A 115,343-nucleotide genomic window follows, 5' to 3' on the forward strand; every position below is an offset into this window, starting at 1 on the left:
GAACTCGGGCGGGAAAGCTTTCGGCACGAAGACATCCTTCCAGGAGGACCAAGATCCTCACAGATCAAGGAGTCAACCAAACCGGGTGCAGTCCCCTTCCGCTTCTGACCGCCAGCACCGAACGGCTGCGGACCACGGGTAGGTCCGGCCTGTTTACTGCAGCGCGGCCGATGCTCGCAAAGTTGGTTCAGGCCGCCAACGCGCGAGAGATAGATCAAAGGTCTTTCAATGCCTGAGGACTCGACCTAGGCTTGATCGTCGGCTCTCGATCTACTCGAGCTCGGCTGATCTCATCTACCGGAGGAGAACATCTTGGCGGCCGGCAGGGTGAAGCGCTCGGCAGGTAAGAGCATTGTCACCAAGATCGCCATTACCTGCGCTACGGGAGGCACTGCCTACGTCTTGACCAACCTCCTCAAACCGAAAGACGTGTGGGTCCTGGTGCTGGCCGTCTTCATCGGGGGTGCGGCACTTGTCGTCCAGTTCCTCGTCGAGTTCGCGGGCAAGATGGAACATGTCGAGCAGAAGCTGTCCGCTGTCGAACTGGCGGAGTCACAGCGATACACCACAACACACGCCATGCTGAGAGCAGAGCTCGCGACCCACAGCGAGGCCACGGTGCTACTCGGAAGGCTTGCTACCTCCGGGGTTCTCCATCAGGACGTACTTCATCTCGCCCAACACGCAGCAAATGTCGAACCGACTCAGCCTGACCTCGTGAAAAGGTTCATGTGCACGGAGATCGCCAAGACGGCTGCACTGCTACGTGACCTCACGGCCTCGGAGGAGGCGGTGTACGACGGCGACGACTGGCAGTGGAGCCTCACCCTCGTGGAGACCATCGCGTCCTCACTCGACGCCACCACCTACGTTTCCGCAAATGGGCCCAACGGTGAGCTAGCCGGCGACGATCTTTGGGGTAGCGAACTCGCACAGCGCTATTTGCGCATGCAGGCTGGCGCGGTCCAGCGTGGCGCCAAGGTAAGACGGTTGTTCCTTCTCGACAGCCTCAAGCTTGCGAAAGGCACAGCGCTGAGGCGTGAACTCCGCCAGCAACGCGCGGCTGGCGTGAGCGTTCGACTGATCGATCTTCCGTCTCTTGCTCGCATCGGGGCGCCGTTCACCCCCATGGTCATTTTCGACCGGTCGCTTGTCGTCGAGTTCACTCCCGCACGCGTACCCGGAGCCGGCCTCGGGTTCGTCAAGTCAAGCCTGATCACCCGGGTGCCACACGTGAGGATGCGTTCGACCCAGTTCGAAGAGGTGTGGGCAGCGGGGCTTCCGGACTCAGAACCCAAAACCTAGTCAACGGCCCTCAGGATGGCGGCGGCCGTACAAACTGCGTGACACCGATGACAATTCGACAAATCGACCGCCGGGTGTCCCGACGGGATCGAGGACAGAGGACACGTGCACAACCGCGCCTAGACATCTGTTGGGCGCCTCAGCGCGGACGATCTTCACCACTGGTCCCATTGCGGCGAGTGTCGCTCGCGTGGGCTGAGCTGCGAGGTGAGTTTTGTTTGGTGCGTAGCTGATCGGGAGCCATCAATCCGAATGTCTCCGTCTGGGATTTGCCCCAGGCTGCGGTTACGGCCTTGTGGGTCTCGACGTAATCAGTCTGCGCGGCGGCGAGTTGAGACTGCAGGTCCCGGATACGGGACTGGGTCCTGGTCGCAGCTTCCACCAGCGCCACGTTGGCCGCTGTCGCAGCCTTGGCGGCCTTCACCGGATCCGAGTCATCTGTACCGGCCATCTCAGTTTCCCTTCTCGCGAGTTTCACAGCGGACCAGGTCAAGCCGCCGGGTGGCGCTTAGACGGTCACGGCGAGGAGCGCCCCGGCCACCAGAAACGGGCCGAAAGGCAGCTCCGAACCCCGGTCGCGGTCTCTGACAAACAGTGCCAGTGCCGCAGGCAACGCCAGGACGAACGGTGCAAGCGCTCCGAGGATCACGGGTCCCGGGCCGGCGGTGCCGAGCCCCAGCCCAAGGACCGCTGCCAGGCGCACGTCTCCCAGCCCTATCCGTGCCCGGCTGGCCACGGCGATGGTCAGGTACAGGCCGCCGCACATCAGGGCTCCGAGGAGGGCCGCGAGCGCGAGCTTGGCGCTGTTTTGTGTCCATGCCGCCGCCAGGACCAGTACCGACACGACCGCGCTGGTGGCGGCGATGATGGGGGTTGGTAGGCGGTGGGTGGCGATGTCCACCGCTGACAGGCACAGCCCGGCACACGCCAGGGTCAGCCACGCGGCCAGCACGAAGGCCTGCGCCGCGGTCTGCGCCGGTAACCGGACCGCGAGTATTCCGCAGCCTGCGGACCCGATGGTCGGATACAGCCACAGCCACCCTGGCAGTTCCACATTCGCGCCCTGTTGGGGTCGCAGTTCAGCCGGCGGGGCCTCGTCGGGCCTGCGGTTGGCGAGACGGGCCGCCAACGCTCCGGATGCCCCGCCCATCACGAGGGCGACGGGCAGGATGCCGTTCACAGTTTGCCTGACCTGGTGTGGCGGCGGCCTCGGGGCATCATGCCGCCAGGAACCCGTCGTCACGGAGGTTGCGCCACTGGCGAAGGTGTAGCAGGAAGTCGTGCAGGACGGTCATGAACGCCGAGCCGACCTCGGTCAGCGTGTAGTAGCTGCCGCACTCATCGACCCGGTGGCGAATGTACCCGTCGGTGATCAGCACTCTGAGTGCATCACCGAAGGTCCGGCCGTGCGGGTAAGGAGCGATGCCGTTCAGCAGGTCGGTGTAGCGGGCGTCGCCGCCCTCCAGGGCGGTGAGGATCTCCAGGGTGCAGCGGCGCCCGCACAGGGCGAACACGTCATCGAAGTCACGAAACTCAGCCATCTGGGCCTCCCCGCTGGGTTGGAAAGAAGACCAGCACAGCACACCGAAACAGGGGCGTCTAGAAAGTCAGAGTGTTGAAACTCCGAGTATTCAAACCCCGGGTATACACAGTCAGACTTGCTGGTCAGAGGCTGTTTCGGCGCGCACCATGAATCGATGAACGCCCCCCTCAAGCAGTTCCCGGTCCCCTCGCCGCAGCCGGTCATCATCACCTCCCGGCACAAGGCGCCCCTCGAGGCGAACCTCGGCCAGCGGGCCAGAACTGCGATCGCGCCCGGCCCCGACGAGGCCCTCCGTGTGCCCCGACACTGGGGCCCCGTGTGGGCTGCGCGGCGCGGGTGGCGTTCACGGTGGCCGGCGGGTCTACGCGGTCCCGCCGGCCACCGCCCCGTCACCGCCATACGCCACCGTCGCCGTCACCTCGGCCGCAGCCGGTAGACGGCGAACGGCACCCCACGCTCTGGAAGGACCGCGAAAATGAGCAGCATCCCCGCACTGCAGGTGTCCGCCCGCACCGCCCGCCTCCTCGACGGCACCCCGGGCAACCGTGACCAGCGGCGGCCACCCCGGCCGTTGACGTTCGTCGACCCGGAGATCACCGATCTGGACTACACCCGCGACCACATCGAACGCGGCATGGAAACCCACCTGGGGTTCCCGTGTGCGACGGACATCGACTTCTCGCCGTTGACGCCCCTGTTCCTGGTCGCGTTGAACAACCTCGGGGACCCGGCCGCGGATCCGGTGTGGCCGGCCCACACGATGCGGTGGGAACGCGAGGTCGTCAACTGGATGGCCACCCTGTTCCGGGCTGACCCGGTCGACCAGTGGGGGTACGTCACCACCGGCGGCACCGAAGGCACCATGCAGGCCCTGCGCATGGCCCGCGAGCTCTACCCCGACGGGGTGCTGTACTACTCGACCGCCGCGCACTACTCGGTTCCGAAGATCGCGCACGCGCTGCGCATCCCCTCGGTCGTGGTCGAGGCCGATCCCACGGGGCAGATTCACTACGGGCGGCTGCGTGCCCTGGCCCGCCGCAACGCCAACGCACCGGCCATCGTGCTGGCCACCTGCGGCACCACCATGACCGAAGCCGTCGACGACATCGAGCGCGTCCACGCCGCGCTCACAGCGGCCGGCATCACCAGTCGCTACGTCCACGTCGACGCCGCCCTGTCCGGGGTACCGATGGCCTTGCTCTGTGAGGACAATCGGCCCGCATGCCTGGACATGTCCCTCGGCCTGACCGACTCGATCTCGATCAGCGGGCACAAGTTCCTCGGCCTGCCCATGCCCTGCGGAGTCCTCATCGCCCGCCGCAGCCTGGCGGAACCCCTCGTACGTCCCGTGGCTTACACCCAGACCACCGACACGACCCTGCTCGGACCCCGCTCCGGGCACACCGCGATGGCCCTGTGGTGGGTCACCCGCCGCTACGGACGCGACGGACTACACCGCCGCGCCGAGAACGCCCGCGCGAACGCGACGTACCTGCTCGAACAGCTCGTCGCCCACGGGCACACCGCCTGGCGCAACCCGCACTCCATGACCGTCGTGCTGCGCCGCCCGCCCCAGCCTGTGGTCCGCAAGCGGGCACTCGCGGTGCACGGCGACTGGAGCCACGCCATCACCATGCCCGGCGTCACTCGCGACATGATCGACAACTTCGTTCACGACCTCACCATTGCCACCCGGACCAGCGCGTACCTCCAGGCGGTCGCGCCCGCTGCGTGACCGGTCCGAGCTCCGCCAACCTGCAGCCCCCGCCGGGAGGCACCGTGCACTCCAGGATCATCTCTGCCGCAGTCACAGCCCTGCTCGCCGGACTCGCATTCGTCCCCGCTGGCTGTCGCACCCAGGACAACAGCGCACCCACGTGGCAGGACAACGCCGTCGCCGAGTTGCACCGCCTGCGTCTGCCAGCCAAGTGGGGGCCACCCCGCACCCGGACCATGCAGGAGGGCCCGGGCCGGCAGCAGGCGGTCGAGCAGTACTACCCGCGTCACACCGACCAGGCCGCACGCGCGCTCGTCCACGCCAAGCTCCTGGAGCACGGATGGAGGATCCGGGACTGCCCAGCGGACAGTTGCTACACCAAGAACCCGTACACCCTGATCGTGGAAATCGGCGCCTGCCCAACAGCCGACTCCACTTGCGGAATGTGGATCACCGTCACCTGGGCAGGAGACCGAAGCCGTCCCGGCGGATCGGAAGGATAGAGGTATGGCCCGAGGAATTCTGAATCCCCTGCATCTGCGACAACGTGCGGTAGACCTGTACAGGAAGATCCGAATGGACTACCGCTCCGACACGGCCGCGCACACCGCCGTAGCTCAACAGCTCGGGATCAAGCATCGAGAATCCGTTCGCGAGTGGGTACGCATGGCCGAACTCAACGGCGGCGTCCTCGTGCCGAACACGAACACCGACCGGATCTATCGCCTGTTGAGAGAAAACCTCGAACTACGCCGCGCGAACGAGACACTCAAAATGGTCATCGCCGAATTCTCGGCAGACTTCAAAAAAGCAGCGCACGCCACGACCACACCCGGCACAACCGAGGAGCCACCACGGCCCCATGAAGAAGATGCCTTCCTCTCCGACCTCACGGAGAACGAGGACAACGAGGCGCGCGAGAAATCCGTCGAGGGACTCGATGCCACCGCCCGTCAGGGCGCCCAGCGCGGCAGGACCCCCGTCGTCACCGACGCCATGCTCCACACCCTGCTCAGCCGCCGCGCCGCAGGCGAAACCATCGAAGCCATCCAACCCGACCTGATCATCCTCACAGGCAAACGCCGCGGTCAAACCCCCAGCCTCACCAGCATCTTCCGCGCCCTGGCAGCACACGCCAAGACCCAATCCGACTCCGACCCCGCCGTCCAAGGCCCCTACGAATCCACCGCAATGTCCGCCGATGGCTAGTTGCCCCAGTGGAAGCTCGGATGTTAACAACACCTCGGTTGCCGCCGCAGTGTTTCCTGCAGTGAGGACCTGCGATGGCTGGATTGCCAGCCGGGCCCACCCCCCAGTTGAGCGCCTTGTCGGCGGGCACGCCGTTGAGTTCGGCGGTGGCGGCCGGCACGTCGCCGGTGCCGTCAGGACGCGGTTGTCGTTGCCGGAAGAGCGACGGTGTCGGTGGATTCTCCGCCCTTCGCGACTGCCTTGCTGAAAATGGTGAGGTGGTGTCCGTCCATGCATCGCCAGCGCGCCTCGGGATCTTGACCGGTGCCGACGGCGGCCTCGAGCTCGGGCCGGTTGGTGAGAGTCATGTGCGAGCCGTACAGGCGGAACGGGCCAATGTCGATGATTTGGTCTCCCCAAGTGAACTGCATGCGCTCGGACTCAAGGATGAGGGCACCTTGGTTACCGATGCGCTCGTCGTCGAGGAATTCCTGAAGTCGGTGGGCCCAGATACCTGTATTGATGCCCCGGTACGGCCATCGAGCTTCTCCGGCGTTCGCCAATTCGGCGACCATCTCGATTTCGCGCAGGTCTTTGCCTGTGAGTCCGTCAGGGATGACGAGTTGACGGCCGAACTTTCGTTGCACCTCGTGCAACGCGACCACCAGTCGAGCGGATTGGGCCATGTCTTGAGGTAGGGAGTCCGTCACTTCTCCTGGGCCGAAGGAGGCTTCGCCGATACGCAGGAGGACGTTGGTTCCCGGAGTCATTGCGAGAAGGAAGTCAGCGGCAGGTCTGCACGCGTAAGGATATCGGTCGACGACGCCGTGGACGGTGAAGTTCATTCCCCCGACGAGTTCTTTATCTCCACTGGGGTGCTCGAGCGTGTTGCGAAACGTCAACATCCCGGACGGATCCGATCCGGTCAACATGGTTCCTCGGCGTCCGCCCGTCCGTTCGGTCAGGCTGGCATCGAGGCGGGCGAGGATCACACCTTGAGCGTCCGCCGCTTCCAGTACACAGGGCAGTGGGAGCCCTTCGTTGTTCGGGATCGCTTTGAACTGAATCTGGGCTGGCTTGGTTGGATTGTCGGCCCCCAGGAGCCGCAGCGTTTGCTCGGAGGCTTGGAACTCGAACCGGTCAATGAAGCGTCCGTCAATGGTGGCGTCGCTGCCGAAGTCCATTGCTCGCAAAAGCTCCCGCTGTGCGTCTTGCCCATCCGGATCGTCCGGCGGGAAGCTGAAGACGGGAGTGATGGTTACAGGATCCAAGACGGCCGCGCCGGCGAAACGTTCACGAATAGTGAACTGCGTTGGCCCGTCCTGTGTAGCGTAATCGATTCTCCAGAACGGGGAGAGCTTCCGGGTTGCGGTGCGCAGCCGTGTCAGCTCGCGCTCGATGTCGTTGATGGTCGTCACGGGCGCCAGCAGGTCGCTGAGCGACCGGCTCTGTGGGGCGGCGTGTCGGCGGGGCCCCGTGCCTAGGAAGTAGTCGCACAGGTCTTGCTGATCGGCGAGGTGGTCATCAAGCCACACGGTGCCGAGCCATTCAATGGCCTCGCCCTCATTCTGAGGCGCTGCCGATTCGAGCCAGCTTCGCTCGACAGGTGAGGGTTCATGCGGTGTGACTACGACGTGGCGGGCAGCCCCCACAGCCGCAGGGTCGGATAGGGATCGACGGATCTTGCGCTTCTGGGCACTGGTCACCGACTCCACGTACGGGAAGATGTGGTATGCCACTCGGGCGTCCGGCAGACCGCACGTCACGATGACGCTTTCGTCGTCAGCTGGCTGCGTGACCTGGGAGCCGGCGTTTAGCGTCGCGATCAATGTCGCCATGAAGTTGCGTCGCGTCGTTAGCGAAAGCTGCGCCCAGTCTACGCCGTCGTACTTCGCGGGCTGCGCAAATCGGTTGCGGGCAAGGGCTATGGAACGGCCGCCGTTGCTCAGCATCTGCTGAGGCTTAGGAAGTCCTTTAGCCGCTAGCTTCTTGTGGACGTGGAAGTAGATCTCCTCCATGTACAGCACGTCGGCATCGATGGGAAGTCCGTCGGTGAGTACGGCGATGACCTCACCTGTGAACGCGGTGTACATGGCTCCGAGGGGTGCGCTGCTGGTCCTGGTGGCGGCCGATGCAGTCATCAGGTACGCGCCGTCGATGCCCACCTCCATGCCGGTTTCCGCGGTGCCCATCCCCGCTGCCATAGCCCGGCCGCTGTAACAGCAGTCAAGAAGAACCACCTTGTTGGCCGAACGTGAGTCAAGGACCGCTCGCCGCACATCCCCATAGCTGACCGCTCGGAAAAGCCTGTCAGGGGTCGTGGTCGGCAGCGCCAGATGAAGCTCCTGGCTTCGGCTGTCCGGGATGCCGTGACCGGCGAAGTAGATCACCAGCGTGTCCGTGGCGCTGTCGGCCGCCGATACGATCGCCTCCAGCACGCCGTCTCGGGACGGATCCAAGAGAACGACACAGTGTTCGGAGTTCAGCCCCCACACCTCAGGATCGGTGAACAACTCCTTGAGGCGGGCCAGGTTGTTGGCCACCGCAGGAAGATCCTGGAGGTGGTCGTATGAGGCCGTGCCGACCAGCACCGCCCTCGATTTGGAAGGATCAGCGAGCGTCATCACGTCGATCAAGCGCGGCGCAAACCGCCCTGATCTCCTCTTCGCTGCCGTTGTTGATCGTCACCGGTACGCCGTTGTAGGTGAACGTAACCGAGGTCGACGTTGACCGTGGTCGCAGCCAGGCGGCGACCGCGATCACGATTGAGGTCAGCCACTCGGCGTGCTGCAGCACGGCAGAGATCACCTCGCCGGTCCCCATGTCTTCCGACGCGCGGTCGGGAGGGTCGAGGCTCAGCTCCGCCGCTGCCCGGAGTTCCGAGTCGTCCCGTAGCCACGAGTACAACGACAGCGAGTCCTGTTGAGAGTCGCCGTTGACCGAAATCGCGAGTTTCATCTAACTCCCAGATCGAGGTGCATCCTCCTGGTTATACACCTCCGTCCTCGACCTCAGGAGGAAGCCCGTCGCACACCCCACCCCGACGGCAAGGTCCGCTGCGGGCCGCCCGCGTGCGGGCTGTGTCGGCCCTGCGGCAGAAGAGCCATCGGAGCGGCAGCCGCCACGGCCGCGGTGCGGTGGCGGCGCCTCGCGTCCGGTCCGGCGGTCAGGTGAACTCTGCGGAACACCTTCGGTAGCTGCGATGTTCCTCCAATTCGCCTCGCCTGTACCGGTCACCGGCCAACATAGGCCGACGCAGCCGGTCTCAGGACGGAGCGCTGGACTCACGAAAATCCGTTGGCCTTACCCGAGGCCGCTGACCAGGCGTTTCTCAAAGACCATCAGTAGTCTTCAACCGTCACAGACGGGCTGACCTGCTGAAACGTGGCTACGAAAGTTAAAAGTCCGTTGCTCTGCCATTGAGCTAGCGGCCCCTCACATGCTCTGACCTGCGGTTATGCGGTCAAGCTTGGTGACTCTATACCACAATGGATGACTGTGGCACCTCCGAATCACCTCGCCTGTCCAGGTCCGGGTTGTCACTCCGAACCTCGCGGGTCAGCGTTCACGCCATCAGATCATAGCCCGTAGCCGCGCAACCGCCGGCGAAGGCCGTCGCTGGCACTGCGGCACGAACTGCACACCCAGGCCCCCCTTCAATTGCACCTGGGGCGACAGGCGCCGTTCAAGATCAAATTACCTTCTCGCCGGATCGGATAGAGGATCGCGCGGACGAATGGCCCTCGACCACCTCGCGGCTGTGACCGGAGCCATATCTGTCGAACCTCGCGGCGCCGGAGCGACGGGGGGCGGATGGCGGCGCCACCCGGGTAGCGAGGTCCGCGCGTTCGTGAGCAGCCCCTCATCCCCAGGTGATGATCATGCACGGCCACCCTGCCGCAGGATCCGGACCGGCAGCAACTGACGGTCCGGATCCGCTGGATGTCCGACAAAGCCTTACCAAGCCAACGAACGCATCACTTCAGAAGAACCACCTAGCTGCGGGTCCAGCGCTGGCTAGTCTGGCCGTTGCAGGTCGCGAGGACGACCTTCGTGTTGTTGCCGGTGGCCGCTCCGGATGGCATGAGGCACAGCCCGGACTGGACGCCGCGCACGCTGCCGTCGGTGTTGAGCGTCCACTGCTGGTTGCCGCCACCGTGGCAGTCCCACAGGATGGCCTTCGTTCCCGCCGTCGTGCCGCCCGCCTCGGCGTCGAGGCACTTGCCGTTGACCATGAGGGCCTTGGTGGACGTGGAGGTCCAGCGCTGGTTGTCGCCGCCGTTGCAGTCCCAGATGATGATCTGGGTTCCGTTGGCGGTGTTGCTGCCCGGGTCGTCGAGGCACCGGCCGGAGCCGGCGTTCTTCAACGGCTTGGCCGTGGTCGAGCCGGCGATCCAGCCCCGGGTCACGTGTAGCCCGTTGCCTTGGGCGACGGCCTGGTAGTTGGCTTGGCCGCGGCAGTCGTCGGATTCGCCCTCGGCGTGGACGGTGCCGACCACGCCGGGCAGATCGGTCGAGGTGGGGCCGCCGTAGTACACGTCGGTTCTCGGCAGGGTCGAGCAGGTCGGGAACCCGAGGTAGTACTCGAGGAAGCCACCCTCGGAGCCGGTGATCTTGCCGTTGTTCGACGGCAGTGTCCAGGAGCCGATGTGGGTGGTCACGCCGGTCACGGTGTCCTTGGCGGTTCCGACCCATGTGTCGGCTCCGGACTTGGCCGCCGTGAGGTGGTACAGGTGGCCGTACACGCCGTCGAAGTCGGCGGCGCAGCTGACTCCGGGACCGCCGTCCGCGCCAGTGTGGCAGAGCGGGTCGTTGGTGCTGGCGCCGGCCTGGAATGTGGAGAACGCAGTGTGCAGCCGCTCGCGGCCGTTGACGTTCGGCCTGGGCTGGAGTCCGACGTAGGCGACGTCGCTGGCGTTGGTGAACGCGAACTGCTGGGCGAAGTAGGTGCCGTGGTCGTGCACCGTGTCCGGGTTGACCGTCATCGGGAAGGTGATGTTCGACAGCCCGCCGGAGGGGACGTTGGGGATCGACCAGTTCAGGTAGGCGTTTCCGCCGGCCGCCAGTGCCGGCTGGGCGCCCAGGAGGGAGGAGAGTCCGGCCGTCAGCGCTGCCAGTGCCAGCACGGATCCGTTGGCGACGGTGCGCCGCCAGCGTCGGGAGTTGGACATGGTTTTCTCGTTTCCTTGGAAGGTGGATCTGCGTGTTGAGGGCGTGCGGAGACCACCCTGGACCGCCGAGTCGTGCAGGGGTGCGGCGTGCCGGGGCTGGTGGAGTGCTGGAGGCTGGGCACTGCCCTGATCGTGCGTCGCCGGCCACACCTTTAGGAGTGGGATCCGACCGGTGACGGGCGGCGGAAGGTGCCAGGGCGTCGTCGCGGGAGCGCGCCATCGCAGGGGGCGCTCCGGCGGTGTCCAGCCGGTGAGAGAGCTACTGCCTTGTGGCGTCTTGTACCGCGACGTCGACGGCTACGGGCAGAACTGGACAGCGGGCGTGTCGTGGTTCCCGTCGGGGCGGGCATCGCCAGCTGCCGAGTGCGGCCAGGTGGTGTGAAGGCGCTTAACAGGTTGTGCGGACGGTGGTGCTCTGTGGAGCGGGGGGCCGCGCGAGGTCTGGGGCATGGTTCTGATTTACCTGCGTCACGGAAACGATGTCAATAGATGTTTGAAAATGCGCAGATACGAGCAGTCACGCGCACGTCTGGTGCGTACCGAAGGCACTTCGAGCACTCTTTGCGTGCAGTCGCGGAAGCACCATCGGAACGGTAAACAGCCCTTTCTGTTGCTGGCGCGTCACTGTCGGATGTGGATCGGATCCCCGTCGGGGCGACCCCACCCAATGTGGGGCCGCGAAGCCCAGCATGTGACCAAAGTGTGAGAAAAGCACCATCTCGCTGGCAGATGTCGAGGGTGTGAGCGCGAGGCGCCTCGCATCGCGTGCCATTGTGTTCGACGATGTTGACTCAAGCGTTGCGTTATGTTGATATCCTCGGCGTCGGGGTGGTGGTGCATCGACAACGGCGCATCACCCCGGGGCTAGGGCTGATCGGCTGGCACCTGACAGGTCCGGCTCCGCATCTCCGCTGATCGCACAGCGGAGATGCGCAGTTCTGCTCGGCCGTCCAGGCGTCGTGGCCGGACGTGTTGGAGCGGAAGACCCCGTGGGTTCAGCGTGGCGTTCGCGCGACGGTGAGACCCACCGTAGCTGAGATGCTCACGCCGGCCCGCTCGCGTGCCGGGACGCGAAACGGCCAGTAGGCCGCCGCAGTCACGCGATATCGCCGTACGGCGACCGGGGAACCTGTCGGTGGAACGCGCCTGGCGGAGCGTTCCACCGGCGGGGCCAACCGATAGGTCTACTGCTCTCCATCTGAGCGAAATTCCGCACGGCCCCTCGGGCACCCCCTCAACTTCGCCCCGTCCACGCGGACGGCCCCTCCGAGAGGAACCACCCATGTCACATCCTCGAAAGACGCTCGCGGCGGCAGGTGCCGCAGTGGCGTTGACCCTGGCCGGCGCCCTGGCGTCGGCGCCCCCCGCGTCGGCGCTCCCGCCCGGCGCTACCTACACGATCTCCGTCGGGTCGACCGGCTCGTACGCGTACCCGACCGACACACCGGCGAGTACCTACATCGACAAGGACGGCACGTTCTACTTCCAGCAAGCCAACGCGGCCTACGACGCCTCGGACCCCCGGTACTGGGACTTCTACACCGGGACCAACTTGGAGACCGCGTCGAGGTCGTCCACGATCAGCAACTACGTGAACCCGGCCAACTCCAGCGACCGCAACAACGACACGACGTGGCGGTGCAACAACAGCCCCACCGGCGTGGAGTCCACCTACGCACCCTCGGGGTCCTCATACTCGCAGCGCAACTTCTGCGACCTGTCCGGGGTATGGGTCGACCCGGACACCGGAAACTGGCACGGCCTGGTGCACAACGAGTTCACCCCGCAGCCGTTCGATGACGGCCTGCACTACGACGCCATCGACCACGCCGTCTCCACCAACCAGGGCCGCACCTGGACGATCGACAGCCATGCGATCACCTCCCCATACAGCACGAAGCGCAACGACACGACGGCGTTCCCGAACCAGACCTACGACTACGGCGACGGCGACCAGCGGCTGTTCGTCGACACCGCCTCGGGCTACTTCTACGCCTTCTACGGCTCACGGATCGTCGACAAGGGCGGCAGCTGGAAAGCGTTCTACTCCCACGTAGCGCGGGCGCCCATGTCCGGCAAGATGACGACCGGCACGTGGCAGAAGTGGTACAACGGCGCATGGACGCAGCCCGGCGTCGGCGGCAAGGAAAGCAACATGGTGCCCGTCAACGCCTCCAACAGCACCGGATACACCCCGACGGGCTCCGAGTACAACCCGATGAACACCGGCACGGCCAGCCAGCAGATCGCCAACGGCAAGATGCCCGCCACCTCGCCGCTGTTCGTCATGAACATCACCTACAACGCCTACCTTGGCATCTACCTCGGTACCCCGCAGGCCGTGGACCAGTCCGGCAACGCGCCGCAGGAGTACTACGCCACCGACGACCTGACCACCCAGAAGTGGACCCGGATCGGCGACTCCGGCTCGTACAAGACCGCCTCCTGGTACCGCTGGTTCCTCGACGGCGCCAACAAGACCAGCTCGGGCCAGAACCAGAAGTGGGTGTTCACCCAGCAGTCCGACGGCTCCTACCGCATCGCCAACGCCGAATCCGGCCTGTGTGTCGACGTCAGCGGAGCATCAGGCTCAGCCGGCGCGCAGATCATCCAGTGGACCTGCAGCACGGACAGCAACCAGCGGTGGATCGCCACCGCCGTGTCGGGCGGCTACACCCTCACCTCACAGAGCAGCGGCCTTCTTCTCACCACCGCCTCCACCACAGACGGGGCATTGATCACCCAGCAGGCCAACACTGGCTCGGCGCTGCAACGCTGGACGATCAGCTAGCCGCACCATCGGGCCGGCCCACCTGACCAGGGCCGGCCCACCACCTGGTGGTCGACGACAGCGGTGAGCGTCGCTGACCACGAGCGGGTGACGCGGCACGTTGGTGGGAGGACTCGCCGACGTGCCGCGTCACAGCTCGCCCCCCGGCCCAGGGGCTCACCCTCCGGACGTCCACCCGCCCCCTCGACAGCTCCGCTAGGAGTCTCCGATGCCCCTTCCCTTCTTCCGCAGATCCCTCGCGGCCGTCTGCGCCGCGTTCCTCCTCACCACCGCAGCAGTGGTGGCCGGCCCGTCCCCGGTTGCCGCCTCGGACAACGGCCTGGCACTCACCCCGCAGATGGGCTGGAACAGCTGGAACGCGTTCCACTGCTCCATCGACCAGGCCAAGATCCGGGGCGCGGCCGACGCGCTGGTCTCCACCGGACTGGCTGCCGCCGGCTACAAGTACGTCAACGTTGACGACTGTTGGCAGGCGTCCACCCGCGACGCGAACGGCCGACTCCGGGGGGACCCGACCCGGTTCCCCGACGGCATGAAGGCGCTCGCGGACTACGTACACGCCAAGGGTCTGAAGTTCGGGATCTACGCCACGCCCGGCTCCCGGACCTGCGCCAACATCTGGGACAACTATCCGGGAGCGCTCGGCAGCAAGGGGCACGAGGCGCTCGACGCTCAGACGTTCGCGGACTGGGGCGTGGACTACCTCAAGTACGACTGGTGCCGCGCCGACGAGGACGGCGTCGACGCGCAGGCCGGGTTCACCCTGATGCGCGACTCCCTCGCCGACACCGGCCGGCCCGTCCTGTTCAGCATCCACCGCGAACCCCAGCTGCCCATGGAGTCCTGGCGGGTGGACGTCGCGAACTCCTGGCGCACCACGTCGGACATCCGCGACAACTGGTCCAGCATGATCGGCATCGCCCACGCCAACCAACCCCTCGCAGGCTACGCGCGCCCCGGGGCCTGGAACGACCCCGACATGCTGGAGGTCGGCAACGGCGGGATGACGGCCACCGAGTACCGCACGCACATGAGCCTGTGGGCCGAGATGGCCGCACCGCTGCTCGTCGGTACCAATCTGATCGAGGCCAGCACCACGACCATCGGCATCCTCACCAACCCCGACGTCCTCGCCGTCAGCCAAGACCCCCTCGGCCGGCAGGGCACCGTCGTGTCCAGCTCCGGCGGCCTGGTCGTCATGTCCCGGGTCCTCGCCGACGGCGCGCGGGCCGTCACCCTCACCAACGAGACCGGCTCCACGGTCACGATCTCCACGACAGCCTCGGCCCTGGGTATCGGTGGTTCCTCGTCCTACACGCTCAAGGACCTGTGGTCCAAGGCGACGACCACCACGACGGGTACGGTCAGCGCCTCCGTCCCCTCGCACGCCACGGTCATGTACAAGGTCACCCCCAGCGCTCCCACCGGGACCGTGTACCTCAGCGACTTGTCCTGGACCTCCGCCACCAACGGCTGGGGCCCGGTCGAGAAGGACCGCAGCGTCGGCGAGGCCGCCGCCGGGGACGGGCGCACCCTGACCGTCAACGGGACCACCTACGCCAAGGGGCTGGGCGCGCACGCCGCCTCCGACATCCGGTACCCCCTGGGCGCCGGCTGCACGACAGTCACCGCCGACGTCGGGGTCGACGACGAGAAGACCACCGCCGGGTCGGTGGTGTTCCAGATCTGGCGGGACGGCACGAAGGTCGCCGACAGCGGAGTCAAGACGTACACCCAGGCGGCGACCCGGCTCACCGCCGACGTCACCGGTGGGAGCGTGCTGCGGCTTGTGGTCACCGACGCCGGGGACGGCATCGGCTCCGACCACGCCGATTGGGGCGACGCGCGGCTCACGTGCGGTAGCTCGTCGGGACCGGTCACGATCGAAGCCGAGAAGGGTACCCGCAGCGGAGCGGCGGTCGTGACCACCTGCCCCGCGTGCTCCGGCGGCGCGAAGGTCGGCTACCTCGGCAACGGCGGCGACGTGACCCTTACGGTGAACGCGACGACCGCAGGCACCCGCCAGCTCACCGTCACCCACCTGACCGACGGCACGCGGACATTCATGGTCAGCGTCAACGGCGCAGCCGCGATCCAGCTCAGCCTCAACGGGACAAGCTGGGACACACCCGCCGACGCCGCGCCGATCAGCATCACGCTCAACGCCGGGGGAAACAGCATCCGGTTCTACAACACCTCAGCCCCGGCCCCGGATCTGGACAAGATCACGGTTACCTGAGTCCCCGGCCGCCCCCGAGCCAGCCAACAACAGCGCAATCGGTGCTGTACCCACGGAGGTGGATTTTCCGATCACTCCCCGAGCGGCCCGGCCCTCCTTGTTGGCCGGTGTGCTGGTGTCCGCACCGGTCGTTGCGGCCACAGCCACGGGTCCAGGCACGTGTGTCCTGGACCCGTGGCGGAGATTCCGCCGACGGCGTGGGTTCGGGCGCCTCGACCGAGGGCAAGTTCTGGCCGAAGACAAAGTCCAACGGGCTCTCGTCCACGGCGTCGGTGGTGCTGTGGTCTCTGGCTGAACTCAAGGCGATGCGACTACCCTGCGTCACCATCTGGAGTGTCGTGGTGGTCGCGAGTTCTCATCTCGATTCATGCACCCGACGTATCCGTTCGCGCACTAGCAATCAATTGCGCACACCGTGCTTGATAATTGTCCCGTTTGAGAATCTGACCCTCGGGGATATGCGCGGAATTGTTCAGAGGGGCTCGCGGCGACCCAACTTCCGTCGGCCATGCGCAGAGTACCCGGGGTGTTCATCTCGACGTCAGAAGTCAGTGCGCCGCACTGGGTCGGGCAGTCGGTCACCCCATCCGCGTCACCTCGATGATTGTGCCCGCCGGCAACAAATGTTGGCGCAACGCTTGATTGATCCTGCTTGATGGACCTACTCTGACTGCATCAGTGAGCACCGAGAGGGGGAACTATCCTATATGCACAGTACGGTCGCCTGCGCGGCGTGCCGGTGACAAAATTGCCTCCGTCCTGCATGGCGGGTGCAATGCCGCAGAAAGGCGGGCCGTGTCCTTCTCGTCAAAGGCGAGGCCCAATTAGCAGTAAACAATATTAATGAAAATGTGTTCTGCGTGTTCGGTGTTGCTAAGTCTGAACACCGAGGTGGCGGGGGCCTGCGAATAGTGGCACTCCAGGCATCTGCCGCGACGCACCACTCTGGTGAGTGGTGACCTGTTCTCTACCCACGTCCGCATTCCTCCCATGGGCTGACTCTCGCAGTGCCGCTACGCACTGTGCGGACTTCGGCTCGGTCTTGGCCGGAGTGGATCGGGGCGTGGTGTGAAGTCCCACCCGTTCGCCCACCCCTCACACCAGTCGGCGGCTCTCGGGCGCCGGCTGGCGCCACTACCCGGCAACGTTGCCAGACAGTGGCTCGGGCGATCGATTCCCGTGGAAAGGAAACCCGTGAAATCCTCGGTGTTGGCACGAACATCCCTCGCGACCGCCCTCACGGTCATCGCCGTACTCCTGGCAACTCCTCCCCAGCTGGCCACCGCCGCGCCCGGCGACGTTGTCGACGGCAAAGCCCGCTTCCAGGTCCTTAGCCCGACCCTGATCCGGATGGAGTATGCCGGAGACACCTCCTTCGAGAACCGCCCCACCTTCAACGCCGCCAACCGGGCCATGCCCGCACCCGCGTTCACCACCGCGGTGGAGGGCGGCTACCGGATTATTCGCACCGGCAAGCTGACCATGCGCTACCTGCAGAACTCCGGCCCCTTCACCGCCGCGAACGTGGCGGTCGACCTCACGGTCGGCACTCAGCCCGTGACCGCCCGACCGTACGCTCAGGGTGCCGGAGCATGTGCCCACGCGGCAGGGTGTGAGGCTGAGAAGCTCACGCTCACCGGCGGGGCCTCCGTCGCCAGTGACCACTCCGGCTCGACCGGGGGCGCGTTCGTCGCCGGGCTGACCGGCACCGGGGCTACGATCGGCTGGTCCGCCTCACCGCCGGCCGCCGGTAGCTACGCCGTGCAGTTTCGCTACGCCAACTCCACCGGCGGCGACGGCCAGAACACGACCCGGACGATGACCCTGAACGCCGGCGGCACCACACGTCAGGTGAGCCTGCCGGTCACCGCGAACTGGGACACCTGGGCGGTCTCGTCCACCACCGTCACTCTGCCCGCCGGTTCGAGCGCCGTGTCGCTGGCCTGCGGGACCGCCGACAGCTGCAACGTCAACATCGACTCCGTAGCTGTCACCCCCGTCGGAGCCACCTACCCGAGTCCCACGCAGGGTCCGGCGTCGGCCAACCTCGGCGGCTGGCGGCGTGGACTGGACGGACAGAACGGCCCGGTCCCGATGGCCGACGGCCTGCTGTCACGCGACGGCTCCTACCTGCTCGACGACACGACGACGGCGATCATCAACACCGACGGCACCGAAACCGCCCGCCCGGGACACAGCGGGCAGCCCTACCAGGACGGCTACTTCTTCGGGTACGGCCACGACTACCGCCAGGGCCTCAAGGACCTGCGCGACCTCACCGGCCCAGCCGTCCTGCTACCCCGCTCGGCGTTCGGGAACTGGTACTCGCGCTACCAGGCGTACAAGGACAGCGACTACCGCGACACCCTCATCCCGGGCTTCCGCAACCACCAGGTTCCCCTCGACACACTCGTCGTGGACACCGACTGGAAGTCGCCCAACGCCTGGAACGGCTGGGAATGGAACCAGAACCTGTTCCCCGACCCCAAGGGCTTCATGACCTGGGCCGCGGGACAGGGACTGAAGGTGTCGCTCAACGTGCACCCCAGCATCGCCACCGGCGACCCGAAATACTCCGCCACCTCGCAGACCGCCGGAGGAACGCTCGTCAACGCCGACTGCTACGGCATCGGCGCCTGCAAGGTGTTCGACTTCCGCAACCCGGCACACCTGCGCGCCTACTTCGACCTGCACACCGCCATCGAACAACAGCAGGGCCAGCCGATCTGGTGGCTCGACCAGAGCCTCGGCGAGGCGGCGCCCACCCGGGCGGGCATGACGGCGGACAGTTGGATCAACGCCCGGTACGCCGCACGCGAAGACGCCGCCGGCCGCCGTGGGTTCGTCCTGGCCCGCATCGGCGGCAACGGCTCGGACTACAGCACGTTCACCCCGCCGCCCACCGGTGCGTGGGGCGAGCACCGCTCTGCCATCCACTTCACCGGAGACACCTCGCCCAGCTGGTCGATGCTGTCCTACGAGGCGTACTTCACCACCCGGGAGGGCAGCGGCATCGGCATGCCCTACGTCTCCCACGACATCACCGGGTTCAACGGCGCCCCCGCCGCGGACCTCTACGCCCGGTGGATCCAGTTCGGCGCGTTCCAGCCCATCCTGCGCATCCACTCCTCCGACACCTCCGCCAGCCGGCTGCCCTGGGACGTGGGCGGCGCGGGAGGGGCGTCGGCGGAGAAGTTCCTGCGACTGCGCGAAGCCCTGATCCCCTACACCTACACCCTCGCCCGCCAGGCCACCGACACCGGACTGCCCATCGTCCGCGGCCTCTACCTCAACTACCCCGAACACAACGAGGCATACGCCTACGACCGCCAGTACCTCTACGGTGACGACGTCCTCGTCGCCCCGGTCACCACAGCCGGCACCGGAACCGTCAACACCACCGTGTGGTTCCCGCCCGGCACCTGGACGGACTACTTCACCGGCCGCACCTACACCGGCCCGTCCACCGCACAGGTCGCCACCACCCTGGACACCATGCCGGTGTTCCTACGGTCCGGCGGCATCATGCCCACCCGCACCGACTACGTCGACCACGCCAACCAGAAACCCCTCAACCAGGTCACCCTCGACGTCGCCGCCGGAGGCAACGGCACCTTCGGGCTCTACGAGGACGCCGGAGAAGGCAACGCCTACCGCAGCGGCGAGTCCGCCAACACCCCCATCGCCTACACCGACAGCTCACACCAACTCACCATCAGTCCCCGCCAGGGAACGTTCCCCGGAGCCGTGGCCAACCGCGCCTGGACGGCGAAGTTCCGCAACGTCCCCAGCGCACCCTCGCAGGTCACCGTCAACGGCGCCGCCGTCACCGGACACACCTACAACGCCACCACCCGGACTCTGACCGTCACCACGAACAGCCAACCGGCCACGGCCACCACCACCATCGCCTACACCCCCGGCATGGGCACCAGCACCGGTCCTGTCATCGGCGTGGGCAGCAACCGGTGCGTCGACATCCCCAACGCCAACCCCGCCGACGGAAGCCCGCTACAGCTGTACGACAGTAACGGCAGTACCGCCCAAACCTGGTCCCTCAACTCCGACGGCACACTGCGCGCGCTGGGCAAGTGCGCAGACGTCGCCGGCGGCGCCGGCACCGACGGCGCGGTCGTGCAGCTCTACACCTGCAGCGGCACCCCCGCGCAGAAGTGGAACTACAACGCCACGACGAAAACCCTTACAAGCATGGGCAAGTGCCTCGACGCCAACGGCGGCGCCACCACCAACGGCACCAAACTCATCATCTGGACCTGCCACGGCGGACCCAACCAACAATGGAACCCACCCGCCTAAACCCTGAAAGCCAGGCAACGCCCCAATAGCCCTGACCAGACGACCAACACAGAACCGTCAGTCGTGCGGCACAGTTCGCCAGAGTTGGGAAGGGCACGGAACCCACCAGCCCTTCCCATCTCGGTCGCGCAGAGAAGGCCGATTGACTGCTGCACCTGCCCCGATGGGAGCACCCCTGCACGGTGGCGGTGTCGATCGATCAGCTGGACCGGCACGCTATTGGCGTACCGAAACCGGAAACCGCCTGCTGAACTTCGTCGGCAGCCATTCAGATCGTTGCACCCCGCCCCTCCCACAGGTCCAACACCGAAGGTCAGAGCCTATTTCACACGTCATCCCTCGCATGCCCAATGTGCCCGGACTAGCTACTCCTGGCGGCCACCCCAACGCGATCCAACGCCCTGACCTGGGCTTTTACTACCAGCTGGACGTGACGCCTCGACTCTCGAGACAGTCATGGCCGCGATCTGGGTACCCCGCCCGATCGGACGACCACGGGTCCGGCCCGACCGTCGTCATGGCCGACAGATGCCTACTCGCCTCGGGCGATCCGCCACCACCTACGACGCCGAGGTATCCGGGCGGTCATCCCGCAGCAGTCCGACCAGGTCGCCCACCGCAAACGCCGCGGCCGGTCCGGCGGCCGACCGCTGGACTTCGACCGCGACGCCTACCAGCACCGCAACACCGTCGAACGCTGCATCAACGCCTCAAACAATGGCGCGGCCTCGCCACCCGCTCCGATAAGACCGCCACCATCCACCGAGCCGGACTTCTCATCGCCGACATCTCCTTCTGGTCAGCATGATCCAGAAGAAACGCCCTAGCTGGGGGTAACGGACCCGAGCGGCGGGTCCTCGGCGGCGTCGCGTGGACGGGTGCCGGGCCGACAGCGCCGGAAGTCGCGACCCGGCGGTTCGACAGCGGGTCGCAACTTTCGGCTCTCCCCCGGGCCGGACGGTGTCGGTAGAGTGATCCGGGTGGATCCCCGCCGCTGGTCGCCGGCGACCCGGTCGTTCGTGTTCGATTCCGCGCTCGGTGTGTTCGCGGCGCTGGTCGCGGTGTACGAGCCCGTGTGCGACACCGCCAGGGGTCTGGTGCCGTGGCAGCCATGGGGCCAGCTGCTCGGCTGCGTCGCCGGGCTAGCGCTGATCCCGCGCCGCCGGTCCCCGGCCTGCTCGGCGGCGGTGGTCTTCGCGCTGTCGGTGGGCTTCCCGTCCGTCGCGGTGTACTTCGCCGGCTACGCGGTCGCCGCCCACGTCACCGACCGGCGGCTGGCCTGGCCGCTGCTGGCCGCGCTGGCCCTGACCATCTCCAGCCCGTGGAACGGCCCCGGTCCGCTGGACGTGCTCGGCGGGGCGCTGTTCGTGTTGTTCTGGGGGGCGATCGGCCAGTACCAGCGCTCCCGGCGCGGCCTGATCCGGACGCACGCCGAACGGGCCGAGCGCGCCGAACGTGAGCAGCACCTGCACGCCGAGCGGGCCCGGCTGCTGGAACGGGCCCGGCTGGCCGGAGAGATGCACGACATGATCACCCACCGGGTGAGCCTGATGGTGCTCCAGGCCGGCTCGCTGCGGACCCGGGCCCCCGACGAGGAGGTCCGGGCTGCCGCCGAGGAGCTGCGCCGGGTCGGCTGCACCGCGCTGGCCGAGCTGCGAGACCTGGTCGAGGTACTGCGGTCGGAGCCCGGTGCCGAGCCGGCGATCAGCACCCGGCCGGTGGTCCTGGACCTGTCCGGGCTGGTCGCCGAATCCCGGGCCGCCGGGGTCGCCGTCGAGCTGACAGTCGAGGGGCTGCCCGCGCCGACCGTGCCGGCGGTGGACCGCACCGGGTGCCGGGTCGTCCAGGAGGCCCTGACCAACGTGCACAAACACGCACCCGGGGCGCGGGTCGACATCCGGGTGCACTACGGCGCCGGGCAGGTCCGGCTCGTCGTGGCCAACACGGCGGACCCGGACGGTTCCGGGATCGCGCTCGGCCCCGGGGGCAGCGGCCTGCTCGGGCTGCGGCAGCGGGTGCAGTTGGTGCAGGGGACGTTCGACGCCGGTCCGACCGCAGAGGGTGGCTTCCGGGTCGAGGCCTTTCTGCCCACCGTGGAGGACGGCGGTCACGCCGACGGAGCCGGGGGCGTGCACCGGGCCGAGGTGGCCCCGTCCAACCCGGAGGTGGCGGCATGATCCGGGTCCTGGTGGTCGACGACGAGCGGCTGGTCTGCGCCCACCTGCGCCGGATCCTGGAGGCCGCCGAGGACATGACCGTGGTCGGCGAGGCGTACGACGGCGCGGAGGCCGCCGAGGCGATCATCCGGCACCGGCCCGACGTCGTGCTGCTCGACCTGCGGATGCCCACCGTGGACGGCCTGGCCACCGTCGAGTGGACCCGCAAGCTGCGCGACCCGCCGAGAGTCGTCGCGCTGACCACGTTCGGGCTGGACGAGTACGTGCTGCGGGTGCTGCGGGCCGGGGCGGCCGGATTCCTGCTCAAGGACACCCCGCCTGAGGACCTGATCAGCCTGGTCCGGGTCGCCGCCGACGGGCACGTGGTGCTCTCCCCCGCCGTGACTCGGGCCCTGGTCAGCGGCCAGGCGGACCGGCAGTCGGCCCGGACCCGGGCGCTGGCCCTGGTCGCCGAGCTGACCGGGCGGGAGGTCGAGGTGCTGACCTGCGTCGGTGAGGGGTTGTCCAACGAGCAGATCGCCGGCAGGTTGTACCTGAGCAAGGCGACGGTCAAGAGCTACGTGTCCCGGATCCTGACCCGACTCGGCTGCGCCAACCGGACCCAGGCGGGCCTGCTCGCCTACGACGCGGACCTGGTGCGCCGGTAGGTCCCGGCCGGACCGAGAGCCGGGACGGTCAGCCACCCGGCTGGCAGCCGCTGGACGGTGTGGCAGGCCGTCCGGGGCGGGTCGGTCCCACCGCCCCGGACGGCCGCGCTTCACGTCAGGCAGATCTGCCGGGTGTAGTCGGCCACCCCGGTGTCCCAGGAGGCATCCAGGCCGCCCTCCTTCACCCACACCGTCTGGTTGGTGCGCAGCACCCCGACCCGGGTACCGGTCAGGGCCAGCTCGGACACGTCGGTGGCGATCCCGTAGTTCCACAGCGCGCTGACGGAGCCCTCCTTGACCCACACCCTCCCATCGGTGCGCACCACGCCGATCCGGTACCCGGACATCGCGAGCTGCCGCACCCCGGTCGCGACCCCGTAGTCCCACGACGCGCCGACGGAACCCTCCTTAACCCACACCCTCCCGTCAGTGCGCACCACGCCGATCCGGTAGCCCGACAGCACGACCTGAGCGACCTGGTCAGCCACCCCGGTGTCCCAGGACGCGTCCAGGCCGCCCTGCTTGACCCAGACGGTGCGGTCACGGCGGAGCACCGCGATCCGGTCCCCGGACAGGACCAGGTCGCTGACGTAGTCGGCCACGACGACCCAGGACGCGCCCAGACCGCCCTCCTTCACCAGGGCCAGGCCGTCGGACGTGACGACCCCGATCCGGCCACGACCGGCATCGAGGCGCAGCTTCACCGCTCCCCGGTACTCCTCGACCCAGGACGCGTCCGGCTGGCCCTCCTTGACGAGCGCCCGACCGTCGGTCAGGAGTACCCCGATCCGGTTTCCGGCGAGGCTCAGCGCCGACACCGCGTCGTGCTGGATCCCACCCCACGGCGCGCTCACCGCGCCCTCCTTGACGATCGCGGTGCCGTCGAGGCGCAGGGCGCCGATCCGGGGGCCGGCGTACAGGCCCAGCTCACGGGTCACGGTCAGGGTCGGCGCGACCGGGCGGTCGGAGCTCGGCGGGGAGGCCGCCGCGGGGCCAATGGCGACAGCCGCGGGAGACAGGAGCGCCGCGATCAGCACGGCACCCAGGGATGTTGCTCTCCGTCGCATAGGTGATCTCCTCACACATGGGGTGCCGCACTGCGCTGGCGGTACCCGGAAGGTTCGATGTGATGGGAGTATCTCCATGCCGCGACGGCGCCAACAATCCTCAAAGGACAGTAGCGCTGACATGGATCGCGATGCTAAGGCACCGGCTGGCGGGCCTCGCCGCCGAGCACGCGGTCCACCCTCGGCCAGGATCCGATTTCCGTGTTGATCTCCGATGGGGATGGGCGATGTGCGGAACGTGTCTATCCGAGAGACGCGCGGTGGGCCGGCGCTGGCCCCGTTCGCGCGTGGCCACCGACCGAGTGTCTTGATCGTGAAGTCGGCCGTACAGCCCCGCGTGCCGGGCGACCCGTTGGACATCCGCACCGGGACGACAGCGACCGCCCTCCGGTTCCCCATCGGCGGGTCAGCCGCAGCGTGCATTGCCGGCAAGCCCGACGATCGGGGGCGTCAGGAGCCACCGCTGCCTGAAGTCGCGTCACCAGAGCCCGTCCGCCGTGGTTGCGATGGCGACGGGACTACTCGGTGTATGAGGTCGAGGCTTTCGCGTCCTCGATCTGACAGGTGCCGCGCGCGGCAGGGTTTCTTCATTCGCAGTTCCCGGGGTGGTGACGGATGGCGGTTGAATGAATGCCCTCGGAATTCACTTTCGTTCACGGAAGCGCAAGTGCGCATGTCAGAACCGAGGTGAATTGATCTCCGATTAGTACCCACGGGTCACGCATTGTCACATTCACTGGTGCAGCCAGCAGCGCATTTTCTACGTGACCCGTGCTGCGGCGATGATCGCCTCGTGATTCGTTAGCGCCTACCGGACAGTTCTATTGCTTAATATTGATCGCCGGACGTCAATTGACGCGAGGGGCCTTCGACCCTCGGAATTACAGGAGGAGTGAAGGTGAATCGAATTCGAAGTTTGTTGGTCGGGTTCGGCGTCGTGTTGGCCGTCGTGGTGATGGCACCGCAGGCCGCGCTGGCACGGAACCAGCCACCAGCCACCTAGCTCAGCGTCGGGTCGGGCAGTGGACCTGGCCCGTCTGACCTGGGCGGGCATCGCCGTGGCGTCAAGCGCGGGCCCTCGTGTCCGGCCGCAGCCGCGCCGCTGCCGCAGACGGCCGATCGGGGACGCCCTTCGTCGGCGGCACCGCGGGGCCTGCCGCGGACGGGTTTGTGCTCACTCATGTGGACGTCCGGATCGATCGAACACGCAAACCACAGGAATCGATACCCTTGACCGCGTTGGGGCGAAGCGGTTCAGGAAGGTCCGCAGACTTCCATTCTCCTTTCACGCCGATCTGGTCATGCATGCCGCCATTGACCGGTACCGAAAAGCTGATCGACGACTATTGCATTGTGCTGCCCCGACGGGGATCCAAGGTCATTCCCATTCACGTCACGACGTACAGAGGAGAAGCTCAATGCGCAGACCACTGACTCGGTGGAGAAGCACGATCTTCGCGACGATGCTGACAGCGACGCTGTCCGCGCTGGTGCTGGCCCTGCCCGGCACCGCGCAGGCCGCCCCCCACGCCGGCCGGCTCGACAGCTCGCTGACGGCGACGTTGCCGTCGGACGCCGCCAGCTCCACCGGCACGCTGCGGTTCACCATCCCGGCGGGCGTGGTCTCCCACACCTCCACGACCCAGGGCGCCAGCACGACGGTCACCAAACTGCCGCACCAGGCGGGCTTGGTCGTCAACTGCACGCTCACCCCTGGCTCGCCGTTCCGCTACTACGGCGGGCCCGGCGGCGGAGGAGTCCAGGGCATCGCCAACGTCAACTGCGACGGAGTCGTAGCGCAGATCACCACCGAGGCCGCCCTGTTCCGCTACTCGACCCAGATCAGCTACAGCACCCGCACCGTCTACAACACCACAGTGGGGAACGCGTTGACGTCGGTCTCCCCGTTCCAGGCCGCCCAGTACAAGCTGGGCTCCATCGCGACGATCACCTGGACCGCAGGCGGCTCCAGCAGCAGCACCCCGCTCATCTACGGTCCGACCGTGACGCTCTGACGATCGCTCCGTCGTCGCACCGGCTCCATCGAGCCGTGGCACCCCCCGGCCCGGCCGCCTCGTCTCACGGGGCGCCGCCGCCGGGGGGTGCCCCGCTAGACGACCGGCCCACCGTTGACATCGAAGAGCCCGAGTGCACCAGGTCGTGGCGCACTCCCGCTGCGGGCCCCGTCGGCTGAGAAACAAGGCCGCGAGTGAAGGCGCAGCCGTGATCCGGGCGCCCCATACGTCGGGTGTCCCAGGGTCAGCGCCAGAACCACTTCTGGTTGTCCTGCCCATTGCACGGCCACAGCTTGACCGGACTGCCCGGGGCAGTGGCCCGGTTGTAGACGTCCGCGCACTTGTCGGCCTGGACGTTGACGAGGTCGTTGGCCGGGTTCAGTCGAAACTGTTGCGCCCGGTTTCCGGTGCAGTTGGCGACCTGCACAGTCGTCAGGTCGGCGGTGGAACCCCAGGCCGCGTCCATGCACAGCCCGACGGAACGGATCGTGCCGTCGGCGACGGCCTCCCAGTGTTGGGCCGGGGAGTTGTCACAGGTGGCGAGCACGAGGGCCGTGCCGTCGGAGCCGACGGTCGCACTCAGGCACAGCCGGGACTGCACGCCGACGATCGCCCGGCCGGGCACCGCCGGGGCCGGCGCCGGAGGTTGTGGCTGCGGCTGCGGCCGGGCACTCGGCCGAGGAGCCCCGGGCGCGTCGGGCTGCTGTCCACCCTGAGCCGGGGCGGCGGGCGGTGCGGTCGTCGTGGCCGGGGAGGCCGCCGCCGGGCCGCTGGGCGACGGGGAGACCTTCACGGGGGTACTCGATGAGCTGGTCAACGGCACCGGCAACGCCGCCGCCCGGGGTTGGGCGGCGGTATCCACACCGAGCGGCAGGGGTGGCGCGAGGGACACGACAGCGGCCAGCCCGGCCGCCGCAGCCAGGGTCACCCACACCCTCGTACCGGGCAGCAATCCCCGGCGGGGCGCGGCCGGCCGCCGGGCGAAGACCGATGCGAAGGTGGGCCGGTTCGGGATCGCGGGCATGGTCACTCCACTCTCAACGGGGCGGGTGCGGCCGACGGCGGCAGGTCTCCGACTTCCAACAGGACGAGCTCGGCAGGGCTGGCCTCGGCCATTTCGGCGACCCGCTGCGCCTGGCGTTCCGTCATCTCCTGGAACACCTGACGGGCGAGCCGACCGTTGCCGAAGCCCTCGGCGCGCGGCAGGGTGTCGAAGTACGCGCCGAGGCCGGAGCGGGCCGCGGCGGTCAGTTCGTAGCGGTGGGTGTCCGCCCGGTGCTCGACGATCGACAGCAGTTGCTCGGAGTCGTAGTCGACGAAGTGCAGGGTTCGACTGAACCGCGAAGCCAGTCCGGGGTTGGCGGCCACGAACCGGCCCATCTCGTCCGGGTAGCCGGCCGCGATCACCACCACGTCGTCCCGGTGGTCCTCCATCAGCTTGACCAGGGTGGCGATCGCCTCCTGACCGAAGTCGTTGCCCCCGCCGACCGGCACGAGGGAGTACGCCTCGTCGATGAACAGCACTCCGCCGAGCGCGCTGGTCACGGCGGCCGTCGTCTTCGGGCCGGTGTGGCCCACGTACTCGCCCACCAGCGCGCTGCGGTCCACCTCGACCAGGTGGCCCCGGCGGAGCAGGCCCAGGGCGCGCAGCAGCCGACCGTAGAGCCGGGCGACCGTGGTCTTGCCCGTGCCCGGGTTGCCGGCGAACACCAGGTGCCGGCTCAGTGGCGGCGCGGGCAGGCCGGCCTCCTCGCGGCGGCGGACCGTCTGCATCAGCTTCACGAGCGCGCCGACGTCGCGCTTGACCCGGTCCAAGCCGACCAGGCCGGCGAGTTCGCCGAGCAGGTCGTCGAGCGACTCGTCGGGCTCGGGGTGGACGTCGGGGGCCGGCGGTACGGGCGTACCCGACGGGGCGGAGGTGAGGGCCAATGGCGCGGGCACGAGCTCTCCCGCGTTGAGGAAGGTGGGTGTCGCTCCCTCGTCGGCGCTCAGCTCCTGCGGGGAGTCCAGTACTCGGCAGTCGTCGAAGACCGGGTTCGCGCCCTTGCCGACGTGCAGCGCCGGGTAGCCCGCGGCGCGGACCGTACACCGGGTGAACAGGCCGGAGGCGCCCTCTGCGACGAACACCCCGTTCTTCGTGGTGTCCGCGATCGTCAGGTCGCTGACCTGGGGCCGCGAACCGGTCCAGGCGACCAGCCCCGAGCCGCCGCTGCCGTGGATCGCACCGCCGGCGATCCGGACCTCCTCCGCCGTGTCGACCACGACGCCGGCGGCCCCGGCGGCGACGACGCGGGTGTCGGTCATCGTCAGGCCGCCACCGGTGGTGACGTCCACGCCGACCCTGGTGGGGCGGTCAACGACGCAGCCGGCGACCTCGGTGACCGCCGTCGAACCCGCCCGGATCCCGGTGTCGGCGGACGTGATCCGACAGTCGCGGACCTCGACGGCGGCCCGCTCGGCCGCGTGCACGCCGGACATGGCCAGGTCCAGCAGGTCGCAGCCGGCGAGGCTGACCTGTGCGTCACCGACGGCGTGCACACCGTGCTCGGCACTGTCGCGGACCTGGCAGCGTGCGAGGAGCACCCGCGCGTCGCCGGCCGCGTGCACGGCGCTGAACCGGGCTGTGACCAGCCGGCAGTCCGTCAGCTCCGCCGTGGACGCGCCGCCGGCGAGGAGGAGGTTCGCGCCCGCGCCCCGGACCAGGCAGCCGTCGGCGGTCAGCACCGCGTCGTCGCGGACGACGAGCCCGCTGGCGGCCGGTGCCTCGAGCCGGCAGTCCGTCAGCCGCACCCGGGCCCGGCCGGTGGCCTGGACCCCTGCGGCCCCGGCCAGGGCGAGCAGGGTGTCGGTGGCTGCCAGCTCGGCGGAGTCCTCCAGCAGCAGGCCGCTGCGCCCGGTGGCCTCGATCCGGCAGTCGGCGAGCACGGCCCGCGCCGAGCCCCGGGCCCGCAGCCCCGAGCCGCCGGTGCCGTGCACCCACAGCCGGCGCGCCGCCAGTACGGCCGTCCCGGACAGCAGCACGGCGGTGCCGTCCACGGCCGTGATCCGGACGTCGTTGAGTTCGGCGCGGACCCGGCCCGACAGGTGCAGGGCCACCTGGCCGGCGCCCTCGATCCGGACGTTGTCGAGGACCAGTGCCGTCGCCGGGGCGTGGGTGCCCTCCTCCGGCTCGGGGTCCGGATCCGCCGACCCGTCGCGCGCCTCGATCCGGCCGCCGCGCAGCACCGTGTCGCGCAGTACGAGGCCGCCGCCGTCGAGGAGTTCGACCGTCGGGGTGGAGTCGTCCCCGCCGTACACGAGCAGGTCGCGGACCTCGCAGTGCGCGGCGCCGACGGTCAGCGCCGGGCCGCCGGCCGCCGGGCGCAGTTCGACGGTGCCCGGGCCGGCCGCCGCGCACAGGGTCAGCGGGTGGTCGAGGCGGACGCTCTCCCGGTACGTGCCCGGTGCGACGAGGATCGTGTCGCCGGGCGTGGCGGCGCGCACCGCGTCTCCGATCGAGCGGTGCGCGCCCCGGCCCTTGGCCGCCACGAGGAGTGCCGGGCGGTTCATCGGGCGTAGTACCAGGGGTTGTCGTGCATGCGGTACTCCTTGAGGAGGGTGGCGGTGAAGGTCTTCTCCAAGATCCGCCAGGGCAGTTGCAGGGCGAACTCGGCGACGCCCTGCCGGTGGAAGAGCCGGCCTCCGCCACCGGCGAACAGGGCGGTCTTGAGGATCGAGCTGGACGCGGCGGCCGTGACGCCCGCCGCCATGCTCAGCAGTCCGTCGTAGACGGCGGCCCCGCCGGTCAGGAGCACCGTGTTGCCGTTCTTGTCCGTGATGCCGAACACGGCCGCGTTCATGCTGCCGTTGACGAAGCTGGTCAGGCCCGCGACCGGCACGTTGAACGCGAAGTCGTAGGTGCCGCCGCGCCACCGGGTGGCCGTCTCGTTGCCGGCCCATTCGTTGCTGTAGTGCTTGTCGTGGTTGAGCGGCTTGCGGAACCACGGCTTGCCGCTGTCGAGGTTGGCCAGGCCGTTCTTCCAGTCGGCGGAACGTTGCATCCGGCCGAACCGGTTGTCGTGGACGAGCGCGCCGACCCCGGTCTTCAGGGACGCGCCGACCGCGGCGTTCGCGAAGGCCTTCAGCACGTCCTTGCCGTTGAACTGGGTGCCGGCGATGGCGTCCACGATGGCGTTGACCCCGAGGTTGGCCGCGAACTCCAGGAGGAACTCCTGGGTGAACTCCAGCGCGATCTTCTCCATCGCGAGCTTGACGTAGGGCTGGTAGAGGGCCTCGGTCGCGTGGGTGGCCGGGTGGCGCAGCTCGCCGCCCCACTGCATCCGGTTGGCCTCGCGGACCCGGCGGTTCCAGCCCCGGACCTCGGTGACCGCGCCCCGGTAGTCCAGTTCGCGGCCGATGGGTCCGTGCTGGCCGCCGAGCACGTCGAACACGTAGCCGCTGTCGGAGCGCTGGGCGACGACGTTGCCGTGGGCGTCGTAGCGGTTCCACTGACCGCGCCACGCGTCGCGTTCGAGGAAGCCGCCCGTGGTCAGCGCGGAGCGTTCCCGCACCACGGTGCCGAAGTCGAACTCGCGCCACACGTGCGGCGAGGGCACGTGCAGGGGCCCGCCCGGGTGGTACTCCCGGACCCGGTGCACGAGCGCGCCGGCCGGGATCTCCCGGACCAGGGTCGCCGGGCCGGCCGGCGGCACCACCGAGTCCCGGAACCGCACCGCCCCGTCGTGCCAGCCTGCGACCCAGGCGTTGGCGTCGGCACGCCACCAGGTGCGTTCCAACAGGCCGGCCGGGTAGTCGCGGACGTTGCCGAACTTGTCGGCCTTGTGCCACTCCCAGCGGAACCCTCCGGCCGCACCCGCGTCGGGCACCCGCCAGCTGTCCACGTGCCCGCCGCCGTCGAGCATCCGCCGGTCCCGCACGAGGCTGCGCACCCCGGCGGCGTCGACCGTGAAGTCCCGGAACGAGTCGTCGAACGCGGTGTCGGAGCCGTTGAAGCCCCGGTCGAACTCGCGGATCCCCGTTCGGGGCGCGCCGGCCGGAGCGTCGAGGTCCGTCCAGGTCCAGGTGCGCGAGTCGGTACGGGCGTTGTAGCCGGACCAGTGCCACCGGCCGGGGTTCACCGGCGCGTGCGCCTCGATCCGGTGCCCCTGCCCGCCGCCCGGCACCGGCCAGCGGTCCTGGCGGCCCAGCACCGTGCCGTGCGGGTCGCGCAGCACCCAGTGGTCGGTGCCCTCGTGCGCGCCGAGCCGACCGGCTATCGAACCGTCGGCCGCGCCCGGGGTCATCGGGAGGCGGAACTCCTTGACCGTGCCGTCGGCGTACCCGGCCCGGGCGACCCGCCAGCCGCCGCCTCCCGGGGTGTACCAGTCCCCGCCCTGCCGCTGCGGGTGGTACACGTCCTCCCAGATCCGGCCGTCCGCGTTTCCGCCGGGCGCGACGTCCCTGCGGTGCCCGGACAGTTTCCCCGCACCTTCCGACCAGGGTGTCGCCCCGGGGGCCCGGGGCGTCTGGGCGGGCAGGTCGACCCGCCCGTGGCCGACGTTGAGGGTGTTGCCGTGGTCGAGCTTTCCGGTGAACCGGACCAGGCGGCCGTTGGCGGCGAAGTCGTAGACGTTGTCGCCCATGCCGACGAACCGGAAGCCGGTGCTGCTGTTCGGTCCGACGGTATGCGTCCAGGTGAACAGTTGGAAGTTCGTGTCGGACCGCAGGAACCGGTTGGCCCCGAACACCTGGCCGTCGACCCCGGCCAGTGCTCGGCGCACCCAGTGCGGAGGGCGCTGCTCCGACCAGCGGTGCGTCTCCAGGGTCGAGCCGTCCGGGAGGCGTTCGCGGCGGCCGGCGTCCTTGCCGTGCGGGGAGTGCTGCTGCCAGGTGTCGAGGCGGTTGCCGCCTGCCAGGTCGTGCTGGCGGTACATGCCGGCGTTGGTCGGGGTGTGCGCGGGGCCCCACTGGCGTTGGACGTACTCGCCCGGGTTGCCGTGCGCCACGCGGTCCGTCCAACCCCCGTCGGCGTCGCGGACCCGGGGGCCGTGGGCGAGTCGCTCGCCGGCGGCGTCGTACCGGTGCCAGGTCCAGTGCCCGAGCGGGGTGCGCAGGCCCACCACGTCGCCGCCGCCGAGCGCCTGGCGGAGTTCGTGCCGGTCGCCGCCGGTGTGGCTGACGTCGCGCCAGGCCACGGCGGAGTTGTCGGCGTGGCGGAGCCCGTGGTCGACGACCCGACCGTCGGCGCCGAATTCCGTCCAGTGCGGCCGTTGCGAGCCCCTGCCGAAGGAGTCGTCGAACCGGCGGACCACGTCGAGGGTCGTACCGCCCGCGAGGGGTCGGCTGTCGAAGACCTCCCCGCCGGTGTCTGTGACCAGGCGCAACCGGCCGCCCCCCGCCCCGGACGCGTCGACGGTGCCGCGCTGGAACGGCCCCGGGTTGGCGACCGGCCCGGCGGCGTCGTGCAGCAGCCAGGTGCGCGGTGTGCCGTCCTGCGGCAGGGTGAGCACGAACTGCCGGCCGGTCGGCGCGCCGTCCCGGACGATGTTGATGCCCTGCCGGGTCATCGCCCCGTCGGCCGCGAAGGTGCGGAACTCGCCGAGCTTCCCGACGGACTGGTCGGTGACCTGGAAGCCGGCGCCGTGCGGCTGGACGGCCAGGTGCGGGACCGTCTGCCCGGTGCGCACCTCGACCCGGCCGGCGCCGCCCGCCGCGGGGGTGACGCCCAGGTGCCCGGTGGCCCGGCCGTCGATGGTGCGCAGCGGCACCCCGGTCTCCGCGAGGCCCCCGGCGTTGTCGAACCGGTGGAACGCCCCGGCCCCTTGCAGGTCCGTGAACTGGAACCCGGTGCCGTGCGGCGTCAGGGTGTACCGGACGCCCGTCACCTCCCCGTGCACCGCCCCGCCGCCGACCGGCGTCACCACGAACCGGTCCGGCAAGGCGGCCCCGCCGACGGCCCGCGCCGGCGCGCCGGTCTCGGTGAGCACGCCGTGCCCGTCGAACCGGGCGAAGGCGTGTTCGGCGTTCTGGTCGGCGATCCGGAAACCGGTGGCCTCGACCGTGACCTGGTAGTGCCCGGCGGTGGTCTCGATCGTGTTCGGGCCGTGCGGGGGCGTGAGCAGGAAACGGTCGGGCAGGGCGGCCCCGCCGGCGTCGCGGAGCGGGGTGCCGGTGCCGGTCAGGACACCGTTGCGGTCGAAGCGGTGGAAGGCGTGCTCGGCGGCCGGGTCCGCGATCCGGAAACCATGGGCGTCGGCCAACACTTGGAACCGGCCGACCGTGGTCTCCACCGACGTCGCACCGCCTCCGGCCGGGCGCAGCAGGAACCGGTCCGGCAGGGCCACCCCGCCCGCGTCCCGCAACGGGGTTCCGGTCGCCACCAGGTTGCCCTGGTGGTCGAAGCGGTGGAAGGCGTGATCCGCGCCGGGGTCGGCGATCCGGAAACCGTTGGCCTCGGCCGTGACGCGCAGGTGCGCGGCGGCCTCCACGGTGGCCTGGCCGCCGCCGGCCGGGGTGACCAGGAAGGTACCCGGCACCGGCGTGCCCGGCGCGGTGAACAGCGGCGTGCCGGCGGCGGTCGGGTTGCCCTCGGCGTCGAACCGGTGGAACGTCCCGTGCGCCGCCGGGTCCGTGACCTGGAACCCGGTGCCGTGCGCCGTGACAGGGTGCAGGGCCCCGTCGGTCTCGATCCGGGTCGGCCCGGTGGTGGGCGTGACCGCGAACCGGCCCGGTAGCGGTCGGCCGTCCACGCCGTGCAGCACCCGGCCGGACTCGGCGACGACGCCGTCCGGCTGGAATCGGTGGAACCCGTCCCCCAGGTCGATCTGGAAACCGCCCTGGTGCGGGCGGACCGGCACGGTCAGGGGGGCGCCGGTCTCGTCGAGCAGCCTCGGCGCGCCGCCGGTGGTGTCGACCCGCAGGCCGATCGGCTGGCCGACGTCGTCGCGCAAGGTGACCAGGCCCTGGACCGGGACGTCCGAGTCGCCGACGGGCCTGGAGAACACCGGGCCGGCGCCGACGAGGCGGGGCCGTTCGCGCACGGAGTCGCGGAGCAGCTCGCCGAGCTTGCGGTCCATGGCACCCGGGTGCACGCCGAGCCGGCCGAGGTCCCCTTCGAGGCGGTCGACGCGGGCCACGGCGGCCGTGTAGCTGCGCTCGGCCGCGAGCTCGAAGGCTCCGGGGCCGCGCGAGGACTCCCCCTGCCGGTGGGCGAGGTCCGTCCAGGTCTGTTCGGCGCGGGCCAGGTCGTTGCGGGCCCGGGTGTAGGCGGCCCAGGTCTCGATCCGTTGGGCCCGGGCCGGGTCGTCCAGGGCGCCGAACGCGCCGCCCAGGCGTTCGCTGTCGTAGTGCCAGGCGCGGTCGAGTTCGGCTGCCGTGAGCCTGCCCCGATTGCCCGCCGGTGCGGGTATGTGGCCTCCGGAGTGCGCGGGACCGCTCCGGGCCGGGCGTCCGTCGAGGACGGTGTGTCCGGGGCCGCCCTGCCCGCCGAGGTGCACCGTGCCCGGCGGGAACGAGAGATCCTTTTCGGGTACGCCCGGCACGCGGCCGTCCGGGGTGGTCGGATGCCCCACGGGCCCGGGGCCCGCTCCGTGTTCCACCGGCCCGGGTCCCGAAGGCAGGTCCCCCCTACCCGGTCCGGAGGACGGTTCCGCCCGCCCGGGTCCGGATGGCGGATCGACCCGCCCGGGACCCGAGGGGAGCTCCACCCGTCCGGGGCCCGAGGCCGGATCGACCCGGCCGGGACCGGTGGGCGGATCGACCCGGCCGGAGCCTGGCGGCAGGTCGGTGCCCCGGGTGGGGGCCGGCGGGGTGTGCGTCGTGCCGTTGGCGGGGAGCGGGTCGACGGCACGGTCGCCGGTGCGCAGCGGGGCCGGCCCGTGCAGCAGGTCCAGTGCGGAGTCGACCGTGGACGCCGGCACGTGCGGGGCCCCGGGCGGCGGGCCGGACGCGACCTGGGCCGGGTGCGGCGGTGGCACGGTCGGCGTCGCCCGGACCAGGGCGTGCGCGTCGGGACCGCTGGACCGGCCGGCCGTGACCGGGGAGCCTGGCCCGTCGAGCACCCGGGCGGGTTCGCGTACCGGGGGCGGGCCGCTGAGGGCGTCGGTCCGGGGCGGGGACGCCAGCGGCGTACCCGGAAGATCCGCTCTGCCGCCCGACAGCCCGGCGGTCGGCGGCGGTCCGGCGGCGTCGATCCGGCCGCCCGAGCCCGCCAGGCCGCGCACCTCGACCGTGGCCGGGGTGCCGAACGCGTGCGCCGGATCCAGGCCGGGCCGCACGGCTGCCGGGGTCGGCTCGACGAGCCGGTGGACGTCCAGCTCCCCCGGCCGCACGTGCACGGGCTCGCGGCTGACGACCGGCGGCAGGTCGAGGGACACGTGCCGGGCCCCGACCGCCTGCCCGGTGTGGTCGCCGATCCGCCCGCCCGCCCCGTGCAGCCCGCCGGGGGCCCCGGTCAGGGTGTGCGTGGCCGTGTTGCCGCCGGCCAGCAGGTCGAACGAGGCCAGCACGGTCGGACTGTGCCCGGCACCGCTGAGGCCTGGCGCGTTGGACAGCGGAGCGTGCGTCACGGCCACCGACGTCGGCGCGGAGTCGACCAGGGAGTGCACTGGGGTACTGGTACGGCCCGCGCCGAACCCGGCCGCGATGTCCGCCCCCGGCAGGGTGCGCACCCCGGCCGCGCCGCCGAGGTCGCCGAGCACGGCACTGGCCGGCACGTGCAGCCCGGACGGGGTGCTCAGCAGCGTCGACGGGCTGATCGGGGTGTGCGGGGTCAGCCCGGACAGGGACACGCCGGGCGAGGACGCCAGGTGCGCGGCCGGCGACTCCCCCGGCCGGACGTGCAGCGCCGAACTGATCCCGGCCGCGTGGTCGGTGTTCACCAGGGTGTGGCCGGCCCCGATCTCCCCCATGCTCCCGATCCGGGCCCGCGACAGGGTGTCGACCGGCGACATCAGGACCGTGTCGAGGGTGCGCACCGCGTCCCCGCCGAGCCTGATCGTGTCCCCGAACGACGTCCCCAGGTGCAGGTTCTGCAGCGTGGGCAGGGTCAGGTGCCCGCCGCCGATCGCCCCGAGGTGCGGGGTCTGCACGGCCGGCGGCACGGACAGCTCCCCCGACCGGAGGGTGGACAGCTCGAAGTGCCCGGCGTCGACGTGCTGCTCGGGCATCGGCACGTGCGGGCGGGGCAGGCCGAACAGGCTGCGGCCGAACACCCCCCGGTCGACGACGGCCAGCCGGGTGGCCTTCCACACCCCCAGGTGCAGTTCGTCGGCCTCGGCGGGCAGGAACAGCCGCAGCCACCGGTTGCCGCCGAACTCCCGGTTGAGGAACGTCAACGTGCTCGACCCGAACCGCGACAGCGCGCCGGGCACGGCCGCCACCACCCCCGGGATCGCCCGGACCCCGCTGACGACGACCAGGCCGCCCCGGGTCAGGGTGGTCAGCGCGAACTTCGGCAGCGCGGTCAACCCGCCCCGCAGCCACAGCGCCCCGCCCTTGAGCCAGCTGCCGCTGACCTTCACCAGGTCGTGCAGGCCCGGGAACAGCAGGAACGGGTGGCTGACCAGGTTGCGGAACCCGTTGCCCACGAACCGGAACAGCGTGATCGCGCCGGCCTTGAGCCCGTTCCAGACGAACTTGGACCCGGAGGCGATCAGTTGGAAGATAGGCACCGCGCGGGTGGTGGGGGCGATGATGCCCAGCGCGGACAGGAAGAACTCCAGGGCACTGGCCTTGCCGTGCGCGAAGTCCACGGCGGTCTTGATGAACAGGGCCAGGTTGACCCCGATCGCGACCAGGGCGATCGGGCCGCCGAAGACCAGGGCCGGCAGGATCAGCGCGATGGCGATCCACTTGAAGATCTCCCAGAACTCCTCGCACCCGCTCACCGGCGACTTGATGTTGCGGTACGCCTCGACGATCTTGGTCCGGGCGGTGCGGGCGGCGGCGTCCTGGCTGGTCCCGGCCGTGCGGGCCGTAGTGGCCAGGGAGGTGAGCTGCGGGTCGTCCTTCGGCAGCCCCCGGCCCTGGCTGAGCGCGTTGTCGGCCCGCCACTGCTCGTCGCGCAACGCGGCCACATACGTGGTCAGCGCACCCGAGGTCCACTCGAACGCCTCGGCGATGCTCACCACGAACCCGCGCAGCCGGCCGCTGATCTTGTCGCGGAGCGCGTCGGCGGTCTTGCCCGCGAACGCCTCCGGCCCGGTCTTGTCCAACACCGCCGCCAGCCCGGTGTCCACCTCGCGGGCCGCCCTGCCCAGCTCCCGGACCGAGGCGATCACCTCGTCGAGCCGGGCCGGGTCGCCGGGGGTCGGATCGGCGTGCAGGCCGAGCACGGTCCAGTCGGTGGGCCTCGGTGCCATCGTGGACCCCCTCTCCGCGCCGACGGGTCCACTGTGACCACGTACGGGAACCGGGATCTGTTCACGGTTCGGGAAGGAATTTCGCGGGGGCGGTGAACAATCCGGCCCCGTCGCACGTGGTCGGGGTAAGGGCCACGCGGCACCACCACCGGACGGAGGCGTCAGATGCCGGACTTCGCCATCGACTACAGCGTGCTGCACGCCGCGCGCAAGGACCTGCACGACCTGGCCGACCGAATCGGCCCCCACCTCAAGGACAGCGCGTTCGCGCAGGTCGGCGGCGACTACGGCTCCGACACGGTCTTCGGGGACTCCGGGCTGGCCACGGCGTTCCGGGCCCTGTACCGCACGGCCCGGCACCCCATGGACAAGGCCGACGAGGACCTGCGCCAGCTCGGCGACATCTTCGGCTCGGTGGCCGACGGGTACTTCGACGTGGACGCCCAGATCGCCAACGGGATGGGCATGATGGGCGCCAGCCTGGGCCTGGACGAGTGGAAGGACAAGAAGGCCGCCTGGGACTACCTCCAAGCGCACCGCTCGGAGTGCATCGCCGGCCCGGACGGGTCGATGCCCGAGTTCTGCTCGGCCACCGACCCGGGCCGGCCGCCCACGGACTTCACCGTGAACACGGCCAGCGGCTCGGTGACCACGCACCTGACCCTCGACGAGCACAACAACGTGGTCAAGGAGGAGACGACGGTCGTCGCCGGCGACCAGCGGTACACGTCCACGACGACGTACACGCCGGACGGCAAGTCGCAGACCACCGACACCACGTTCGCCGACGGCAGCACCACGCACTCGGTGACCACGAACGGCGAGCACGGTTCCTCCGTGACGGACACGACCGACAACTCCGGCGCGCACACCCACACCGAGATCACGTTGTCGGAGAACGGCGGCGGCTCCATGGTCACCACCGGGAACGACGGCACGAAGACCGAGTACACCCGGCCCGACCGGTACGCGCCCTGGACGAAGGTCGAGCCCCCGCCCGAGTCCTCGTCCTACGACTACATCGCGTCCTGAACCACCCCACCCGAAGGAGCGTCATGCCCAACATCTCCCTGGACTACGAGAAGATCGACGCCACGTCCGGCCGGCTCGACGCCGCCGTGCGCGACATCCTGCCGATGCTGGAGACGTTGCGCACCGACGTGTCCGACCTGCTGGAGGACGGCCTGGTGTTCCAGCAGTCCAGCCCGGCGATGAAGGAGTCCTACGACAAGTTCAACACCAGCCTGCTGGGCGCGATCAAGGGCATCAACGACTTCGCCAAGCAGTTCCGCGACATCCGCACCTCGATGGAGGAGATGGACGGGGACATGGCCGGCAAGATCCGCTCGGCCTGACGGCGCACCGGCCGGGACCCGCCGTGGTCCCGGCCACCTCCCGGGCCTCGCTCCGGTCCCGGCCGGTTCCCCGGTGCCGCCCCCGGCCGGGGCTACTTCTCTGGCGCGGCCCCGGCCTTGGCCCATCAGCTCCGCAGCGTCGTCCGCGGGATCTGCACCGCCATCGCCGCCCCGCCCGCCCCGCCGGTGTAGCCGCGCCCGGCCGGCATCGTCGCCCGCACCTGGCTGGCGGACAGCCGCGCCCCGATCACGTCGCCCTCCGTCGTGGCCCTCGGGTTGAGCAGCACCCCGCGCCGGACCCGGCGGGCGGCGCTCACCCAGCTGCCCAGCGCGATCGACAGGGCGTCCAACGGACCGGCGTAGACCAGGGCCTCACCGTTGTCGCGGCCCGCCGCCACCACGTCCCGCAGCACCTTGTCGGCGGCCGGCTGACCCAGCAGGTCCGCGTCGTCGATCAGCACCACCCGGGGCCCGGGCAGCGCGTCGAGCGCGGCCCGCACCGCGTCGGCGGACGGGTCGGGGTCGGCGAGCAGGCGAACCCGTTCGTGCTGGCCCAGTCCGCGCAGCGGGGAGTCGCGCGGGGTCAGCACCACCAGTCCGGTACCACCGGCGAGCAGCGACACCGCCAGGCAGGCCAGGGTGTTGCTCCGCCCGGTGCCCGACGCGCCGCCGACGAAGAACGCCGAGGTGGTGGCGAGGTCCACGCCCAGCGGGGCCCCGTCGTCATCGCCGACACCCAGCAGTCCCCACAGGGGGCGGCGGAGTTCGGCGGGTACCCGCTCGTACACGTCGGTGAACTCGACCAGGTTGGGCAGGCCCGCGACCGGGAACGGCCGCCGCCGGCCCGGGGTGGCCCGGTTGCCGATCCGGCGCAGCGCCTCGGCCTGCGCGCGGCCGCTGTCGTCGGCGTCGAGGAGCGCCACCTGGGTCTCGGTCCGCGACAGCACGTGCCAGCCGCGCCCGTTGGCGATGTTCGCCGGCACCTTGCTCGGCATCAGCCCGACGAGCTGGTAGTCGTTGCGGTCGGTCTGGCGCAACAGCAGCTTGTGGTCGTTGTGCGCCGACAGCCGCCCGCCGAGCAATGCCCGTTCCGAGGTGGCGATCAGGTGCAGGCCCATGGCCGCGCCCTCCCGGGCGAGCCGGGTCACGTCGGTGAGCAGCCGGCCGTGGTCGTACTCGTCGAGGACGGGGGCCAGGGCGTCCCAGCCGTCCACGAACAGCAGCAGGTGCGGGGGACGCTCGGCAGGCGGGAGGAGTTGGCGGAGCTCGACCAGGTCGGCGCAGTGCGCGACCGTGCACGCCTCCTGCCGGCGGGTGAGTTCGAGACTGAGCCGTCGCAGCAGCCGGTCCATGCGTTCCATGTCGTGCCGGGACACCACGGCCCCGCAGTGCGGCAGACTCTCCAGGGCGGCCAGGCCCCCGCCGGCCGCGTCGATGGCGTACATGTGCACGTCGTCGGCCTTCGCGCGGGCCGCCGCCGAGCCGGCGATGGTCCGCAGCACCTGGGTACGCCCGGACCGGGGCGCGCCGATGACGTACAGGTGCCCGAAGGTCGCCAGGTCCACGGTGGCGACCCGGCGCTGCTGGAGCTCGGGCACGTCCTCCAGCGCGTACGGGATCAGCGCCGGCAGGCTGGGGTGCGCGTCCCCGGGTCGGGCGACGTCGGGCAGCTCGGCGAGCAGCACCCGGTCGTCCAGGGCCGGCAGCCACGGGCTGGGCTGGGGCGCGAGGTCGTCGAGCCGGCCGGCGGCCTCCCCGATCGCGGCGACCAGGGCCTGCAGATCGGTGGGCACGACCGGGCCCGCGGGGCCCGGCTCGGCCTCGGCGGCGGGCAGGTCCACGGGCCGGCCCAGCCGGTTCCAGGACAGTTCCACGGACCGGGCGGCCAACCGGCGGACCGGCGCGTCCCCGTCCGCGACGGGCCGCTCGGCGCCGACCCAGGCGGACTGGAACGGCACGGCGTTGCGGTGCCCGTACCGGACGAACGCCCGCCCCGGGGTGCCGGGCGAGATGTGCACCGCCTCGGCCGTGTCGATGATGTCCTGGCTCTCCACCGCGTCGGTGACCCGCAGCGCGATCCGCAGGTTGGTGTTGGCCTTGATGTCGGGGGTGACGGAGCCGGCCGGCCGCTGGGTGGCCAGGACCAGGTGCAGGCCGAGGGACCGGCCGCGCTGGGCGATGCTGATCAGGCCGGGCACGAAGTCGGGCACCTCGCGGACCAGGGTGGCGAACTCGTCGATGACGAGCAGCAGCCGGGGCAGGCGGGGCAGGTCCGGTTCGGCGCCGCGCCGGGCCCGGTAGGCGGCGAGATCCTTCACCTCGGCGTCAGCGAGGATGCGTTCGCGGCGGCGCAGTTCCGCGCCGAGGGAGTCCATGGCCCGGCCCACGAGGTGCGCGTCGAGGTCGGTGACCATGCCCAGGGTGTGCGGGAGCGCCTCGCACTCCCGGAAGGCGCTGCCGCCCTTGTAGTCGACGAGCACGAACGTCAGCTCGTCGGGCCGGTTGGTGGCCGCGAGGGAGGCGATGAACGCCTGGAGCAGTTCCGACTTGCCCGAACCGGTGGTGCCGGCGACCAGGCCGTGCGGGCCGTCGCGGACCAGGTCCAGGGCGAGGGGCCCGTCGTAGCCGGTGCCGAGCAGGAACGTGGTGGACGCCGGTTGCCTCCGCCACCGGGCCAGCAGCCGGTCGGCGTCGGGCGGTTCCTGGTCGAGCAGGTCGAGGAGCCGCACCTCCCCCGGCAGGCCCACCTCGTGTTCCGGGCTGACGTCGCGCAACGGGGCCAGGGCGCGGGCGACCTCCTCGCACCAGCCGGCACCGACGAGGTCGGCGCGGATGTCGGGGAGTTCCGGGGTACCGCCCCGGCGCAGGGTCAGGGTGCTCTCGCCGACGGCGACGACGGCGGCACACTCCTCGGGCAGGAGCCGTTCCTGCTGGTCGAGGCACACGCTGAAGATCCGCACCCGGGGCCCGTCGGCGAACACCTGCACCATGCCGGGCACGTCGCGCAGGTGCCGGGCCCCGTCGGCGATGACGAGGATGTCGGGGTCGGTGAACATGGCCCGGCCCATGGAGGAGCCCAGCACCCGGTCGCGGGCCTGGAGCTGGGCGACCAGCTCGTTGACCCGTTGGGCGACGGTCTCCGGGTCGTTGCCGACGCTGACCACCGGGCCGGTGGACCCTGCGGCGCGCAGGTGGGGCAGCCAGCGGGCCCAGTCCCACTCGGCGGCCCGGGACGGATCGGTGAGCAGCACCACGCGCAGGTCGCGGGGGCTGTGCAGCACCGCCGCCTGGGCGAGCAGCCAGCGGGCCAGGGCCAGCACCGCCTCGTCGGGGCCGGCGAGCCCGATCACGCCGTACTCCGGCAGTTCCAGGCCGACCGGCACGTCCGGGACCGTCCAGCGCACGGTGCGGTGGTTGTCGTCGCGGGCCGGGTCGTCGACCTCGGTCACGGACGGCAGGTCCACGGTGCCCAACCGGAGCAGCAGGTGGTCGGCGTCCCGGCGGCGGCGCTGCCAGAGCTTGCCGCCGGGGCCGGTGGCGATCAGGCCGACGGTCGCCGGATCGGGGCCGGTGAGGGAGCGGACCTCGCGCTCGTGCTCGACGTCCCCACGGATCTGCCGGTGCAGGGTCTCCAGCTTCTCCTGGTAGCGCCGGGCCGCCTCCTCGTGCTGGCGCCGGTTGGTGCGCCGGCCGACCACCCAGTTGCTCACCGCCATGACCGGGGTGAACAGGATGAACACGAGGTAGAAGTAGGACCGGAACACCCCGACCATGACCAGGCCGAGGATGACCGGGGCGAACAGCATCAGCAGCGGGAACGGCGCCCGCGAGCTGCGGGTCGGCGGGGTGGGCAGCCGGATGCGCTCGGCCTCCAGGTGCGGGGCGATCCGGGGTGGCCGGTTGTAGTCCCGGCTGAGCCCGTCGGCGGACTCGGTCACGGCCGCGTCGGCCTCCACGGGCGCGACGACCCGCAGCAGCCCGGCCCCGACGGCGACGTCCGTGCCCTCGGGCCAGGCGGTGCCCTGCCCGTCCGCGCTGCTTTCACGGGTACCGTCGGGCGGGGTCACGACGGCCGCCCGCACGAGACCCTCCGCGCCCGGGTCCCGGCGCCACGACACCGCGCCCGACGCGGCCACGGTCACCCACAGGCCGCGCGCCGGCGTGTCCTCCCCCTCCAGCCGGATCGCGCACCCCGGCCCGGCGCCGACCTCGTGGCTGCCGGCGGTCAGCTGCCAGGTGCGCCCGGCGTCGGGCCCGGACACGAGGTGCAGCTCGACGAGGACGGGCGCGGGCACCGGCGGTCCGGAGCGCGCCGGGGCGGCGGCAGGACCGGCCGGGCCGCCGAGGCCCAGGACGCTGCCGGCCCGGATCCCGCTGCCGGCCACCGGCCGTTCCGGTGCCAGGGCCGTACCGCCGAGGTAGAGGGGCCTGGCCTGGCCCGGGCCGAGGTAGGCCCGCAGTTGGCTGTCCGGCTCCCGTTCCCGGCCGAGCGCGGCGCTGAGTTCGGCGACGGTGCATCCGAGGGGCACCTCGACGAGGTGGTCGCGGCGCGAGCCGTCGGCGTGGTCCACGGAGGTGACGGTCAGGTTCATGGGGCTCCGGCCTCCGCCGCGTCGCTGCGCGGCGCCGGTTCGCGCGCCGCCGAGACCCCGGTGTCCCCGCCGCCGGGCTCTGCGTCGCCGCCGGTGTCGGGACGGGGCAGGGGTTGGAAGCCGCCGCGCCCGACGGGGCGGGGTGCGGCGATGGCACCGGCCGTGTCGCCGCCGGGCTCGGGCAGTTGGGTGGCGCCCCGGGTGGGCGGCCCCCCGGACCCGGGTGCCGGAAACGGCTTCCGCTCCGTCCTGGGGCGGGCGGGGGTCGTCTCCTCCGGCGGTTCGAGTGCGGACACCGCCAGCGCGCTGTCCGGCTCGTCGAGGATCACCCGGGGCGGCGTGGCGGACACCGGGCCGCCGGGTGGGACGGCCGGGGGCAGCGTGCCGACAAGTCCGGCGACCACGCGCGGCAACGCCGACAGATCGGCGGTGAGGTTCGTGCCCGCCACCCGGACCCGCCCGATCCGGTCGGTGTCCAGGATCCGGGCATAGCCGCGTGGCTCCCCCAGCACGAGCAGCAGCGCGCGGCCGGGCCAAGCGGGCGGCGAGGTCTCCAGCGCCCCGGGCAGTCCCGCGCAGACCGCGACGGCCGGCTCGCCGGTCGCGGCCCTGGCCCGGGCACCGCGCCAGGTGACGTCGACGGTCTCGCCGGGAAAGGACCGGTGCACCCCGTCGGAGACGAGCACCGAGCCCTCGGGAAGCCGTCCGTCGAGCTGGGCGGCCACGGCCTGCACGAGAGCACGGGCGGTGCGGCGGTCGCCGACGGCCGCCGTGACCGGGGGCCCGTCGACGAGGTCCAGCAGGACGAGCAACCCCTCCCGGTAGCGGTCGTCGAGTCCGACGACCACGAGGAGGGCCGTGCCGTCGCCGTCGGGCTCGGCGGCCAGGTCCGGCCGGTCGGCCCACCACAGCCGGGGGTCGTCCTCGTCGGCGGTCCACGGGCCGTCCGGCTCGGGCGGGGTGCGGCCGGCGAAGGCGACGCCGACGGTACCGGAGCCGAGCAGGACCGCGTACGGACGGCAGTCGGCGCCCGCCGTGCGCGTCGCGACGGACAGCAGAGCCCGCTCGGCGTCCGGCCAGGCCGTGCCGTCGGCGAGGAGCCGGCCGAGTTGCCGCCACCGGCGCAGATACTGGACCTGCCGGGTGACCGGCGTGGCGAAGGCGCGCAGCGTGGCCCGGGTCTCGTGCCGCGCGCGGCGGCGCACGACCGGCCAGCCTCCGGCCCGGCGCGCCAACCGGTGGGCGAGGACCGCGACGAGCACGAGGAGCCCGGCCAGGCCGAGGAGGGTGCTGATGAGTTGCCGGTGGGCGGCCAGTACCCCCATCACCGCTGGCCGCACCCTGGACGTGGCCGGCAGGGGTTCCGCTCTGTGGGCCGGTGAATCCGGTAGCCGGTGTCGCCGAGGTCGATGGCGCGACGCAGCGCGGCGAGCGCGTGGTGCGTCCGGGACCGGACCGTGCCCCGGGGGATGCCGAGGGCGGTGGCCACGTCGTCGCCGGCCCGGTCGAGCAGGTGCACGTGCGCGAGGATCTCGCGGTGCGCCGGCCCGATCCGGCGCAGGCCGCCAACGAGCAGGTGCCGGTCCGCCACCGCCTCGGCCGGGTCGCCGCTACCCGCCCGGAACGCGTCAGAGGCGATCCCGACCGGCACGGACCGGTCGCGTCGGCGCAGGTCGACGACGAGGTTGCGGGCGACGCGGAACAGCCACTGCCGGATCGGTCGGACCTGCCAGTCGAGCTCGTCGGCGTGCACCCATGCCCGCAGCAGAGCCTCCTGGACGATGTCCTCGGCGAGGTGACTGTCGGCGGCCAACAGCGAGGTGACATAGCGCAGGAGCGGGCCCCGGGCGGCCACGAGGTCGCCGGTGAGGTTCGCCGGGGTGCCACCGGGCACGTCTTCCCCCTCTACGTCCAGAGGAGGTCGCCACTACGGTGCCCGCCGTCCTCCTTCGAAGCTCCGCGTACTGCGCGCGGTCGCCGAGAACGTTACCGGCGGATGACGGAAGCTCCGGGTGGCGAGAGATGAACACGGAATGTCCACTAGGTATCCACTATCGACCACATAGGAGATCAACACCACCATTCGGAGTGAAAACCCTCCGGTGGCGGCTACGCCATCGAGAACGGCACCTCCGACGTCACCGCCCTCGTCTCGGCCGTCGTGGCTCTGATCTGGTCGAAGTGCCCGAACCTCGACGCCAACAACATGATCACAGGGGCACTGCTGGTGATCGGGGACTCGCCGTCACGCTCATGGCCGTCCGGCACCGACATCGCAGCTCCACCAACCGAAACAGGGCGACCCCGGCCGGCACACATGCCTTCGCCCCCAGGGCCTGGTCAGACCCAGCGCCGGATCTGGAAGTACAGGTTGAGGGGCGTCTGCTCCAGCGGCACCGTGTGGACCTGTCCCGCGGCGTCCTGGTAGGTGACCTGCTGCTTCAACACCTCGTTCGCGGCCTGGTTGTGCGACCGCTCCAGAGGCCACAGGTTCGGGTACGCGTCCGAACCCGCCCACTGGAGGTCCCGCACGTGGTCGGCCTCGTGCGTGCCCCAGTCATAGCCGTACGCGCGCAGGAGTGCCCGGAACTGGTCCTGGACGACTCCACCGCGGACCGCCCCGACCCGGACCCGGGGCCAGACGCTGTTGATGCTCGGGAAGAACTTGCTGCCGGTGCTCACGCCGATCCTGATCACGTACTCGCCGGTGTCGCGTCGCGTCGCGTTCCTGCGGACATCGGACAGCCCCGGGGTGTTGGGCACGACCAGCCAGTCGGGCTCGGTGAGGAAGTAGCGGTTCTCGCCGAGCGTGATCGACATCGGGTACAGGCCCGGCGGCTTGTGCCAGTCCATCGGGATCGGATCGTTCTTCGTCCGGCCGGTGGGTGCCTGGTTGGCGGTCCCCCCGGGGCCGCCCGCGCCGCCCGGGGCGCCCGGACCGCCTGCGCCGCCTCCGCCGGGTAGCAGGTTGAGTTGGTCCTCCGGGCTGGTCGCGGCGCTGAACAGCTTGCCGAGCAGGTCCTGGAGCGTCGCCAGGCCCTGGGTGATGTTGATCGTGGTGGCGGCCGGGCCGTCGCCGGCCCCGGCGCTGTTGTAGCCCACGTCGACCGTGGCGCTCAGCGGGATCTTGTAGTCGAGGTTCTTGCGGACCAGTTCCCAGTCGCGGCGCCACTTGTAGCCGAGCAGCGTGGCCTCCAGGAAGGCTCTGAGGTCGAAGAACAGGTTGAAGTTCAGGCTCCGGTCCGCGTGACTGCGCAGGTGCAACCGGCCACCGTGGTAGTACATCCCCACCCTGTCGTTGACCCGCAGTTCGGTCGACGCCCCGGTCGAGGCCGTCAGACCGGCACCGATGGCCGCGATCTCCAGGCCGGCCGCCTTCGCGGCCGCCTTCAACGAGCCTTCCAACTGGAACACGAGGGCCAGGCTGCCGGACAGGTCGAGATTGCCGATCATGCGGAACTCGTTGTCGGTGGCGAACATCTGCGGCACGGCCAGGATGGCGGCCACGCCCTCGGCCGCCTTGCTCCGCACGCGGTTGGCGGCGGCGGCCGGACCGAGGAGCCAGTCGAACACGCCGGCGGCCTCGGCCACCTTCTTCGATCGCATGCCCAACTGGATGTTGCGGATGCCCGCCCGGTAGGCCCCGGTGACCCCCGCCTTCGCGGTGGCCTTGCCGTCCAGCCCGACCCGCACCCCGAGTTGGGGTATGCCCAGGGTGGCGAGCGGGATATCGCCGGAACTGAGCTCCCAGAGCTTGCTCGCGGCCCCCGCCGGCACGAGGTTCCAGTCGGGCACGTCGAGGACGACCTCACCGATCGGCCCCTCGCTGATCGTGGCCTGTGGGGTGTCCGGGACGCCCATCGTCGGACCGGTGTTGCGGGGCGCGGGGGCCGGTGTGGGGGCGGGTGCGGCGGGGGCACCGGCGGGAGCGCCGGCGTCGAGGGGCTCACGCTGGGCCACGTAGGCGGCCACGGCGGCGTTGCCGGCCGAACGTTGCAGGGCCACCAGTCCTGCCGCGCTCCCGGCCGTCCGGGGGCGGGCGGCGACAGCGCCCACCGGGGTACCCCGGTGGGCGCTGTCCGCTTCCGCTCTGGTGTGCGGCACCTGACCTCCCGAGGAGAAGACCCGCCTGTGGCCATGATGCGCCGCGCGCCGTCCCGGGGCCTAGGTCCATTCGGGCAGGGCTGAACTGCCCTCTTCCCGGCAGTTGCGGGGACAACCGGCCGGCTGCGCGGCACCAGCGTCAGTGCCCTCGATGACGCCGCGTTGCTCTACGCACCGGCCGCGCCCGGCGCAGACCTCATGTGGACCAGCAGGGCCCGGGTAACCCACGCCAACCGCACGGCGAGGTGCTGCCCGGGGCTACGTGGACTGGCGCCGGAGCAGATAGCCGCCGGCGAGGCCGCCGAACAGGCCGCACAGTGCCATCAGCGATCCTCGGGCGTCCGACACGAGGACATAGGCCGCTCCGAGGGTTTCGAGGCTGCCCTTCGCGCCCCGGGATCTGCTCAGGCTGTCGCTGACGAAGCCCTCGGTGTCCATGTCCCGGCATTGCCGTTCGTACACCGCCCCGTCGCTGCTGATGCTCGCATAGCAGTACAGGTCACCCAGCTGGGTGGGTGCTTTGACCGACTGCAACGCCAGGACGCTGACGAACGCTATCAGGGCGAGAAGGGAGAGGAGTCCCATCGGATGCATCCGACCGCCGAAGAACATGCCCGCGACCGCGGCCGCCGCCACCGGCAGGGTGATCAGCAACAACCAACCCCAGGACCGGATGATCTGGGTACTGAGCGTCGGGTTCGTCAAGCCCTTGAGCAGAGAGAACACTCCGGTGCCGACCGGCCCGACGAGGGCCGCGCCCACCAGGACCCGATATGCCGTCCGCTGCTCCGAGTCGGCCCCGGCCCACCAGCCGCGGAAACCGGACTGGAGGAGCTTGTCCGCACGGGCGGTCGCGGCCTTCTCCAGTGGATCGGGGGCGGGCTGCGGGTGGGGTTCCGCGCCGGAATCGGCGTTGCCGAGCAACGGATTGCGATCGGGTCCGCCGAGTGGTCCCACCTCGCCAGGATCGGGGGCCATGACCACCACCACCTTGAAGACTCTCGCCTCGAAAATACCACAATTTGGGGTACGGGGAGCCGCCGACGGTCGCCACCGCGCGGCACTCCGAAACGCCGGCTACCTGTACCGCTGCCTCAGCCACGGGGTGCTCTACGACCCGACGGGGCGTTTGACTCCGAGGTCGTCGAGGAGCCAGCTGGAGCCCGTCGCCGTGCGGGGTGCGTGGGGCGGCCGGGCACCGTTCCCCCGTCAGAACTCTCGGGCTCGGGACCAAGAGACGTGTTCACCGCCGCCGCCGCGCAGGCCTACCAGCTAGGGATCCCGCTTCGGGAAGGCGAGGGCCTCACCGCTCGAACCGGACGCACAGGGGTGAGCGCGCGGCCGCGCACGCGGGTAACCTGTGCGGCTGTGTCTGATGAAGCGTTGATCTCCAGCCTGACCGTCGCCGTGGCCGCGAGCCCCACCGACGTGCCGCTCCGGGTGCACCTGGCCGGGCTGCTGCTGACCGCCGGACGGTCGGCCGAGGCGATCGGCCACGCCGCGGTGGCTCTGCAGCACGATCCGACTCATCCGGAGGCCCAGCTGCTGATGCGGCGGGCCATCGCGCCGCCGGCCGTGCCCGCCGAGGCCGACGCTCCGCCGGCCGGGATCGAGGACCGGTTCGACGGCCTGGCGGCCGAGCTGGCCGACGTGTTCCCGCCCCGGTTCGCCGCCGAGCCGGCCGCCGGGCCCGTCGGTCACGTCCAGCCGGTGGCCGGGGACGCCGACCGGATGTTCGACGTCGAGCGGGTCGCGCTCAGCCTCGCCGACGTCGGCGGCATGGTCGAGGTCAAGCAGCGGCTGGAGCTGGCCTTCCTCGCGCCGATGCGCAACCCGCAGCTCCGCGCGATGTACGGCAAGAGCCTGCGCGGCGGCCTGCTGATGTACGGCCCGCCCGGCTGCGGCAAGACCCACCTCGCCCGGGCGGTCGCCGGCGAGCTGGGCGCCGGGTTCATCTCCCTGACCATCGTGGATGTGCTCGACATGTGGATCGGCAGCTCGGAGAAGAGCCTGCACGAGGTGTTCCAGCAGGCCCGGCGGAACGCGCCCTGCGTGCTGTTCCTCGACGAGATCGACGCACTGGGCGGCAAGCGCAGCAAGATCAACTCGCACGGCATGCGGACCGTGGTCAACCAGCTCCTCGCCGAACTCGACGGTGCCGACTCCGACAACGACGGCGTGTTCGTCCTCGCCGCGACCAACGCGCCGTGGGACGTCGACGCCGCCCTGCGCCGCCCCGGCCGCCTGGACCGGACGCTGCTCGTCCTCCCGCCGGACGGACCGGCCCGGTCGGCGATCCTCGAGTACCACCTGCGGGGCCGGCCGATCGCCAACATCGACCTCGCCCGGCTCGTCGCCGCCACCGAGCACTTCTCCGGCGCGGACCTGGCGCACGTCTGCGACACCGCCGCCGAGTACGCGATGCACGACTCGATCACCAGCGGCGAGGTCCGCATGATCGAACAGCGCGACTTCGAACGGGCGCTCGGCGAGGTCCGGTCCTCGATCACGCCGTGGCTGGACACCGCGCGCAACGTGGCGCTGTTCGCCAACCCGGACGGGGCGTACGACGAACTCGCGAAGTACCTGAAGTCCCGGAAGATGTTGTGACCGACCTGGAACGGGCCCGCGAGCTGTGGAAACTCGACCGGGAAGCCGACGCGCTGCCACTGGTGGTCCGGCACCTGGCCGCCGAGCCTGAGAGCGCCGCGGGCTGGCGGCTGCTGGCCAACTGCCAGTCGGTTCTGGGCGGCAGGGACGAGGCACTGGCCGCCGCCCGCCGCGGGTTCCACCTCGACCCGGAGGAACCCTGGTCACACTGGACCCTCTCCGACGTCGAAGCCCTGCACGGCCGGACGGCCGAGGCGGTCGACCTGTCCCGCAGCGGTCTCCGGCTCTGGCCGCAGTTCTGGTACGGCCACACCCATCTCGCCCGGCGACTGCTCCTGGCCGACCAGGCCACCGAGGCCCGTCGGCACATCGCGCGGGCCCTCGAACTGGAGCCGGAGATGGTCTGGAGCCACACCGTGCTCGCCGAGATCGAGGAGTACGACGGCGACGCGGCCTCGGCGATCGCCCAGTGGCGCCAGGTACTGGCCCTCGAACCGGACAACGCCGACGCCATGCAACGACTCAGCTCCCTGCAGCTGAGGACGGGACGGGTCGGTACGGCGCTGTCCGGCTTCACCACCGCCGCCGGGCTCGAGCCGGAGGACCCGCTGCACGCCCTGCACGTCAGCTGGGGCCTGAGACTGCTGCTCAACCGGCTGTACTACGTCACGACCGCCCTCGCCGGGGTGCTCGGCACGCTCTGGCTGTTCAGCGAGGTCGATCAGCCCGCGCGGCTCCTGGTCGGAGGGCTGGGGCTGGCCGGGGTGGCGACAGCGGCCCACCGGACGCACCGTGGGCTGCCCCGGGGCGCGAAGGCCCAGCTCGCGATGTTCGTCCGGCGGGGCCAAAGTCTCTTCCGGACCTGGGTGGCCACGCGGGGCATGGCCGTCGTGGTCGTGGCGCTCGCCGTGCTGCCGCGCCTCCCACCGATCTGGGAGTGGCACTGACCGCTCCCCCCGTCACAGTGGGCGAGCCGGAGCCTGGTCTATGGCCCGCGCTCCGATCGACCCGACGCCACGGACATGGGCACGGGAGTGGTCGTGCGCGGGTCCGGAGTTTCCGCGCCGGCCGGCATCACACGTGCCGACCTGTGGGTCGTGCGGTTCGGCGGCGTGCGCCGCCCCCGCAGATCTGCCAGGGGCGGCGCACAGTGCCCGGTGCGGCCACGTGTCGCGTTCGCGGTCAGAATCCGGTGATCTGCCAGGTGAAGGTGGTCGTGCCGGTGACGCCGCCGCTGGTGCTGGCGGTGACCTTCACCGGGTACGAGCCAACCGTGGTCGGGGTGCCGGTGACCGTGCCGGTGGAGCTGATCGACAGCCCGGCGGGCAGGCCCGTGGCCGTGTAGGTCAGGGCCGCGCCGGTGCTGGAGGTGGCCCGCACGGTCAGCGGCCACACGGAGAAGCCCCGCCAACTGCTCTGCGCGCCGGGGTTGGTGACGGTGACGGTGCCGCCGGGCTGAACGGTCGGGGTCTGCGACGGCCGCACGGTCGGACTGGTCGACGGGCTCGGCGGGGTGCTGGCGGACGGGGACGCCGTCGGGCCGGTGCCACGGACGGCCTGGTCCCACAACGTGTAGGCGATCCCGTCGGCGCTGTGGTTGAGCGCCGTGTCGTTGATGTTCGCCGTGGTGTCGCACGACTGGTGGTAGCAGGGGTCGTAGGGCTGGTTGGCGGTGCCGCCCCACTTGGTGGCCTCCGCCGTGGACTTGCGGGCGCTGGCCCCGGTGGCGTACCCGCTGGTGGGGATGTTCGCGTTCTTGAACGAGTAGTCGTCGGAGCGGCCCTGGCCCTCGACGTTCTCCTGGGGCGCGAGGTTCAGCGAGGTCCAGTACGCCTTCATCGGCGCGGACGTCGCGCTGTTGAGGTTGTTGATGAAGTATCCGCCGTTGGTGGACGCGATCATGTCGAAGTTGTAGTAGCCCCGGATCGCGGTCCTCTGGGGGGCGATCAGGGAGTTGACGTAGAACTTGGAGCCGTTGAGGCCCTGTTCCTCGTCCGTCCACCAGCCGAACCGGACGTGGCGTGCCATGGTCGGGTTCTTCGCGGCCAGGACCAGCGCGGCCTCCAGGATCGCCGCCGAACCGGAGCCGTTGTCGTTGATGCCGGGGCCGGCGGACACGCTGTCGAGGTGCGCGCCGAACATGACCGTCTGGTCGGCGTCGCCGCCGGGCCAGTCCGCGATCAGGTTGTCCGAGGCGTAGGTACAGCCGCTCGTGCACCGCTGTCGGGTGACGGTGTACCCGGCGGCCTTGAGTTTCTGTTCCACGTAGGCCACGGAGGCGGTGTGCCCGGCGGACCCGGCGCGGCGGTTGCCGCCGTTGTCGCGGGCGAGGGTGCCGAACTGGGCCAGGTGCGCCTTGACGTTGTCCACGCTGATGTCGGGTGCGACATCGGCGACGGCGCTGCTCGGGGCCGGGGCGGCGGCGGCGAGTCCGACGGCGGCGGCCATCGAACCGGCGAGCGCGACGGCGGCGGTGCCGAGCAGCAGGGTGCGGCGCAGGGCCGGGGAGGTGCGCGGAGCCATGTGACGGGGCCTTTCGGGGGTGGGTGGCCGGTCCGGGGCGCGTCTCCCCTCTCACGGGACGCGCCCCGGACCGGAGCGGATGGACGGGACGGCTGGCGTCGGCCGTCGCTGACGGTCAGGTGGTCGGACGGCCCGGTCAGAAACCGGTGATCTGGTACGTGAAGGTGGTGCTGCCCGACGCCGCGCCGCCGGTGGCGGTGACCTTCACGGTGTAGGTGCCGACCGTGGTGGGGGTGCCGGTGATGACGCCTGCGGCGCTGATCGTCAGGCCCGGGGGCAGCCCGGTGGCGGTGAAGTTCAGGGCGCCGCCGTTGCTGGTGGTGGCCCGGACCTGCAGCGGCCAGGCCTGGAACCCGCGCCACGCGCTCTGGTTGCCGGGGTTGGTGACAGTCACCGTGCCGGGCTGGCCGGTCGGGCTCTGGGTCGGCGAGGAGCTGGGGCTCGCGGTCGGGCTCGCCGACGGGCTCGGCTTGACCGTGGGGCTGGCCGAGGGGGACGCGGTCGGCGTCGAGCCGGAGCAGGTCGCCTCGCCGGACGCGGCGGGCACGCTGACGGCGTCCCAGGCCTCCTTGACCGCCGTGTACTGCGCACAGGTCGGGTCGATGTTCTTCGCCGCCTGCAGGGTCAGTCCGCGCATCTTGGCGTGGGTCATGTTCGACGTCTTGGCCAGCAGCGCGTTGTAGAAGATCGCGCCGGCCTTCCTGATGTCCCGCAGGCCGGCGACGGTCTTGTTGTTGCAGGTCGGGCTGGCCGGCTTCCCGTTCGGGGCGGAGCCCTCGGCGAGCAGGTAGAACCAGTGGTTCATGGGTCCGGCCGCGTCGTGCACCTCGGCGTTCGGGGTGGACGAGGAGAAGCAGTTGGCGCTGCGGCCGTCGTCGGCCGGCTTGTACATGACGCGCATGGCCTTGCCGTTACCGAAGAAGTCCACCTCCTCGCCCACGGTGTAGTCGGCGGGGTCGAACTCGGACGGCTCGTTGGCGTACGCCTCGGTCAGCGCGCCGAAGATGTCACCGATCGACTCGCCCAGCCCGCTCTCGCCGGACTGGTACGCGGCGCTGCCCCCGGTGTACTGGTCGATGGCGTGGCCGAACTCGTGCCCGACGACGTCGAGCGCGGCGAGCCAGCGGTCCTTGTTCTGGTTGTAGCCGATCTTCATGTACGGGGCCGAGCCGCCGGTCCAGTAGGCGTTGGCCTCCTGCAGGCCGACCCGGATCTGGAAGCTCTTCCCGTTGCCGTCGATGCCGTTGCGGCCGTACCACTCCTTGAGCATGTCGAGTTCGCGCTGGGCCCCGAACATCGCGTCGGCGCAGCCGGTCTCCTTGTCCATGGCCTGGCCGTTGCCCCACTTGTTGTCGGGGCCGCTGTACACGACGGAGTTGTCGATGTTGGCGCAGGACAGGCCGGGGCGTTTCGGATCGGTCAGGGTGTAGGTGCCGCCCGACAGGGTGGTGTCGAAGCGCAGCGGGTTGGGGCCGTTGTAGTAGCCGGTGCCCTCGCCGACCTCGGCGGCGACGTCGTCGTAGGAGCGCAGCACCGCGCCGGTGCGGGCGTCGACGAACACGTGCAGCAGGCTCGGAGCGTGCTCCGTCGCGCCGGCGACGATGGTCTCCCAGGCGAGCGTGGGGGTGCCCCAGGCCAGGACGGTGAGCCGCTGGCCGGCGATCTCGTCCGCCCGGTGCAGCCGCGCCCTCGCGGTGGCCCGGGCCTGCTCGGCGGTGACGGTCGGCGTGACGGACACGTCGATCGTCTCGGTCTGCGCCACCGAGGTGGACTTGACGGTCCCGCGCGCGTCGGTGACGACGGTGAAGTCCCCGCCCACCACGGGCAGCCCCTGGTACTGCCGGTCGAAGGTCACGTACTGCAGCCCCTGCGGCGAGGACACGACCGGCCGGGCCGCGTACTTCTCGTCCTTGCCGCCACGCACGACAGCGGGCGCCTTCTCGGCGAGGAGCCTCTCCGCCCCGGCCACGGCGGCGACCGGGTCGGCCACGACACCGACCAGCGAGACGGGAGGCTGGCCGGTCGGACCGTGCGGGCCCGCGGTGACGGCGGCGGTCGCCGCGAGGGCGACGGCCAGGCCGAGCGCCGCGCCGGCTCCCAGAAGACGCTTGCATTCCATGGAGGGGTAACCCTTTCCTCGACACTTCGTTGAGGGGGAAGTCTCATGCCGTCGAGGGCGGTTGCATACCGGGGAAACCCTTGTACCTGCCGAGAATCGGACACGACTTAAAACTGAAGGCCTGCGGCTTGGACGTCTTCTGCCACAGCAGGCCGTGGACTCTGGCCGCCGGCGGGCGCGGTCACGGTCGTGGGGGCGAGGTATGTGACGCGGAGGGTGCCGGTGACGGGTTCGTGGTCGATGAGCACCTCGACGCCGTACACCGACGCGATCCGGTCGGGCGTCAGGACGTCCCCGGGGCGGCCGGCGGCGACCACCTGCCCGTGGTCGAGGAGGACGACGTGGTCGCAGTACCGGGCGGCGAGGTTGAGATCGTGCAGCGCGACGACACAGGTGACGTCCAGCGTCCTCAGCAGGTGCAGCAGTTCGAGTTGGTGGCGGATGTCGAGGTGGTTGGTGGGTTCGTCGAGGAGGATCTCGCGGGGTTCCTGGGCGAGGGCGCGGGCGAGTTGCGCGCGTTGCTTCTCACCTCCGGAGAGGGTGTGCCAGCTCCGGTGCTGCTGGCCGGTGATGTCGGCCCGTTCCAGTGCCGCGTCGACGATCTGTCGGTCGCGGGTGGTCGGTATGTCGAAGCGGCCCCGGAAGGGGGTGCGTCCGAGCTCCACGACCTGGCGGACGCTGACGTGGTTGTGGGTCGAGACGTCCTGTTCGACGACGGCGAGCCGCCGGGCGAGCGCCCGGCGGCCGAGGTCGCGCAGGCTGGTGTCGTCGTAGCGCACGGTTCCGGTTTCCGGGCGGCGCAGCCCGGCGAGCAGGCGCAGCAGGGTCGACTTGCCCGAGCCGTTGGGGCCGAGCAGCCCGACGATCTTCCTGTCGCCGGCCGTCATGTCTATGGTGTCGAGCAGGCGGTGGCCCTTGACGGCCCAGGAGAGCCCGGCGGCGGTGATCTGACCCATCAGGACTCCAGGCGTTTGAGGACCAGGGCGAAGGCGGGCGCGCCGAGAAGCGCGGTGATGACTCCCGCCGGCAGCTCGTGGGGGGTGAACGCGGTGCGTGCGAACGTGTCCACCCAGATGAGGAAGGTCGCCCCGGCGATCGCGGACAGGGGCAGCAGGCGGCGGTGCGTCGGGCCCGCCAGGACGCGGACGGCGTGCGGGACGAGGAGCCCGATGAACCCGATCGCGCCCGAGGCCGACACCGCCGCCGCCGTAATGAGCGAGGTCAGGACCAGCAACCAGATCCGGGCGGCGGTGACATTGATCCCCAGCGCGGCGGCCGAGTCCCAGCCGAAGGTGAAGGCGTCGAGGGCCGGGGCGAAGAACTGGATCGCGAAGATCCCGACCAGGATGACCACGACGGTGACCGTGACACCCTCCCACCGCGCGCCGGAGAGGGTGCCGAGCAGCCAGTAGGTGAAGCCACGGGTGGAGTTCGCGTCGCCGCTGACCATGAGGATGACCGAGGTGACGGCGGCGAAGAACTGGGACACGAGCACACCGGTGAGCACCACCCGGGACGGGCTGGCGACGCGGCCACCGCCGAGCAGGATCATCAGGACGCCCAGGGAGGCCAGGCCACCGGCGAAAGCCCCGCTCGACAGGGAGACGCTGCCGCCGACACCCAACAGGAGCACCGCGACCGCACCGGTCGAGGCGCCGGAGGAGACGCCCAGCAGGTAGGGGTCGCCCAGGGGGTTCCTGGTGACCGCCTGCAGGGCCGTGCCCGAGACGGCCAGGGCCGCGCCGACGGCCGCCGCCAGGACCACCCGGGGCACGCGCGACTCCCAGACCAGGGCGTCGAGCAGTCTCGGCAGCGGTTCGGCGGGGGCGACCTCCCCCAGTCCGACATGGCGCAGGATCGTGGAGAGGACATCGAGAGGCCCGATGTTCGCGGTTCCGAACAGGCTGGCCGTGAGGATCGACAGGAACAGCCCGGCGGCGGCGAGGCCGAGGAGGGCCGCCGCCGGGACCCGCCGGCGCTCCGGGGCCGCGCGGCCGGCGGCCGGGTGCGCGGCGCGGCCGGCGGGCCCCGTCGTCATGACCTCCGCACGGCCCTTCACGGAAGCCTGTTCAGGCCGTCGACGAGCGCGGGGACCGCCTGCACGCTGCCGTAGCCGGGGTCCATGTAACGGCCGGGGATGGAGATGAAGCGGTCCTTCGCCACAGCGTCGAGCCTGCTGGTCAGCGGGTCCTTCTTGAGCAGGGCGATCTTCTCGCTCGCGGTGTCGTTCGGCTCGCCGCGGGTCAGGTCGGCCAGGATGATGACGTCGGGGTTGCGGGCGGCGACCACGTCCCAGCTCACCTCGGCCCACTTGCCCTTCGCGTCGTGGAAGATGTTCTCGACACCGGTGAGCTCGGAGATGTGCTGTGGGAGGCCGCCAGGTCCGGCGGCCCACGGCGTGCCCTCGTAGGTGGAGTAGAACCACATCACCTTCAGCGGTGTGCCCCGCTTCTTCACGCCGGCGACCGCCTTGTCCACCACGGACCGCTGGTCCGCGACCAGCTTCTCCCCCGCCGCGGGGACGTCGAAGATCTTCGCGAGATTGCGGTACTCCTGGAACAGCATCGTGAAGTCCGCGTTCTTCACGCTCTCGTGCTCGGAGCAGTCGAACTCGGTCAGGTAGGTCGGCACGTCGAGCTTGTGCAGCTCCGCGCGCTCGCCGGACTGGGCCGCGGTGAACATGCTCGCGAAGGAGCCGTAGACGAAATCAGGCTGTGCTTCCAGCAGCTTCTCGTGTTTGATCTCCTGCCCGCGCGCGGACAGGATCGGGATCTTCTTGTACTGCCCGGCGATCTCGTCCGGCGTCTTGTCCGTCTCGTATCCCGACCCGGCGATCTGGCCGCCCACGCCCAGGTGGATGAGGATCTCGGCGGCGGTCTGGTTCAGGGTGACCGCCCGCTTCGGCGCGGCTTTGACGGTCACGTCGGTGCCGCAGTTCGTCATGGTGAACGGGTAGGCCGTTGTGCCCGCTGCGGTCCTCGCCCCCGGTTCACCGGTCCCGTCGCGGCCGTTGGAGCACCCGGTGAACGCGAGCAGCGCCGCGACGACCGCCAGGTATGAAATGGTTTTCGTTTTCATTTGCGGGATGCTAGCAGAACCGACGAGGAGGGGAAAGGACGGAGAAGACCCTGTATCAACCCTTGTGGACAGACGGGTGCCGAGGCGACTGACGGGTCGCCTCGGCACAGGGACCGGGCCGTCGAGGACACCTCGTCCCAGGGCCGCGGTTCCCCTTCGCGGGGCACCGCGGCCGAACACGGGATTACCGAAGGATCGACGCCAGACGACGGGCGACCTCCGCGTCGAACAACCCGGTCGCCACCATCCAGTCGTCGTTGAACACGGTGTCCAGGTACTTCTCGCCGCCGTCGCAGACCAGCACGACGATGACCGCCTCCGGCCCGTCTGCCAGCGCGCGCTCCAGCGCCTTGTAGATCACGCCACCGGCCGAGCCGCCGACCAGGATGCCGAAACGCCGGGCCAGGTAGCGGCAGGTCTCGAAGGCCTCCGCGTCGCCGACCTTCACCCCTTCGGAGATCAGGTCGTACTCGACGAGGTCCCCGATCTCCGCGCCCTCCGGCGTGCCGGTGCCGGACTGGTGGTAGGGCGCGCCCTCGCCGCCGAAGACGACCGAACCCGAAGGCTCGACCCCGACGATCCGCAGCTGGGGGATGAACTCCCGGAGAGCCCGGCCGGTGCCGCACAGGGAGCCGCCGGTGCCGACAGCGCCGTAGAGATAGTCGATCCGGTCACCCAGCGCGTCGTGGAGTTCGCGGGCGAGCGGCTTGTAGCCGTTGGGATTGCCCTGGTTGCGGTGCTGCGCGGTCCAGTACGCGCCGTGTTCGACCGCCAGGCGCTCCGCCACCGCGTCCCGCTCGGCGGTGGCGAGGGCTCCGTCGTCCCCGCCGACGTTGACCAGTTCGGCGCCGTAGGCCCGCATGGCCCGGAGTTTGTCGGGACTGGAGTGGTTGTCGACCACCGCGCTGAACTTGTAACCGCGCTCGGCGGCGATCAGCGCCAGGCCCATCCCGGTGTTGCCGGAGGTGGACTCGACCAGCCAGCCGCCCGGCTTGAGCAGCCCCTGCTCCTCGGCCTCGTCCACCATGTTGCGGGCCATCCGGATCTTCGCGGTGCCGGTGGGGTTGAACTGTTCCAGCTTCAGCAGCACGGTTCCCGCCTCCTCCGGGAGCGCCAGCCTGAGCAGTGGTGTCCGGCCGATCAGATCGGAGATCTTTTCCTTGATCACAATTCCTGCTTTCCGCAGATTTCAGTCAGTCGCCGTACGAAGGTGTCGTTGTCCTCCGGTGTCGACACGGACGCCCGGATGAAGGTCTCCCATCCGGGTTCCCGCCACGCCTTGACGATGAGCCCGGCCCGGTGCAGTTCCCGGGCCACGTGTCGGGAGTCCCGCGCGGTGTCGATGAACAGGAAGTTCGCGCCGGACGGCGCGACCCGCAGCCCCGCGCGGCGCAGCAGTCCCGCGACCCGGGCGACCTCCAGGCCGGTCCGGGTGACGACGTCCGCCAGATGCTCGGGGTCGCCCAGGGCGGCGAGGGCGGCGTCCTGGGCCAACTGGTTGACGTTGTACGGGGTACGCACCCGGTCGAGCGCTCGGACCAGGGCGGGGTCGGAGGCGATGCCGTAGCCCACCCGCAGGCCGGCGAGACCGTACGCCTTCGAGAAGGTCCGCAGGACGATCCACGGGCGGTCCAGCCCGCGCAGGACCTCCAGCCCGTCGGGATACCCCGGATCCCGGCGGGCGAACTCGTAGTACGCCTCGTCGAGTACCAGCAGGGCCGACTCCGGGGTGCCCGTCACGACCTGGTGCAGCTGCGCACCGGTGAGCACCGCACCCGTCGGGTTGCAGGGATTGGCGAGGAAGACGAGTTTCGGCCCGGCTGCCAGGGCCGTCCGCCAGGCCTCGGCGTCGAACGCGAACTCCCCGGTGACCGGGACCTTCTCGACGCGGGCGCCCATCATCCGGGGGAAGATCTCGTGCAGGCTGAACCCGGGCGCCTGTGTCGTCACCAGATCGCCGGGGTCCAGTACGGCCTGGCACAGGAGTTCCAGGATGTTCTCCGAGCCGTTGCCGAGCACGATCCGCTCCGCCGGTACGCCCAGTCCGTGCCCGATGGCCCCGGTGAGCCGTTTGCCGGCCGGGTCGGGATACCGGGCGAGGCCGGCGGCGACCCGTTCGCGCACGGCGGCGGCCACGGCGGGCGAGGCCCCGTACGGGTTCTCGTTGTTGGAGAGCTTGATGACCCGGCCGGCGCCGCTGATCCTGGCCACCTCGTCCGGATCGGCCCCCGGGTCGTAGGCGGGCAGCATCGCCACCTCCCGGCGTACCAGCGACTCCGGCAGTGGCGGGCGCGGGGGGTTCGTCATGACGCCTCCGCCCGCCGCAGCCGGTCCGCCCGGCGCAGGAACGCGATCACCAGGAGGAGCGCGGTGGCGGCCAGTCCGATGGTCTGCCCGATCCAGACGCCCTCCACTCCCCAGTCCATGCCGACCCCGAGCAGGTAGCCGGCGGGCAGGCCGATCGCCCAGTACCCGAGGAGGGAGATCCGGAACGGCCCGGCGGTGTCGCCGAGGCCGCGCAGGATGCCGTTTCCGATGTTCTGGCTGGCGTCGAAGATCTGCAGGACGGCCGCGATCAGCAGCCCGGACGCAGTCAGCGCGACGATGCCCGTGTCGGAGGCGTGCTCGGCCGGGAGGAACAGCGACACGACCGACGTGGGGCTCAGCACGTACACCACGGCTACGGCCAGCGTCATGACCACGCCCCAGGCGAGTCCCAGCAGGCCCAGCCGCCGGGCCCTGCCGTAGTCGCCACCACTGGCCGCCTCACTGATGTGGATCGACGCCGCGTGCGACAGCCCGGCGGAGACCATGAACACGATGTAGACGATCTGGTTGAGCACCGTCTGCGCGGCCAGCGCGTCGACGCCCAGGGTGCCGATCAGCAGCGTGAGCACGCTGAAGAACCCGGCTTCGGAGGCGTAGGTGCCCGCGATCGGCAGACCCAGCCGCCACACGGAGCCGACCGCGCCCGGCGACCATCGGCCCGGCCCGGACCAGGTCAGGTACCGGCGGATGGTCGCGTCGCGCCGGACGACCGCCGTGAAGCCGAGAAAGGACAGTGTGAACACCACCACGGTGGCGATCGCCACGCCGGTGGAGCCGAAGGCCGGCAGGCCGAATGTGCCGTAGATCAGCACGTAGTTCAGGCCGATGGTGAGCCCGACCGACAGCAGGGTGATGCCCAGCAGCGGGCCGGGCTTCTTGAGGCCGGTGGTGACGTGGCGCAGGTTCTGCAACCACAGGCAGGGGAACATGCCAGGGGCCAGGACCGTCAGGAAGTCCCCGACCCTCCCGACCACCGCCGGGTCCTGCCCGAGCCGGACGAGCAGCGGTCCGGCGGACAGCAGGGCCACGCAGAACACCGCACCGCAGACGGTCGCCCAGAAGAACCCCGCGAACAGCAGCTCCCTGACCCGCCGGTGCTCCCCGCGCGCGTTGGCCTCGGCGACCAGGTTGCTGACGCCGGTGACCAGCCCCGTCCCCGTGGTCCGGAGCTGGTTGAACAGGGCGATGGCCAGCCCGGCGGCGGCGATGTCCAGCGCGCCGAGCCGGCCGAGCATCACGATGTCGACAGTGGTCAGCGCGACGTAGGCGAAGTTGGTCAGGATCAGGGGGAACGCGAGCCTCAACAGCGCCCGGGAGTTCGTGACCCACCAGCCGGCGCTTCGTTCGATCGTGTGCCCGGTCACCAGAACGTGACCTGCTCCCCGCGTCCGGCCGCCAGCGCGAGATCCGCGATGTACCGGCCCAGCGCCGCGTCGGTGACCGCCATGCCGCTGTTGTAGGCGAACACGACGTCACCCGGATCACGGAGGGCGGCCGCGTGGCCGAGCAGGATGTCCGGCAGTTCGGCGTCCACCGACGGCAGGGTGCCGTCCTCGGCGCGCAGGTCCTCGCAGGTCGCCAGCATCTGGGCGGCGCTCGTCGCGATCCGGTAGTCGGCCCCGTGGCACACGTCGGCGTGTACGCCGTAGCCGAGCAGCACGGCCACCGCGCCCGGCTTCATCCACGCACGGCGGACCTCCTCCTTCACCGACAGGCCGGCCGCGCCGACCACGATGTCCGCCTCCAGGGCCGCCGCGCGCAGATCGTCGACGATCTCCACGGGGCGGCCACCGGCGCTGTCGCGCACCGCGCGCAGCCCTTCGGCGTAGGTGCCGGCCACCTGGAGCCGTTCGAGGTCCGGCAGCGCCGCGAGCAGCATCGGCAGCGCCATCTGTCCCTGCACCCCGGTGCCCACCACCAGGGCGCTGCGGGCGTCCGGGCATGCCGCCCTGGCGAGCAGCGCGGTGGTGGCCGCCGAGCGCAGCGGGCCGAGTGTGACGACGTCCATCAGCGCGATCGGCGAACCGTCCGTGTCGTCGCAGAGGAAGGCGAAGGAATGGAACTGGTAGCTGTCGCGGGTCCGCCGCGGGTCGAACTCGTAGACGCCCTTGAAGCAGACGGTGCCGCTGCCGGCGTCGCGGGCCACCATCGAGTAGCTCAGCGAGTGGTCGCCCGGGGCCTCGACGACCGTCTTGGCCGGGTTGCTCGATCCGTCGCGCAGCGCCAGGTACGCCTGTTCGACGACCTTCAGCACCTGGCCATGGTCGAAGTCGAGGCCCTCCTGCTGGGATTGCGGTAACAGCCATAACTGTCCGCGTGGAGCGTATTTGCTGGTCATGTCGCGTCCTTTCCGTGGGTGTCGGCGTCAGATTCCGTCGAGGCGCCAGCGCGGGGAGTCTTCGCTCCCGAGTCGCAGGACGACCTTCCGTGGCAGTGGCGCGTCGTGGAACGGGGATTCGTTGGAGTCCATCTGGTATCCGGCGGTGTTCAGGTAGACGAGGTGGTCGCCGCGCCGGACGGGCCGGGGGAAGCCGATCTTGCGCCAGGTCACGAGGTCGGCCTCCAGGCAGGTCGAGCCCGCCACGCAGGCCGGGAACACCTCGCCGGGGGTACGGCCCGCGGGCAGGAGCACCGGATCGGGCAGGTAGTCGCTGCCGAACCACTGCTCGGACATGCTGAAGCTGCTACCGGCGACCGTGACGATGGCGTACCCGTCGCTGGGGCGCCGGTCGTCCACCTGCTGGACCCGGTACATCGTGAATCCCGCCTGGTCGAGCAGCGCCCGGCCGGGCTCGGCGACGAACCGGACGCCGTTGCGGGCGGCCTTCGCGGCCAGGCTCCCGCCGCCGACCGGGTGGCTCATGATCGCGCGCGCGGCCCGGGCGGCCGGTTGACCCCCGTACGGGTAGAAGTCCTTGAACTCCCTGGCCTGGTGGTACTGGTCCGGCCCGTTCTGTTCGAGGAACTCGCGCCACAGGTGCGGATCGACGTAGCGCACCGGCAGCCCGCCGCCGATGTCGACGAGCGCGGCGGAGGGCAGTCCGCGTCGCCGGGCGTCGAGGCAGTGGTCGATCATCTCGCTCGCCGCCAGCGCGCGTTCGGTCGCGCAGTAGCCGTCCAGGTGGAACGAGAACCCGTGCAGGTCGACGTGGCCGGCGAGTTCCGCGCACAGTCCGACGGCCGCGTCCCGCTCGGCGGCGGCCAGCCCGAACCGGCTGGACGGCCGGTTGCCGGCCCGGCACCTCAGCAGCACCCGGGCCGGGCGACGTGCCCGCCGGGCGGTGCCCGCTAGGCGCCGGAGCTCACCGAGGGAGTCCACGGCGACCAGGCAGCCGTGCTGGACGGCGAGGGCGTGCAGGGTGTCGTCCTTCTCCGGGCCGGAGATGCCGATCCGGTGGCCCGGCACCCCGCCCGCCAGGGCCTTGACCAGCTCGGGGGCACTGGCGACGTCGATGCCGACGCCGAGCGCCGCCGCCGACCTGACGTAGCAGTCGGCCTTGTTGGCCTTCTTGGCGAACAGGAGGTCCACGTCGGCGCCCGCGTCGGTGAACGCCTGCCGCAGCTGCGCGACATTTCCCTCGAAGATCTCCGGGAGCACGACGTGCAGCGGCGACCCCAGGCCGTCGAGCAGGGATCCCAGCAGAGCGCGGTGATCCTCCAGGAGCGCGGACACGACGGGGTGTCGCAGGGCGGTGAGGGTGAAGGGCCGGGCTCCGGCCAGCGGAGTACCCGGCCCCCGGTTCGGCGAAGGCACCCGATCTTTCTACATGAAAATGGTACTCATATTCAATAGCTCGGCCGGTCCGATCGATGAGACCCTGGCCAGGGGCCCTATGGTTGCGGCCAGGTGGTCCCGGCGGGCGGGGTCCCGCCGACTCCGGCGATCCTGTGCCAGGTCCGTGCAACAGCTACGGGGTCCCGGGCGTCCCTGGGTGCGGAGGTGACCCATGAGGGACCTGACGGACGACGGGTTCGAGGAGTTCTTCCGGCTGCGCTCGGCGGCCCTGCTGCGCTACGGCCACGTGCTCACCGGTTCGCCGCACGACGCCGCCGACCTGACCCAGGAGGCGCTGGCCCGACTCCGGGAGGCCTGGCCGAGGCTGCGGCAACGCCAGGACCCGGAGGGCTATGTCCGGGTCACCATGGCCCGGCTGCACGTGTCCTGGTGGCGACGCCGCCGCCGCGAACGGCTGGTCCGGGACGTGCCCGACGCCGGCTACCGGGACGGCGAGCCCGACCTCGGCCCGGACCGGGCCCTGGCCAGGGCGCTGGCCGCGCTGCCGCCCCGACAGCGGACCGTCCTCGTGCTGCGCTACTACGCGGACCAGTCCGACGCCGAGATCGCCGAGACACTGGGCGTCTCGACGATCACGGTGCGCAGCAACGCCTCACGGGCGCTCGCCAAGCTGCGGCTCAGCCCGGAAGTGACCACTCTGGAAGGGACGACCCCGTGAAGATCGAAGAGCGAATCACCCACATTTTCGGTACCGAGGCGGATGCCGCCCCACTCCCCGGCCCCACCTTCCGGGCCGGCGTCGACCGGCACGTCCAGCGGAGGCGCACCCGTCGGCACACCGTCCGGGCCCTCGGCGTCGCCACGCTGGTCCTGGGCCTGGCCGGTACCTGGCTCGCCGTGGACCGCCACCCGGCGGCGGTCACCGACCCGCGCCCGGCGACCACGAGCGAAGCACCGACGCCGGCCCCCCGACCCTTCGCCGAGGTCTGGCCGGGCACGACCCGCACACTGCCCGGCCGCCTGCCCGACGGTGGCGAGTACGCCATCAGGGCGGTGCTCGACCCGGACACCTATGTGGTCTCCCGGACGGGGACCGTCCCGGCCGGCCCGGCCGGCGAGGTGCTGGTCCTCGACAACGCCCGGCACACCACCCGCTCCCTGGTCCGCGCGACCCGGCCGGGTGACGACAGCTTCGGCGTCGTGGCCGTCGCCGCCGCCGAGGGCCAGGTGGCGTACGTGACCAGCGGGGTGGGCACCGGCGCCGTCTGGCTGGTCCCGGTCACCGGCGGCTCCCCCCGCAAGGTCGCCGACCTGGCCCTGACCGCAGACCAGGGGCCGCGCGACATCGAGCTGGTCATCGCCGCCGGTGACGTCGCCTGGTCCCCCACCAGCGGCGTCACCGGCGCGCGCCCCGGGGTGTGGCGGGCCGCGCTGTCCGGCGGGCCCGCGCGGATGGTCCCCGGCAGCGAGGGCATGACGCTCACGGCCTGGCCGTGGCTCGTGGCCAACGCGCACGACCAGAAGGCGACCGCGCCGCCGACCCTGCTGAACGCCGACACCGGCGAGCGGCGCACGGCCGTGCGGGCCGTGCCGGTCGGCCCGCTGACCTGCTCGCCGAGCTGGTGCCTCGGGCTGGACAGTTCCGGCCCGTACCTGCAACGGCTCGACGGCACCGGCTTCCGTACCGGCGTGCCGACCGGGACGATCGTGGCCGACCGGTTCGTCTTCGGCTTCTCGATGACGCCCGCCGGCCCGGATCAGTGGCGCTTCGGCGACCCGGAGGTCTACGACCTCGGCACGGGAAGGCGGGGGGTGGTCCGGTCCAGGACCGACAACGGCCACCGGACCTGGAGCTACGGCGGTGGTTCGGCGCTCCTGCTGTACTGGTCGTGGGAACAGCGGCCGGACACCTACGAGATCGTGGACTTCACCCTGATCCGGTAGAGCTGGCCAACCGGTTCACGCCCCGTCCACGATGATGTCCGCACTCCGCGCGGTTCCCGTGGACGGGGCCACACTCGAAGACCTGATCCCGTTTGAGCTGGCCACACCACTGCCGCGCGGGCGCATGAATGGACCGCGCCGACGTCATGCGGGCGGGCCCGCCTCGCGGTTCCCCATCCGCCGGAACCCCGGGTGCACGCCCGGCGTCAGCCCCTGCTGGCCCGCGACGCGTTCGAGCAGCTCGGCGAGCCGCGCGCGCTCCCCAGGATCGAGCGCCGCGAGCAGATCGTCCTCGTGGGCGGAGCCGATCGCCGCCATCTGCCCCATCACGCGCCGGGCCTCGTCGGTGAGGTGCAGTTCGTAGTTGCGCCGGTCCTCGGTACTGCGGCGGCGTTCCACCAGGCCCTTGCGGTCGAGGTTGTCGATGAGGGCGACCACCCGGCTGGGCACCACCCCCAGGTCCTGGGCGAGGGACTGCTGGCTGCGCCCCGGCCGGCCGGCGATCATGCGCAGCAGTCCGACGTCCGGCGGGGTGAGGCCGAGCTCGCCGACCCGCTCGGCGAACCGGGCGGCCGCGTGCGAGCCGAGTTGGGCGAGCAGGAAGGCCGCCCCGCTGGGGGTTTGCCGAGGAGATGTCACCGCGCTATCGTACTGCACACCTAATGATTCTTGCTTGTGAACTATTCACCAAGGAGAACGATGACCTCGCCAACCCGCCAGGGCGGACCACCGCTCGGCATCCTCGGCCTCGTGTTCACCGCCCTGTTCCTCGGCGGCCTGTTCGGGGGCATCGCCCTCGGCGGCGGCGACATCTACCCGTCGCCCTACGCCGCGCCCGAGGAGATCCTCGGCTACTTCCGCGGGCACGCCGACGCGGTCCGGATCAGCGCGGTGCTCCAGTTCGCCGCCGCCATCCCGCTCGGGATCTACGCGGCCACCGCCTCCGCCCGGCTGCACCGGCTGGGCGTGCGCGCGCCCGGCGCCACGGTCGCGCTGGCCGGCGGCGTGCTCGCCTCGGCGTTCCTGGCACTGTCGGGCATGCTGACCTGGACGTTGTCCCGGACCGAGTTCCACGACCACGACGCCGCGATCCGGATCCTGCACGACCTGGCATTCGCCACCGGCGGGCCCGGACACGTCGTGCCGCTCGGCCTGCTCGTCGCCGGGATCGCTGTGCCCGGCCTGCTCGCCCGGCTGCTGCCCCGCTGGCTGGCGGTCGCCGGCCTCGTCATCGCCGCCGTCGCCGAACTCAGCACCCTCAGCCTGCTGGTGGAGGGCGCCGGGGTGCTGCTCCCGATCGCCCGGTTCACCGGCCTGATCTGGCTGGTCACGGCCGGCTTCCTGCTCCCGAAGACCCGGAAGAACGGAACAGAGTCATGATCGCGAGACTGGTACGCGCCCAACGGCCGGAGAGGAACCTGCCGTACCTGCCCCAGCTCGACGAGGACCGGATCGCGGCCCTGTTCGGCCTGGACCCGGCCGGGTACCGCGCGCTGTGCCAGGGCTTCGACGACCAGGCCCGGGATGCCGCAGCCGAACTGCTCGCCGACGGGGCCTTCGCCGCCCGGGTCGACCGGTTGCCGTTCCGGCCGGGCCAGCGGATCGCGGCGGTCGGCGAGAGCACCACGGCCGACCGGTTGTCCTGGTTCGAGATCCTCCGGCACGTGCTCACCCTGCGCCGCCCGGCCGACGACCTGGGGTGGGAAAACCTTTCCCTTTCCGGGTGTACGAGCACCCAGGCGCTCACCCAACTGCCCGCGTTGGCGTTCCGCCGCCCCGACTGGGTGTTCTGCATGCTCGGCGGCAACGACGTCCAGCGACTGGCCGGCGGGAGTACCCGACTGGTCAGCCCGACCGAGACGGCCCGCAACCTCGGCACCCTGCGCGACCTGGCCGCCGGGGCGGCCAACTGGGTGTGGCTCACGCCCAGCGCGGTCGACGAGGAACGGATCCGGTCCTACCCGCACTTCCAGCGGGCCGGCCTGAGCTGGGCCAACGCGGACCTGGACGAGGTGGCGGCGTTCCTGGCCGAGCAGCCGGAGAGCATGGTGGACACCCGCCCGGCGACCCGGCCCGCCGAGGCCCACCAGGAGGACGGGTTGCACCTCACCCTCGCCGGCCAGCGCGCCGTGGCGGCGGCGGTGGTCGAGGCCCTGACCGACTGAGGCGTGAAGTCGGCAGGCCCGGCCCCGCCGCCAGGTCAGCGACCACTCCGGCGACCTGCTCCACGAGACCTCGGAGCACCGGTGGGGCGCCGGGGCCGCGAGATCACCTGGGCTGCCGGCCTCGTGGGCGGAGGCGAGGTTCGCGCGCCGCAGGTGCTGAGGGTGGTCACCGGCGTCGGACCTTGCTTTGACCGTCAGGCGGATGTCGGCCAGGTCAGCGGGCGGGGCGTCTCCGGCCACACCCCCGACGGCACGGCCGCCGCCGCCAGCGCGGCCGGATCGGTGCCCGCCGCCGCCTCGGCCAACCGGCGCAGGATGTCCCGCACCGCCTCCTCCCGTCCAGCGGACCCGGGCGCGAGGTGCTCGTGCCGGGAGAACTCCCGGACCGCGAACGCCGTCCACGCGGACACCACGTCCCGGGCCCGGGGCAGCCCCACCGACACGGTCAGGTGCAGCGAACCCTCCGGCCCGGACTGCGCGCGGTGCCCCGTCCCGGACGGCACGTACAGGCCGTCGCCCGGGCGGAGCACGATCTCCTCGGTCACCGGGGTGTCCTCGGGCAGGTGGCCCCGGTCCCAGTCGTCGCTGTCGGGCGCCCCGTACAGGGTCCAGGTCTTGGTGCCCTCCAGCTGGATCGCGAACACGTCGCCCTCGTCGCGGTGCGGCCGGCTGCCGTACCTCTCGGGCGCGGTCAGGTACACGTAGGACTGCACGCTCGCCGCCAGGGCGCCGCCGAGCTGGGCGCAGAACGCGGCGATCTGCTCGTCCCACTGTTCCGGGTTGCTCAGCACCAGGGTGGCGCCCTGGTCGAGCTGGGCGATGATGTCGTCGGCGTGCGCGCAGCCGGGCAGCTGGTGCTGGCCGATCCGCCGGTTGCGGGTGTAGGAGGTCGGCGGGGCCGCGTCGCCCCCGTAGCTCAGGTTGAGCTGCGGGTAGCGCAGGTTGCCGTAGACGAGCCAGTGTTCGACGAGCTCGCGGTCGACCAGGGCGCGGGCCCGGTCGGCGGCGTGGAACCGCAGGTGCGAGCGTCCCCAGTCGAGGGACTCGGCCTCCTCGGCCTTGGCGAACAGGCCGGCCCACACGGAATGGTCGAGCATGGTCGTACTCCTTCGTCGTCGGTGGTCAGCGGGCCAGCAGGGCGGCGTCCCAGCCGCTCGCGGTCGGGCCGCCGGTGGCGTAGGCGTGCAGGGCGAGCGCGACCCCGGCGGCGCCCTCCAGGAAGCCGGGCGCGTCGGGCCGGTGGTCGGCGCCGGGGACGCTGGCCCGGTACCCGAAGAGGCTGTCGGGTTCGAAGCGGTCGACGGTCCTGCGGGCCAGGGCGTGGGTGGCCGGGTCGTCGTCGCCCAGGACCAGGCGGGTGAGGTGCAGCAGGCCGCCCGACCCGTGGCAGAGGCCGGCGTCGGCGATGCCCTGGTCGTGCTCCGACAGGGTCAGCGCGGCCCGCACGGCGGCGGCCCCGGCGGTCCGGCACTCGGGCCGGTCCAGGGCGTCGCCGGCCAGGCCGAGCGCCACGGCCACGCCGGGGGCGCCGTAGCACCAGGCTGCGCGGGTACCGGGCAGGTGGTCGGGGCGGTCGGTGAGCTGTTCGCGGGTCAGGGCGCCGGGCCAGGCGTCGCCGTCGCGCCAGGCGAGCAGCCAGTCGACGATCCGGTGCAGGGCGTCGGCGTGCCCGGGGACCCGGCGGCCGTCCCGCCAGGCGGCCGCGAGCAGCGCGAGGGGGCCCGGGATGCCGTGCGCCAGGCCGAGGTTCGCGTGGCCGGGGCCCCGGGTCGGCCGGGTTCGCCGGGTGGTCGACCCACCAGCCGGGCAGGCCGTCGAGCGGGGCGCTGAGGTCGACCAGGTAACGGAGGATGCCGTCGAGGGCTTCGGAGCGCCGGGCCAGCAGGTACCGGCCGATGCCCGCCGCCCCCGCCACCACGTCGTAGGCGCGGTAGGCGGTGCCGGGGCGGCCGGCGGCGAGCCGGTCGCGTTCGGGGCGCAGCGTCACCGGGGCCCAGGCGGCGATCCGTTCGTCGAGCGGGCCGAGGATCCCGGCGTAGTCGGTGGGGCGGTGCGCGGCGCACGCGGCGGCGAAGGCGAGCGCGGCCGGGCCCTGGTAGAGGCCGGTCGGGGGCGCGTCGGTCATCGCGGCGGCGGCCAGGGCGAGGTGGCGGTGGGCGGTGCGCCGGTGGGCGGGGTCGCCGTGGCCAAGCTCCGCGAAGAGCAGAGCGGTCGCGGGGTACGAGTCCCCCAGCGTCAACCCGCCGTCCCACCGTCCGCGCGCGGCGTGCTCCGGATCGGCGAGCCGTCCGGCGACCTCGGCGACGGTGCGCGCGGCGTCGGCCCTGGTCCGGGCGGGGTCCTCGGGGCCGCCCCGACCTCGACCGGAGGCTGGCCAGTCCACGCCGGTGCCGTGCGCGTCGTAGCCGGGCGCAGCGTGGCCGTGGGTGTCCCGACCGTCCACACGGACCCGGCACTCGGCGCCGCCGTGCGCGTCATGTCCGTGCGCTCCGTGGCCGGTCGAAGGGTGTCCAGCAGAGCCGTGGTCGGCCGAACCGTGGCTGGTCGCGTCGTGGCTGTGCGCGTCGCGGCCTTGGGTGCCGGGGTTGGTCTGACCCGCGGTGGCCCCGCCGGCCCGGTGCCGGGAGTCCGTCGTGGTGGCGGGTTCGGTGGTGGTCATGCGCCGTGCCTCCGGCGATCGCGGTGGGCGGCGACCGCGCCCCGGGCGATGGCCAGCGCGCCGGCCTCCCCCTGCGGGTCGACGCCGACGAGTCGGTTGTGGTGCATGTGCAGGACGGCGTCGAGTACCGAGTCCCGGGTGCCGTGCAGTCGGCCGGCTTCGGCGAGCGCCCGGACCGTGTCCCCGTACGCGGCGACGGCCGGGGCGCGTCGGCGCCAGATGTCCAGCAGGGCGGGGCCGCCCTCGACGGCGGCGAGTCCGGTCCCGTCGCCGTACGGGTCGAGGAGGGCGACCGCCTCGCGCCGGACGGCAGCGAACGCCGGGTGCCGGGGGCCTCGCGGGTGGGGGCCCGCGAGCCAGTCGATCCAGTCCGGGTCGCCGAACGAGCGCGGCAGGTCGACGGTGTCGGCGGCGAGGAGCAGCCCGGTCGGCAGGTCCAGGCCCGTCGCGCGCAGCCGGAGGGTGGCCAGGGCGGACGCGCTGTCGGCGGCGAACATCCGCTCGGAGGACTCCAGCGCGTCGGGGCCGCCGTACCGGCCGGTCTCCGGCTCGTACCCGTCGAGGGTGAGTCTGTTGGCGAGTCCGGAGCCGCACAGGTCCTCGGCCCAGGCGTGCATCTGGGGCAGGAGTTGTCCCCACAGGAGGGCCGGCGTGCCGTGGAAGCGTAGGCGCAGGTGCGGGTCGGGGTCGGCGTACCGGATGAAGAACCAGCGGTCGACACCGTCGGGCAGGGCCGCGACCAGCGAGGACACCGGGCCGGCGAGGAGTTCGTCGTGCCGGCCGCGCGCGCAGTAGAGCTTCGCGTAGAGCCATTCGCCGCCGGGAAGGTGCCGGGGGGCGGGGCTGTGCCGGGGCAGGGGGGCGGCTTGCGGGTGCACGGCGGCAGCGCCAGGTGCGGGGATGGTCGGGCCGGTCGCTTCCGCGTTCCGTACCGCTGCGGCCCCGGAAACGCCGGACCGCGCGGCCAGCGCGACGCCGGACGCCGCAACCCGCGCATTGCCGGATTCCGCGACCTGGCTGCTCCCGGCGACCGACGTCAGCGGCACGACGAGTTCGTTCGCGTGCCCGTGCAGCCACCCCGTCTCCGCCTCCGTCCCCGGCGGCTCGCACACCACGGCCCCGGCCCGCCGGACCAGCTCGTCCCGCAGCAGCCGCTGGTGCAGCGGCACGGTCAGGTCCAGTTCGATCCGGTGGTCGTTGACCAGCACCTGGACCCGCTCCGGCACCTGCCACCGGCCGCGCCAGCCGTCGAGCTCGGCCGACCAGTTCTGCCAGGTCATGTCCCGGTCCCGCAACGCGGCGGGGACCTGCCAGCTCGCCGGGGACAGCACCGTGCGGCCGTACGTCACCCGGGGCAGGCGGGGCAGCAGGGCGGCCCGGCCCCAGGACCAGCCGGTCAGGCCCCGGGTGCCGCTGGCCGTGATCTCGCGGATCAGGCGGACGGCGTTGGCCGTGGAGTACCCGACGTTGAGCATGTGCGGGGACAGCGCGTCGATCCGGCGGCCGTGCCGGGCGGACACCAGGTACAGCCGGTCGTGGTCGGCGCCGACCAGCAGGTCCCCGACGCCGAGCACGTCGGCGGCGGAGTGGTCGGCGAACGTGCCGACGGCGAGGATCCGGTCCCGGATCAGGGGCACCCGCAGCACGTTGCCGGCCCGGGCGTGCACCGGCTGGAACACGAGCTGCGCGCTCACCGGCCCGTCAGGTCGCTCCTCGGCGGCGGTGGGGTAGGCGCCGTCGGGGAACAGGCAGCCGAACCGGCCGAACATGGCCCCCGCCGTGTTGGCGCCGGTGCCGGGGGCGACGGCGAGCCGGAACTCCCCCGCGTCGAGGGCGGTCGTGGACGCGGCCAGCACGTGCACGGCCAGTTCGAGGGTGTCCGGCGGGGTGCCGCCGTCGGTGGCCAGCCGGTCGACGGTGTCGGCGTCCAGCACCAGGTCGCCGCCGTGCAGGAGGGCGCGCTGGGCGAGGGCCATCAGCGCGGCGTCGCGGGCGGACTCCCGGTCGGGGGCGGGTTCGAGCCGCCGGTCGCTGGGCGGCACGAAGTAGCCGGCGGGCGCGCCGAGTCCCCGTTCGGGATCGACGAGCTCTTTGAGGGGTACGAGGGTGTGCGCCCCGTGCCGCTCCAGGAACGCCCCGTGGTACTGCCGCAGGTGCTCGGGCGCCCCGTCCACCGGGGACAGCCGCCACAGCACCTCGGCGGCCCGCGCGGCCTCCTCGGCGACGGCCACCGGCAGGGTCACGTCCGCGTCGAAGCGCAGGTCGACCTGCACGGGCGGCTTCTCGGCCGGGTGCAGGGCGCGCATCGCGGTGACGGCGGCGTGCCACTGGGGCCGGCCCGCGCCGAGGGGCTGGTCGGCGTAGTCGGCGAGCCGGTCGGCGACCGTCTCCAGTTCGGTGTGTCCGGGGGTGCCGACGAGCCGGTCGAGGACGTGGCCGAGCGGGTCGGCGCCGTGCGCGGGCGGGCCCAGGTCGGTGAGGAGGAGCTGCTGGTCGACGAGCTGGACCAGCATGGCCTCCACCATGGCGGCCGAGGCCCGGGGGAACCAGCCGGAGAGCTGCTCGAACAGTTCGGCGTACGGCACCGGTTGCCGGGCCGCCTCGACCGCCGCCCGCACCGGTGGCGTGTACCGGACGCTGAGCTCCTGGACGGGCCGGGCCCGGTCGTCGGCGGCGTCCTGGCGCACGTACGGCAGCACGAGCCGGTCGCCGCGCACCGTGCACAGGTCGTTGGCGACGATCCGCAGCCCGCCGAGGACGTCGGAGCGGCGCTGCCACGCGTCGGTACCGGCCGCGAGCCACACCGCGTCGGGCCGTACCCCCTTGACGTGCCGGTCGCCGGTCCGCACCTTGGCCGTGGCGTCGAACCCGGCGAGCGCCACCCCGGCGAACAGCCCGAACGGGGTGGGCCGCCCGGTGGTGCGCAGCAGGTACCGGGCCACGGCGTGCGCGGCCCGGGTGAGTTTGGCCGGGTCGACGGGCCGGTCGGCGTCGAGCCGGGCGAGGGTGTCGGCCAGCCCGCCGCCGGCCACGTCCACGGCCTCGCGGAACAGGGGGTCGGCGAGGACCTCGCGCAGGAAGGCGGTCAGCCGTTCCGGGGAGCCGTCGATGTCGACCCTGGTCGCGGCGGCCCGGGCGGCGGGCAGGGTGGGCACGCGGAGCAGTGCCGTGTCCGCGGCGCGGAACCGGGGCCGGGGCGTACCCATGGGAGTCCTCCTTCGGGCGGGATCCGACGACGATAGCCGCCGGATTCGTCCGGCGTCTACGGACAAAACGCCCGCGTAAGAGTAATGGAAGGTCTGTGTAAGAACCGTCGTGGATCATCAGATTCGGGTCGTCCTGCCCAGTGCCGGACGACCCGGTCCATGAACGCCGATGACGGGAGAAACACGTGTCGCCGATGACGATGACCGAAGATGATCTCATGTTCGACCTGGACCTGCGGGTCGTGCCGGTCGACGCCAGGGACGACTACAACCGCAACCCGGGGATGTCGGAGGGCTGCGTGCACACGTCGTACGTGACCGAGGGCTGTCCGTGGTCGCGGGGCGGGTGCAGCTACACCTGCACGCGCAACGTCGCGGCCGGCGGCAACGCGCAGCACATGTGCCTGTAGGTCCGGGGATGAGGCGACCGGCGCTGCTCGGACCGGTACTCGCCGGCCGGGTGGCGTCGGTCGCCGCGGACGTGGCCGCGCGGGTGGTCGATCCAGCGCGGGTCGGGGCGGTCGCGCCGGTCGACGGGACGTCCTATCCGGAGGTGCACCGCTGGCGCGGGTCGTCCCTGGCCCTGGGCGGCGCGGGCGCGGCGCTGGTCTGCTCCGCGCTGGACGCGCACGCCCCGGGCGAGGGCTGGGACCGGGTCGGGCACGCGCACCTGTCGGCGGGGGTGGCCGAACTCGAACCGGAGCCCTCACTCCTCGTGGGCGGGGGCGCGGTCTCGGCCGCCGCCGCGATGCTCAGCCGGGGCGGCACCCGGTACCAAGGTTTGCGGGACGACCTGGACGGTTGGCTGCTCCCGAGGATCTCGGCGACCGCCCGACGGATCACGGAGGCCCCGGACGTCGTCGCCGACGACTACGACCTGGTCAACGGCCTGTCCGGATCCGCGGCCCTGCTACTGACCGGCCCGGGCAGCCCGGCGCGCACCGCGTGCCTGGCCGACGTCACCCGGGCGTTGGCGGCCGTGGTCACCACCTGGGGCGACCGACCGGACCACGGGCTGGCGCACGGTCTGGCCGGGCCGGTGGCGGCGCTCGCGCTGTCCCGGGCCGCCGACCCGACGGAACCGGGCTCCGCCGTGGCCGTCCGGTCCGGCGCGGACCGCCTGCTGCCCGCGAACGCCGTCGACCGCGACACCTCCGGATCCTGGTGCACCGGAGCCGCCGGGATCAGCCGCGCCCTCTGGCTCGCCGGCACCCCCACCCACCGCGCCGCCGCCCGGAGCACCCTCCGCTTTGCACCCCCGCTCGACTCCCCCACGTTCTGCCACGGCGTCGCCGGCCAGCTCCTGGTCACGGCCCTGTTCTGGTGGGACACCGGCGACGCCGAGTTCGGGGAGGCGGCGCGCGCGCTCTGCGGGTACCTCCTCGAATTCTTCGATCATTCGAGTCCCTTCGGTTTCCGCGACGTGGAGGCCGCCGGCACCGTGGTCGACAACCCGGGCGTGCTGTGCGGCGCCGGCGGGGTCGCGCTGGTGCTGCTCGCCCTCCTCGCCGACCGCCCGCCGACCTGGACCCGCCTGTTCCTGCTGTCCTGAAGGGCCACGCCGTGCACGACTCCCCCGGACCACCCACCACCGACCCGCTGTTCGGCTCCGGCATCCGGATGTCGGCCGGCTGGGCCCAGCACGACGGGGCCGGCGCTGACCTCGGGTTCGCCACCATGGTCCGCCGGCTGCCCCGGCTGGTGGCGACCGCGTTCGCGCTGGCCTGGGAGGCCGGCCGGTGGACCCTGCCGCTCGCCATGGTCGCCAAGGTCCTCGCCGGGGTCGCCACGGCCGTCGCCCTGCTGGCCACGAACCAGGTCCTCGCCCAACTCCTCGCCGGCCCGCCCAGCCGCGAACGGCTCACCGCGGCGCTGCCGGCCCTCGCCACCGTCGCCGTCGCCGGGGTGGCCCGCAGCGTGCTGTCCTCCGTCGGGGACGCCGCCAGCGGCCGGCTCGCGCCCCGGATCGACCGGGTCGCCTACGTCCGGCTCCTGGAACGGGCCGTCGACGTGGAGCTGGCCGTGATCCAGAACGCCGAGTTCCGCAACCTGATGCAGGCCGCCGGGCGCGGTACGCTCGCCGCCCGCCAGGTCACCGCCGGCACGATCGCGCTGCTGGAGGCCCTGGCCGGCCTGCTCGGCGCGGCCGGCGTACTGGCGGTGCTGCACCCGGTGCTGCTGCCCCTTCTGCTGCTCGTGATCGTGCCGTCCGCGTGGGGCGCGGTCCGCACGGCGCGGGCCCGGTTCCTGTCCATGAAGCGATGGACCGAACTGACCCGCCAGCTGGACAACCTGGCGAACCTGCTGACCGGCTCCGCCTCCGCCGAGGAGGTCCGCGCGCACCGGACGGGCGACTTCCTGCTCGGCCACTACCGCCGGCTGGCGACCCTCTCGGAGGACGAACAGGCCCGGCTCGCGCGCGGCGAGGCCCGCACCCGGCTGGTCACCGACGGGCTGTCCGGACTGGCCCGGCTGGCCACGTTCGCCGCGCTCGGCGGGCTGCTGCTCGCCGGCACGGTGCCGCTGGGCGTCGCGGCCACCGTGGTCCTGGCGATCCGGACCTGCACCCAGAACCTGGTCGCCCTGGTCACGGCCGTCAACTCCCTCTACGAGCAGGGCCTGTTCGTCCAGGACTGGCAGCGGGCGTGCGCCCGCGCGGAGGCCGAGGCGATGCCGGCGCACGCCGCGAAGGTCACCGGGCCGCCCGCCGCGATCGAGGTGTCCGACCTGCACTTCACCTACCCGAACGCCACCCGGCCGGCGCTGCGCGGCGTCAACCTCACCGTCCGGCGCGGCCAGATCCTCGCGCTCGTCGGGGAGAACGGCTCCGGGAAGACGACCCTGGCGAAGCTCCTCGTCGGCCTGTACCTGCCCACGGCCGGCACGGTGCGCTGGGACGGCCGGTCGACCGCCGACCTGGACCGGGCCAGCGTGTTCGACCAGGTGGCCCTGGTGCCCCAGGACTTCGTCCGCTGGCCGTTCACCGCCCGCGTCAACGTGACGATCGGCCGCCCCGACCGACCCGAGACCGATCGGACGGGTACCGGGCGGCGTCTGGCCGAGTCGGCCCGGTTCGGGCGCGCCGACGAGGTGGTGGACCGGCTCGACCAGGGCTGGGACACGCTGCTCGCGCCGGAGTTCTGGGGCGGCACGACCCTGTCCGGCGGCCAGTGGCAGCGGATCGGCCTGGCCCGGGCCCACTACCGCGACGCGCCCGTGGTCGTGTTCGACGAGCCGACGGCGGCCCTGGACCCGCGCGCCGAGCTGGAGGTGTTCGACAAGGTCTGCGACCTGGCCGGCGCGGGCCGCAGCGTCATCCTGGTCACCCACCGGCTGGCCTCGGTCCGCCGGGCCGACCAGATCCACGTCCTCGACGAGGGGGTCGTGGTGGAGCACGGCGACCACGACGCGTTGATCCGCGCCGATGGCCGCTACGCCGAGCTGTACCGGCTCCAGGCCGAGCAGCACGCCGTCCCCAGTGGATCCACCGGTTGACAGCATACTCAGATCATCTTTATGTTGTGGGTATGGCTGTGCTGCGCGAACCCACGTTCCTGATCCTCGCCGCCCTCGCCGTGCGCCCCCTGCACGGCTACGGGGTGATCCAGGAGGTCGCCGCCCTGTCCGACGACCGGGTGGTGCTCCAGGCCGGCACCCTCTACGCCGCCCTGGAGCGCCTCGTCGCCGAGGGCCTGGTCGAGCCCGACCGCGAGGAGCTGGTCGACGGCCGCCAACGCCGCTACTACCGGCTCTCAGAGGACGGGGTCGGCGCGCTCAACGAGGACCTGGTCCGCCAGCGCCGCAACGCCAACGCGGCGGCCGCCCAGCTCCGCCGCCGGGCCGCGTCCGACTTCCTCCCAGGCGCGGACCCCGCCCCGGGCATGGCGTTCGGCGCGACGGCGTGACCGCGCCGGATCCCGGGCCCGGGAAGACCGCGCCCGACAAGAGCCTCGTCCGGGGGTACCGGCGCCTGCTGCTCGCCTACCCCCGCGACTTCCGCCGCCAGCACGGCGAGGAGCTGCTCGACACCCTCCTGGAGGCAGCCCCCGCCGGTCGCCGCCGGCCCACGGGCCGCGAGACGGCGAACCTGCTCCGGCACGGCCTGCGCCGGCACCTGGGCCGCCCGCGCAGCCCCCGCATCGTGCTCGTCGCGGTGCTGTTCTCGCTGGTCACCGGGGCCCTCGGCGGGGTCTGCGGGGTCTGGGCCAGCTGGTCGGCGGCCCGCGACCTGCCCGGCCCCGCCGCGACGGCCGCGATCGCGGCGGCGGTGATGCCCGGCCAGACCCCCTTGCACCAGTCGCGGAACGAGGAGCTGTTCTTCTACGACGACCCGACCGACGCGTCGACCATCCTGTACGGGGCCGACGACTACTCGCCCGGCCGGCTCCACTTCCTCTACGCCGCCACCCCCGAATCCGGGAACCGGGCCGGGTTCGCGCGCATCGCCGGGGAGCGGCTGCGCGCGTCCGGCTGGCGGGTGACCGGTGTCCGGCACGACGACTGGGGCGTGGTCGTGTGGGCGGAGAAGGACGGCCTGCTCGCCAACGTGTCCGACACCACCAACGGCTGCGGCTGCGTCGACCTGACGATCATGCGCGACACCCGGTGGTGGATGTGGCCGGCGGGGGTCGCGGGCGGACTGGCCGGCGCGTTGGCCGGCTGGCTGCTGCTCGGCTGGCTGAGCCGGCGGATCCACGGCCGCCCGCTGCGCCAGGTGGCGGTCAACCTGTGCGGCCTGGTCTTCGGGTTCGCCATCCTGCCCGCGCTGATGCTGTGCGGCCTGGCCGTGGTGACGGCGGCGGTCCGCTCCGGCCCGGGGCAGCCGGAGCCGCCGTGGCTGGGGCTGGTCTACCTCGGCCGGTTCCCGGCGATCGTCGCGGCCGGGGCCCTGCTGTGCGCGGTCGCCCTGGCCGCCCTCCCGCACCGCCGGGTCACCGACCGCGCCACCTCCCACCCGGGCAACGCCACCTGACCGGCACCCGGGCACCTCGTACCCGGAAAAAGGGGTTGGCCCCCGCTCAGGCGCGCCGGTAGCGCAGCAGGACCGTGTCGCCGTCGAAGGTCCGGGTGTCGACCAGCGCCAGGCGGAGCCGGTCCTGCGGCTCCGGGAACAGCTTCTTGCCGCCGCCGAGGACGACGGGCTGCACGACCACCTGGTACTCGTCGATGAGCCCTTCCCGGGTGAGCGCCGAGGCGAGCTGTGACCCGCCGGTGAGCAGCAGGTCCTTGCCCGGCTCGGCCTTCAGCGCCGCGACCTCGGTCGCCAGGTCCCCGGACAGGACCGTGGTGTTCCAGTCGGCCTTGTCCAGGGTGCGGGAGAAGACGAACTTGGGCGTGCGCCGCCAGACCGGGGCGAACGCCAGGTCGTGCGGGTGGTCGGAGATCGACTCGGCGTTCGGCCAGTAGTGGGACATCATGTCCCAGACGAGCCGGCCGTAGAGGAACGCGTCGGCCCGGGCGGTGAGCTCCTGGGAGTAGGCGGACAGCTCCGGCCCCATCACCGGCCAGTCGAACACGCCGTCGGGGGCCTCGATGTGGCCGTCGAGCGACGAGTGGACCAGGTAGACGAGCTTGCGCATGACGTGCTCCTTCGACAGACGGTTTCCGCGTAGGTCGAACCCGCCCGGCCTGGATCGACAAACCCCGAGGAACAATTTTTCCGGTACCGGGGTTCCGCGCACCTGGACCCGCAGCTCAGAGGGCCGTGTTTGACTCAGGGTATGCGTACGAACGTGGCGCGTGACGGTGCCGGGCTGGTCCTCGGGGTGCTCCTGGCGGGCACGGTCCTGACGGCGGCCGGCTGCACCGACGAGGAGCGCAAGCCCGCCGACCCGGCCCCGAACACGGCCCAGCCGTCCGGCTCGTGGACCGTCGTGCGGTGGCTGAAGAGCCGGTCGGACACGGAGGCCGGGCACGGCGAGGCCCTCGAGCGCCGCCTGACCCTGACGCCGTCGTGCGGCGCCGGCCGGTGCGACATCGCGGTCAAACCCGACGGGGCCAACGGCACCTACCTCCCCGAGGGGTACGCGTCGCCGGACCCGCCCAAGGCCGGCGCGCCGTACACGCTGAGCTGGAAGGACGGCGGCTACGAACACGTCGACCCGGCGTCGCTCGTGTCCTGCACGGCGGTCGGCGGCACGGTCGTCCCCGACGGGTACGAGGTCACGTCCACCACCACGCTCACGTTCACGCCGCCGAAGGACGGGAAGCCGGCGGCGCTGCGGGGCACGTACAAGGACCGGGCCAAGGGGGTCGGGCCGGGGATCGCGGCGAAGTGCACGGACTTCGACTCCGAGTGGGAGGTGGCCGGCGCGCCGACCCGGGCCGCGCTGGACGAGGCCGTGGACCTGGCGGGCAAGTACGTGGTGACCGAGGTGGTGCAGGCCGTCGAACCGCCGGGGGCCCGCCCGCCCGGGTACTCCGGGAACCTGTTCGACCCCGCCGTCGTCGCGAAGGCCGCCCCGGGCTGGACCGTGACCGGCACCGGGCCGCCGGCCACGCTGACCGCCGGGGCCGGCGGGTGGGGCGGGGAGACGTCCACGCCGATGGCCTGCAACCTCGGCGCGGGCGACATCGCGGGCGGGTTCACCCGGGTGGAGACGTGGTCGCGGCTGCGGCCGGTGGTGTCCACGGCGCAGGGCGCGCCGGTCCTGACCGGGCGGTGGTCGCTGCGGTTCGTTCCGACCCCGGCGGGCGCGGCGGCAGGGTGTGCCGCGTCGTCGAACACGGGGTATGTGCTGTTCGTGCCGGCGGGGGCGGTCTGACCGGACCGGACGGCGGTGTGTCCCACCGCACTCCACCGGGCCGCCCCGGGAGCCATAGGATCGGGCGATGACGACTCCGAATGTCCTGTTCGTCCTGGCCGACGACATGGGCTGGGCCGATCTGGGCAGCTACGGCTCGCCCGACCTGCGCACCCCGCACCTGGACCGGCTGGCGGCGGAGGGGGTGCGCTTCACCGACGGGTACGCGACCGCGCCGTGGTGTTCGCAGACCCGGATCGGGCTGTACACGGGGCGGTACCCGGCGCGGATCGCCGGTGGCCTGCCGGAGCCGATCGACAAGCCGAACCCCGTCGACGGGCTGCCCCCGGAGCACCCGACCCTGGCGTCCCTGCTGGCCGGCGCCGGGTACCGCACGGCGCTGTTCGGCAAGTGGCACTGCGGCTACCTGCCGTGGTTCAGCCCGACCCGCTCGGGCTGGCAGGAGTTCTTCGGCAACCTCGCGGGCGGGATGGACTACTACTCGCACCTCAACTACCACGGCGAGCACGACCTGTACGAGGGCGAGACCCCGGTGTCCGACCACGGCTACTACACGGACTCGGTCACCGACCGGACGTGTGAATTCCTGGGCCGCGCGCACGACCGGCCGTGGCTGCTCAACCTGAACTTCACCACCCCGCACTGGCCGTGGGAGGCCCCGGGCGACCGGGCCAAGAGCGAGCGGTTGACGGCGCGGCTGCGGGCCGGCGGCACCCGGGTGTTCCAGGACCGCGCCGAGGGCTCCCGCGCGGTGTACGCCGCGATGGTCGAGCACCTCGACACGTCGATGGGCCGGGTACTCGACGCGCTGCGCGCCACCGGTCAGGACCGCGACACCCTCGTGGTGTTCGCCAGCGACAACGGCGGGGACTTCTTCTCGGACCAGGGCGGGCTCGACGGGATGAAGGGCCGGCTGAGCGAGGGCGGCATCCGGGTGCCGACGATCGCCTGGTGGCCGGGCCGGATCGCGCCCCGGGTCGAGGCCACGCCCGTGGTGACGCACGACTTCACGGCCACCGTCCTGGCGCTGACCGGCGTCGCCCCGACCCTGCCGCTGGACGGGGCCGACCTGTCCGGCCTGCTGCTGGACGGCACGCCGCTCGCCGAACGGGACCTGTTCTGGCGGATCCGGGACTCCGCCGCCCTGCGCCGGGGCCGGTGGAAGTGGCTGCGGACGGCCGACGGCGAGGCGCTCTACGACGTGGTGGCCGACCGGGGCGAGACCACGGACCGGAGTGCGCGGGAGCCGGCGCTCGCGGCCGACCTGCGCGGCAGCTGGGAGCGGACGGACGGCACCCTGGTACCGCTCAGCAGCTGACCGGGGCGCCGGCGCGGACCAGGTTCTCCTGTACCCGTCCGAGCAGGTGTTTCAGGGTTTCCTTCTCCTCGTCGGTGAGCCCCTCCAACGCCAGGCGGTCGGCCTCGGTGATCGCCGCCTGCACGACGTCGCGGAGCGCCTCCCCGGCGTCGGTGGTGGCCACGACCACGGCCCGGCGGTCGTCGGCGGCCGGGGCGCGCCGGACGAGGCCGGCGCGTTCGAGCCGTTGCAGCGACTTGGTGACCGTGGACGGGTCGAGCGCGCACGCCTCCGCGAGGTCGGACTGCCGCAGGTCGCCGTGCTCCCACAGGACCTGGAGGAGCTGCTCCTGGCCGGGGTGCACGCCCGCGTCGCAGAGCAGCATCCCGACGAGCTGGGCGGCGGACCGGGCGGCGGGCCGCAACAGGCAGGTGATCGGCGTCACGTCCACCCTCCTTGTGATCGTTGGCTAGCCAAGCATATCTTATTGCTGAAGCAACTATTGGCTAGCCAAGTATGAGGAGACGTCATGTCCCGCGTGTTCGAGTCCGTCAAGATCGGCTCCGTGGAACTCCCGAACCGCCTGGTCATGGCCCCGATGACCCGGTCCCGCGCCGACGAGGGCGGCGTGCCCACGGCACTCACCGCGCAGTACTACGCGCAGCGCGCCTCCGCCGGCCTGATCATCACCGAGGGCACCCAGCCCAGCGCCGTCAGCCAGGGCTACGTCGCCACCCCCGGGCTGCACTCCGCCGAGCAGGTCGCCGGCTGGAAGCTCGTCACCGACGCCGTGCACGCCGAGGGCGGCCGGATCTTCGCCCAGATCATGCACGCCGGCCGGATCGGGCACCCCGACCTGACCGGGCGCAGCCCGCAGGCGCCGTCCGTCGTCCCGGCCCAGGGCACGACGTACACCCCCGAGGGCCCCAAGGACCACGGCACGCCCGAGGAGCTGACCGCCGACGGGATCCGCGAGACCGTCGCCGATTTCGTCACCGCCGCGCGCAACGCGATCGAGGCCGGCTTCGACGGGGTCGAACTGCACGGCGCCAACGGGTACCTGATCCAGCAGTTCCTCTCCGACAACGCCAACCGGCGCACCGACTCCTACGGCGGCTCCGTCGAGGGCCGGATCCGGTTCGCCGTCGAGGTGGCCACCGCCGTGGCCGGGGAGATCGGCGCGGCGCGCACCGGGCTGCGGCTGTCCCCCGGCGGCACCTACAACGACGTCGCCGAGTCCGACCCGGCCGCGCTGTACCTGGCCCTGGTCCGCGCGCTGGAGCCCCTCGGCCTGGCGTACCTGCACCTGAGCGCCACGGAGACCGACCCGGCCCTGGTGGACGACCTCCGGCGCGCCTGGTCCGGCCCGCTCCTGGTCAACACGTACGCCACCGGGCCGCTCGCGGACCTCGGGGCGGCGGAGGCGTGGCTGGAGCGCGGCGCCGACGCGGTGGTCTACGGCCGGGCGTTCCTCGCGAACCCGGACCTGGTGCACCGCCTGCGGACCGGCGCGGAGCTCACCGCCCCCGACGACGCGACGTTCTACGGCGGCACGCACGTGGGCTACACGGACTATCCCGTAGCCGCCTGAACTCCGCCCGCGCCGGCCGCCAGCGCCCCCGGGTTCGGGGGCTGGCGGCCTTCGGCGTGCGCTCCGGGACAACTGCCCCACCCACCCCACCTGGGCCGACACTCCCCCGCCCTCGGGCCGGGCGCTGGACGTACCCCCCGATGGTGCTCCGCGCTGGAGACCGGTGGACAGTTCCGGCTATTGTGCGTCGAGTCGTTCGCGGGGTGACGTGATCGGGAGAGGTGGGGACATGCGCCGACGGGCGGGCAGGATGTGGCCGGGGGTCGTGGTGCTCGGCGCGGTGTTCCTGGCGGCAGACCCGGCGGCGGCGGCCGACGAGATCCAGACCACCGTCAACCCGGCGGCGGTCACGCTGCGGGTCGGCGGGTCCCCGGTCACCGTGGGGATCACGCTCACCAACGCCAGCGCCGTGCCGGGCAACGCCGGCTTCACGGTCACGATGCCCGCCGAGCTGGTGGCGCAGGGCGTGCAGTTCAATGGCGCCACCCCCACCTGCCAGACCGCGCCGACGACGGTCACCTGCCCGTCGGTGCCGGTGCCGGCGGCGGCCAACGCGGCGGTCACCGTGTCGCTCGCCCCGCCGGCGCAGTCCGCGCTGACCGCCGGGCAGAGCGTCGCCGGCACCGCCACGGTGTCCGGGGCGTTCACGACCACGGCCGCCGGGGCGATCGCCGCCACGTTCACCGCCACCCTGACCGGCCCTGTGCCCACCGGGGTGCCGTCGATCACGGGCCGGGTGCTCGACGCCGAGGCCAAGCCGGTCGCCGGCGCGGTCGTCACGATCACCGACCCGACCGGCAAGTCCCGGGGCGTGACCTCCGGGGAGACCGGCGCGTTCACCTACACGGCGGCGACCCCGGCCGACCAGTTCGCGCCCGGGGTGCTGACGCTGGTCGCGACGAAGTCCGGCTACACCCCCACGACGGTCACCCGGACCGGCACGGTGGGCATCCCCCTCACCGACGTGGACGTCCCGGTGACGGCGGAGGCCGCGAAGAACGGCGCGGTGCAGCGGATGGAGGCCGCGACCGAGCCCGAGGACGGCATGAGCCCGATGACCACGTTCCTGCTGATCGTGGGCGTGCTGCTGCTCGTGGGCGGCGGGGCGGCGGCCTTCTTCCTGCTCCGCCGGGACCGCGACACCGACGAGGGCCCGGCCCGACCCACACCCCGGGTGTACCGGAGCGGGACCGAGCCGGTGCCGACGTCCGGTCCCCCGGCGCCGGCCGAGGACCACACGGCGACCCAGCTGCTCCAGGCCGTCCGGCCGCCGCAGCAGCCGGCGGGCCAGCCCCGGCAGCCGGCCGCCCGGGACCGGCCCGGCCGCGAGCCGAAGCCGTGGGACTGGCTCGACGACTAGGGCGCCCCTTCGGGACACGCGCAGGTGTGGCCGTCCACCATGGGCGGCCACACCTGCGTTGCCACCTGCTACGAGGCGTAGACGCCGAGCTCCCAGAACGAGAAGCAGTACCGGGTGGCCCGCTTGACGCCGTAGAACCGCACCCAGCGCGTGGTGACCGGCTCGAACCGCGCGGTCTCGATGCCGCCGCGTCCGGCGGTGGTCGACCAGACCGTCCGCCAGGTCTGGCTGGCCTCACTCCACTGCTCGAGGCGGTACTCGGACGCGTACGCGGGCTCCCAGTCGATGGTCACCCGGCCGACGGTCTGCTCGGAGCCGAGATCGACGTACCACCACTGCCCGTCGTTCCAGGAACTGGACCACCGGGTGCCCCGGTTGCCGTCGACGGCCTGCCCTGGCGAGAAGTTCACGAACGGGTTCCACTCCACCGAACTGGCCGTGGCGGGCTTCCCGGCGGCGAGGTTCGTGCCGAGGCCGTGCGCGGCGGTGGCCGCCCAGGTCCTCAGGTACGACTCCGCGCCCCTGGCCATGTCGTCGATGACGGCCTGCCCGCCGACCATCCGGACGTCCTCGATCCAGTCCGGGATCAGGCCGTAGTGCGCGGCACCGTCGACGTTGACGTCCCAGACCCGGTCGCCGGTCCTCAGCCGGTCCATCGTCGTGGCGCCGTCGAAGCTGCGGTACGGGTAAACCACCGGGTTGGGCGCGCCGGTGCGCGGACCGGGCCAGCCGCCGACACCGTTCATGTCGGAGCCGAAGCCGTAGCCGACGTTGTACCGGTCGCGCAGGGCCTTGTTGCGCCGCCACTCGGCGACGAAGCTCTCCGAGGCGTTGTCGTAGCCGGTGATGAAGCCGCCCAGCTTGTACACCCGCTCGGACCAGCCCGTGTCCATCCAGCTGTGCGTGGACAGCACGCCGGGGTACTTCTCCGCCTCGAGGATGTCCAGGGTGCGCGCGGCGGCCTTGACGCTCATGTGGTCGATCTCGACCATCATGTGCCGCTCCATCATGCGGCGCAGCGCGTGCTCGCCGAGCCGGGTGAGCCCCCGGGTGTTGCAGCGCTTGGCCGGGTCCTGGGGAATGATCGGGTTGTCCATCTGCGGACCCGGGCACACCTCGGTGTTCCACGTGGTGGCGCAGCAGGAGAACTGCCCGGCCTGCAGGACCTGGCCGATGGTGCCCGAGTCGAAGCGCACGCCACACAGGCCGTTGTCGAACTTGTGGCACAGGAACATGCTGCGCACGCCGAGCGAGTACAGCTCGTTGATCCCGGCGTCGATCTGCCCTTCGGTGCACTGCGCGACGTCCATGATCATCTTGCAGCCGAAGGGTTCCGAGGTCTCCACCCCGAGGATGATCGCCAGCTTGCCGTCCTTCACCACCTGTCGGGCCTGCTCCGGGCTGGTGACGATCCGGAAGAAGCCCTTGCCCGGGCCGCCGTAGACGCCGTCGATGTAGGCCTGCATCTCCCAGGACTTGGCCGCTTCGAGCCGGATCGCGTCCATCTCGTCGCAGCCGCGGTCCTTCGGCATGATCGGCAGGGCACACAGGACGCCGTTGGTCACCAGGTCGTTGACCATGACGCGCAGCCCGCCGCGCCACGCCCGCTCGATCCAGGCGTAGTAGTTCTGCTGGTGGGTCAGCGACTGGTGGGTCGGCCACTCCTTGAAGGTCGGCCAGCCGACCGGGTCGTGGTGCCCGTCCGGGTCGGCGGTGAGGTTCTCGAAGGTGGCGCCGGCGCCGTCGGGGTAGTGCTCGGGGCAGTCCTTCAGCGCGTCGGCGACACCCGCGGGCGAGAACGCCTTGCCGCAGATCAGCCTGCCGCCGAAGCCCTCGTTGGCGAGAATGTGGTTGTGGCCGTCGACGAAGCCGCGGACCTCCCCGTTCACGGTGCCGGTGAACGGGGCGCCGGTCGCACCGATCCCACTGTCCGGACTCGGCCGGTTAGACGGCTCCCACCAGTTCGACGCGGCCGACGACGCCGGCGTGACGCCGACGGTGAGCGCGATCGTGACCAGCGCCGCCACCGCGAGTGACAGGACCCTGCGATGCCGTCTCATGTGAACCTCCTGTGCCGCGCCCCGAGATAGACGTCCATCTGGGTGATGGTGACGGCTGACACATACATGAGTCAAGCTCACGTTATTCACACCGCCTCCACGCCGCCGAACGCCTGCTTACTGAACGCCCGTCCCATGTGTCCACGCGACCGCATCGACCACCGGGCGAGGCGCACCCCACCGACCACCACGACGCGGGGCCCGGACCGAGGACAACGGCTCGATCCGGGCCCACTGAGGATCCGGTGACGGCACACGCGCACCGACGAATGCCCGACCCAGGAGAATCAGACCTCCGAGGTGTACGTGGAGAACAGCAGGTTGTCCGTCGGCACCCCGCCGTTGTTGTAGCAGATGACTGGCGCGGAGATCGTCGAGCCGATGTTCGCCCAGACCTTCTCCAGCTGGCAGTAGAACCCGGGCGGGCCGCCCAGGGCCGTGACCTGCAGGTGGGTCCGGCTGACGCCGACGGCGTTGAACTTCATCGTGTACCGGCCGGGAGGCGCCGCCACGAACGAGTTCGGCGCGCCGACGGAGTTGTAGCTGCTCCCGGGGGGCGCGGCCACCAGGTTCGACTGGTACGCGAGCCGGGTCGGCGGGCTCACGGCCCCGAACACCGACCGCTTGTAGTGGTACGACAGCGTCCACCACGTGTCGACGAGCGTGCCGTTGGGATCGGTGCACGACACGGGTACCCGGTAGTCCGGCCCCGAGTAGAACCAGTTGTCTATCTTGCACCGCCGGGGCAGATCGTTCGGGTGCACGGCGGTGGCCTGCAGGTCCCCGTCGTACGCGCCGGTGCTCAGCGCGGAGAACTTGACCTCCCACTTGCCAGTGCCGGTGTGCGTGATCGTGTTGGCCGCGCCGGCCGAGTTGTAGCTGGCCAGCAGGCCACCGGCCGGGTTGGAGTACACGTAGGCGTGCGCCCCGACGCCGCCCGGCGCGCCCGAGCTGCGGGTGTAGGTCACGGTGAACGCGGACGGGTCCGGGCTGGGACCCTTGAAGCACAGCACGGTGACGAGCTTGGTGGTACCGCTGTCGTACCAGTTCTCGACCTCGCAATAGCGCGCGTTGTCGTTGACGGCGGTCACGTGCACGATGCCGTTGGTCGAGGCGCTGCACGGCAGCTTGACCTGGTACTTGCCGGTGGTGACCTGGGTGACCGTGGCCCAGGAGCCCGGGCAGGACGTGCGGAACGTACCCCACTGGTAGTTGGTGTTGAGGACGGTGCCTGGGGCCGGCGCCGGATTGTCCGAGTAGGCGAAGGCCCACACGTCCGGGACCGCGGCCTGGGCCGGGGCGGCGGACAGCGGGACGGTGGCGGCGAGGACGAGGCAGCCGGCGAGGGCCAGCAGTCTGCGACGGAGAGCGAACATGGCTGCTCCACGGTGGAGGGGGTCGCGACCCGGGGAGGGGTCGCCCCGTGGGTGCACGGGGTCGGCCCACCCTAGGGCAGAGATCGACGCCCGTCAGTCAATATGAGGACTCCTCGGCTATCTGGTATCCCCTGCCCTCTCCCAGTCGTGCGGCTCTCCCGTGAGGTCCCGCATGGCGGACCAGGTCTGGCCGTGCAGCGAGATCTCGACCCTGAGGCTTCGCCTCCCGAGAAAATGTTGGCTCGCGACCGCGAGGGGGCCGCTGTACAGGCGTGCCAGGAACTCGCCGAGTACGGCCTCCGGGACATGATCGAAAACGTACTCGTCTGCCATGACGCGAACAGGACCCTGGACTCCGGAGAACGAGACACACACGTCAGGCCCGAAGTCGGCCCACATCCACAGGTCCGTCAGCGTCGGGTCGAACGACACCGGTCGGACCTCGGACTCCAGACCTGGCACCGAGGCACGTAACTGTTCGACAATCGACGCCGCGTAGATGCCCACCGCTACCTCCGCAGTCCGTAGCGAGGATCCGCCTGGGTGTCCGGGCCATCCGGACGTGTCAAACACGTGACTGCCCGCCACCTCACGCCCCCGCGTTCATCAAAGCAGGGATGTCCGGGCCGTTCGGTCGAATTCGGCAGACAGTCGTCAGCCACACCACGTCGAGGCGTCCGTCCTGGACCCCGAAGTGCCACCCGCGCGGTCACAACCGAATCACAACCGGGCGGTCGTAGCCTGGCGGTGGCCGTCGACCCTCGTCCCGCTGTCGGACAGGCCCCGGCGGGAAGTGGCGGCCAGGGAAGGCGTCCCGTGAACAGAGTGCTCCGCGTGCCGATCCTGACCGTTGCGATAGTGGCCCTCTTCGCCCTGGCCCTGACGCCCGGCGGTCCGTCGCCCTCGCCCACCCGCGCGGTGGCCGCGCATCAGCCCCTCGGCGGGCAGCAGATCTACGGGGGCTGCCCGGGCTGCGTCACCACCTTGGACGTGATCTGCTGGGAGGGACCGCCGAAGTGCGTCGTCCCGGTCGTGCGGACCTTGCCGCTGACCCAGACCGTCACGGCGCACTACCGCACCGTGGCGATGACGGCCCGGCCGCAGGTCGACTACGTGGACGTGCGCTCCGGGACGGTGGTGATCCCGGCGGGGCGCTCCTCCGCCGAGATCGCGATCCAACTGCTGCACCCCGGATTCACCCACGACCGGAAGTTCGGGGTGGAACTGTTCGCCGTGTCGGGTGCCGGGGTGGAGAAGCCGATGGGGATCGTCACCCTCCGCCCCGCGCAACGCTAGCCGGCGTCGGAGGGCGCCGACGCGTCGGCCAGCGCCCCGGCCTGGCGGAACAGGTCGACGGACAGTTCGTGGTGGCGCCGGGCCTGCGGGGAGCGCCCGGCGCGCGCCGCGAGCCGGCCCAGGTCGCGGTGGATCGCGGCGGCCTCGTACGGGACGGGTGCCAGGTCGCGGGCCGCCAGGGCGCGGGCGAGGTGCTCGGAGGCCTCCGTCAGGTTGTCGGCGGCGAGTGCGATGCGGCCGAGGTGGGCCAGCGCGATCGCCTCCTGGTGGGGGTCGGCCAACTGGCGGCTCAGGGTCAGGGCGTGGCGGAAGTGGTCGGCGGCCGTGTCGAACCGGCGCTGGGCGGACTCGGTCAGCCCCAGATTGTTCAACGTGTCGGCCTCGTTGCGGCGGTCGCCGGCCCGCCGGCGCAGCTCCAGCGCGTCCTGGAACCGGGACGTGGCCAGGCCCCACTCCTCCCGGTCGCGGTGCGCCTGGCCCAGGCCGCTGAGCGCCGCCGCCTCCAGCCGCTGGCTGCCGATCTCGCGGCTGGCGGTCAGCGCCCGGCGCAGATGGTCGATGCCCAGGTCCGCGCGGCCCATCCGGACGTAGGCGTCGCCCAGGTTGTTCAGGGTCAGGGCGACGCCCAGCGCGTTGCCCTCGGCCACATGCAGGTCGAGTGCCTGGCCGTAGACGTCGACGGCCTCGGTGAAGCGCCGGGCGCCCGCGTAGGCGGCCGCGATGTTGTTGCGCACGTGGGCTTCGCCCCGCTTGTCGCCCTGGTCGCGCAGGACCACGAGGGCCTCGTCGAGGGTGGTCAGCGCCTCGTCGAAACGGCGGGTCGTCAGGTACGCCACGCCCAGGCCGCTGCCCATCAGCCCCTCGGCGACGGGGTCACCGGCGGCGCGGGCGGCGGCCAGCCCGCACTGGCAGAGCTGGATCCGCCGGGTCCAGTGGCCCCGGGAGTCGAAGAAGCCGGTGACGAGGTACGTCACCTGCCACGCCAGGTCGGGGCGGCCGGAGGCCACGGCGAACGTCAAGACCGGCAGCAGGTTGTCGCGTTCACCATCCAGGAAGGACAGCGCCTGGCCGGCCTCCTCCCCGAACGGCAACGTCGCCGGCCGATGGCGGACCACGACGCGCACCCGGTCCCGGCCGCGGTCCACGATCGTGTTGGCCGCGTCGGTCACCGCCAGGTACCAGTCGAGGATCCTGGCCACGATCTCCGCCCGCGCCCGCCCGGAGTCTCCCCGGTGCGCGCACTCCCGGGCGTACAACCGGATGAGGTCGTGGAACCGGTAGCGCCCGTGGGCGACCTCGGTGACCAGGTGCACCGCCGCCAACTCCTCCAACGCGCGGCGGGCCGCGCCGACCGGGACGCCGGACGCCGCCGCTGCCAGGTGCGGCCCGAACGTGGGGCCCGGGTGCAGGCCCATGGCGCGGAAGACGGCGGCCGTGACGGGCGCCAGCACCTGGTACGTGGACGCGAAGACCGTCCGCAGGTTGCGGGAGTCGCCCTCGACCGACAGCTCGTCGAGCCGCTCGTCGGTCGCCAGCTCGTCGGTCAGGTCGGCGATGCCCTTCAGCGGCCGGGAGGTCAGCTTGGCCGCCGCGATCTGGAGGGCCAGCGGCATGCGGTCGCACAGGTCCACCAGCCGCACGGCACTCGCGCGCTCCCGTTCCAGCCGTTGCGAGCCGAGTACCGCGTCCAGGAGCTCCAGCGCCTCGCCCGGGTGCAGCGCGTCGAGGTGGACCGCGTGCACCGCGTGGTGGGTGTCCAGCGCGGACAGGCGGTGGCGGGAGGTCACCACCAGCAGCGTGGCCGGGTTCGCCGGTACCAGGGGAAGGATCTGCGCGATGTCCCCGGCGTTGTCGGCGACGACCAGCAGCCGTCGGTCCCGGGTCAGGGTGCGGTACAGCCCGACCCTGTCACGCTGGTCGGCCCCGCCCCGGTCCGGCTGGTCGAGGCTGGCCAGGACGTGCGCCAGCACCTCGGCGGCCGGCACCGCCGCCGTCGGATCGTGGCCGCGCAGGTCGAGGAACACCTGCCCGTCGGGATAGCCGCCCGCGGCCCGGTGGGCCCACTGGACGGCCAGCGCCGTCTTGCCCATGCCCGCGGCCCCGGAGATCACCACCACCCGGGCGCGCGGGTCGCCGGCCATCGTGTCCAGGCGTCGCAGCTCGGCGCGGCGCCCGGTGAAGTGGCCGACCCGTCCGGGCAGCTCGGCCGGCTTCGGGCGCGGGGGCGGGGCCGGCTCGTCGGGTGCCGGGACGGGCACGTGCAGGTCGAGGGCCGGGTCCCGGCGGAGGATCTGGACGTGCAGCAGGGCCAGGTCGGGGCCCGGCTCGGCGCCCAGTTCGTCGGCGAGGTGCACCCGGAGCTGGTGGAAGAGGGTGAGCGCGTCGGTGGTCCGGCCGCACCGGTACAGGGCGAGCAGGGCCAGTCCGACGAGCCGCTCGTGGAACGGGTACCGGATCAGGAGCCGCTGTAGTTCGCCGACGGCGGTGCGGTGCCGGCCGAGGCGCAGTTCGCCCTCCCACAGGTCGCCGAGCGCGGCGAGCCGCACCTCCCCCAGCCGGACCAGCTCCCCCGCGGCCCACCCGAAGGGCTCGGCATCGGCGAACGCGTCCCCGCGCCACAGCTCCAGTGCCCGGTGCAGCCGGGCCACCGCCGCCGCGTCGGCGCCCGCCTCCAGTTCCCCCCGGGCCCGGTGGACCTCGCGCTGGAAGCGGTGCACGTCGACCTCGGCCGGGTCGACACGCAGCTGGTAGCCGGGGTCGCTGGTGTGCAGCACGTCCACGAGTCCGCATTCGTCGAGGGCCTGGCGGATGCGGGCGATGTGGCTGTGCAGGGTCTTCACCGCGGTCCGGGGCGGATTCTCACCCCACAGGCCGTCGACGAGCCACGTCCGGGACACCGCGTCGGGTATGCCGAGCGCCAGCAGTCCCAGCAGCGCCGGTTGGCGGTTGCCCGCGAACACGGCGTGCCCGGCCGGCCCGGTCACCTCGATCGGGCCGAGCAGCCGGATCCTGACGGGCGGGTCCGGCGGGGCGGGGGTGGTCGATGCCACCTGGGCCTCCTTCGGATCCGGTCACCGGTCGACGTAGTGCAGTTATGGCTATCTATCGATGCAAACCGAGCATAGGGCGTTGGGCCGGTAAACACGACAACCGTTTCACAGCCGTCCGACAGCCGGTCGTCGATAGACATCAGCATGCGATCGGCGGTCGTCGACGCACCACCACCGGCAGGGAGAACCCATGGGAACATCACGTCTGCGGCTGGCTCTCGGCGTAGCGCTGACCGCCGTACTGGCCGTCTCGCTCGGCGGCGCGGCGCTGGCCGACAACGGCGGTAGCCGCGCCGCCCTCAGCAACCGCACCGACGCCTACACCCGCGACCAGGTTGGCGACAACGGCACCGAGTCCAACCCGTCCACGGTGCCGGTCTGGGCCAGCCCCGACATCCGGGTCTGCCAGACGGCGTTGGGCTGCGCTGCCGACCAGCCCCTGATCGTCGGCAGCACCGCATACATCTTCGTCACGTTGAACAACGCCGGCCCCTACGGCAGCGGCCCGAGCAGCGGCACCCTGAACGTCTACTCCACGCTGCTGGGCGGCGCGGCCACCTGGTCGTCGCAGTTCACCCAGTTCGGCTCGGTGGCCGTCACGGCGTACCCGGGGGTCACCACGGTCACGGTCCCCTGGGTCAACGTCCCCGACGACGGTCCCCTGCCGGGCGCCCACTTCTGCCTGCTGACCCGGTGGGTGTCGCCGACCGACCCGATGACGTCGGAGGGCCCCAACGCCATCGCCAACACGATCGCCAACAACAACATCTCCTGGCACAACGTGGACCCGATCAACGTGAGCGTCGGCAACGTCGGCACGCAGTCGCCGTTCCACCTCGGCAATGTCACCGCCACCGCGACGCTCAACGACCTGGCCTTCGGTCAGCCCGGACGGCGCCTGGAGACCGTGGGCGGGACGATCATCGTCGACCTCGGCCCGGCGCTGTTCCAGCGGTGGCAGCAGAACGGCGCGAAGGGTACGGCGATCCGGGCGATCGGCGGAACCCGGATCCAGGTACTCGACCCGGGTAAGGCGAGGATCTCCGGCGTGACGGTCAATCCCGGCGAGCGGCCGCAGGTCGCGCTGACCTTCACCGCCACGCAGGCGGCCTCGGAGATCATCCCGATCACGGTGACCCAGTTCGGGCCGGGCAAGGCCGGTGCGGCGCCGACGGACATCGGCGGCGTCGAGTACCGGTTGACGGTCGGGCGGGGGTAGCGAGAGGTGCCGGGCCGTCCGGGGGGCGGTCCGGCACTGTCGCGTGTCCGATGGGGACCCCTGCCAGACCTGCGCGGGGGCGGCCGGTGGGTCGCCGCACGGCGTCCGCGCCGTGGCCGGCGGAGAGGAACGGACCAGCTAGGCGCTCCGGTGGTGCGCGGCGACCTGGACCAGGACGTCGAACACGTCCGCCGGGAGCGTGCGGTCCAGCCACTCGGTGACGATCGGCAGGGTGGTGGGATTGGGCAGGTCGGTGCAGTGCCGCCGGGAGTCGATGTGCTCGGCGAGGAGCCGCAACGCGTCGCGGACCAGATCCTGAACGCTCTCGCGGTCGGCCGGGCCGTTCGCCGTGACCAGGGCCGTGTAGAGGTCCTCGAACGCCACCCTGCCGGTGGCGCCGACGGTCGCGCTGGCGGCGGCCGACAGCAGGTCACCGGCGCGGACCGGGTTGGTGACCGTGATGGTGTCGAGGCTGAGCGGGGCGTAGCCGGGTGCGACGTACTCGGTGAAGTTGGTGATGTCACCACAGGTGCCGCCGTCCCAGCCCGCACCGCTGGGATCGACGCCCTCGATCCAGGTTTCGCCGTCCGGGCCTTCGATCAGCGCCCAGGCCGCGACCACCTCGGCGACCACGCCACCCTTGTTGTCGACGTCGGCGTACAGCGCTGTCCAGCCCGGGGCGGCCGGCACGAGGCCGATGATCTGGCGCCGACGGCGGTGCGGGTTGTCCATGCCACTCCGTTCCACGATGCGGATCCTCACACGGTAGCCGCGCTATCCCCATTCCCAGAACATGCCGTGCAGGCCGGGTGCCGCTCCCTGGACGGCCATGGTCGCGGTGCGCGTCGCGTCGATGGTGATCTCCCGCAGCACCTGGACCGGCGCGTCGGCCGACGGCTGGTAGTACTGGTGGCAACGTTCCGGGACGGCGTGCGGGTGAAATGTCACCTGGCCCACGTACAGGCCCGTGGTGGTGCCGAGGATGCGGGCGACGCGTTGTTCCGGGTTGCCCCCCGGCCCGAAGGTCAACTCGGTGTCGAAGAGGACGACCTCGCCCGGTCGCGCGACCCGGTCGAACAGAAGTTCGGCGATCCGGGTACCGGCCCCGCGGTCGGTGCGGATCCTGCCCAGCCGGCAGCCGGGTCCCGCGCGCAGTGTCGCGTCCGGGCGGGTGGGGTCATCGGCCTGGTGGGCCATGAGCCACCGGTCCGTCGGGGCCGCTGCCCGGGTGACGTGCCGCACGAGTAGTCGTGACTCGGCGCCGTTGGCGTTGAACTCGTAGGTGTCGCGGATGCGCAGCCGGACCATGTGGGGGTTAAGGTCGTCCGGACGGGCGTCGACGTCGAACTCGCCGAGCAGGTCGCGCGAGTCATGCAGGCGGCTGAAGCCCATGTCCGGTGGCTGGCCGATGAAGCGACCACGGTGCGGGGTCGTGCCCAGCAGTGCCGTCAGCGAGCCCGGGGGCAGCCCGAGGAGCCCGTCGAGCGTCGCCAGCGCCTGGAGGGAGCGGCGGCGTTCCGGACGTCGGGTACCGCGCCGCCACATGCTCAGGGTCGACACGCTGACCTCGACGCCGGCGGACGCCAGTTGGTCGCGCAACTGGTTCAGGCTGCATCCGCGCACCTCGATGGCGCGATCCAGGGTGCCCGCGAACAGCCCGGCACCGGTCGGCCTGTCCCGCTCCGGGCCGGCGACGTCGGTGTGTGGCGGCGGCTGTTCGTCGTCCGTGGTGCTCACGTCTTCAGTGTCGGTGATCCGGTGGTGGTCCGTGCGTCGATCGGCCGCCGGGTCGTGGGCGGCGGCGCGGCGCCGGACTCGTCCTGCGGTGTCATCCAGGCTCGGGCCACTGCCAGCGCAGGCCGCCGAGACCGCCACGGACGTCCTGCAGGGCCATGGTCGCGGTGTCGTGGTGGAGGCGGACCTCGTCGAGGATCAGTGGTTCGGAATCGATGGAATCCTGGGTGTAGGCGAAGACCTGTCGCGGCCGGCTGGCCGGGCTGAACCGGACCTGGCAGACGAACAGGCCGACCGGCTTGGGGAAGAACTTGGCCACGCGGTGATCGCGGTGCTCACCGGGCGCGAAGGACACCTCGTGGTGGAAGGAGATGTCCTCGCCGGCCCGCAGGACACGGTCGAACTCCAGCTCCGCGATCACCGATCCGAGTTCGGAGTACCGACGGACGCGCCCCAGCCGGCACCCCGGTCCCGTCCGGATCGCGGCGACGGGGCCGGAACCCTCGTCGATGTGGTTGATGAGGAAGTAGCGGTGCACATCGGTGATCGCGCGGGCGACGACCTCCTCGCGCAACCGGTGTCCCGCGCCGCGTTCGTCGAGTTCGTAGAGCAGATGGCGACTGAGGAACGCCAGGCTCGGATTGAGGTGGTGCGAGAGGGGCGGCAACTGCAGGTCCTCCAGCGCCTGACGCAACGACGCCGACCGTCGGTAGAGCTCGCCGAAGCCGCCGGACGGTGGCCGGTCCACGTAACGCCCACGGGGAAGGGCCGGCCCCAGCAGGGACGACAACGCCGCCGGGGGCAGGCCCAGCTCCTCTTCCAGGGCGGCGACAGCCCGCAGGGACAACACGCGTTCGGGCTGGCGTAGTCCCCTGCGCCACAGGCTCAGCGTGGCCACGCTCACGGCCAGTCCCCGCCTGGCGAGGCGGGCCTGGATGCGGTCCATGCCCAGACCACGGGCCTTCAGCGCCCGGTCCAGGGCCGAGGCGAAGGTCCGGGCGCCTCCCGGACCTCCGGGCGATTCCGGCGCGCTGTCCGGGGTGCCGCTCACGTGGTCGATTATGCGCGCCCGGTGGTCCACAGCCGTTCCCTTCCGCGCTGACCGGCGGCAGGAGCGGCGCCTCGTCAGGGGTGTCGGAAATCTACGGCTCCGCGCCCGCGTGCGGCAAGAACCGCCGCGCGGCCGACGATTGACAGTTTCTGCACTTGCCCGGAGTTCGCGGCGCGCGAGATATCGGGCGTTGGGAAAGTAGAGAAACTGTCAATCTGCCGGCGTCGATTTTAAGACCTTCTTGAGCCTCCTCCATGCGAGTCTTCGTGACGATGAGCCCCTCGCGGCAGCGAGGGTCCGGCGGCGCTCATCGTGCTCCGCCGGGCGAGAAGACCCAGGGCTCCACCCTCATCCTGACAACGTTGTCTTACTCCAGAAAGGGTCGTCAGATGTTCTCCAGACCCCGCACATCCCGTCGTACCGGTCCACGGCTGGTCGCGGCCGCCGTGGCGCTCGCCCTCGGCGCGACGATCCCCCTCGTACAGGCCGCGCCCGCCCAGGCGGTGGCCGATCCGGCGAGCTACGTCAACACCCTCATCGGCACCGACGGCGGCGAGACCCTCCCCGGCGCCGTCAGCCCGTTCGGCATGGTGCAGTTCAGCCCCGAGGAGACCGCCGGCAACCAGACCCGGCCGGTCCGCCCCGGCGGATACCACTACAGCGCCAACAAGATCCGCGGCTTCAGCATGACCCACATGTCCGGCACCGGATGCCACGGTGGATCCGGCGACATCCCGTTCATGCCGTACATCGGCAACGTCACGTCCTCCCCCACGGGCGACACCGCCGATTCCACGTACGCCAGCTCCTTCTCGCACTCCAACGAGACCGCGACCGCCGGCTACTACCGCGTCGGACTCGACAACGGGACCAACGTCGAGCTCACCGCCTCCGCCCGCACCGGGTCCGCACGGTTCACGTACCCCGCGAACGGCGCCGCCAGCCTCCTGGTGCGCACCTCCAACTCCGAGGTGGGCAGCACCGCCGCGACGACGAACATCAACGTCTCCGCGCAGACGATCTCCGGCTCCGTCACGAGCGGCAACTTCTGCGGCGGGTACGGCGCGGAGACCAACATCGCCCGGCGCAGCTACTACACGCTGTACTTCACGGCGTCGTTCGACCAGCCGTTCACCGCCCACGGGACCTGGACGGACAAGACCCTCAACCAGACGGGCACCTCCGCCAGCGGGGGCACCGGCTACGGCGAGGGCGGCTTTCCGGCGGGGAAGGGTTCCGGCGGGTACGTCACCTTCGCCTCGGGCAAGGTCGTCAACGCCCGGATCGGCGTCTCCTACGTCAGCCCGGCCAACGCGCAGGCCAACCTGCAGGCGGAGAACCCGGCCGACGCGGGCTTCGACACGATCAGACAACGGGCCCGCGACGCGTGGAACACCGAACTCGGCCGGATGGAGGTGACCGGGGGCACCAGCGGCCAGCTGTCGACGTTCTACACGGCCCTGTACCACTCGCTGCTGCACCCCAACGTGTTCAGCGACGTCAACGGCCAGTACATGGGCATGGACCAGCAGGTCAAGACCGTGGGCGGCGGGCAGAACGCGCAGTACGCCAACTTCTCCGGCTGGGACGTCTACCGTGGCCAGCTGCAGCTGGTGACCATGCTGCGACCCGACGTCGGCGGCGACATCGCCCAGTCCCTGTACAACCACGCCCAGTCCAACGGCGGGGTGTGGGACCGGTGGACCCACAACCAGGGCGGCACGCACGTCATGACCGGGGATCCGGCGCACGCGGCGCTACCGAGCATCTACGCCTTCGGGGGAAAGAACTTCGACACCTCCGGCGCCCTGTCCTCGATGGTGCGCGCCGCGACCACGGTCACCCCGGAGGACAAGAGCATGGAGGGGTGGAACATCTTCCGGACGGGCGAGCGGCCCTCGCTCGACAAGTGGATGTCGCTCCACTACATCCCGACCACGTTCAAGGGGGGTACGGCCTGGGGCGGAGCCGGCGAGACCCTGGAGGTCTCGATCGCGGACTTCGCGCTCTCCCCGCTCGCCGGCAGGCTGGGCCAGACGGAGACGCGTGACGCCTTCGCGGCGCGGGCGCAGTACTGGAAGAACATCTACAACCCCGGCAACGGGGGCTACATCCAGGACCGCGACGAGGACGGCACGTGGGACTCGTTCGACCCCGCCAGCGACAGCGGTTTCGCCGAGGGCAGCGCGGCCCAGTACACGTGGATGATCCCGCACAACGTCGGCGGTCTCATCGCCAAGATGGGCGGAAACGCCACCGCCAACAACCGGTTGGACGCCTACTTCCACAACTCCGACGGATCCTGGGCGCTGAAGGACGCCGGCGGCCTGAAGTCGGCGATGGACAACGAGCCGTCGATCTGGACGCCGTGGTTCTACAACCACTCCGGGCAGCCCTACAAGACCCAGCAGACCATCCGTCAGACGGTCAACACGCTGTGGGGCCCCAACCCCACGGGCATTCCCGGCCAGGACGACCTCGGCGCCATGTCGGCGTGGTACGTCTTCGCCGCGATCGGCATGCACCCCCTCACCCCCGGGCGCGCCGAGATGCTGCTGAGCAGCCCCCTGTTCCCCAAGGTGGTCATCCACCGTGGCAACGGGGTCGACCTCACCGTCAACGCCCCCGGCGCGTCGGCGGGCACGTTCTACATCCAGAGCCTCAAGGTCGACGGGGCGGCGTCGAACCGGGCCTGGCTGCCCGAGTCGTTCATCGCCTCCTCCGCGACCCTGGACTACACCCTCGGCACCTCGGCGAACACGTCCTGGGCCGCTGCGGCGGCCGACGCGCCGCCGTCGTTCGACGGGGCCCCGCAGGGTACGAACCCGACGGTCACGAATCCGGGCAACCAGAGCGGTACCACCGGGAGCCCCGCGAGTGTGCAGCTGACGGCGACGGGTGGCACCGCGCCGTACACGTGGTCGGCGACCGGCCTGCCCGCCGGTCTGTCCATCGCGGCCGGTACCGGTCTGGTGACCGGAACACCCACCACGGTGGGTAGCTCGTCGGTGACCGTGACGGCCAAGGACGCGGCCAACCGCACCGGCAGCACCACCTTCACCTGGACGGTGGCGGACGTCGGCGCGTCGACGAACCTCGCGCTGGGCAGGACCGCCACGGGTTCGGCGTCGTGCAACTCGGGTGAGGGGCCGGAGAAGGCCGTCAACGGCAGCACCACCGACAAGTGGTGCTCTTCGGCGGCCTCGAAGTGGTTGCAGGTCGACCTCGGCGCCAGCCGCACTCTCGGCAGCTTCAAGGTCAAGCACGCCGGCGCGGGCGGGGAGGCGACCTCGCTGAACACCAAGGCGTTCACCATCCAGGTCAGCGCCGACGGCATCACCTGGAACACCGTCACCACCGTCACCGCCAACACCAGCTCGGAGACGACCCACCCCGTCACCGCGACGACCGGCCGCTACATCCGGCTCACCGTGACCACCCCGACCCAGTCGGGCGACAGCGCCGCCCGCGTCTACGAACTGGAGGCCTACGCCCCCTGATCACCACGGCGGGCGGGCTCGCGCACGCGGGCCCGCCCGACCGTACTGCGGGCAACGGAGTCAGACGGTGCCAGGCGCGGCCTGCCGGCAGGTTCTCCCCGTCGACGCGGGCAGCCGATAGGGTGGCCCGATGACGTCGATCTTGCTGAGGAACGTGCGGCCGTGGGGCGGCGAACCGGTCGATCTCCCGATCGTCGACGGGACCATCGCCGAGCACCGCGCCGACCTGGACGAGTACGACGGCGGCGGCCAGATCGTCATCCCGGCGCTCGTGGACGCGCACGCGCACCTGGACAAGACCAGCTACGGCCGGCCGTACCGGCCACACACCGCCGGTGACTCGCTGGCCTCGTTGATCGACAACGAGCGCACCCATCGCGGCGGGCTGGGGTCCGTCGCCGACCGGGCCGGCGCGCTGCTCGACCGGTACATCCGCGGTGGTGTGCTCCATGTCCGCAGTCACGTCGACGTGGATCCGGTCATCGGCCTGGACTCCGTCCACGGGGTCAGGCAGGCCGCCGCCGCGCGGCCGGTGACCGTGCAGATCGTGGCGTTCCCGCAGAGCGGCCTGGTCACCCGCCCAGGGACAGCGGCGCTCATGGCCGAGGCCATCGACGCGGGAGCCGACCTGATCGGCGGCATCGATCCGGCCGGCTTCGACGGCGACCCGATCCGGCACCTCGACACCATCTTCGAACTCGCCGCCGGCAAGGGCGTCGGCCTCGACATCCACCTCCACGACCGGGGCAGCCTCGGTGCCTGGCAGATCGACCGCATCGTCGACCGGACCCTGGCCATGGACCTGCGCGGCCAGGTGACCATCGCGCACTGCTACGCGTTGTCCACCGTCGAGGCCGACCGGCAGACCGCCCTGATCGACCGGATCGCCAGCGCGGACATCGCGCTCACCACCACCGGCCCCGGCACCACCCCACAACTCCCGCTCAAGGCCCTCGCCTCGGCCGGCGTCCGGGTCGGGATCGGACACGACGGGGTGCGCGACCTGTGGAGCCCGTACGGCACCGGGGACCTCCTGGAGAAGGTCCTCTCGATCGCGGTGATGGCCGGCTACCGCCACGACGAAGACATCGCCTCGGTACTGCGCCTGGCCACCCACGGCGGCGCCGACATCCTCGGACTGCCCGGCTACGGACTCACACCGGGCAGCGCCGCCAACCTCGTCCTGCTCCCGGTGTCCCACCTCACCGAGGCCGTCACCGAGCGGCCCGACCGCACCGTCATCGCCGCCGGGGACATCCTGACCTGAGTCGGCCGGGTGACGCTCGGGCACCTGATTCCGTTGTGCGGGTGCTCACCCGGCGACGGTCACGTACCTGATTGTGCCCGCCATCGGGACCTGCGAGCTTGAGGACACCGCGCCGCTCGGCGGGGTACCCCTCAAGGGTCCCAACACCGAGGTCAGCGTCTCGCACCACCTGCTCGTCATGCAGTACGACGGCAACCTCGTCTGGACCGACAACCTCCACCACGCGCTGTGGGCCCCGGGCACGTGGGGGAACTCCGGCAAGGGCTACTCCGCGCTGGTGTCCTGACGGTCCGCGACAGCGCGGGAGCCGTCGTGTGGAGGAACGCGGCCGCCACCGGTGCCGGCCGGAAGCTCGCCCTGCAGGGCGATGGAAATCTGGTCATCTACGAGGCCGACGGCAGTCCCTGGTGGGCGATCCGCTGACCCGGACGCCCCGCTGTCCTCCGGGACGGCGGGGCGTTCGGGCCTTCCTGGGGCTGTGCGCGCCCCGTACCTAGGCGCCTGGCCGGAAGTCTTGTCCGTAACCTTCGGGTAGCCAGGGTGATGTCCAGGGTGCGGTCGCGGCGAGCATCTGGGCTGGTGTGTGGTTTCTGAAGTATCCTTCCACCGGAGAAGCCAAAGAACTGTTTGACATTTCGAGATCTCAAAGTACTCTTTGGCATATGCGGATCACTGACCCCAAGGCGATCAGGGCCCTGGCCCATCCGCTCCGGCTCAACCTGCTGGAGCTGCTGGCCGCAGTCGGCCCGGCGACCGCCGCCCACTGTGGACGGGTGCTCGACGTCTCCCAGGCGAGCTGCTCCTTCCACCTCCGCCAGCTCGCGAAGTACGGGTTCGTCGTCGACGCCGGCCCCGGCCATGACCGGCGCGAGCGGCAGTGGCAGGTGCCCGAGTCCCGGCCGATGCTCCGGATCGGAGCGGGCGGCGACGAGGTCGTCCGGCGCGAGCTCGCGCGGGTCGTGGTCCAGCAGGCCACCCAGGCGATCCTCGACGGGGTCGACACCGCGGAAGGCTCCGAGTGGCGCAGCATCATGAGCGCCATGGCCGTGCTGACCGCGGAGGAGGCCGCCGACGTCAAGGAGAAGTGGAAAACACTTCTCGAGCCCTACATAGCAAGGACCCACCAGCCCGGCCGCCGCCATGTCCGCTACTTCATGGCAGCCACCCCGCTCCCGGAGGACCCCCGATGATCGACTTTCTGACCGCCTCCGCCGCCGGGTCCCTAGACGTCCGCTGGATCCACGGCGCTGTTGACGAACCCGCGATCCAGGTGCACCACTACGACGAACACACCGTCATCCTGCGACAGAGCAAGGCGGTGCACTATGAGGCGCCGTTCCTGTTCCTGCTGTTCGGCAACGACAGGGCTCTGCTGCTCGACACCGGCGCGACCCCCGAGCCGGAGCTGTTCCCGCTCCGCGCCACGGTCGACGCCCTCATCGCGGACTGGCTCGAGGCCCACCCGCGCGACGGATACGAACTGGTCGTCGCGCACACCCACGGGCACGGTGACCACGTGGCCGCCGACGGCCAGTTCACCGACCGCCCGGCGACCACCGTGGTGTCCCGTGAGCTCGAGGCGGTGCAGGCCTTCTTCGGGTTCGACGACAGCTGGCCGGCGCGGACGGTCACCTTCGACCTGGGCGGCCGGGTGCTGGAGCTCCTGGGCTCGCCGGGCCACCACCGGGCGGCGATCACGATCTACGACCCGTGGACCGCGATCCTGTTCACCGGGGACACCGTCCTGCCGGGCCGGCTCTACATTTTCGACCACTCGGCCTACCTGGCCACGCTCGACCGCATGATCGACTTCGCGGGCACCCGGCCCGTGCGACACGTGCTCGGCTGCCACGTGGAGATGACGAGCCGACCGGGTCTCGACTATCCGCTCGGCACCACCTTCCAGCCCGACGAGCAGGTCCTGGAGCTGACGGCCGGCCACCTGGCGGAGATCCGGGACGCGACCTTGTCCGTCGCGGGCCAGCCGGGTGCGCACGCCTTCGACGACTTCGTCGTCTACAACGTCCCCGCCGACGCGTCGTGACCTATTGTCCGTAACTCGCCCGTGTTGAGCTGGGTGCGAACGTGAGGACCTCGCCGGGTTCTGCATCGGGGTTACCACACTCCACTGCAGACCCGAAGAGGCCACGATCAGTATGCGCCCGCCCCATGTCTACGCCAACATCTCCGAGGATCAGTACCACGACCTGGTGTCGGCGTTGCATCGTCAATGGCGGCCCGCGACCCGGGCGGTCATGATCGTGCTGTCCGCCGGCGGGATGTCGGCAGCCGACATCGGCGCGTTGCTGCACTATGACCCGGTCACCGTCCGGCGGTGGATCGCCCGCCACGATGGTGACGGCGTGGCCGGGCTCACCGACAGGCCCCGGTCAGGACGTCCCCGGCTCGGCTCACCACGCCGACCGGACGCGTCTGGACCGCGATGAAAGCCGACATCGCCAACACCGCGCCCGCGACCCTGGCCGACCGAATCCGCCAAGCCCACGGGTTCTTCAGAAACCACACACCAGCCCGGATGCTCACCGCGACCGCACCCTGGACATCACCCTGGCTACCCGAAGGTTACGGACAAGACTTCCGGCCAGGCGCTTAGGGCGTGCCGGCTCGCCGGGGTGCTTCGTTCGCCGCGTCGAGCAGTTGGCCGGCCGTCGGGGTGCGCTCGTAGAGGACCTCCCGGCCGGCCCGGCGGGACCGGACCAGGCCGGCGCGGCGCAGGACCGCCAGGTGTTGGCTCACTGCCGGCGGGGTCAGGCCCAGGTTCGCGGCCAACCGCGTGGTGGACACCGGCAGGTCCAGGTGGGCCAGTATGGTCGCGCGATGTCGGCCGAGCAGGGCGCTCAACGGGGTGTGGTCGGTGTCCGGCATGGACGCGGCCTCCCAGACCGCGCCGATGCCGCGGGGCGGGTACACCAGAGTGGGTTGGTAGTCGGGGTAGGTGACCAGGCCGAGCCTCGGCCAGGCGAACACGCACGGGACGAGGAGGAGCCCGTTGCCGCGCAGGTGGTGCTGGCGGGTCCGGTTTCCGAAGGTGAGCCACAGGCTGTCATCGTGGTAGTCGACCTGCGGATGCAGATGGGCGAACACCTGGTGCAGCCCGCCGGCGGCGAAGGCCATGGACCGGTGGTTTCGGTCCTCGTCCAGGACGGCCCGCAGTCGGGGCCAGACGGGTTCGACCGCCGCCCGCCAGTAGGCGCGCAGGGTGTCGACGAGCGTGCCCAGTTCGCGGTCGGGGTCCTGGAACAGTGGACGAAGCTGCGGGGGTAGCCGGCCGGCGTCCTCGAGTCCCGCCAGGCTGGCACGCACGTCGGCGGCGGGGGTGGCCCGCAGGCGGTGGAGTTCGTCGGCGATGTCGCCGTCCCAGCGGCGCGGCGGTGGGGCGACGAAGTCCGGCAGGCCGCAGGGCTGGGTGACCAGAGCGACCGGCACCGACAGGTCGAGGTGGGCGACGCGTGGCCGGGTGGCCGTCACCCAGGGCTGGTGCAGGTGCCGCCGGTGCGGCTCGGCCATCAGCGTGGCCAGGCTGGCGACCAGCTCGTACAGCGGTGACCGGGCGAACCGGACCTGCGACAGCTCGACCGCGTTCAACGGCATCTCGATCACCCTCGCAGGCTAGCCCGACGCGGCTTCGAGAGGCGTCGATTAAGCCTGATCGCAATCGTGGCGGGGTCCGCCGCCACCGCAGGATGCTGCCTGGGTCCAGTCACAACGGGTTCGGAGGAGACACTGTGAGAATCACTCGTACCGCAGCGGTGAGCAGGCTGACCGCCTGGCGGAACCGCGTGTTCACGGCGACGGCCGTGGGCGCGCTCGCGGTGGGCGCGTTCACCGCCGTCGGGCCGGCGAGCGCGGCCCAGGCGGGCGCGAACATCGTGCCGTGGGTCTACACGAACTGCGCCGCCGGGTACTCCTGCTACTACTCGCAGGCGGGCGGCAACGGCTCGAAGTTCACCGCGCCCTACTCGGGGTACTGCCGTAGCGCGGTCGGCTACGCCGGCTCGGTCACCAACCGGGGCGGCAACCAGGTCGAGGTCTACGACTCCTGGAACAACCTGATCGCCTGGGTTTCGCCGGGGTACAGCGTGCAGAGCTTCACGGGCGTCACGGCGAATTGGTACTGCTCCTACTGATCCACGGGCCCGGCCGGCCACGGCCGGGCCCACCCTCATCGCGAGCGGGCCGCCCCTGGCCCGCTCGCGGCCGATCGGACATGGAGGACAGGTGAGAAGAGCACAGGTGGTGCGGCTGATGTCCGCGCTCGCCCTGGCCGGTCTGGTCGCCGGCTGCGCCACCGCGCAGGCCACTCCGACCACCGAGGACGTCCGTCGCGCCCGGGCACTGGTGACGGAGATCGGCCGCCTGGTCGATCAGAACCAGACCGCGCAGTGGCGACTGATCGACGCCTGCATGACCGCGCAGGGCTTTCCCGCGCACACCGGCGGCGACCAGATCGGCAACGGGTCAACCCTTCCCGACCCGCTGGGCAGCTCGCCGGACCTGACGGCCGCCCGCCAACGTGGATACGGCGACGACCGGCCGGAGCAGGCCGCACGACCGGAACCGCTGGCCGCGCAACCGCCGGAGTACCGCGCGCGGTACGTGAAGGCGCAGACCGGCGCGGAGGTCGGGCCGGACGGCCGGGCGGCACCCACCGGCCCACCGGCGGGGTGCGTGGGCCGGGCCCGCGCGGTCCTCTACGGCGAAGGCGGCAAGCCGCCCCCCGGTGTGCTGCTCGACATCGGCGACGCGGCCGCGAAGGCGCACGCCCGGGACCAGGGGGTGGTCTCGATCCTGCATCGATGGTCGGACTGCATGACCGCCGCCGGCCACCCGGGCCTCGACAGCCCGCGTGCCGCCCAAGTCCGGGCCGCGCAGCTCCGACAGGCCACCCCGTCGGCACCGCCCGGACCACCGGTCCAGGCCGAGATCGATCTGGCCACCGCCGACGCCGATTGCGCCGACCGCACCGGCAGCCGCGCGGTCCTGGCCAGGTCCTGGGACACCCGGCTCGGGGTCGCCCTGGTCCACGCCGAGCCGGCGCTGATCGCCAATCGCGACCAACTCCGAGCCGCACTGTCCCGGGCCGAAAACGCTCTGCCCAAGGAATAGCGAACTTTCGCGCATGTGGACACAGAGTTGTAGGCGCGGCGTCGGGGTATCGCCTATCCCCGGGCCGCGCCTACCGGACGATGGTGCCGAATGGCCAACTCTTTCCTCAACTCCGTCCTACCACCACGGGAACGGGAACCAGTTCCAGTGGAACCAGGGGCTCACGTTGATCCAGATCTGAATGCCATGATCCCACCACCACATTGTCCTCACCTCTTCCTCTATGGAACTACCTTCATCGTTCCCCTTCCGTGGCGGGAATGTGGGCGATAGAGAGTATCTGCCCCGTTGCGTCAGGACACCGGAGCTGGCGTGCGTATCCTGTCGACGCACTCCTTCGTATTCATTGGACAGCTAGTTTCGGCGACAAACGAAAAACATTCGACGGGTACCAATCCTGATGGCGGACAGCGACGAATCCCCATGGGAAAAGTACTTCCGCTGAAAGTTGTACATGCACCTGGATCCCGCCGGCGGTGAACGTGGCGGGCCGGTGGGTTTGGCGGCGCTATCGGACGGTGATCGTGCCGGTCATGTATTGGTGCAGTCCGCAGATGTAGGGATACGTCCCAGCCTTGGTGAAGGTGAACGCATAGGTGGCGCCACCGCTGAGGTCGGCTGACGCGAAGTACCCGTCGGAGGCCTTGACGTTATGTTTGGCGCCGTCTTCGAACTTCCAGGTCACCTTCGCGCCGACGGGCACGGACAGGTTCTGCGGTGTGAAGGTGAAGTTCCTGACCTCCACCGTGGTGTCCCCGTCGGCCGTGACGGCAGCGTTCGACGAGGTGGGTGTGGGGCCGGCCGGGTGGTCGGCCGCGGGGGACGAATTCCCGCAGCCGGCCAGCGCGACGGCCACACACCCGCCGGCCGCGACGAGGCGCAGCCGGGCGAGTGGTGTGGACATCGGTCGGCTACCGGGTGAGGACGTCGGGTTTGACGGCCTTGTCGACCGGCACGAACGACAGCGGGACCGGGTACTCCCCCAGGACGAAGTGCAGGATCGCCGCGTGCATCTGTTCGACCGGCTGGATGGTCGCGGCGGTCATGATGCCGCCCGGGTCGGTCACGTTCGCCGCCGCGAACGTGTAGGTCTGGGCGGCCGACTCCTCCAGGCCCAGCGCCAGCTTCACCACGGAAGCCACCGAGTCCGTGGCGCCCAGCGCGTCGACGGCACCCTGGGTGATCGTGAGCGGCGCGCCGTCGATGGCCGGGAGCTTGGCCTTGGTGAGGACCCCGTTCCAGGCGGCGGCGTGGTCGGCGTGCTGGGCGCGGGCGGTGGTGATGAACGTCGCGATCGCCGGCGGGACGGTGCCGAGCTTGCCGTCGCTGGCCCTCTTGAGAGCTCCGTCGTAGGCGGTGACCGCGAGGTTCTCCAGCGCGGCGGCCAGGGCGACGACCCGCAGGTCCCCGACGTACACCGACATGGTCGTCGACGCCTGGGGCTTGGGGGTGTCCTTCTTGTCGTCACTGCCGCAGGCGGCCAGTGCGCCGAGCGCGGCGACACCACCCACGCCCAGCAGGACGCCACGGCGGGACGCGGCGGCGCGGCTGAGGTTGTCGGTGAACTCCCCCAGGGTGCGGCGCACGTCCGGGAAGGTGGCCTGGTGCATGTCGTCGAGCTCGCGGGTCATCGAGGACAGCTCGGCCTCGGTGATCGCCATGGGTTCCTTGCTGCGGCGGATCACTTCACTGCCCCTTCCTCGGGCGGGGACGCTTTCGCGGTGGGGAAGAACGCGTCGGGGAAAGCGACGTTGCCGGCGGCCGACGGCAGCTTGGCCCCGTCCGGCGGCAGCGCGATCAGGTCGGCGGCGTTGCTCGCCAGCAGCGCCTGCACGGCGAGCAGGACGGCCTTGTGCTGAGCCTCGACCCCGGCGACGCTGGCGAACAGCTGCCGCAGTTCCGGGGTGGTCACCATGCCGACGTTCTTCACGTACGTCTGGGTCGCGACATCCTCCAGGGTGATCGCCAGACCGACGACGTCGCCGGGGCCCTTGATCGTCGGCACCGCGGCCTGCACGACCGGCGTGTACTTCGGGTCGGTGGCGGTCTGCTCCTTGCCGCCGAGCTTGACCACGGCGGCGTTGAACGCCTGGCCGTGCTCGGTGTGCTGGGCCATCGTCTTGGTCGCGAACGCCTTGACCACCGCGTTGGCCGAGTCCCCACCGATGAACGGCAGGGTCAGCGCGGTCTTGTAGGTGAAGACCGCCAGGTTCTCCAACGACGCGGCCGTCTGCAGCATCATCATGTCCGTCTTCGCGTCCGCCCACGCGGGGCCACCTGTCGCCAGGGCGGCGATACCGACCGCGCCGACAACGAGTGCGGCACCCGCCAGACCCCTGCTGCGGGGTGCGGATGCCCGGGCGTCGAGTGTCTGCTCGACGTAGTCGTCCAGTGCGGCACGGCCGGTACGCATCGCGTCGGAATGCAGGTCCTCGGACTGCACCGTCAGCTCGCGTAGCCGGCCATCATCGATGGCTCGATTCACGGGAATTCCCCACAATTCATGTTGAGAGTGAATAACGCCTCACATGAAACATACGGAGCAGGTCGGACGGCGGATGGGTCGACGACGGCAGCTTCTCAGGTTCGCCCGTGTCCGGACCGCGTGAGCCGCACCGCCAGACCCGTCCCGGCGGGCGTCCGGGCCACATCCGACATATGCGGCGTATGTCCGATACGCTGCTCGGGGCCGGGTGCGTCTCACCGTGCGGCGATCGCGATTACCCGACCTCCCGTCTGGGTAGGGACGTGTTGCACACCCGTCGTCCCAGGCTCCGGCGACACATCACGTCCCGCTACCGATCAGGCGCCTGTCGCGCGAAGAGTTGCTCCCGTCGAGGCACAGGCCGACCGACCGGGCACACCACCAAGGAGTTCTCGTGGTTCACGTAGTGCGCACCTTCCTCGTCGACCGGCCCGTGGACGTCGTCGTGGCCTTTCTCGCCGACTTCTCCAACGCGCCCCGGTGGGATCCCGGCACCGTCCGCTGTACCCCGACGAGCACCGGGCCCTTGCGGGTCGGATCGACCTGGAGGAACGTGTCCAAGGTTCTCGGACGCGAGACGGAACTGGACTACCGCCTGCACCGCCTGGACCCCGACCGGGTGACCCTGGTGGGCACGAACAAGACCGCCACCTCGACCGACGACATCACCGTCAAGCCGGCGCCCGGCGGAGCCGAGGTCACCTACAACGCGACGATAGAACTGCACGGGCTCGCGAAACTCGCCGCGCCCATCATGAAACTGGAGTTCGAACGGCTCGGGAACCTCACCGAGAAGAAGATTCGAACCACGATCGCCCAACTCTGAGCAGGGACGGGGCGACTCCGCCATGGGCAGGACCGTGCTGGTGACGGGCGCGTCGGGGTTCATCGGGTCGCACCTGGCCGCCGAGCTGGAGTCGGCCGGGCATGACGTGCGCGCCATGACCCGGCATCCCGAAACCTACGACGGGGCGGGCACGCCGGTCGCCGGTGACGTCACCGACCCAGACAGCCTCGACGCCGCTCTGACCGGCGTCGACGTCGCCTACTACCTGGTGCACGCACTCGGACGCGACGACTTCGCCCGCACGGACGCCCAGAGTGCCCGCCACTTCGCCGCCGCCTGCACGCGGGCCAAGGTCGAGCGCGTCGTCTACCTCGGCGGCCTGGGAGTCGACGACGGCGAGCTGTCCGAACACCTGCGCTCGCGCCGGGAGGTCGAACGTCTCCTCAGGGAGGGCGACTGCCCGGTCACCGTGCTGCGCGCGGCCGTGGTGATCGGCCACGGCAGCATCGGCTGGGAGATGATCCGCCAACTCGCCGGCCGGCTCCCCTTCCTCGTCACGCCCCTGTGGGTCGGCACCCGCATCCAGCCGATCGCCCTGCCCGACGCCGTGCGCTACCTGGTAGGCGTGTGCGAGCCGGACGACGCGCGCGGCAGTACCTACGAGATCGGCGGTCCGGAGGTACTCAGCTACCTGGACATGCTGACCCGCGCGGCCGGTGTCATGGGCAGGGCGCTGCCGTACCTGTTCGTGCCCTTCGTGACCCCGAGGTTGTCCTCCCTGTGGCTGTCACTGGTCACCGACGTCGACATCACCACCGCCCGCAACCTCGTCGACTCGATGACCTCCGAGGTGATCGTGCGCGGACACCCCATCACGGATGTCGTTCCGGGCCCCTCCGTCGGGTACGAGGAGGCGGTCCGCCTGGCCCTGGCGGACCGAGTCCGGGCGCTCGGCCGGTGAGGGACCCGGACGCGCCCGGGGGTCACCGCTCGCCAGCCGTGAGCACGGGCGCCCACAGTGGCGACGTTGCGGCGGCGGCGATCCGGCGCCGCCGCGCCGTGGTCGCCGCGACCCTCGTCGGGGGTGCCGTCGTCCTCGGCATGTCCTTCGCCGTCCGACCCGGCGACCCGTCGTTCTACCTGCTCACGCTCGTCCTGGCCGGCACCTGGACCATCGGCGGGCTGCTGTCGGGGCCGCTGCGCCTGGGACGGCTGTCGCTGCTCGGCAGGCTCCGCAGACCGGTGCTCACCCCTGTCCTCACCGGGCTGGTCGCGTCCGCGGTGTTCGTCGGCGGAGCCCTGTTCGTACGCGAGATACCCCTCCTCAGCGGGTTCGTCGACGACGTGTTGGCACACGCGCACCAGGGATCCCTCGCGCTCATCGCGGCCATCACCGTGGTCAACGCCGTCGCCGAGGAGATCTTCTTCCGGGGGGCGCTGTACACGGCGCTCGGCGGCGCGTACCCGGTACTGCTGTCCACAGCCGTCTACACCCTGGCCACGGCGGCCACGGCCAACCCGATGCTGGTGTTCGCCTCCGCCGTCCTCGGCCTCGTACTGGCGGTCCAGCGCCGCGCCTCAGCGGGCATTCTGGCGCCGATCCTCACGCACGTCACCTGGTCCGTGACCATGCTGTTGACCTTGCCACCGCTGTTCGGCTCCTAGAACGGTCGGGGGTCCGCGCCAGGCGACGCACGCGGCGCCACGTCGGTGCGCGGGGCGGCCGGCGCGCTTCCCGACGCCGAGCGCATCCGACCGGATCATGTCGTCCTCGTGGAACAAGTCGGTAGGTTGTGCCGCGCTCTGGTCGCACGCGGGGGCGACGGGGCGGGTACGGTGTCGGCGACGCCCCAGGTGTGTTCGGCACGGGGTGCGAGCTGGAGATTGGGCGTTCATGGTGCGCGCGTGGCGGCGGTTGAGCACGAATGCCCTGTTGGCCATCGGCCTGGGGTTGATGACCGTCCTGCTGGTCGCCGCGACCGTCGCCGGGGCCACCGCGCTGCGGCGGACCGGCGCCCTGACCGATCAGATGCTCAACGAACTCACGCCCGCGCGGATCGTGAGCGAGAACCTCGCCACGGCGGTGATCAACCAGGAGTCCGGGCTGCGCGGCTACGCCCTCACCGGCGACGAGGCGTTCCTCGAGCCGTTCAACGCCGGAGTGAAGGCCGAGACCGACTCCCTGGCCCTCCTGCGCACCTATCTCACCGCCCGGCCCGCCGAACTGGCGGCCGTCGACACCGCCGGCCGGGAGGCCGCGGGGTGGCGGACGCAGATCGCCGAGCCGACGCTCGCGGCCGTCCGGAACGGCGGAGCAGGGGTGGTGTCCCCCGCGCAGTTGACGGACGGGAAGAAGCGGTTCGATCAGACCCGGCAGGCCATCGACGCCCTCCGTGAACGGGTCAGACAGGCCCGCGCCGACCTCAAGGCCGAACTGGAGGCCGCCCAGGCGTGGGAGAACACGGTCTTCCAGGCCGTCCTGGTCACGTTCCTGCTCGCGGGACTGGCGACGGTGCTGCTCATCCAGCGCGGGGTCCTGCGCCCGCTGCGCCGACTGGAGCAGGCGACGGAGACGGTCGCGGCCGGGCGTTTCGACGACGAGATCGCCGTGACCGGTCCGTCGGACATCGTGGCCGTCGCCGCCCGGGTCGACTCGATGCGCCGACGCATCGTCGAGGAGCTCGCCTTCACCGTGGGCGCGCGCTCCCGCCTGGAGGAGCAGGCCGCTGACCTGGCCCGTTCCAACGCGGAACTCGAGCAGTTCGCCTACGTCGCCTCCCACGACCTGCAGGAGCCGTTGCGCAAGGTCGCCTCGTTCAGCCAGCTCCTGGAGCGCCGCTACGGTGACCAGCTCGACGACCGGGCCCGGCAGTACATCGGCTTCGCTGTCGACGGGGCGCAGCGCATGCAGGTACTCATCAACGATCTTCTCGCTTTCTCCCGGGTCGGACGGGTCTACGACGACACGGAACCGGTCGATCTCGAAGCGGCCTTCACGCAGGCCGTCACGGACCTCGGGGACCGCATCGAGCGCACCGACGCCACGATCACCCACGACACCCTGCCCGTGCTGCCCGGCGACCCCACCCTGTTGACCATGTTGTGGCAGAACCTGCTCGGCAACGCCCTGAAGTTCGCCGCCCCCGACCGACCGCCCGTCGTGACCGTCACCTCGGAACGTGACGGGGACCAGTGGAGGTTCGCGGTCACCGACAACGGGATCGGCGTGCCGGCGGAGTTCGCGGAGAAGATCTTCGTCATCTTCCAGCGCCTGCACGCCCGTGGCGACGTGTACGGCGGTACCGGGATCGGTCTGGCGATGTGCCGCAAGATCGTCGAGCACCACGGTGGGTCCATCGGCCTGGACACCGGACACGTCGACGGCGCGCGGTTCGTGTTCACCCTGCCCGCAGGCCAAGACCCCGCTCCTGGCCGGAGCACCTCCGAGGACAAGGCGACCGCCAGTGAGTGAACCCGTCGCACCGATCCGGGTGGTCCTGCTCGTCGAGGACGACCCGGGCGACGAGCTGATGACACGCGAGGCGTTCGCCGACAACGGCTTCGCCGGACACCTGCACGTGGTGCGCGACGGGCGGGCGGCCCTGGACTTCCTGCACCAGCGCGGCGAGCACACCGGGGTGCCTCGACCGGATCTGGTGCTCCTGGACCTGAACCTGCCGTTCTACAGCGGCCGTGAGGTCCTGACCGACATCAAGTCGGACCCGGACCTCGTCACGATCCCGGTCGTCGTGCTCACCACCTCCCGGGCCGAGGACGACGTCCTGGCCGCCTACCGGGCCCACGCCAACGCCTACGTCAACAAACCGGTGAACTTCGACCGGTTCATCGAGGTCATCGCCGCCATCGACGGGTTCTTCATCGCGGCGGTGCACCTCCCGCCCCGCTGACGCCACGCCCACCGCGCCTGTCGTTCCGGACACACTGCGGGGCCCGCCGGAACTCCGGCGGGCCCCGCAGTCGCTGGGAGAGGGTGCTAGTGGACGGCTCGTCGGCCGGTGACACCGGCGACGATGGCCACGCCGACGGCGGCGAGCAGGACCTGGATGACGATCTCCGTCCAGTCCACCCCCGGGGTGTCGGCGATGCCCAGGCCCCGGGCGATGGCCGTGCCGACCAGGGCGGCGACGACGCCGACGACCATGGTGAGCCAGATCGGGATGTTCTGCTTCCCGGGCAGGACGAGCCGGCCCAGGGCGCCGATGATGAGGCCCACGATGAGGGCGGAGATGATGCCAGCGATGGTCATGGTGAACCTGCCAATCGGGTCGACGTCGGGGAGTGATGGTTGACGGGGGGCTGACTAGTCGAGGGCGTCCTTGACGTCCTCGACCGTTTCCTTCACGTGGCCCTTGGCGTTCTGCACGGCGCCTTCGGCCTGCAGGTCCTCGTTGTCGGTCGCGTCGCCGATCTTCTCCTTGGCGTCGCCGACGACCTTGTCCTTGATCGCGTCCGCCTTGTCGTCCAGGCCCATGTCCGGCTCCGATCCCGAGGAAGTTGTTGTGACACACCGGTACCCGCGCCCGCGCCGGCCCAAACCGCCCAGGCGACCGTGCGGGGCGCGAGCGGGCCGCCGGCCCCGTGGCCGAGGAGGCTATATTGGGCGCGCCGCCCGCCGGGCCGCCCGGCGTCAGGAGCAGTTCGTGACCATGACCATCCCGAAGCCCATCATCGTGCTGCTCGTCGAGGACGACCCGGGTGACGAGCTGATGACGCGTGAGGCGTTCGAGGAGAACAAGGTCAAGAACGACCTGTTCGTCGCCCGGGACGGCGAGGAGGCGCTCGACTTCCTCTACCAGCGCGGCGAGCACACCGGCGCGCCGCGTCCGGACCTGATCCTGTTGGACCTCAACCTGCCCAAGTACGACGGCCGGGAGGTCCTCGCGCAGATCAAGGCCGATGAGGACCTGTCCACGATCCCCGTCGTCGTGCTCACCACCTCCCAGGCCGAGGAGGACGTGCTGCGCACCTACCGGCTGCACGCCAACGCCTACGTCAACAAGCCCGTGGACTTCACCCGCTTCATCGAGGTGGTCCGCCAGATCGACGACTTCTTCGTCACCGTCGTCAAACTCCCCGCCAGGTAGCGCCCGGGTCGATCTCTCGCCCCAGGGGTGAACGCCATCTCTCGCCCCAGGAACGCCATCTCTCGCCCCAGGGGTGAACGCCTCGGCCCGACTAGTGGTGTCCGATGTTGATCGCCCGTTCGGGCCGCCTCCAGGTCGGGGTTCGGCCGATCGGGGCACATTCCCAGCTCACAGCGCCCGTCATCGAGACGGCGGACGGTTGGAAGTCGTGGCGGGCGGGTACAACCCGAAGATCAGCTCAACGGATGAGGGAGCACAACGTGGACGCGATCGTGTTGCTCAAGGACGACCACAAGCTCGTCGAGCGGTTGTTCAAGGAGTTCGAGAAGACCAAGGCCA

At 71.3% G+C, this 115,343-nt stretch carries 86 protein-coding genes and 3 pseudogenes (1 of these 89 running past the window's edge); 43 read left to right on the forward strand and 46 right to left on the reverse strand.

Going from position 1 to position 115,343, the window contains the following annotated elements; all coding sequences use genetic code 11:
* Positions 1–312: 312 nt before the first annotated feature.
* Positions 313–1,305, forward strand: coding sequence for a hypothetical protein (locus AB0M43_RS00005; RefSeq protein WP_363719519.1), 993 nt, complete (start codon positions 313–315; stop codon positions 1,303–1,305).
* Positions 1,306–1,444: 139 nt separating this feature from the next.
* On the opposite strand, the gene AB0M43_RS00010 is transcribed toward AB0M43_RS00005, so the two are convergent.
* Genes AB0M43_RS00010 through AB0M43_RS00020 form a run of 3 tightly spaced genes read right to left on the reverse strand, consistent with a single transcriptional unit; the run spans position 1,445 to position 2,846 of the window.
* Positions 1,445–1,756: a hypothetical protein gene (locus AB0M43_RS00010; RefSeq protein ID WP_363719521.1), complete on the reverse strand. Its 312-nt coding sequence runs from the start codon at positions 1,754–1,756 to the stop codon at positions 1,445–1,447.
* Positions 1,757–1,813: 57 nt separating this feature from the next.
* The gene (locus tag AB0M43_RS00015; protein WP_363719523.1) at positions 1,814–2,485 is read right to left on the reverse strand and encodes a hypothetical protein; all 672 of its coding nucleotides are present in this window, start codon (positions 2,483–2,485) and stop codon (positions 1,814–1,816) included.
* A gap of 37 nt (positions 2,486–2,522) precedes the next feature.
* Positions 2,523–2,846, reverse strand: coding sequence for a winged helix-turn-helix transcriptional regulator (locus AB0M43_RS00020; protein WP_363719525.1), 324 nt, complete (start codon positions 2,844–2,846; stop codon positions 2,523–2,525).
* Positions 2,847–3,323: 477 nt separating this feature from the next.
* On the opposite strand from AB0M43_RS00020, the gene AB0M43_RS00025 reads away from it, so the two are divergent.
* Positions 3,324–4,583, forward strand: coding sequence for a histidine decarboxylase (locus AB0M43_RS00025; RefSeq protein WP_363719527.1), 1,260 nt, complete (start codon positions 3,324–3,326; stop codon positions 4,581–4,583).
* Positions 4,584–5,141: 558 nt separating this feature from the next.
* Positions 5,142–5,774, forward strand: coding sequence for a hypothetical protein (locus tag AB0M43_RS00030; RefSeq protein WP_363719529.1), 633 nt, complete (start codon positions 5,142–5,144; stop codon positions 5,772–5,774).
* Positions 5,775–5,947: 173 nt separating this feature from the next.
* Here AB0M43_RS00030 and AB0M43_RS00035 read toward each other — a convergent pair whose 3' ends face one another.
* The 3 genes from AB0M43_RS00035 to AB0M43_RS00045 all read right to left on the reverse strand — a co-directional run bounded on the left by AB0M43_RS00035 (position 5,948) and on the right by AB0M43_RS00045 (position 10,924).
* Positions 5,948–8,380 (reverse strand): caspase family protein, encoded by a 2,433-nt coding sequence (locus tag AB0M43_RS00035; protein WP_363720906.1) that lies wholly within the window; start codon positions 8,378–8,380, stop codon positions 5,948–5,950.
* Complete coding sequence (locus AB0M43_RS00040; protein ID WP_363719532.1) at positions 8,364–8,711, reverse strand: hypothetical protein; 348 nt, start codon at positions 8,709–8,711, stop codon at positions 8,364–8,366. Before AB0M43_RS00040 ends, AB0M43_RS00035 begins: the two co-directional genes overlap by 17 nt.
* A 1,037-nt stretch (positions 8,712–9,748) precedes the next feature.
* A complete protein-coding gene (locus AB0M43_RS00045; RefSeq protein WP_363719534.1) occupies positions 9,749–10,924 on the reverse strand; it encodes an RICIN domain-containing protein in 1,176 nt (391 codons plus the stop codon).
* A 1,282-nt stretch (positions 10,925–12,206) separates the two neighbouring features.
* Here AB0M43_RS00045 and AB0M43_RS00050 point away from each other — a divergent pair.
* From AB0M43_RS00050 to AB0M43_RS00070, 5 genes are all read left to right on the forward strand, one after another.
* Complete coding sequence (locus tag AB0M43_RS00050; RefSeq protein WP_363719536.1) at positions 12,207–13,715, forward strand: RICIN domain-containing protein; 1,509 nt, start codon at positions 12,207–12,209, stop codon at positions 13,713–13,715.
* Positions 13,716–13,923: 208 nt separating this feature from the next.
* Positions 13,924–15,954 carry an NPCBM/NEW2 domain-containing protein gene (locus AB0M43_RS00055; protein ID WP_363719538.1) on the forward strand — a complete coding sequence of 677 codons (2,031 nt, stop codon included), beginning with the start codon at positions 13,924–13,926 and terminating at the stop codon, positions 15,952–15,954.
* A gap of 1,206 nt (positions 15,955–17,160) precedes the next feature.
* Positions 17,161–20,271, forward strand: coding sequence for a TIM-barrel domain-containing protein (locus AB0M43_RS00060; RefSeq protein ID WP_363719540.1), 3,111 nt, complete (start codon positions 17,161–17,163; stop codon positions 20,269–20,271).
* A gap of 980 nt (positions 20,272–21,251) precedes the next feature.
* A complete protein-coding gene (locus AB0M43_RS00065) occupies positions 21,252–22,448 on the forward strand; it encodes a histidine kinase (protein ID WP_363719542.1) in 1,197 nt (398 codons plus the stop codon).
* Positions 22,445–23,095, forward strand: coding sequence for a response regulator transcription factor (locus AB0M43_RS00070; protein ID WP_363719545.1), 651 nt, complete (start codon positions 22,445–22,447; stop codon positions 23,093–23,095). Before AB0M43_RS00065 ends, AB0M43_RS00070 begins: the two co-directional genes overlap by 4 nt.
* 110 nt (positions 23,096–23,205) lie before the next feature.
* Here AB0M43_RS00070 and AB0M43_RS00075 read toward each other — a convergent pair whose 3' ends face one another.
* Positions 23,206–24,162: a hypothetical protein gene (locus AB0M43_RS00075; protein ID WP_363719547.1), complete on the reverse strand. Its 957-nt coding sequence runs from the start codon at positions 24,160–24,162 to the stop codon at positions 23,206–23,208.
* 1,463 nt (positions 24,163–25,625) lie between these two features.
* Between AB0M43_RS00075 and AB0M43_RS00080 the strand changes: the two genes are divergently transcribed.
* Positions 25,626–26,177, forward strand: coding sequence for a hypothetical protein (locus tag AB0M43_RS00080; protein WP_363719549.1), 552 nt, complete (start codon positions 25,626–25,628; stop codon positions 26,175–26,177).
* A 244-nt stretch (positions 26,178–26,421) separates the two neighbouring features.
* Here the strand turns inward: AB0M43_RS00080 and AB0M43_RS00085 are convergent, their stop codons facing one another.
* Genes AB0M43_RS00085 through AB0M43_RS00095 form a run of 3 tightly spaced genes read right to left on the reverse strand, consistent with a single transcriptional unit; the run spans position 26,422 to position 37,516 of the window.
* On the reverse strand, positions 26,422–27,201 hold the full coding sequence (locus AB0M43_RS00085; RefSeq protein ID WP_363719551.1) for an RICIN domain-containing protein: 780 nt from the start codon (positions 27,199–27,201) through the stop codon (positions 26,422–26,424).
* Positions 27,202–27,203: 2 nt separating this feature from the next.
* Positions 27,204–29,726, reverse strand: a complete 2,523-nt coding sequence (locus AB0M43_RS00090; RefSeq protein ID WP_363719553.1) for a right-handed parallel beta-helix repeat-containing protein — start codon at positions 29,724–29,726, stop codon at positions 27,204–27,206.
* A complete protein-coding gene (locus AB0M43_RS00095; protein WP_363719555.1) occupies positions 29,723–37,516 on the reverse strand; it encodes a hypothetical protein in 7,794 nt (2,597 codons plus the stop codon). Before AB0M43_RS00095 ends, AB0M43_RS00090 begins: the two co-directional genes overlap by 4 nt.
* A gap of 165 nt (positions 37,517–37,681) precedes the next feature.
* On the opposite strand from AB0M43_RS00095, the gene AB0M43_RS00100 reads away from it, so the two are divergent.
* Together AB0M43_RS00100 and AB0M43_RS00105 are read left to right on the forward strand one after the other, a co-directional pair.
* On the forward strand, positions 37,682–38,548 hold the full coding sequence (locus AB0M43_RS00100; RefSeq protein WP_363719557.1) for a hypothetical protein: 867 nt from the start codon (positions 37,682–37,684) through the stop codon (positions 38,546–38,548).
* 23 nt (positions 38,549–38,571) lie between these two features.
* Positions 38,572–38,871: a hypothetical protein gene (locus tag AB0M43_RS00105; protein ID WP_363719559.1), complete on the forward strand. Its 300-nt coding sequence runs from the start codon at positions 38,572–38,574 to the stop codon at positions 38,869–38,871.
* A gap of 125 nt (positions 38,872–38,996) precedes the next feature.
* Here the strand turns inward: AB0M43_RS00105 and AB0M43_RS00110 are convergent, their stop codons facing one another.
* The 6 genes from AB0M43_RS00110 to AB0M43_RS00135 form a co-directional block, all read right to left on the reverse strand.
* Positions 38,997–43,463: an FtsK/SpoIIIE domain-containing protein gene (locus AB0M43_RS00110; protein WP_363719561.1), complete on the reverse strand. Its 4,467-nt coding sequence runs from the start codon at positions 43,461–43,463 to the stop codon at positions 38,997–38,999.
* Positions 43,460–44,791, reverse strand: coding sequence for a hypothetical protein (locus AB0M43_RS00115; RefSeq protein WP_363719563.1), 1,332 nt, complete (start codon positions 44,789–44,791; stop codon positions 43,460–43,462). The genes AB0M43_RS00110 and AB0M43_RS00115 overlap by 4 nt, the downstream gene beginning before the upstream one ends.
* Entirely contained in the window at positions 44,788–45,357 is a 570-nt protein-coding gene (locus tag AB0M43_RS00120) for a sigma-70 family RNA polymerase sigma factor (protein WP_363719565.1), read from the reverse strand. Before AB0M43_RS00120 ends, AB0M43_RS00115 begins: the two co-directional genes overlap by 4 nt.
* A 215-nt stretch (positions 45,358–45,572) precedes the next feature.
* Positions 45,573–45,737 (reverse strand): hypothetical protein, encoded by a 165-nt coding sequence (locus tag AB0M43_RS00125; protein WP_363719567.1) that lies wholly within the window; start codon positions 45,735–45,737, stop codon positions 45,573–45,575.
* A 66-nt stretch (positions 45,738–45,803) separates the two neighbouring features.
* On the reverse strand, positions 45,804–47,567 hold the full coding sequence (locus AB0M43_RS00130) for a hypothetical protein (protein WP_363719569.1): 1,764 nt from the start codon (positions 47,565–47,567) through the stop codon (positions 45,804–45,806).
* Between the two features lie 258 nt (positions 47,568–47,825).
* Positions 47,826–48,545 (reverse strand): hypothetical protein, encoded by a 720-nt coding sequence (locus AB0M43_RS00135; protein ID WP_363719572.1) that lies wholly within the window; start codon positions 48,543–48,545, stop codon positions 47,826–47,828.
* 390 nt (positions 48,546–48,935) lie between these two features.
* On the opposite strand from AB0M43_RS00135, the gene AB0M43_RS00140 reads away from it, so the two are divergent.
* Complete coding sequence (locus tag AB0M43_RS00140; RefSeq protein WP_363719574.1) at positions 48,936–50,177, forward strand: ATP-binding protein; 1,242 nt, start codon at positions 48,936–48,938, stop codon at positions 50,175–50,177.
* Positions 50,174–51,124 carry a tetratricopeptide repeat protein gene (locus tag AB0M43_RS00145; RefSeq protein WP_363719576.1) on the forward strand — a complete coding sequence of 317 codons (951 nt, stop codon included), beginning with the start codon at positions 50,174–50,176 and terminating at the stop codon, positions 51,122–51,124. Before AB0M43_RS00140 ends, AB0M43_RS00145 begins: the two co-directional genes overlap by 4 nt.
* A 235-nt stretch (positions 51,125–51,359) precedes the next feature.
* On the opposite strand, the gene AB0M43_RS00150 is transcribed toward AB0M43_RS00145, so the two are convergent.
* The 10 genes from AB0M43_RS00150 to AB0M43_RS00195 form a co-directional block, all read right to left on the reverse strand.
* Complete coding sequence (locus tag AB0M43_RS00150) at positions 51,360–52,700, reverse strand: M28 family metallopeptidase (protein ID WP_363719578.1); 1,341 nt, start codon at positions 52,698–52,700, stop codon at positions 51,360–51,362.
* Positions 52,701–52,836: 136 nt separating this feature from the next.
* The gene (locus AB0M43_RS00155) at positions 52,837–54,819 is read right to left on the reverse strand and encodes a M4 family metallopeptidase (protein ID WP_363719580.1); all 1,983 of its coding nucleotides are present in this window, start codon (positions 54,817–54,819) and stop codon (positions 52,837–52,839) included.
* A gap of 107 nt (positions 54,820–54,926) precedes the next feature.
* Complete coding sequence (locus AB0M43_RS00160) at positions 54,927–55,775, reverse strand: ABC transporter ATP-binding protein (RefSeq protein ID WP_363719582.1); 849 nt, start codon at positions 55,773–55,775, stop codon at positions 54,927–54,929.
* Positions 55,775–56,878 (reverse strand): iron chelate uptake ABC transporter family permease subunit, encoded by a 1,104-nt coding sequence (locus AB0M43_RS00165; RefSeq protein ID WP_363719584.1) that lies wholly within the window; start codon positions 56,876–56,878, stop codon positions 55,775–55,777. The genes AB0M43_RS00160 and AB0M43_RS00165 overlap by 1 nt, the downstream gene beginning before the upstream one ends.
* Positions 56,875–57,897, reverse strand: coding sequence for an ABC transporter substrate-binding protein (locus tag AB0M43_RS00170; protein WP_363719586.1), 1,023 nt, complete (start codon positions 57,895–57,897; stop codon positions 56,875–56,877). Before AB0M43_RS00170 ends, AB0M43_RS00165 begins: the two co-directional genes overlap by 4 nt.
* Positions 57,898–58,081: 184 nt before the next feature.
* Entirely contained in the window at positions 58,082–59,065 is a 984-nt protein-coding gene (locus AB0M43_RS00175) for a cysteine synthase family protein (protein ID WP_363719588.1), read from the reverse strand.
* Positions 59,062–60,204 (reverse strand): histidinol-phosphate transaminase, encoded by a 1,143-nt coding sequence (gene hisC / locus AB0M43_RS00180; protein WP_363719590.1) that lies wholly within the window; start codon positions 60,202–60,204, stop codon positions 59,062–59,064. Before hisC ends, AB0M43_RS00175 begins: the two co-directional genes overlap by 4 nt.
* Complete coding sequence (locus AB0M43_RS00185; protein ID WP_363719592.1) at positions 60,201–61,589, reverse strand: MATE family efflux transporter; 1,389 nt, start codon at positions 61,587–61,589, stop codon at positions 60,201–60,203. The genes hisC and AB0M43_RS00185 overlap by 4 nt, the downstream gene beginning before the upstream one ends.
* Positions 61,586–62,563, reverse strand: coding sequence for an ornithine cyclodeaminase family protein (locus AB0M43_RS00190; protein WP_363719594.1), 978 nt, complete (start codon positions 62,561–62,563; stop codon positions 61,586–61,588). The genes AB0M43_RS00185 and AB0M43_RS00190 overlap by 4 nt, the downstream gene beginning before the upstream one ends.
* Positions 62,564–62,590: 27 nt before the next feature.
* Positions 62,591–63,979, reverse strand: a complete 1,389-nt coding sequence (locus tag AB0M43_RS00195) for an alanine racemase (protein ID WP_363719596.1) — start codon at positions 63,977–63,979, stop codon at positions 62,591–62,593.
* Positions 63,980–64,172: 193 nt separating this feature from the next.
* Between AB0M43_RS00195 and AB0M43_RS00200 the strand changes: the two genes are divergently transcribed.
* Entirely contained in the window at positions 64,173–64,679 is a 507-nt protein-coding gene (locus tag AB0M43_RS00200) for a SigE family RNA polymerase sigma factor (protein WP_363719598.1), read from the forward strand.
* Positions 64,676–65,905, forward strand: a complete 1,230-nt coding sequence (locus tag AB0M43_RS00205; RefSeq protein ID WP_363719600.1) for a hypothetical protein — start codon at positions 64,676–64,678, stop codon at positions 65,903–65,905. Before AB0M43_RS00200 ends, AB0M43_RS00205 begins: the two co-directional genes overlap by 4 nt.
* Before the next feature lie 144 nt (positions 65,906–66,049).
* On the opposite strand, the gene AB0M43_RS00210 is transcribed toward AB0M43_RS00205, so the two are convergent.
* Complete coding sequence (locus AB0M43_RS00210) at positions 66,050–66,544, reverse strand: MarR family transcriptional regulator (protein ID WP_363719602.1); 495 nt, start codon at positions 66,542–66,544, stop codon at positions 66,050–66,052.
* Between the two features lie 60 nt (positions 66,545–66,604).
* Between AB0M43_RS00210 and AB0M43_RS00215 the strand changes: the two genes are divergently transcribed.
* Entirely contained in the window at positions 66,605–67,285 is a 681-nt protein-coding gene (locus AB0M43_RS00215; protein WP_363719604.1) for a DUF4386 domain-containing protein, read from the forward strand.
* On the forward strand, positions 67,282–68,070 hold the full coding sequence (locus tag AB0M43_RS00220) for an SGNH/GDSL hydrolase family protein (protein ID WP_363719606.1): 789 nt from the start codon (positions 67,282–67,284) through the stop codon (positions 68,068–68,070). The genes AB0M43_RS00215 and AB0M43_RS00220 overlap by 4 nt, the downstream gene beginning before the upstream one ends.
* Positions 68,071–68,264: 194 nt before the next feature.
* Here AB0M43_RS00220 and AB0M43_RS00225 read toward each other — a convergent pair whose 3' ends face one another.
* The 4 genes and pseudogenes from AB0M43_RS00225 to AB0M43_RS00240 all read right to left on the reverse strand — a co-directional run bounded on the left by AB0M43_RS00225 (position 68,265) and on the right by AB0M43_RS00240 (position 73,935).
* Positions 68,265–69,167: a cupin domain-containing protein gene (locus tag AB0M43_RS00225; protein ID WP_363719608.1), complete on the reverse strand. Its 903-nt coding sequence runs from the start codon at positions 69,165–69,167 to the stop codon at positions 68,265–68,267.
* Positions 69,168–69,192: 25 nt separating this feature from the next.
* Positions 69,193–69,819, reverse strand: a pseudogene (locus AB0M43_RS00230) (lanthionine synthetase LanC family protein); the annotation flags it as partial.
* Between the two features lie 88 nt (positions 69,820–69,907).
* Positions 69,908–70,729: pseudogene (locus tag AB0M43_RS00235) on the reverse strand (lanthionine synthetase LanC family protein); the annotation flags it as partial.
* Positions 70,726–73,935, reverse strand: a complete 3,210-nt coding sequence (locus AB0M43_RS00240; RefSeq protein WP_363719610.1) for a lantibiotic dehydratase — start codon at positions 73,933–73,935, stop codon at positions 70,726–70,728. The pseudogene AB0M43_RS00235 and the gene AB0M43_RS00240, both read right to left, overlap by 4 nt.
* A gap of 194 nt (positions 73,936–74,129) precedes the next feature.
* Between AB0M43_RS00240 and AB0M43_RS00245 the strand changes: the two genes are divergently transcribed.
* From AB0M43_RS00245 to AB0M43_RS00265, 5 genes are read left to right on the forward strand one after another with little or no spacing between them, the layout of a single operon-like run.
* Positions 74,130–74,345: a hypothetical protein gene (locus tag AB0M43_RS00245; RefSeq protein ID WP_363719612.1), complete on the forward strand. Its 216-nt coding sequence runs from the start codon at positions 74,130–74,132 to the stop codon at positions 74,343–74,345.
* 8 nt (positions 74,346–74,353) lie between these two features.
* A complete protein-coding gene (locus AB0M43_RS00250; protein ID WP_363719614.1) occupies positions 74,354–75,487 on the forward strand; it encodes a lanthionine synthetase LanC family protein in 1,134 nt (377 codons plus the stop codon).
* 11 nt (positions 75,488–75,498) lie between these two features.
* Entirely contained in the window at positions 75,499–77,430 is a 1,932-nt protein-coding gene (locus AB0M43_RS00255; RefSeq protein WP_363719616.1) for an ABC transporter ATP-binding protein, read from the forward strand.
* A gap of 32 nt (positions 77,431–77,462) precedes the next feature.
* Positions 77,463–77,840 carry a PadR family transcriptional regulator gene (locus AB0M43_RS00260; protein ID WP_363719618.1) on the forward strand — a complete coding sequence of 126 codons (378 nt, stop codon included), beginning with the start codon at positions 77,463–77,465 and terminating at the stop codon, positions 77,838–77,840.
* Entirely contained in the window at positions 77,837–78,907 is a 1,071-nt protein-coding gene (locus AB0M43_RS00265) for a hypothetical protein (RefSeq protein WP_363719620.1), read from the forward strand. Before AB0M43_RS00260 ends, AB0M43_RS00265 begins: the two co-directional genes overlap by 4 nt.
* A gap of 46 nt (positions 78,908–78,953) precedes the next feature.
* On the opposite strand, the gene AB0M43_RS00270 is transcribed toward AB0M43_RS00265, so the two are convergent.
* A complete protein-coding gene (locus tag AB0M43_RS00270) occupies positions 78,954–79,514 on the reverse strand; it encodes a dihydrofolate reductase family protein (RefSeq protein WP_363719622.1) in 561 nt (186 codons plus the stop codon).
* 141 nt (positions 79,515–79,655) lie between these two features.
* On the opposite strand from AB0M43_RS00270, the gene AB0M43_RS00275 reads away from it, so the two are divergent.
* The gene (locus AB0M43_RS00275; protein ID WP_363719624.1) at positions 79,656–80,699 is read left to right on the forward strand and encodes a hypothetical protein; all 1,044 of its coding nucleotides are present in this window, start codon (positions 79,656–79,658) and stop codon (positions 80,697–80,699) included.
* A 67-nt stretch (positions 80,700–80,766) separates the two neighbouring features.
* Positions 80,767–82,017 (forward strand): sulfatase-like hydrolase/transferase, encoded by a 1,251-nt coding sequence (locus tag AB0M43_RS00280; protein ID WP_363719626.1) that lies wholly within the window; start codon positions 80,767–80,769, stop codon positions 82,015–82,017.
* Here the strand turns inward: AB0M43_RS00280 and AB0M43_RS00285 are convergent.
* Complete coding sequence (locus AB0M43_RS00285; RefSeq protein ID WP_363719628.1) at positions 82,007–82,441, reverse strand: MarR family winged helix-turn-helix transcriptional regulator; 435 nt, start codon at positions 82,439–82,441, stop codon at positions 82,007–82,009. The genes AB0M43_RS00280 and AB0M43_RS00285 overlap by 11 nt on opposite strands.
* Before the next feature lie 84 nt (positions 82,442–82,525).
* Between AB0M43_RS00285 and AB0M43_RS00290 the strand changes: the two genes are divergently transcribed.
* Complete coding sequence (locus AB0M43_RS00290) at positions 82,526–83,587, forward strand: alkene reductase (RefSeq protein WP_363719630.1); 1,062 nt, start codon at positions 82,526–82,528, stop codon at positions 83,585–83,587.
* Between the two features lie 229 nt (positions 83,588–83,816).
* Positions 83,817–84,947: a carboxypeptidase-like regulatory domain-containing protein gene (locus tag AB0M43_RS00295; RefSeq protein WP_363719632.1), complete on the forward strand. Its 1,131-nt coding sequence runs from the start codon at positions 83,817–83,819 to the stop codon at positions 84,945–84,947.
* 68 nt (positions 84,948–85,015) lie between these two features.
* On the opposite strand, the gene AB0M43_RS00300 is transcribed toward AB0M43_RS00295, so the two are convergent.
* The 3 genes from AB0M43_RS00300 to AB0M43_RS00310 all read right to left on the reverse strand — a co-directional run bounded on the left by AB0M43_RS00300 (position 85,016) and on the right by AB0M43_RS00310 (position 88,890).
* Positions 85,016–87,007 (reverse strand): discoidin domain-containing protein, encoded by a 1,992-nt coding sequence (locus AB0M43_RS00300; RefSeq protein ID WP_363719634.1) that lies wholly within the window; start codon positions 87,005–87,007, stop codon positions 85,016–85,018.
* A 287-nt stretch (positions 87,008–87,294) separates the two neighbouring features.
* On the reverse strand, positions 87,295–88,383 hold the full coding sequence (locus AB0M43_RS00305; RefSeq protein ID WP_363719636.1) for a hypothetical protein: 1,089 nt from the start codon (positions 88,381–88,383) through the stop codon (positions 87,295–87,297).
* A gap of 117 nt (positions 88,384–88,500) precedes the next feature.
* On the reverse strand, positions 88,501–88,890 hold the full coding sequence (locus AB0M43_RS00310) for a hypothetical protein (protein ID WP_363719638.1): 390 nt from the start codon (positions 88,888–88,890) through the stop codon (positions 88,501–88,503).
* Between the two features lie 309 nt (positions 88,891–89,199).
* Between AB0M43_RS00310 and AB0M43_RS00315 the strand changes: the two genes are divergently transcribed.
* Positions 89,200–89,679, forward strand: coding sequence for a hypothetical protein (locus AB0M43_RS00315; RefSeq protein WP_363719640.1), 480 nt, complete (start codon positions 89,200–89,202; stop codon positions 89,677–89,679).
* On the opposite strand, the gene AB0M43_RS00320 is transcribed toward AB0M43_RS00315, so the two are convergent.
* Positions 89,676–92,729, reverse strand: a complete 3,054-nt coding sequence (locus AB0M43_RS00320) for a BTAD domain-containing putative transcriptional regulator (protein WP_363719642.1) — start codon at positions 92,727–92,729, stop codon at positions 89,676–89,678. The genes AB0M43_RS00315 and AB0M43_RS00320 overlap by 4 nt on opposite strands.
* Positions 92,730–92,919: 190 nt before the next feature.
* Between AB0M43_RS00320 and AB0M43_RS00325 the strand changes: the two genes are divergently transcribed.
* Positions 92,920–93,948 (forward strand): hypothetical protein, encoded by a 1,029-nt coding sequence (locus AB0M43_RS00325; RefSeq protein ID WP_363719645.1) that lies wholly within the window; start codon positions 92,920–92,922, stop codon positions 93,946–93,948.
* Positions 93,949–94,086: 138 nt separating this feature from the next.
* Here the strand turns inward: AB0M43_RS00325 and AB0M43_RS00330 are convergent, their stop codons facing one another.
* The 3 genes from AB0M43_RS00330 to AB0M43_RS00340 form a co-directional block, all read right to left on the reverse strand.
* Positions 94,087–94,695: a hypothetical protein gene (locus AB0M43_RS00330; protein WP_363719647.1), complete on the reverse strand. Its 609-nt coding sequence runs from the start codon at positions 94,693–94,695 to the stop codon at positions 94,087–94,089.
* Positions 94,696–94,722: 27 nt separating this feature from the next.
* Complete coding sequence (locus AB0M43_RS00335; protein WP_363719649.1) at positions 94,723–95,685, reverse strand: hypothetical protein; 963 nt, start codon at positions 95,683–95,685, stop codon at positions 94,723–94,725.
* A gap of 91 nt (positions 95,686–95,776) precedes the next feature.
* Positions 95,777–96,733: a hypothetical protein gene (locus AB0M43_RS00340; RefSeq protein ID WP_363719651.1), complete on the reverse strand. Its 957-nt coding sequence runs from the start codon at positions 96,731–96,733 to the stop codon at positions 95,777–95,779.
* Positions 96,734–97,122: 389 nt separating this feature from the next.
* On the opposite strand from AB0M43_RS00340, the gene AB0M43_RS00345 reads away from it, so the two are divergent.
* The 6 genes and pseudogenes from AB0M43_RS00345 to AB0M43_RS00370 all read left to right on the forward strand — a co-directional run bounded on the left by AB0M43_RS00345 (position 97,123) and on the right by AB0M43_RS00370 (position 104,114).
* Positions 97,123–100,233, forward strand: a complete 3,111-nt coding sequence (locus AB0M43_RS00345) for a GH92 family glycosyl hydrolase (RefSeq protein WP_363719653.1) — start codon at positions 97,123–97,125, stop codon at positions 100,231–100,233.
* A gap of 130 nt (positions 100,234–100,363) precedes the next feature.
* On the forward strand, positions 100,364–101,500 hold the full coding sequence (locus tag AB0M43_RS00350; RefSeq protein ID WP_363719655.1) for an amidohydrolase: 1,137 nt from the start codon (positions 100,364–100,366) through the stop codon (positions 101,498–101,500).
* A gap of 73 nt (positions 101,501–101,573) precedes the next feature.
* Positions 101,574–101,786 (forward strand): hypothetical protein, encoded by a 213-nt coding sequence (locus AB0M43_RS00355; protein WP_363719657.1) that lies wholly within the window; start codon positions 101,574–101,576, stop codon positions 101,784–101,786.
* A gap of 376 nt (positions 101,787–102,162) precedes the next feature.
* Positions 102,163–102,690, forward strand: coding sequence for a helix-turn-helix domain-containing protein (locus tag AB0M43_RS00360; RefSeq protein ID WP_363719659.1), 528 nt, complete (start codon positions 102,163–102,165; stop codon positions 102,688–102,690).
* A complete protein-coding gene (locus AB0M43_RS00365; protein ID WP_363719661.1) occupies positions 102,687–103,544 on the forward strand; it encodes an MBL fold metallo-hydrolase in 858 nt (285 codons plus the stop codon). Before AB0M43_RS00360 ends, AB0M43_RS00365 begins: the two co-directional genes overlap by 4 nt.
* 112 nt (positions 103,545–103,656) lie before the next feature.
* Positions 103,657–104,114 (forward strand): annotated as a pseudogene (locus AB0M43_RS00370) (helix-turn-helix domain-containing protein).
* Here the strand turns inward: AB0M43_RS00370 and AB0M43_RS00375 are convergent.
* Positions 104,111–105,112, reverse strand: coding sequence for a metalloregulator ArsR/SmtB family transcription factor (locus AB0M43_RS00375; RefSeq protein ID WP_363719664.1), 1,002 nt, complete (start codon positions 105,110–105,112; stop codon positions 104,111–104,113). The pseudogene AB0M43_RS00370 and the gene AB0M43_RS00375 sit on opposite strands and share 4 nt — an antisense overlap.
* Positions 105,113–105,246: 134 nt before the next feature.
* Here AB0M43_RS00375 and AB0M43_RS00380 point away from each other — a divergent pair, with 134 nt between their 5' ends.
* Complete coding sequence (locus AB0M43_RS00380; protein WP_363719666.1) at positions 105,247–105,648, forward strand: peptidase inhibitor family I36 protein; 402 nt, start codon at positions 105,247–105,249, stop codon at positions 105,646–105,648.
* Between the two features lie 91 nt (positions 105,649–105,739).
* Positions 105,740–106,627, forward strand: coding sequence for a hypothetical protein (locus tag AB0M43_RS00385; protein WP_363719668.1), 888 nt, complete (start codon positions 105,740–105,742; stop codon positions 106,625–106,627).
* A 508-nt stretch (positions 106,628–107,135) separates the two neighbouring features.
* On the opposite strand, the gene AB0M43_RS00390 is transcribed toward AB0M43_RS00385, so the two are convergent.
* Genes AB0M43_RS00390 through AB0M43_RS00400 form a run of 3 tightly spaced genes read right to left on the reverse strand, consistent with a single transcriptional unit; the run spans position 107,136 to position 109,112 of the window.
* Positions 107,136–107,531 (reverse strand): cupredoxin family copper-binding protein, encoded by a 396-nt coding sequence (locus tag AB0M43_RS00390; protein WP_363719670.1) that lies wholly within the window; start codon positions 107,529–107,531, stop codon positions 107,136–107,138.
* Between the two features lie 7 nt (positions 107,532–107,538).
* A complete protein-coding gene (locus AB0M43_RS00395; RefSeq protein ID WP_363719672.1) occupies positions 107,539–108,312 on the reverse strand; it encodes a ferritin-like domain-containing protein in 774 nt (257 codons plus the stop codon).
* A complete protein-coding gene (locus AB0M43_RS00400; RefSeq protein ID WP_363719673.1) occupies positions 108,309–109,112 on the reverse strand; it encodes a ferritin-like domain-containing protein in 804 nt (267 codons plus the stop codon). The genes AB0M43_RS00395 and AB0M43_RS00400 overlap by 4 nt, the downstream gene beginning before the upstream one ends.
* Before the next feature lie 394 nt (positions 109,113–109,506).
* Between AB0M43_RS00400 and AB0M43_RS00405 the strand changes: the two genes are divergently transcribed.
* From AB0M43_RS00405 to AB0M43_RS00425, 5 genes are all read left to right on the forward strand, one after another.
* Entirely contained in the window at positions 109,507–109,938 is a 432-nt protein-coding gene (locus AB0M43_RS00405) for an SRPBCC family protein (protein WP_363719675.1), read from the forward strand.
* Between the two features lie 22 nt (positions 109,939–109,960).
* Positions 109,961–110,860 carry an NAD(P)H-binding protein gene (locus AB0M43_RS00410; RefSeq protein WP_363719677.1) on the forward strand — a complete coding sequence of 300 codons (900 nt, stop codon included), beginning with the start codon at positions 109,961–109,963 and terminating at the stop codon, positions 110,858–110,860.
* Between the two features lie 38 nt (positions 110,861–110,898).
* Entirely contained in the window at positions 110,899–111,564 is a 666-nt protein-coding gene (locus AB0M43_RS00415) for a CPBP family intramembrane glutamic endopeptidase (protein ID WP_363719679.1), read from the forward strand.
* 250 nt (positions 111,565–111,814) lie between these two features.
* Positions 111,815–113,371, forward strand: coding sequence for a CHASE3 domain-containing protein (locus AB0M43_RS00420; RefSeq protein ID WP_363719681.1), 1,557 nt, complete (start codon positions 111,815–111,817; stop codon positions 113,369–113,371).
* On the forward strand, positions 113,364–113,807 hold the full coding sequence (locus AB0M43_RS00425; RefSeq protein ID WP_363719683.1) for a response regulator: 444 nt from the start codon (positions 113,364–113,366) through the stop codon (positions 113,805–113,807). The genes AB0M43_RS00420 and AB0M43_RS00425 overlap by 8 nt, the downstream gene beginning before the upstream one ends.
* A gap of 86 nt (positions 113,808–113,893) precedes the next feature.
* Here the strand turns inward: AB0M43_RS00425 and AB0M43_RS00430 are convergent, their stop codons facing one another.
* Together AB0M43_RS00430 and AB0M43_RS00435 are read right to left on the reverse strand one after the other, a co-directional pair.
* Entirely contained in the window at positions 113,894–114,166 is a 273-nt protein-coding gene (locus AB0M43_RS00430; RefSeq protein ID WP_363719685.1) for a GlsB/YeaQ/YmgE family stress response membrane protein, read from the reverse strand.
* Between the two features lie 54 nt (positions 114,167–114,220).
* Positions 114,221–114,391: a CsbD family protein gene (locus AB0M43_RS00435; RefSeq protein ID WP_363719687.1), complete on the reverse strand. Its 171-nt coding sequence runs from the start codon at positions 114,389–114,391 to the stop codon at positions 114,221–114,223.
* Positions 114,392–114,566: 175 nt separating this feature from the next.
* Here AB0M43_RS00435 and AB0M43_RS00440 point away from each other — a divergent pair, with 175 nt between their 5' ends.
* Positions 114,567–115,004 carry a response regulator gene (locus AB0M43_RS00440; protein ID WP_363720908.1) on the forward strand — a complete coding sequence of 146 codons (438 nt, stop codon included), beginning with the start codon at positions 114,567–114,569 and terminating at the stop codon, positions 115,002–115,004.
* A gap of 245 nt (positions 115,005–115,249) precedes the next feature.
* Positions 115,250–115,343: the 5' end (the start) of a hemerythrin domain-containing protein gene (locus AB0M43_RS00445; protein ID WP_363719689.1), read on the forward strand. It continues 398 nt past the right edge of the window; only the first 94 of its 492 coding nucleotides appear in the window; its start codon is at positions 115,250–115,252; its stop codon lies beyond the right edge, outside the window.

It is taken from the genome of Longispora sp. NPDC051575, assembly GCF_040681875.1.
In the GTDB taxonomy this organism is placed as follows: domain Bacteria; phylum Actinomycetota; class Actinomycetes; order Mycobacteriales; family Micromonosporaceae; genus Longispora.

Bases quoted from the DNA above. Each gene is read 5' to 3' on its own strand.
- AB0M43_RS00010 (WP_363719521.1), bottom strand. From the start codon at position 1,756: ATGGCCGGTACAGATGACTCGGATCCGGTGAAGGCCGCCAAGGCTGCG.
- AB0M43_RS00020 (WP_363719525.1), bottom strand. From the start codon at position 2,846: ATGGCTGAGTTTCGTGACTTCGATGACGTGTTCGCCCTGTGCGGGCGC.
- AB0M43_RS00025 (WP_363719527.1), top strand. From the start codon at position 3,324: ATGAGCAGCATCCCCGCACTGCAGGTGTCCGCCCGCACCGCCCGCCTC.
- AB0M43_RS00030 (WP_363719529.1), top strand. From the start codon at position 5,142: ATGGACTACCGCTCCGACACGGCCGCGCACACCGCCGTAGCTCAACAG.
- AB0M43_RS00040 (WP_363719532.1), bottom strand. From the start codon at position 8,711: ATGAAACTCGCGATTTCGGTCAACGGCGACTCTCAACAGGACTCGCTG.
- AB0M43_RS00045 (WP_363719534.1), bottom strand. From the start codon at position 10,924: ATGTCCAACTCCCGACGCTGGCGGCGCACCGTCGCCAACGGATCCGTG.
- AB0M43_RS00050 (WP_363719536.1), top strand. From the start codon at position 12,207: ATGTCACATCCTCGAAAGACGCTCGCGGCGGCAGGTGCCGCAGTGGCG.
- AB0M43_RS00055 (WP_363719538.1), top strand. From the start codon at position 13,924: ATGCCCCTTCCCTTCTTCCGCAGATCCCTCGCGGCCGTCTGCGCCGCG.
- AB0M43_RS00070 (WP_363719545.1), top strand. From the start codon at position 22,445: ATGATCCGGGTCCTGGTGGTCGACGACGAGCGGCTGGTCTGCGCCCAC.
- AB0M43_RS00075 (WP_363719547.1), bottom strand. From the start codon at position 24,162: ATGCGACGGAGAGCAACATCCCTGGGTGCCGTGCTGATCGCGGCGCTC.
- AB0M43_RS00080 (WP_363719549.1), top strand. From the start codon at position 25,626: ATGCTGACAGCGACGCTGTCCGCGCTGGTGCTGGCCCTGCCCGGCACC.
- AB0M43_RS00085 (WP_363719551.1), bottom strand. From the start codon at position 27,201: ATGCCCGCGATCCCGAACCGGCCCACCTTCGCATCGGTCTTCGCCCGG.
- AB0M43_RS00090 (WP_363719553.1), bottom strand. From the start codon at position 29,726: ATGAACCGCCCGGCACTCCTCGTGGCGGCCAAGGGCCGGGGCGCGCAC.
- AB0M43_RS00095 (WP_363719555.1), bottom strand. From the start codon at position 37,516: ATGGCACCGAGGCCCACCGACTGGACCGTGCTCGGCCTGCACGCCGAT.
- AB0M43_RS00100 (WP_363719557.1), top strand. From the start codon at position 37,682: ATGCCGGACTTCGCCATCGACTACAGCGTGCTGCACGCCGCGCGCAAG.
- AB0M43_RS00105 (WP_363719559.1), top strand. From the start codon at position 38,572: ATGCCCAACATCTCCCTGGACTACGAGAAGATCGACGCCACGTCCGGC.
- AB0M43_RS00110 (WP_363719561.1), bottom strand. From the start codon at position 43,463: ATGAACCTGACCGTCACCTCCGTGGACCACGCCGACGGCTCGCGCCGC.
- AB0M43_RS00125 (WP_363719567.1), bottom strand. From the start codon at position 45,737: ATGTCGGTGCCGGACGGCCATGAGCGTGACGGCGAGTCCCCGATCACC.
- AB0M43_RS00135 (WP_363719572.1), bottom strand. From the start codon at position 48,545: ATGGCCCCCGATCCTGGCGAGGTGGGACCACTCGGCGGACCCGATCGC.
- AB0M43_RS00150 (WP_363719578.1), bottom strand. From the start codon at position 52,700: ATGGCTCCGCGCACCTCCCCGGCCCTGCGCCGCACCCTGCTGCTCGGC.
- AB0M43_RS00155 (WP_363719580.1), bottom strand. From the start codon at position 54,819: ATGGAATGCAAGCGTCTTCTGGGAGCCGGCGCGGCGCTCGGCCTGGCC.
- AB0M43_RS00160 (WP_363719582.1), bottom strand. From the start codon at position 55,775: ATGGGTCAGATCACCGCCGCCGGGCTCTCCTGGGCCGTCAAGGGCCAC.
- AB0M43_RS00170 (WP_363719586.1), bottom strand. From the start codon at position 57,897: ATGAAAACGAAAACCATTTCATACCTGGCGGTCGTCGCGGCGCTGCTC.
- hisC (WP_363719590.1), bottom strand. From the start codon at position 60,204: ATGACGAACCCCCCGCGCCCGCCACTGCCGGAGTCGCTGGTACGCCGG.
- AB0M43_RS00190 (WP_363719594.1), bottom strand. From the start codon at position 62,563: ATGACCAGCAAATACGCTCCACGCGGACAGTTATGGCTGTTACCGCAA.
- AB0M43_RS00200 (WP_363719598.1), top strand. From the start codon at position 64,173: ATGAGGGACCTGACGGACGACGGGTTCGAGGAGTTCTTCCGGCTGCGC.
- AB0M43_RS00215 (WP_363719604.1), top strand. From the start codon at position 66,605: ATGACCTCGCCAACCCGCCAGGGCGGACCACCGCTCGGCATCCTCGGC.
- AB0M43_RS00220 (WP_363719606.1), top strand. From the start codon at position 67,282: ATGATCGCGAGACTGGTACGCGCCCAACGGCCGGAGAGGAACCTGCCG.
- AB0M43_RS00225 (WP_363719608.1), bottom strand. From the start codon at position 69,167: ATGCTCGACCATTCCGTGTGGGCCGGCCTGTTCGCCAAGGCCGAGGAG.
- AB0M43_RS00240 (WP_363719610.1), bottom strand. From the start codon at position 73,935: ATGGGTACGCCCCGGCCCCGGTTCCGCGCCGCGGACACGGCACTGCTC.
- AB0M43_RS00245 (WP_363719612.1), top strand. From the start codon at position 74,130: ATGACGATGACCGAAGATGATCTCATGTTCGACCTGGACCTGCGGGTC.
- AB0M43_RS00250 (WP_363719614.1), top strand. From the start codon at position 74,354: ATGAGGCGACCGGCGCTGCTCGGACCGGTACTCGCCGGCCGGGTGGCG.
- AB0M43_RS00260 (WP_363719618.1), top strand. From the start codon at position 77,463: ATGGCTGTGCTGCGCGAACCCACGTTCCTGATCCTCGCCGCCCTCGCC.
- AB0M43_RS00270 (WP_363719622.1), bottom strand. From the start codon at position 79,514: ATGCGCAAGCTCGTCTACCTGGTCCACTCGTCGCTCGACGGCCACATC.
- AB0M43_RS00275 (WP_363719624.1), top strand. From the start codon at position 79,656: ATGCGTACGAACGTGGCGCGTGACGGTGCCGGGCTGGTCCTCGGGGTG.
- AB0M43_RS00280 (WP_363719626.1), top strand. From the start codon at position 80,767: ATGACGACTCCGAATGTCCTGTTCGTCCTGGCCGACGACATGGGCTGG.
- AB0M43_RS00290 (WP_363719630.1), top strand. From the start codon at position 82,526: ATGTCCCGCGTGTTCGAGTCCGTCAAGATCGGCTCCGTGGAACTCCCG.
- AB0M43_RS00295 (WP_363719632.1), top strand. From the start codon at position 83,817: ATGCGCCGACGGGCGGGCAGGATGTGGCCGGGGGTCGTGGTGCTCGGC.
- AB0M43_RS00300 (WP_363719634.1), bottom strand. From the start codon at position 87,007: ATGAGACGGCATCGCAGGGTCCTGTCACTCGCGGTGGCGGCGCTGGTC.
- AB0M43_RS00305 (WP_363719636.1), bottom strand. From the start codon at position 88,383: ATGTTCGCTCTCCGTCGCAGACTGCTGGCCCTCGCCGGCTGCCTCGTC.
- AB0M43_RS00325 (WP_363719645.1), top strand. From the start codon at position 92,920: ATGGGAACATCACGTCTGCGGCTGGCTCTCGGCGTAGCGCTGACCGCC.
- AB0M43_RS00345 (WP_363719653.1), top strand. From the start codon at position 97,123: ATGTTCTCCAGACCCCGCACATCCCGTCGTACCGGTCCACGGCTGGTC.
- AB0M43_RS00350 (WP_363719655.1), top strand. From the start codon at position 100,364: ATGACGTCGATCTTGCTGAGGAACGTGCGGCCGTGGGGCGGCGAACCG.
- AB0M43_RS00360 (WP_363719659.1), top strand. From the start codon at position 102,163: ATGCGGATCACTGACCCCAAGGCGATCAGGGCCCTGGCCCATCCGCTC.
- AB0M43_RS00365 (WP_363719661.1), top strand. From the start codon at position 102,687: ATGATCGACTTTCTGACCGCCTCCGCCGCCGGGTCCCTAGACGTCCGC.
- AB0M43_RS00375 (WP_363719664.1), bottom strand. From the start codon at position 105,112: ATGCCGTTGAACGCGGTCGAGCTGTCGCAGGTCCGGTTCGCCCGGTCA.
- AB0M43_RS00390 (WP_363719670.1), bottom strand. From the start codon at position 107,531: ATGTCCACACCACTCGCCCGGCTGCGCCTCGTCGCGGCCGGCGGGTGT.
- AB0M43_RS00410 (WP_363719677.1), top strand. From the start codon at position 109,961: ATGGGCAGGACCGTGCTGGTGACGGGCGCGTCGGGGTTCATCGGGTCG.
- AB0M43_RS00430 (WP_363719685.1), bottom strand. From the start codon at position 114,166: ATGACCATCGCTGGCATCATCTCCGCCCTCATCGTGGGCCTCATCATC.
- AB0M43_RS00435 (WP_363719687.1), bottom strand. From the start codon at position 114,391: ATGGGCCTGGACGACAAGGCGGACGCGATCAAGGACAAGGTCGTCGGC.
- AB0M43_RS00440 (WP_363720908.1), top strand. From the start codon at position 114,567: ATGACCATCCCGAAGCCCATCATCGTGCTGCTCGTCGAGGACGACCCG.